The sequence below is a fragment of the Stenotrophomonas sp. 22LJNL06-5-1 genome (assembly GCF_056861455.1).
Map to the genome: position 1 here is coordinate 168652 of NZ_JBSPUE010000004.1, position 113801 is coordinate 282452.

The window sequence follows — 113801 nt, forward strand, 5'->3', positions numbered from 1 at the left end:
CGCTGGGCCAGGAAGCGCCGTTCTGGACCAGCAACGCCGACACCTTCCTGCCGTCGGTGCAGTCGCGGCAGCTGGAAGTGGGCGTGAAGTACGTGCCGGTCGAGGCGCTGACGCTGGGCGCGGCGGTGTTCCGCATTTCGCAGCCGTACCAGTACGCCAAACCGGACAACAGCGACGTCGGCTACACCTTCGTCGAGGAAGGCACGCAGACCCACACCGGCCTGGAGCTGACTGCCAACGGGCAGCTGACCGATGCGCTGCAGATCGTGGCCAGCGCCAGCGTGCTGCAGGCGCGCGCGCGCGACACCGGCACGCCGGTCTATGAAGGCCATCAGTTGGTGAATGTGCCGAAGGTGCGTGCCAGCGTGCACGTGGCCTACGCGCTGCCGTTCGTGCAGGGCCTGGATGTGACCGGCGGCTGGCGCTATGCCGGTGCCAACGTGGCACGCGCCGACGGTGGCGTACGCGCGCCGGACTACTCGGTGTTCGATGCTGGCCTGCGCTTCCAGCATCGCCTGCACGAGCGTGCGGTGACCTGGAACCTGTCGGTGGACAACGTGTTCAACCGCTTCTACTGGCGCGATACCGGCAGCAGCGGCGGTGACTACTACCTGTTCCCCGGCGCACCGCGACAGGCCCGCCTGTCGGTGACGTTCGCACTGTGAGCGGCGTGATGCTGGAGTGGACCGCCGCGCTGTGCAGCATCCTCGGCGTCTGGCTGATGGCCCGGCGCCGGCTGGCAGCGTGGCCGGTCGGCCTGCTGTCGGTGGCGCTGTACGGGTTGGTGTTCGCCGAAGCCAAGCTGTACTCGGACACGCTGTTGCAGGTGATCTTCGGCGGCTTCCTGGTCTATGGCTGGATCAACTGGCGGCAGCATGCCGCCGATGAGGGCAGCATCCGCATCGTGCCACTGGCGCGCGGCAAGCTCCTGCGCGATCTGGCCATCGGCGTGTGCGGTGGCGTGGCGCTGGGCGCGGCCATGCACAGCTTCACCGACGCGGCCCTGCCGTGGTTGGATGCGCTGCTGACCGGTCTGAGCCTGGTCGGGCAATGGTGGCAGGCACGCCGCCACGTGGCCTGCTGGTGGGTGTGGATCGCGGTGGACGTGGTCTATGTGGGTGCGTACCTGTTCAAGTCGCTGCACGTGACCGCCGCGCTGTACGTGTTCTTCCTCGGCCTGGCCGTGTTCGGCCTGCGCGCATGGAGCGCGGCCGCGCGTGAACCGCAGGTGGCAACCCGGTAGAGCCACGCCATGCGTGGCTGTTACGGGCAATCGGCGCGCCATCCACGCATGGCGTGGATCTACGGGGTCAGGGCCAAACCCAGCCGCAGTGGCTGGCGCATGTCGGCCGGTGGGGCCGCCTGCAACGGCGCGGCCTGCAGCGTCGCGCGCAGGTCGGCGTCGACCTGGGCATCACCCAGGCTGTCGAACTCCAGCTTCGAAATGCGACCATCCGCCGCAATCCACACGCTCACCGGTAGCGGCGTCGGTGCGTCCGGATGTGCCTGCAGCCATTCCAGCACGCGCTGTGCCTGCGGGTCCTGCTCCTGCTGCAGGCGCTGCTGCAGCTGACCACCCACGGCGGCGGCGTAGGCCATCCAGTGCGCAGGGGCTTCCTGCGCGGACACCGCGGCGCTCCCCAGTGCCAGCGCACCGAACAATGCTGCCAGCCGCTTCCACCCGCGGCGTGCGCCGCTCCTGTTTCCGGTCATGGTCATCGCCCGCCTCCTGCACTCCCATCCAGCACGACATGGTCGGCGCGGTAGATGACAGGCAGATGGCGGCACAGTAGAACCACGCCATGCGTGGCTGCTACGGGCAACGTGTGCACCATCCACGCATGGCGTGGATCTACTGGAACAGATCGGCCAGTAGCATGCGCAAGGACGAGAGGCGCGATCAGTCGCCCAGGTCGGCCAGCACCTTGCGCGAGGGCGCGAAGAAGGTCACGCCGGTGGTGGCGGTGGAGAAGTCGAGAATGCGGTCGTGCAGCGGCGCAGGATTACCGATGAACATGCGCTCGAGCATCGTCTCGATCACCCACAGGCGGCGCGTGTAGCCGATGAAGTAGGTGCCGTACTCGCCGCGGCCCGGGTTGGCGAACGGCATGTTGTCGCGCAGGATCTCGTGCTCGCCGTCGGCATCCTCGATGGTGCACAGCGTCTTGTGCGACTTCTGCGCATCGGCCGGCGCATCGTCCAGCTCGATGTTGTCGTGCTTGGTGCGGCCGATGATCGCTTCCTGCGCCTCGGTCTTCTGTGCGCGCCAGGCATCAAGATTGTGCAGGTACTTCTGCACCACCACGTAGCTGCCGCCGGCATGCTCCGGGTCTTCCTCGCCCACGATGGTGGCTTCCGGCAGCGACAGCCCTTCCGGGTTGGCGGTGCCGTCAACGAAATCCAGCAGGTCGCGGCCATCGAAATAGCGGAAGCCGGCCACGTCATCGACCGTCTCCACCGCATCGCCAAAGGCCATCAGCAGGTTGCGCTCGAACGCCACGATCAGGTCCATGGTGCGTGCGCGGATGTGATACAGCAGGTCACCGGGTGTGGACACCGCCGTGTGGATCGCACCCTTGATCTCGCGGAACGGCTGCAGCTCGCGCGGCGGCGTGGTGCCCACCAGCGGCTGCCACACGCGGTGGCCGATGGCCACGTTGCAGGTGAAGGTGCGCTCGATCTCGCGGATGGCGGTGTTCTTGATCAGGTCATCGGTGCTGGCCAGTACCTCGCGCGCCTTTGCGATCGACGCCTCATCGTCCTTCACCTTCAGCACCAGGAACGCCGCCGAATGGGTCAGTGGCGCGGTGATCTGCTGCGGCTCGTTGTCGAGCGTGTGGTTGAGGGCGGTGATCGGTGCGGGCTGGGAGTTCACGGCGGTTCCTGCTGGCTTGAGGCGGGCGCATCGCGTGTGGCGATGTGCGGGCGATCATAGCGGAACCGCCTGACCGGGGACGGAGCGGTTCTCGTTCCGTCCACCGGCCAAGGTACGAAGACCTCAATCCACATCACTCCAAACCGCCAGCTCATAGCCATCCAGATCGCGGAAGTGGAAGCGGCGGCCACCGGGGAAGGCGAACACCGCCTGTACGACTTCGCCACCGGCAGCGATTACACGCTGCTGTGCATCGGCCAGGTCCGCGCAGTAGAGGATCACCAGCGGCCCCCCGTCGGCACGCACCGGCGCGTCGGCCACGAAGCCACCTTTCAGACGGCCGTCGTCGAACTCGGTGTAGGCCGTGCCGTAGTCGGTGAAATGCCAGCCGAACACCTCGCCGTAGAAGCGCTTGCTACGGGCAATGTCGGCAACGTTGAATTCGATGTTGTCGATGCGGCGTTCGGCATCGTGAGTAGCGGCATGGCTCATGGCGTGGCTCCTGGGTGGGAGCCCAGCTTCAGTCAGCGCGGCACCGCGGTCTTGAACGAAACGGCCATCATTGGCCCCATTCCAGGCGCAGTTCGCGTGCGGTCATGCTGGCAAGCTCACGCGCCTCGCGGCTGAGATGGGCCTGGTCGGCATAGCCCGCCTCGGCGGCCAGCATCGCCAACGAGTGCTGCGGCAGCGCGCGGCTGTGGCGAAGAAAACGTTGCAGGCGCAGGATCCGCTCCAGCGTCTTGGCGCCGTAGCCGAACTGCGACTGGCTGAAACGCCGCAGGCTGCGCGGGCTCAGGCTCAAGTGCGCCGCCAGCGTATCCAGCGTGGCGTCACCCGCGGTGAGCGCCCGGAACAGGACATGGGCGCGCTGCGCCGGCGTATCGAGCGCGGCCGCACCCATATGCTGCTGCAGGCAGCGCGCCATCCGCTGCAGGCGCAGCGCAGGTGCGGTGTCGCCGATGGAGGCCGCAGCCTTCTTCGCCCACGCGCCCTTGAGATCAGCCAGTGGCACGGCCTGGCCGATGATCCCGGCCAAGGGCAGGCCCAGCGCAGCCAATGCCTGGCCGGGACGGAAGCGTGCGCCCAGCACCTGCGCACCGGGTGCCAGCGCCGGGTGCGCGGCCACGCGGTCCGGGCCAACCACGAACAACGCACCGTCGCGCCAGAGGATATCCACGCAGCCATCGGGCAATACGGTGATGTGCCCATCGGCATCGGCAGGAAGCTGGCTCTGCCAAAGCTGGCCAAAGTGGCCGCGCAGCGGCGCAGGCGCCAGATGCTCCTGGTAGGCCGTGCCAGTACCTGCGGGGGAGGAAGGGTCGCCCATGCCGCATTGTGGCGCCACAGGGCCCATAAAAGTGAAGCCCGGCGCGAGGCCGGGCTTCGGTTGGCGTGTGGGAGAGAGAGAGTCACACGCCAGCACAACACGCACTAACGACAGGCGTTTGTTACCAGGTGAAGCGCGGGCCCACGAACCACTCGCGGTCGCCGGCCTTGGCCAGCTTCACTTCGCCGCTCAGGCCCCAGTTCTGGTTGAACTTGGCGGTGGCGCCGACACGGCCGTAGAACTCGCCGTCCGGGTTGTAACCGTGCTTCTTGCTGAAATCTTCGTAGCCGGCCATCACGTAGCCTTCCACCTACGGGTTGAATGCGGTGCGCACGCCCACTTCGGTGGAGTAGCCGTTGAAGTCCAGGCCGCGCTTCTCGTCGTACTTCTGATACGCAACACGGGCCACCAGGTCGGTGTTCGGTGCGATGCCGTAGTTGTAGCCGACACCCAGGCGCCACTGGTCGACGTCATTCTTGAACTTGTCGGTTTCCTGGGCGCTGTAGTCGCCAAAGACGTGGAAGTTCGGGTGCACCGCAACGGAACCCTTCACCTTCCAGCCATCGGCGTCGCCGCCCTTGGCATCGGTGTTCACGTAGCCGCCTTCAACGTAGTTGTACGACAGGCCATCGGTTGCCGATGCAGCGAACGGCAGAGCAGCCAGAAGACCCAGGGCAAGCAGCGAATTCTTGTTCATCGGGACACACCTTTAATTATTTTGGTTTCGCCGACCGCCTCCCGGGAGGGGGAGAGAGAGGAGGCGGTCGACAGGTGTGAATTATCCGTTAGGGGGTCTAATCAACCCTGAATATTGAACTGACTGGTGTATAAATAAGGTTCGCGTTCAGGGAACTCCGCATGGCATTGCTGTCGGCTTCTTACGTGCACCACGCTCGATGCCTGATGCGGGCACTGATCCTCATCGCCTCGCCGGTCGCACTGCTGCAGGCACAGGCGGCTGAGCGCATCGTTCCTGCCGGGCACATCGTCGTGCAGACAGACGATGTCACGCGCTTCTTCAAGGTGCTGGACGCCAACCACGGGCGCCCAAGCGCCGATGATCTGCAGCACGGCTATCTGGATGCGGGTACGGATGCCTTGCGCAGCTTCACCGACAGCCGTATCGGCTCGATGGAGCGGCTGGCCAGGGCCATCCAGGACAAGCCGGCATTGTTTGCGAAAGCGAGAACCTGCGCGACCGCATTGCCATCGATCCGCACGCGCGTCGCCGCTGCCGTCGATCAGCTGGGCGCCCTGTTGCCGTCTGCGCGCTTTCCCCCGGTCACCGTGCTGGTGGGCCGCGGCAACAGTGGCGGCGTGACTACCGAAGCAGGTGTGGTCATCGGACTGGAAGCGCTGTGCAACGCCGACTGGATGCAGGCCGATGTAAGTGACCGCTTCGTGCATCTGATCGCGCATGAGTATGTGCACGTGCAACAGCCCGGTGCACGCGTGGACGTCGAGCAGCCCACCCTGCTCTATCAGACGCTGCTGGAAGGCGGCGCCGAATACGTGGCCGAACGGATCTCCGGTCACCCGGCCAACGCGCATCTGCAGCGTTGGACGCAGGGTCGCGAGTGTGCGCTGGAGCGCGCGTTCCTGCAGGACAGCATGGGTACCGATCTTTCGAGGTGGCTGTACAACGGCCCCGGCGACGACGCGCGCCGCGGAGATCTCGGCTACTGGATCGGCTACCGCATCGCCCATGCCTATGTTGCGCGCGCGCCCGACACGCACAACGCCATCGCCGAACTGCTGGATGTCCAGCCTGGAAACGCTGCGGCGCTGCTGGAAGCAAGTGGATGGCAACCTGCGTGCGGAGCAGACGAGAGCACGCAGACGCGCATGCCGTGATGCCGGCTTCATGCAGGTGAATGGGTGATGTTTAACAGGCACAAGGCGATACGCCGATGCAGATCAGCTCGCTTGATCCCGCTTGTTAAGGTTTGTTGATTTACAGGCCTTCACAGCGCATCTACGTACTCAAATTCCAGCTGAAAGCACTTGGTAGCGCCGGGAACAAACGCCGCTATATTCCAGCTTCCCCAGACGAAGGAGGGAGTGGAATGAAACTGACCTCGCAACACATGAAGATGGCCCGTGCACTCAGCGTGGCGCTCATCGCCACCGTGAGCCTTGGCGCTTGCGCCTCTTACAAGAACGAATTTGCAACGATCAACTCGCGTCTCGACCAGCTCGATGTAAAGGTGCAGGGCGCCGCCCAGAGTGCCGAGTCCGCCAACCAGTCGGCGCAACAGGCCAACCAGCGTCTGGACCAGATCGAAGGCCGCGTGCAGCAGCTTGAAAGGGCACCTGCCGGCCGCAAGCCGCGCGGGTAATCGCTCCCTCACCGTTTGAATTGATCCACCTCTGTATCGGGAACCAGTGGCCTTCGCCGGCCACTGGCATCCTTCCACCAAGATTGCATTGCAAGGAGTCGTCCCATTCGTACCTCCTCCTCCCCTGCACGCCGCGCCCTCCATGCCGCATTGGCCATGGCACTGGTCGTTGCGTGCAGCGGCGTAGCCCACGCCAGGGACAAGGACGCACCTGCACCCCCGGTGGCCGCAGTCGATGAACTTCCCGCTGACCAGAGCGTCTCCGAGACGGTGATCGAGCTGGCCGGCTGGGTGGTCGCCAGCAGGGACAACCAGGGTTATCCGTTCGCGATCATGGACAAGGCGGCCGCGCAGGTACTGGTCTTCGGTGGAGACGGCAAGCTGCGTGGCGCGGCACCGGCGCTGTTCGGTTCGGCCGTCGGCGATCACTCGGCCCCGGGCGTTGCCAAGCTCGCGCTGAGTGCGATTCCAGGCCATGACCGCACCACCCCGGCGGGCCGTTTCATTGGTGGCTACGGCCCCTCCGACGATGCCGGTCGCGTGCTGTGGGTGGACTACGATTCCGCCGTCTCGATGCACCCGCTTCCGCCAGGCACCCCGAAAGAGAAGCGCGCCGAACGGCTGGCATCACCTTCGCCGGACGACAACCGCGTTACGCACGGCTGCATCAACGTCACGCCCGCGTTCTACGAGCAGATCGTGCAGTCCACGTTCGAAAAGGGTGGTGTGTTCTACATCCTGCCGGACAAGGATTCGATCGCGAAGACGTTCCCGGAGTTCGCGCAGAGCCGTGGGGATGCAAAGGACGAAGACGAGAAAGGCGCGCGGCGCGCGAGCAAGTAGCGGACGCTTTGCCTGCGGCCGTGGCTGGCTGTGGTCGGGGTGCGACCAGGCCTGTTGACGATGCGAGCCTGCGCTGCAGGCAGAGGTTCCCGGGCACGCTTCTGGCAGGCCCTACCTGGACCCCACTCATCGCGGACGTCCCGCCGTCGTCGTGGCGCTGCCCATATGGACCGGATAAGGCATCGCGCTCCCACGACGTCAAAGAATCCTTGAATTCATGAGGATTTTTTGCAGGCTGGACGCCTTTGCAAATAAATCCTTTTTCTAATGAGGATTTTCTTGCATCCAGCTCTTTTGCGAAGAAATCCTCAAGAACGAAAGGATTTTAAACAATCTCGGGTTCTGCGCGAAAAATCCTCACTGCAGTGAGGATTATATGGTATAGACGATGGGTCGAATCCAGAGCGTCAGGCTCTGCTGGGGGAGTTCCCATTGAAGATCAGGCTTGAGAAGGCTGAGGCCTTGGGGCCACTGGTGAGAGCCGCCCGCAAGCATCAGGGACTACGCCAGGATGCAACCGCCGAAGGCATCGGGGTCAGCGAGAATTTCCTGGCCAAGGTCGAACGCGGCGGTACCACGGTGCAATGGGGCAAGTTGTTCACCGTGCTTGATGAGCTGGGGCTGCATGTCGAAATCGACGTGCCGGACGAAGCGATGGCCCTGCTGGCCAAACGTGTCAACGGGAAGGTGCCATGAGCGCCCCCCCTATCGACCTCAAGGACGTCATTACAACGACCGTCCTGTCTGGACTGCACTATCCGCTTCCACCACGCGAACTGCAGGTCAGCATCGACGAAGCGCCGGTGGGCCGCCTGACCGAAGCAGCAAACCTGTGGCGCTTCACCTATGCGCCGGAGTGGCTCGGCAGCGCACATCGGTTTCCACTGGCGCCTGCGTTGCCACTGCAAGACACCGCCATCCTCGATGGCTCCAGCCAACGGCCCGTGCAGTGGTACTTCGACAATCTGCTGCCGGAAGAGCAGCAACGCACGCTGATGGCAACCGATGCCAGGGTGGATGGCGCGGACGCGTTCGCGTTGCTGGCCGCCTATGGCGCGGAATCGGCAGGCTCGTTGACGCTGCTGCCTCCAGGCGAGCGCCTGCCACCGGGCGGCAGAAAACCACTGCCCGATGCGGAACTCTCCACGCGTATCCAAGGCCTGCCACGCACGTCGCTTGCGGCGGGTGCCGCCAAGCGCATGTCACTGGCAGGTGCCCAGCACAAGCTGGCAATCATCGAGACAGGGGGAGAACTCTATCAACCTCTGGGCGCCGAGCCCTCGACCCACATTCTCAAGCCTGACAGCACCAGCAGCAGTTACCCGCACAGCGTGGCCAACGAATGGTTCGTGATGCGCCTTGCGCAGCGCATGGGGCTGCAGGTGCCGAAGATCGAGCGCCGCTACGTACCGGAGCCGGTCTTCATCATCGAGCGCTTTGATCGCGAAATCACCGCCGACGCCATCCACCGACGGCACGCGATCGACGCCTGCCAGCTGCTCAACCTCGACCGGCAGTTCAAGTACACACTCGGCAGCATCGACACCCTGAAGGTCATCGTCGAGCAATGCAGAAGCAAGCTCAAGACGCGCGTCCGCCTGTTCGACTGGTTGATCTTCAATGTACTCACCGGCAACAACGATGCGCACCTGAAGAACCTGAGCTTCCTGGTCGGCAGCAGGGGCATCGAACTGGCCCCCCACTACGACCTGCTGTCCACCGCATGTTACGAGACCCGCGCGTATGCCGACGAGGGCGCACGTTGGCCAGAACGCTCGGAACTGTCGTGGCCCATTCTCGGCGTCGCGCGCTTCCACGACCTTCATTTCGAGCATCTGGTTTCTGCCGGTGAAGCGCTGGGCCTGGGAAGGCCGGCTGCCACCCGGCAGCTGCGCCATCAGATCGACCGGATCACGAGCGAAGCCCAGGCGCTTTACGCGCTGGTGCTACAGGAAAACCAGCAATGGTCGACCCGTTTCGACATCGGCCCAACCCTGGAAGGTGAGGTGCATTTCCTGAGAACACTGGTCCACGTGATCATCGCTGACATGGTGAGGCAGCTTTCACCTGCATGATGCGGCCGCCGGAACATCATCCGGCGTCACCACCGATTACTCGCAGGACTCGCCTTCTTCCTTCAGCATCGCTTTGTCCACAGGCTGCTCGCGCTCGATCAGCGCGCGCTGCTCGTCGCTGGGCTCGCCCAGCCACCACACACGGCAGCGCGCGGTAAGACGGCCGACCATCTTCGACTGGTCGGGCGAATACAGCATCGCCAACGCGGTGCCGGGGCAGTCGTGGGCCTGGCAGGCGGTGTAGAACCACCACGGCTCGCCCTGCAGCACCAGCAGCTCGCCGGGCCCGCTGGGTCCGCTCAACAGGCGTTCGCGCAGCGACGGAATCTCTTTGTCGGCGGATTCGGCCGCCGCCGTGTTCTTCATCAGGGCGTTGAACGCGGCCAGCACCTTCGGATCCTTGCGGCCGCAGTCGTCCACGGTGTTGCCACCCACCAGGGTGAAGAAATGGGTCGCCAACGGGTTGTCCGCGCAGGTGAGTTCGCCGCCGGCGCTCGGGTCTTCAGGTTCGCCTTCGTTGTCCCACACCGCGGGATCCACGCCGTCTTCGATGGACGGTTCCTTTTCGACCACCGTCGCCGTGGCGGCCGGTGCTTCGGTGGTCGGTGCCGGCGCGGCCGGTGCTGCATCCGGCGCCGGTGCCTGCCCGCAGGCCACCAGCAGTGCGACCATCATCGCCATCCCTGTGATTCGAATCTTCATTCCGTGTCCTTGTCTGATCTGCGCTGCATGCGCCACGCGGGCAGCCGCGTGATTCTAACCAGCGGCGCGCTAGGATGCGTCTGTCGTCTTCCCATCATCGCCAGAGCCTGGACGCATGCGCCGCACACGACTCGCCATGATCTTCTGCAGTGCCCTGCTGCTGGCATCGCCGGCAATTGCCCTCGATGCAGAAGGCGCGAAGCCTGCACAGCCTCTCCCGGATGCAGCCCTGCCCGCACCGCTGGACCGTGTACTGCGCGACTACGAGCAGGCGTGGCGCACGGGTGATGCCAAGGCGCTGGCTGCGCTGTTCGCCGAGGATGGCTTTGTGCTGCAGAGCAACCAGCCGCCGGTGCGCGGCCGTAGCGCAATCGAGGCCACATATGGCGGCCAGGGCAGCAGTCCGTTGCGGCTGCGTGCCCTGGCGTATTCGATGGAGGGCAACACGGGCTACATCATTGGTGCCTACAGCTACGGCAACAACGTGGGCGATACCGGCAAGTTCACGCTCACGTTGAAGCGCGTGGGTGATGGGCCGTGGCTGATCTTTTCGGACATGGACAACACCAGCGCGCCGCCACGGGCGCGGTGATGGATGCCGCGCGTTCCGTCGTAGATCCACGCCATGCGTGGATGGGCCGCGCACAAAAAAACCCCGGCACGTAGCCGGGGTTTTTCGATTCACTTGAACAGCGTATCCGGATACTCCGGTTTCTGTTCCCGCGCCAGCAATGCGCGCAGGCCTTCTTCCGGCGTCTGCTCGCCGTGCAGCACGGCACGCACGCGGTCGGAGATCGGCAGGTCGATGCCATGACGGCGTGCCTGTCGCATCACTTCGTCGGCGGTCTGCACCGACTCGACCACCTGGCCGATTTCGCGCACGGCATCCTGCAGCGTCTGGCCACGGCCCAGGGCCAGGCCCAGGCGGCGGTTGCGCGACAGATCGCCGGTGCAGGTCAGCACCAGATCGCCGAGGCCGGCCAGGCCCATCAGCGTTTCCGGCTTGGCGCCAATCGCAGCGGCCAGGCGCAGCATCTCGTTCAGACCACGGGTGATCAGGCCGGCACGGGCGTTGAGGCCCAGCTGCATGCCATCGGCCACACCGGTGGCCACGGCCAGCACGTTCTTCATCGCGCCGCCCAGCTCGGCACCGACCATGTCGTCGCCGGTATAGGCGCGGAACGCCGGGCCATGCATCGCCTCGGCCACCGTCTGCGCGAACTCGGGCACGTCGCCATGCACGGTGATCGCCGTCGGCAGGCCCTGGGTCACTTCCTTGGCGAACGACGGCCCGGTGACGACGGCCAGCGGCACGTCCTCACCCAGCACTTCGCGCGCCACTTCATGCAGGAAGCGGCCCGAACCGGGTTCGAAGCCCTTGGTGGCCCAGGCCACGCCAGCACCGGCAGGACGCAGCGGCGCCAGCGCACGCACGGTTTCACCGAAGGCATGCGACGGTGTCACCACCAGGATCCAGGCCGCGCCCTCCACCGCCGACGCCAGGTCGGTGGTGGCACGCAGGCTGTCCGGCAGCGGGATGCCCGGCAGGTAACGCGGATTCTCGTGGCGCTGGTCGATGGCTTCGACCACGGCAGCATCGCGCCCCCACAGCACGGTCGGATGACCGTGCCGCGCGAGCAGGCTGGCCAGCGCGGTTCCCCAGGAACCGGCGCCAAGCACGGCGATCTTGTCAGCGGTAGTGCTCATCCGTGACGTCGCGGCAGGAATCAGGCGTTGCCAGCCGGCTCGGAGTCAGCCAGCGACGGTGCGTCGCCCTGCTCCTGGCGCTGGCGCAGGGTTTCTGCGTACAGGCCTTCGAAGTTGATCGGCTGCAGGAAGAACGGCGGGAAGCCGCCGGCCTGGATCAGGTCGCTGATCAGCTGGCGCACGTACGGGAACAGGATGTTCGGGCACTGGGTGCCGAGCAGCACGTCGATCGACTGCGGGTCCAGGCCGACCAGGCCGAACACACCGGCCTGCTTCACTTCGGCCACGTAGGCGGTGCGCTCACCGGCCTGGCAGGTCAGGGTCACGGCCAGGACGACTTCGAAGGCGTTCTCACCCAGGCGCTGCACCTGCTGGTTCAGGTTCAGCTGCAGCTCCGGCTGCACCTGGTCATTGAAGATGGTCGGAGCGTTCGGCGACTCGAAGGAGACGTCCTTGACGTAGATCTTCTCGACGGTGAAAGCAGGGCCGGTAGCGGCATCGACCGGCGCAGCGGCGCCGTTGGTGATCTCTTCGGACATTTCCAGTAACTCCAATGAATGCAATGAAAACGATGGTCGAATTACTGCGATGGGGGCGGGATCAGGCCCATACAAGGCCGGATCCGCCACCTGCGGCAATCAGTTGCGGCCCTTGACCAGCGGCAGCTCGGCCTGCTGCCAGGCGGGAATGCCGCCGTCGAGCACGTAAACCTTCTCGAAGCCGGCCTTCTTCAGCGCCTTGGCGGCGGTTTCCGAGGCGTTGCCGCTGCGGCACACCAGCACCACCGGCGACTGCTTGGCGTTGGCCACCAGCTTGTTGTCCGGGCCGAAGGCACTGGCCTGGGCATTGCGGCTGCCGGCAATGTGGCCCTTCTCGAAGTCACCGCTGGCCGACAAGTCGACCACCACCGTGCCACCCGCGTTCATCAGCTGGGTCAGTTCGGCGGGCTTGATGCCCTTGAAGCCCCGGAACAGGCGGCGGATCTCGGTGACGATGATGGCCACGGTCAGGCCGACCAGGGCCGCGGACAGCATCGGGTTTCGGCCTGCAAAGGCCAGCAACTCTTCGTAATTCACTCAGGTCACGGGTCGATTAAGCGGGCGCCGATTGTCGCACAAGCCGGACGCGGCCCGTCACTGCCCCTTCCACAGGTCCGGCAGGCCGGCGGTCTGCCACCAGCGCTTGGCCTCGGCATCCCAGCGCCAGCGCTCGACCACGACCACGGTGCGCTCGGCCTGGGTGTTCTGGTTGATCACCCCGATTTCGACCCGGCGCTCGACCAGGCCGCCGTCCAGCGCGGCGCTGCTGCGCTCGCGGTAGGACGACACGCGCAGCTGCGCATAGCGGTTGAGCTCGAACTCGGTGGGCGGCTTTTCCTTGCGCAGCTTGGGATCCAGATAGCCGATGGCATCGTCCATGCTGCCCCAGCGGATGGTGGCGCCGTAGGCGATCTGGGTTTCTTCCAGCAGCTTGCGCTGCTTGCGGCTCAGGTCGTCGGCCGAAGCCACGGCGCTGACCAGCAGCAGGGAACACATCAGGAACTGGATGAGGCGGCGCATCGGTGGTTTCCCCAGAACGTCAGCCTGCCATCCTACCCTTTGGCGAAGGCAACGAAGCGACCGCTGAACTCGGCAGCGGGCTTGCCATCGGCACCGGGCTGGGTGGCGATGATGCTGATGCGGGCCTTGCGGCGCTGGCGGAAGGTGTTCAGGAAGGCATCCCAGCCAGTGGCCTCGGCCGCTTCGGCATGGGCGTGCAGGTCTTCGTAGACCGGCGCCAGGTAGCGCAGGTTGCTGTCGGCCACGTAGACCTCGGCATCGTGGCCGGCCAGGCGCAGGCGCAGGCTGACCAGCGCCCAGCCGGACAGGGTCAGCACCGAGGCCAGGCTGCCACCGAAGGCGTTGCCCTTGTCGTTGACGTTTGCAGCCAGCGGCGCGGTGATGCGCAGCACGCCATCGGCATAGCCGTCGAGCTGGATCTGCATGGCGCGCACCGCCGGCATGCAGTCCAGCACGTCCTGCAGGGCGGCCAGCGAGGAAGTCAGAGCATCAACGGACATCGGAGCAGAGACCACGACAACGAAGGGCCCGCATAATGCAGGCAATGGCCGACCATACGATACCCACTGGCGCCGCCGGTTCCGAGCCGGGCTGGACCTTCATTTCGCTGCGACCGCAGGGCCAGAATTCCGCGCTGCGCCGCGCCGCTGCTGGGCTGGGCGGGCATGTGGTGGCCCTGCCACCCTGGCGCCTGCAGCGCCTGAACGGCACGCCAGTGATGCGTCAGCTGCAACGCGCGCTGAACTGCGATCGGGTGGTGTTTACCAGCCCGGCCGCTGTTACTGCGGCCGCTACCCTGCTGCCACTGGCCGAGGCGCAGCGCAGCCCGTGGCTGACCGTGGGCGAAGGCACCGCGCGCGCGCTGCGGGCGAAGGGTGTCGCCGAGGTGCATGCACCGCAGCGGATGGACAGCGAGGGGCTGCTCGCGATGCCGGTGCTGGCCAACGTACAGGGCCTGCGCATCGGCCTGGTGACCGCCCCCGGCGGACGCGGCCTGATTGCCGCGCAACTGCAGGCCGCCGGCGCCACGATCGAACGTGCCGATGTCTATCAGCGCCGCCTGCTGCGCCTGCCGCCCCGCACGCTGGCTCGATTGGCGCATTCAGCGCAGCCGTGGGTGCTGGCGGTCAGCAGTGGCGAGGCGCTGCAGCATTTCTGGCAGCAGCTTCCGCCGGCATTGCAGCAACGCCTTCAGGCTCATGCCACCGTCGTCGTGGCCAGCGAACGGCTGGGCGATCAGGTGCACGCACTGGGGCTGCAGCGCGCGGTACGCGCGGCCGGGCCCACCACGGCACAACTGGTGGCCGCTGCACACGCCACGCTCACCGTCCCGGCAGCGACCTGAACAGGGACGTGGGTCACGCTTGCCGCTGTGGTCGGCAACAGTGATGCTGTGCACAACGCGGCCTGCCGGACCCTGACCGGCGACGTTGCCGACAAGGAAGCCCCATGAACGAGACTCCGCCCGTTTCCCCGCCCCGTCGACCCGTGCGCTGGCTGCTGCCGCTGGCCGGGGTGGTCGTGCTCGGCGTGGGCGGCTATGCCGGCTGGTACGTCTGGCAGCAGCAACAGCACGAACAGGAAGCGCAGGCACAGACCACGGCCGTGCAGCTGCAGGGCCTGCAGGCAACGCTGGACGCATTGCGCCGCGACCAGCGCGCGACCAGCCAGCGCCTGCAGGATGCGGCGACCACCAACCGCGTGCTGCGCGACGAGATGCTGGGCCTTTCGCAGCGGAGTGCGCTGCTGGAAGAGAACCTGGCCAAGCTGGCCGACAGCGCCAATCAGGGCCGCCAGGCGGTACAGCGCGATGAGGCCGAACTGCTGCTGACCCAGGCGGCGCAACGCCTGAACTACGCCGACGACGTGGAAGGCGCGCGCCGCCTGTATGCACAGGCCGCCACCGCGCTTGCCGATCTGCCCGACAGCGATGGCCTGAACCTGCGCCAGGCACTGGTGCAGGAACGCGATGCGCTGGATGCGCTGGGCACCGGCCCGCGCACGCAATCGCTGCAGCGCCTGGATAACCTGGCCAAAGCCCTGCAGGGCCTGCCCTCGCAGGTGGCAGGCGGCAGCGCACCCGGCGCCGGCAAGCCCTGGTGGCAGGCCACGCTGGCACCGTTCGTGGACATCAGCCCCAGCCGCCAGAACGGTCCGCTGACCGCCGCCGAACGCCGCAATGCCGACGATGCACTGCAACTGGAACTGACCCTGGCGCGTGCCGCGATCGAACGTGGCGACCGCACCGGTCGCGATACCGCGTTGGCGCGCGTGGAACACTGGGCACAGCGTCGTTGGCCGGATTCACCGGCCCTGCGCGCGCAACGTGCTGAACTGAAGGCCTTGCGCGAGCTTCCGCTGCAGGCCAGCAACACCGTGCTTGGCAGCACCCTGCAGCAACTGCGCACCCAGACCGACCGGAGGTAATCCCGCATGAAACCCCTGCAATCCCTGGTCGTGCTGTTGCTGGCCGTGGCCATCGGCGTGGTTGCCGCGCAATGGCTCGGCGCCGATGACCTCAACCGCTTCGGCGAAGTAACGCTGCGCTACGGCGGCTACGACTACCACAGCAATCTGCCCAAGGTGGCGCTGCTGTCGGTGATCGCGGTGCTGGTGCTGTGGCTGCTGTGGAGCCTGATTGCCGCACCGTTCCGTGCCTGGGGCCGCTACCGCCGCAAGCAGGGCCGGGTGCGCCTGATCGATGGCCTGCAGGCCTATGAGCACGGCCAGTGGCAGCGTGCCGAGAAGCTGCTGGACGGCGCCGCCAAGGATCCGGAAGTGAGCGCGGTGGCGCTGGCCAACGCCGTGCGCAGTGCGCAGGCGCGTGCCGATGGCCCCGCCGGCGAGGCGCTGCTGCAGCGTCTGGGCGAGAGCGATGCCACCCTGCAGGCGCTGTTGCGCGCCGAACAGCTGCTGGCGCGCGACCTGCCGGTGGATGCGATCAACGCGTTGGATGTGGCGACGATCCAGCCGCTGCCGCCACGCGGCCTGTGGCTGCGTACCGAAGCGCTGGCACAGGCCGGTCGCGCCCACGAGGCGTATGGCCAGCTGGGTGCACTGCGCCAGAGCAAGGTGCTGCCGGCCGACGCGAACAGCGAGCTGGAAGCACGCCTGGCCGCACAGGCGCTGCTGGAAGCGGCCGACGTCAATGCGCTGGCCGCACAGTGGGAAGCCACGCCGAAGGCCCTGCGACCGACCCCGGACGTGGTCGGCGCCTATGCCAGCCGCGCGGTGGCACTGAGCTGGGACGAGCCTGCATTGCTGGCGCTGGAACAGGCGCTGGACCATCGCTGGGACGACGAACTGGTGGCGCTGTACGGCCGCCTGCCGGCCGAGCGCCTGGCCACCCGCCAGGCCAACCTGGCGCGCTGGCGCAATGTTCATGATGGCTCGGCCGCACTGCATCTGGCGCAGGGCCGCGTGGCCCTGGCCCAGCAGCAGTGGGATGCCGCCGATGCGTTCCTGCATGAGGCCATCGCCGCCGGCGCTGGTGCTCCTGCGTGGGAAGCGCTGGGTGAGCTGTTCGCACAGCGTGGCGAGCACGCGCTGGCCGCGCAGTGCCTGGCCAATGCGCTGCGACTGCAGCGTGGCGAGGACAGCGTGGAACTGGTGCGCGGCAGCGAGACGCCGCTGCGTGCCACGGTGGAAGAGCAGCCGATCGCGGTGCAGCCGCCGGTGTATGACGCCAACGAAGAGCGCGACGAATTCGGCAACCCGCGGTTGCCGTGAAGCGTGCCGACCAACGGTCGGCACCCACCGGACAAAAAAACGCCGCCCGATGGGCGGCGTTTTTTTTGTTCGATGAATGCGATCAGCGTTCGACGATCGCCACCACGCCCATGCCACCGGCGGTGCAGATCGACACCAGCGCGCGGCCACCACCGCGTTCGGCCAGCTGCTTGGCTGCGGTAGCGATCACGCGGGCGCCGGTGGCGGCGAACGGGTGGCCGGTGGCCAGCGACGAGCCCAGCAGGTTGATCTTGTCCGGGTCGATGCGGCCCAGCGGCGCGTCCAGGCCCAGGCGGTTGCGGCAGTAATCCTCGCTCTCCCACGCGCGCAGGGTGCACAGCACCTGTGCGGCGAAGGCCTCGTGGATCTCGTAGATGTCGAAGTCCTGCAGGGTCAGGCCGTTACGCTTGAGCATCTCCGGCACGGCTACGGTCGGTGCCATCAGCAGGCCTTCGCCATGTACGAAGTCCACCGCAGAGACGTGCGCATCGCGCAGGTACGCCTGCGGCTCATGGCCGTGGGCGCGCGCCCACTCTTCGCTGGCCAGCAGCACCGCGGCGGCACCGTCGGTCAGCGGCGTGGAGTTGGCAGCCGTGAGCGTGCCACGGCCGGAGACCTTGTCGAATGCCGGCTTCAGCGTCGCCAGCTTCTCCAGCGAGGTATCCGGGCGCAGGATGTTGTCACGCTCGATGCCACGGAACGGTGCGATCAGGTCGTTGAAGAAGCCACGCTCATAGGCGGCAGCCAGCTTCTTGTGCGACGACACCGCCCACTCGTCCTGCGAGTCGCGCGAGATGTTCCATTCCTTGGCCATGTCCTCGCAGTGGTCGCCCATGCTCTTGCCGGTGCGCGGCTCGGCCACGCCCGGGAACTCGGGCTTGAGCTCGGAGAATTTGAAGCCGGCGGTGAGCGCGCGGATCTTGTCGCCAGTGCTCTTGGCACGGTTGGCGGCCAGCAGGCGCGCGCGCAGCTTCTTGCCGTAGACGATCGGCACGTCGGAGGTGGTGTCCGAACCGCCGCCGATGCCCGATTCAATCTGGCCCAGCGCGATCTTGTTGGCGACGGTGATGATGCTGTCCAGCGAAGTGCCACAGGCGCGCTGCAGGGTGATGCCCGGGGTCAACGGCGACAGGCCGGAGGACAGCGTGGCTTCGCGGCCCAGGTTCCAGTCGCTGGAGTGCTTGATCACCGCACCCATCGCCACTTCACCGAGTTGCTGGCCGTGCAGGCCGAAACGTTCGACCAGCGCGCCCAGCGTACGGACCGACATGCCGAGGTTGCCGACATCCGAATACGCGGTGTTCTGGCGGCAGAACGGAATGCGGACGCCACCGAGGATGGCGACGGGACGAGCGTTGGGCATGGAGATACCTGGCATGGATGAGGGTGTCTGCAACATGGCCTGCACGGCGGAGCAGGCATAATGGAGCCAAGTGTAGCTGCCGCCCTGTGATGGGCCAACCGTGGAACCATGAGCAAACCCGACCCTGCGATGAATGCCCTTGGCGTGCTGGCCCTGGAACTGGCCGGCGGCGAAATCCCCCGCCAGGCGGTGCTCAGCGCCGAACAGGCCGGTGAACTGGCCGAACGCGTCGGCCGTGACCTGTCCAAGCTGGTGCCGCAGGTGGCCGAGCTGGACCTGGTGTTCGCCGCCGCCCATTTCGACCCGGCCGAAGTACTGCGCCCGGGCTGGCCGATCCACCGCCGCCTGGAAGAACTGCAGATGCGTGCGCCGGGCCGCAACCAGGGCCCGCGCCTGCTGGCGTTCGGCACCGACGCCAACGGTGATGTACCGCTGCCGTTCCAGGCCGATGCCAGCCTGGTGGGCGGTGGCCTGCGCGTGGTGCCGTTCCTGCTGACCGGCAGCGACGTGGCGACGACCAATGCGGTGGCCGAGGCGCTGGAAGACACGCTGCTGGCCAACGGCATGGCCCATGCCGACACCGCGTTGATGGCGCAGAACACCTTCGGTGCGCGCATCGAGCACGCGCGGTACTTCACCGTGAACGATCTGGCCGCGATGATGTCGATGCAGTACGACAACCAGGGCCTGGCTGCGCTGTGGCCGCTGATCGAGACCGCGATCATGGCCCCGGGCGAAGACGAATGGCTCAATGCCGCGCCCGAGCCGCTGCTGCGCTATACCCATGGCGAAGCACGCATGGCGCTGTTCGACCCGGCTGGCTGGTGCGCGCACTACGATCACGGCAAGAACGACTGCGACCGCCTGAAGGGCATCTACGAGCAGTTCCTGATGCGCCAGCGGCAGATGGCCGCAGTGCTGGAAGCGCATGGCGTGCCGGTGCTGTTCGTGCACTGCGAGGCCGGCCAGGACGCGCGCGAGCTGCTGGCGCGCTGATCATTGGGTGATCCGTTGGTAGTGCCGGCCGCTGGCCGGCAACCTCCGGATTTGTGATTGCCGGCCAGCGGCCGGCACTACCGATCAAGAAAAACGCCGGCTTCTGCCGGCGTTTTTCGTTTCCAGCAAAAGCGCTCTTACTGCGCCTTCTGGATCACCGCACACGCCAGGCGCGCGCCGGCGTTGCCGGTCGGCTGGGTCTTGTAGTCATCCGCATCGGCGTGGACGATCAGGCCACGGCCGATGATGTCGAAATCATCACCCTTGCCGATGTTGACGTTGCTCGACACCGGGCCGTCGATGGTGGCCACGCCCTTGTCGTCGGCCTTGATGTTGGGCATGTCGCCGCCGTGGTGCGGATCGGCGGACACGCTGCCGTGATCCTGCTTGCCCGGGTTGAAGTGGCCACCGGCGCTCATGCCGTCCGGAGCACTGCAGTCGCCCTTCTCGTGGATGTGGAAGCCGTGTTCGCTACCCGGCTTCAGGCCACTGATCTGGCCGGTCACGTGGACCTTGCCGTCAACCACCTTGAAGGTGACGCTGCCCTTGGTCTCGTTGCCCTGGGTCGGTGCCAGCTCGGCCGTGGCCGTGGCATCGGCAACCGGTGCAGCCGCAGGGGCCGGCGTTGCAACCGGTTCGGTGGTGGCGCCGTCGGCCGGAGCGGCCGGCGGGGTTTCAGCCTGCGGCGCGGCCGGCTGCTGGTTGCAGGCCGCCAGGCCCAGTGCAGCAATGGCCGCGAACAGCGAAGTGTGGATCAAACGCATGGAATCTCTCCCTGGATGATGCCTGCAGTGATCAGCGGACGACCCGGATCACGCCACAGGCGATGCGGACGCCGGCATTGCCGGCGGGCTGGCTGCGATAGTCGTCGGCGTTGGCATGCACGACCAGTGCACGTCCGGCGATATCGGTGGCGGCGCCTCCGCCAAGGGTAACGCCCTTGAGGTGGATATCGACGTTGGCGCGGCCCTGGGCGTCGGCACGCAGATTGTCCATGTCGCCCAGGTGATGCTTGCCGGTGCCGGCGCGACCATGCGCAGCGCCACCGGGATTGAAGTGATTGCCGGCACTGCTGGCATCCACCGCGCTGCAGTCGCCGCGCTCGTGGATGTGGAAGCCGGCCTGCTGCATCGGCTGCAGGCCACCGATCAGGCCAGTGATGTGGATGCCACCGGGCTCCACCATCAGCGCGATGCGGCCACTGACGATGCTGGCCGAAGCCGGCGACAGATTGGCCTCGCCCTGTTTCGCGGCGCTGACCACGGTTGGCGGTGGCGGGGTGGGCTCGGCCTTCTTCGGCGCACTGCCACAGGCAGACAGCAGCACGGCGGCGGACAACGGCAGGATGGCAAAGGACAGACGCATCGAAGACTCCTTGCAGGTGACACTACGGACGGCATCGTCCATGAACGATCAACGGTTCGGCAAGCGGGCGCGAGGATCGCGTGCAGGGACCGTTCAATGGCCCCCGCGGCGGCGCCCGGCGCCCAGCTTGCGGGTAAGGGTATTGCGGCCGAGGCCCAGGCGGGCCGCGGCTTCGGCACGGCGGCCATGGGTGATCTGCAGCGCGGCCTCCAGCAGGGCATGGTCGACCCGCTCGCGCACCTGCGCGTGCAGCCCTTCCACGCCTTCGGCCAGCTGACGGCGTGCCCATTCGGCCAGCAGCGCTTCCCACTGCCCCGGATCGGCGCCGGTGGTGCTGCTGCGACGGCCGCGCGTACGGTTGAGCGCGGTATCGACGTCGGCCACGCCGATGGTGTCGGCGGCGGCCAACGCCGCCATCCGCCAGCACACGTTTTCCAGTTCGCGCACGTTGCCCGGCCAGTCGTGTTCGCGCAGCGCCTGCAGGGCGGCAGCGGTCAGGCGCTTCGGCGGCGTATCCAGCTTGCGCGCGGCGGCGGCCAGGAACGTACTGGCCAGCTGTGCAATGTCCTCGCGGCGCTCGCGCAGCGGCGGCAGCTGCAGGCGCACCACGTCCAGGCGGTGCAGCAGGTCGGCGCGGAACTTCCCCTGCGCAACCAGACCTTCCAGATCCTGGTGGGTGGCCGCCACCACGCGCACGTCGACGCGGATCAGTTCGCGGCCACCGACGCGGAAGAACTCGCCCTGTGCCAGCACGCGCAGCAACCGCGTCTGCAACGGCAGCGGCATGTCGCCGATCTCATCCAGGAACAGCGTGCCGCCATCGGCCTGCTCGAAGCGGCCGATATGGCGGCGCTGCGCACCGGTGAAGGCGCCGGCCTCGTGGCCGAACAACTCACTTTCCAGCAGCTCGGACGGGATTGCAGCGGTATTGAGCGCGACGAACGGCCCCTGCGCGCGCGGCGATTCGCGATGCAGCGCATTGGCTACCAGCTCCTTGCCGGTGCCGGTCTCGCCGGTGATCAGCACCGCCAGCGGCGCCTGTGCCAAGCGACCGATGGCACGGAACAGCGCGCGCATCGGCGGGGTATCGCCCACCAGTTGCGGCGGTTGGTCGCTATGCGCTTCCACCGCAGGTGTGGGTGCCGCCAGCGCCGGTGCAACGGCCGGCAACACCCGCTGCGCCAGCGCCACCGCATCGTCCAGGTCGAACGGTTTGGACAGGAACTCATGCGCGCCGCCGCGGAACGCACCGGCCGTGCTGGCCACATCGGTATAGGCCGACATCACCACCACCGGCAGCTGCGGCAGCGCGGCCTTGAGCTTGTCCAGCAGCACCAGGCCATCGTCGCCGGGCATGCGCACATCGGTGAACAGCAGCGCTGGTGGCGGGCCTTCGCTCAACGCCTGCAGGGCGGGTGCGGCGCTGTCGAAATCGACGACCTGGTAGCCCGCCTCGCGTAGCGCGGTACACAGCACGAAGCGCACGGCACGATCGTCATCGACCACCCAGATGCGCTGCGGGGACGAAGAAGACTCAAACATCGCGCGGGGCCTCCTCGGCCGGGGCGGCGCCGCTGACGATCGGCAGCAGCAGGGTGAACACGGTATGGCCGGGGCGCGAGCGATAGGTCAGCGTGCCGCGATGCTCACGCGCCACCTGCTGGGCCAGCGCCAGGCCCAGGCCAGTGCCTTCGGCGCGGCCACTGACCAGCGGCAGGAACAGGTGCTCGGCCAGCTCCTCAGGCACGCCACGGCCGTCGTCGGCGATCTCCAGGCGCAGCGCCAGCGTGTGCAGCTGCTCGGCGATGCGCACGCCATGCTCCACGCGGGTGCGCAGGGTGATGCTGCCGGCGCCAGCCTGGATCGCGTTGCGCACCAGGTTCCACACCGCCTGGGTGAGGCGGTCGGCGTCGCCGTGGAATTCGGGAATGCTGGGGTCGTAGTCGCGCTGCAGGCGCACCGCCCAGCCGGCCTCGTTCTCGGCCAGGCGCAGCACACGTTCCAGCGCAGCATGGATGTTCAGTTCGGCATGCGGCGCGGCCGGGGCCGGCGACAGCAGCTGGTCGAGCAGGCCGTTGAGTCGCTCGATCTCCGAGCCGATCAGTTCGATCAGCTCACGTTCGCTGGCATCGCGCTGGGCGGCACGCCGGGCCAGCAGCTGGGCCGCGCCCTTCAGCCCGGCCAGCGGGTTGCGCAGCTCGTGGGCCAGCCCCTTCAGCGCTGCACTGAGCGCACTGGGCAGGGCCTGGGTCGGGTCCAGCCCGGGAAATTCATCGACCGGATGCGCCTCCAGCAGCCAGCCACCATCGTCGCGGCGGCTCATCCAGCCCTCGGCGAAGCGCGGTGCCTCGCCGGGCACCGCCAGCGCCAGCCGGTTCAGGCGCAGGCTGTCGCGCTCATCGCGGGCCAGGAAGTGGGCCAGGGCTTCGCCCTGCACTTCCAGTGCGGCCAGCGGCCGGCCCAGCAGGCGCCGGACGCTGACGCCCAGCCAGCGGGCGAAGGCCGGATTGCAGCCGGCAATGCAGCCATCGGCCCCGGCCCAGGCCAGCGGCGTGCCCAAGGCATCGAGGGACGGCGGGGGTGCGGGGTCGGACATTGCACCAATGTAGTGCAAAACGCGGGTCCAGCATCAGATCGCATCGAATGCGTCGCCAGTCGTCGTGCCCGGGAATTACGGTCCACGCTTGCCGAGCGGATAATAACGCCTTACGATACTATCGCCACACGTTATCAATATGCCGATCCAATCATTTGCCTGCAAACGTACGCAGGCACTGTTTGATGGTCATCGCGTGCAGAGATGGCGCCACATTGAAGCTGCCGCGCTGCGAAAGCTGGCCATGCTCAATGTGGCAGCTGATCTGCGGGATCTGCGCCTGCCGCCAGCGAACAGACTGGAATCGCTGCATGGGGACCGGCGCGGCCAGTACAGCATCCGCATCAATGACCGGTTCCGGCTGTGCTTTGCCTGGTCTCGGGAAGGTCCTGCCGAGGTCGAAATTGTCGATTACCACTGAAGGAGTCGTGCGAGTGCGAACCGCCCCCTACCCCGCTCCCGGCGAGATCCTGTTGCATGAATTCCTGGAGCCTCTGGGCATCACCCAATACCGGCTGGCCAAGGCAATTGGCGTCTCACAACGCCGTATCGGCGAGATTGTCTCCGGTGATCGCGCAGTCACTGCGGACACCGGGCTGCGCCTGTCCCGCTACTTCGGCGTTTCCGACAAGTTCTGGATCGGCCTGCAGGCCGACTTCGATGCCGCGATGACCAAGGAAAAGCTGGCCGACGTGCTTGCCCGGATCGAACCCTACAACGCGGCTGCCTGAGCCTTGGCCCGGGGTCAGAGCCCTTTCACTGCGGAAAAGGACCCGAACCCGGCCGGGCAGCGTTACACCGGGTAGCCGGTGGCTTCCCGGGCCTTCTTCCAGGCGCTTTCGAATTCGCGCGCGGAGATTTCGTCGTCCTCGTCGAAATCCAGGAACGACACCGGCTGGTCGGCCAGCAGGAAGCGGTCGTCGCTGTGGGCGTGCTCGTCGGCCCAGACCATCTTGGTGCCGTAGATCTCCACCTGGCGCACGATCTTCTCGCCACGGGCTTCCATCAGCACGTTGCCCTTGCCCAAGCCCGATTCGGCCCAGTGCTTGTAGTACTTCTTTGCGGCGGATTTCGCGCCGGATTTTGCGTTGTGCTTTGCGTAGGTCATTGCAGGGGTCCTGGCCGCAGGCGCGGCCGGAAAGTTCGGAATGACGCCATTATCAGGCATCCGGGGGCCAACCTACTGCGGCAGCGCTACGCCCTTCGGCCACAGCATCCAGATGTTGCCCTTCTGCTTCATGTCGCCGGCCAGCTTGCCGGCGGCATCGCCGCTGCCCCAGTACAGGTCCGCGCGCACTTCGCCGGCAATCGCGCCGCCGGTGTCCTGCGCAGCCACCGGGCGTACCACGGGCGTGCCATCGGGGCGCGTGGTGGACAGCCACAGCAGGCTGCCCAGCGGCACCACGCTGCGATCCACCGCCACGCTGTAGCCGGCGGTGAGCGGCACGTTCAGTGAACCGCGTGGACCCTCCGGGCTGTCCGGGTTGCGCACGAAGAACACGTAGCTGGGATTGCTGCGCAGCAGTTCCGGCACGCGCGCGGGATTGGCCCGGGCCCAGGCGCGGATGGCGTCCATGGTGACGTCTTCCTTCTTCAGCTGGCCCTGGTCCACCAGCCAGCGGCCGATGGCACGGTACGGGTGGCCGTTCTGTTCCGCATAGGCCAGCCGCACCTGCTTGCCATCGGCTAGGCGCACGCGGCCGGACCCCTGGATCTGCAGCAGCTGCAGGTCCATCGGGTCGGTCAGCCAGGCCAGCACAGAGGCCTTGGCGCCCTTGGCCGCGATGGTGCCGGCGTCGTCATAGGGCTTGAGCACCTTGCCCTCGACGCGCCCGCGCAGGCGCTTGCCCTTCAGTTCCGGGTAGAGACTCTCCAGCTGCACCACCACCAGATCATCGGGCGTGCCATAGACCGGCACCGTGGCCTTGGCGGTACGGGTCAGGCTGCCGGGGTAGATCGGCTCGTAATAGCCCGTGATCAGCCCGTCGGCCTGGTGGCCGCCGGCACGCAGCGCGTAGACCTCGAGGTCGCGCTGCAGGAACTGGCGGATCGCGGCCGGGTCCTTGTCCGCTACCGTCGCGGCGGTGGCACAGGGTTTGGCCCAGACCGCATCGTTCTTCAGGCGGGTGCAGCTGCTGCGCCAGGCAACGAATCCGGCCTGCAGGTCGCTGTCGGAGACCGGTGGCAATGCGCTCCATGTGGCCTTGGCGTAGGTGGCCGTGGGCTTCGGTACTGCCGGAGCTTCAGGGCGGGTGCCCGTGGTGGAGCAGCCAGCAAGCACGGTCAGCGCAAGAAGGCTCAAGCGCGTGCGGTTCAGGGGGGCGATGATGTCTTTCATTGCCCCAATGTAGAGGAAATGGCTCAGCGCCGGACCGTCGGGGATCCGGCGCCACGCTCTCCCTTCAGCGTCCGCCGCCTCCCAGCAGGCCACTGTTGCTGGTGGCGAACACCGGCGGCGGCACGTCCAGCACGGCATCGTTCACGGCGCGGCCGGCCAGGAAGTCGACGATGCTGCGTGCAATGGCAGGATTGCCCACCCACAGCTCGTGATGATGGCTGGCATTGCGTACCAGCAGCGAGCGGCCGTTGCTCAAACCGGGACGCAGCGCGTCGGCATTGGCCGGCGGCGTGCGCCCATCCAGCGTGCCGCTGATGAACAGCACCGGCACGTCGCTGCGCAGCGGCCCGCGGAAGGATTCGCCCAGATCGGCCAGGCCCAGACCGTTGCCGATGGCGGGGAACGGGAAGTTCAGGGCGTTGCCGAACAGGCTTTCGCGTGCCTGCGCCTCTACCCGTGCCAGGCGTTGCGGGCTCTGCCCGGAGGCCACATCCATGGCCAGCCCCATTGCCGGGTACTGGGAGAACTGCGCGCGCACGATCAGCACCAGGTCGGCCATCGGATCGTAATTGCCGCGCTCGGCCTCGCGCAGGACCAGCGGCAGCCACTGCTGGGTATGCCGTTGGCCAAGGGCATTGGCCATCAGGATCTGCGCATCGAATTCACCGATGGTCACTTGGCGACCGTCATGCATGCGGCTGCGACCCTGTCGCGGCTGCTCATGCAATGCCTGCAGCACACGCTTTGCCGATCCGGCCAGATCGTCGAAGCCGTCCTTGCGGGCCAGTGGCGCCAGCTCCTGCAGCAAGGCGTCGCTGCTGAGCGGCAGCTTCAACGTATCATCGGGGCCTTCTGTGCCCATCAGCACCACGCGTTCCAGGCCCTTGCCGTGCAGGCGCACCGTCGCAAGCGCCAGGTGGGTGCCGTAACTCATGCCCCACACGCTGATCCTGGGCACACCCAGCGCGCGCCGCAGATCATCCAGGTCATCGGCACTCTCGGCGGTGGTATAGGCGCCCAGATCGACGCCCGCCTGGCGCCAGAACGCCACGCACTTGGCAGCCGTCGCCTGCAATGCGGCCAGGGCCGCATCGTGCTGCAGCGGTTGGCCATCGTCGAAGCGGGTTTCATGCGGACACTCCGGCGGCGGTTCAGACAGGCCGGCACCGCGCTGATCGAGCAGCAGCACGTCGGCTTCGCGCCGGACCTGGTCGAACACCGGCCAGCGCGGACCGCGCGCAGTATCGATGCCGGAGCCACCCGGACCACCGGCCAGGTAGACCACGGGGGCGCTGCGGCCATTGCCGCCGGTTGCACGTAGGCGTACCACTTTCAACCGCATGCGCGGCCCATCCGGCTCGCTGTGCCGGCGCGGCACATCCAGCACGGCGATCTCTGCGGGGATGGCGCCATGTGCTTTGGTCTGCAGTGTGTACGGCTCGAACGCCAATGCCGGAGGCGTGGCCTGGGCCGGCATGACCGCCGCGAGCGCCAGGCAGAACGTGGCCGCGGCGGCGACCATGGCAGAGCGACGAGGAGGGTGACTGCTGGACGATGTGCAGGCGTTGCGGCTCATGCTGGGCTCCAAAGGATGGACGTGCGTGGCCAGCATCGGGTCGATCGCGGGGCTGCGGAGGCGCCCGCCTGCCGAACGTCTCCAGACGGCGGTCCAATGGCTCCACGCAACCGATACGATGGCCGACATGCAGATCACACGAACCCTTGCTGTCCTTGCTGTCCTGCTTGCGGCCGTGACGGCGTGGCTGATCGTTTCGAAGCCCCCCGCCGGGCTGGTGTTCGTGCAGGGGGCGCAGATGGCACCTGCGGACGCCGGGACATCCAGCGCCCTGCCTCCGCGGCCACCGCAGGACCTGGCCTGGCGTCCGCTGGATCAGCAGCTGCTGGCGCAGTGGCGCGGCCCGTACTGGCTGCGCTGGCAGGTGCCGGCGCCAACCGGCACCGACGATCATGACCGCACGTTGCGGCTGTCGCTGCGCGCTGCCAGTCAGCTGTACTGGAACGGCACGCCCTGGATCAGCAATGGCGTCGTGGGCCGCACCGCTGAAGAAGAACAACCAGGACGCATCGACCTTGTTCACGTGCTCCCCCCCGCTTCGGGCGATGCCACCGATGAGCTGGTCGTGCTTGCATCCAGCCAGCGACAACATTTCACCCTGCACGGCGCCGACGCGATGGCACTGATCGCGCCCGCTGCTGTGCTGTATGGCCAGATCATCCTGCCATGGCTGGTTGCGGCCTTCGCCATCGGCGCACTGGCGGCAGCGAGCCTGTATTTCCTGGCGGTACTGCGTGGCCAGACCCGCACGCCCGGCACTCGCCTTCTGCTGGCACTGGGCGTGGTGGGACTGGCGTTGCCTGCAGTGGAAGCGTGGCGCTCCCTGCTGGGCTATGACTACCCGTGGCATGGCCTGCGCCTGATTGCACTACTGGCGTTGCACGTAGCCGCGGCGGCACTGCTGCCAGCCTATCTGGCGCGGCGGTTCCAGGTGACAGTGCCGCGTGCCGCGTGCTTCGCCTATCTGTCAGTGATCGTGGCGCTCGCCATCATCCTGCCCGGCTTCGATACGCGCTCGGCCGCAGTGCTGTTGTTGAGCCTGCTCGCTTCGCTGTGGCTGCTGTTGCGTGTGCGCGGCGACACAGAGGATCGATGGCCGATCCTGGCCCTGCTGCTGGCTGGCCTGCTGGCGTTGCTGGTCGCGCGCGGTGCTTTCCTTGACGGGCCGTACTTCCTGCTGCTGGCGGTGCTGATGGTGTTCCTGCTACTGCGTCACGCGGCACAGCTGCAGGGATTGGACCGGCACAACGCGTTGCTGCGTGAAGAGCGTGCACGGCTTTCACTGCAGTTGCTGCAGCGAGGCATCCAGCCACATTGGCTGATGAACACCCTTACAAGCCTGCAGGAACTGATCGAACAGGCACCACAGCGCGCGAGCCGCCTGGTGGAATCGCTGGCCGATCAGTTCGATCGCCTGCGCGACAGCAGCAGCCGACAGAGCGTTCCCTTGCAGGACGAGTTGGCCCTGTGCCGCAGCCATCTGGACATCGTTGGCCAGTCGCTGGGCCAGCCGCTGCTGCTGGAGGTGGAGGGCGAAGACGCGCCGCTGTCGCTGCCACCCGGCATCCTGCATGCGCAGGTGGAGAACGCGCTGACCCATGCCGGCGCGCTGGCGTGCGTGCAGCACCCGTTCCGTCTGCGCGTGAAGCGCGACGATGACCGTTGGGTGCTGGAACTGCACAGCGCGCGCGGCTCATCCTCGCATCGCGGTCGCGGCACGGGCACGCGTTACATCGAAGCCAGCCTGGCCGCCGCAAGTCCCGGCGGATGGAGCTTCGTGCAGGGCATCGACGGCAACCAGTGGCGCGGACGGATCGAGCTGACATGCGCATCCTGATCGTCGAGGACGAACCGCTGGTACGCCAGCGCCTGCAGCGGCTGTGCGCCGAGCTGGCAGGTCCGCGCGCGCGCTTCGATGCCGTGGCCGATCTGGAAGCAGCCGGCGACCGCTTGCAGCGCAATGTCTATGACGGCCTGCTGCTGGACCTCAACCTTGGGGGCGAGGACGGTTTCGAACTGCTGCGGCGTGCGGTAGCCGGCCGTTACCAGTGTGTAGTGGTATCGGCCCACCGTGATCGTGCGCTGCAGGCGTTTGAACACGGTGTACTCGACTTCGTTCCCAAGCCGTTTTCGCGCGAACGCCTTGGCCAGGCGCTGGAACGCTTGTTGGGTACCGGCGGTCCGCGTTCAGGCCGGGCACGCTACCTGGGCATCTGGCGCGCGCAGGGAACGGCAACCGTCGAGCTCTCGGAGGTGATGTGGATCGCGGCGGACGGCGACTACAGCCAGGTGCGCATGCGCGATGGCCGCAGCGAACTACATGACAAATCGCTGGCCGCACTGGCCAACGTGCTGCCTGCGGATTTCGTCCGCTGCCATCGATCGCATCTGGTCAACCTGCGGCACGTGCGGACGCTGCATGCCGGTTCCGGCAGCCGCTACTGGCTGGTGTTGAGCGATGGCAGCGAGCTGGCGATCGGTCGCGCACATGTCGCGGCGGTACGCAGCGCGCTGGGGATGGAGTGAGGCTGCCAGCCATGGGCCGCCACTAGGGGCTCATAGGCTCTGCAGCAACAGCGAATGAAGGATGCGGGCGTCCTCGGCATCCAGCGTCTTCGGCAGGTCGTCGCGACCACGGAAACGGCGGTGGAAGGCCGCAACGGTGGCCTCACGGTTGTCCAGCGGATAGCCAAAGCGGGCCAGCGCATTCCACGCATCGAAGCCTTCCGGCGCAGCACCATCCGCAATGCGCGGCCAGACCCCGAACCCGGCCTCGGCCAGCTGCTGCCATGGGAAGAGGCGGCTCGGATCCTGCTTGCGCGTTGGCGCCAGGTCGGCATGGCCGATCACTTGGCGCGGCGGAATGTTCAGGCGCGTAGTGAGATCGCGCAGCAGCACGATCAGCGATTCGATCTGTGCCGCACTGAACGGACTGCGGCCATCGTTGTCGAGCTCGATCCCGATCGAGGCCGAATTGAGATCGGTGATGGTGCCCCAGCGCCCGGCCCCGGCGTGCCAGGCACGGCGCTCATCGGCCACCAGCTGGTAGCGATGGCCATCGGCACCGATCAGGTAGTGCGCGCTGACCGGTCCACCGCTGTTGGCCGTACGCAGCGTATGCAGGCTCTGCTGCACCGACTTCTGCTCGGTGTGGTGGATGACGATGATGACCGGCGTGCGCGCGTTCTGGTTGGGTGACGGCACCCAGGTGGCGAGCGGGTTGCGGGTTTCCTGCGGCGTGGAGGCGCAGGCGGCCAGCAGCAGGCAGGCCGAGAGCATCAGGGCGGTGCGGGTCGGGTGCATGGCCCGATTGTGCGCGATCAGGCGCGATGATGCATGCCGCCGTGCAGAGCAAGCTTGGCACCCACCAGAGAGGATGCGGTAGATCCACGCCATGCGTGGATGGGCTACCCGCTGTGCCGACCAACGGTCGGCACCCACAACATCAATGCAGTAGCTCCGCCGCTACTTCAGGCCTCGTAGGCAGATTCACCGTGCGAGGTCACATCCAGGCCCGTGCGTTCGGCCTCTTCGGTCACGCGCAGGCCGACCACGCTGCGCACTACCAGCAGGATCAGCGTGGTTACCACCGCCGACCACACCACGGTCAGGCCGACGCTGACCACCTGCACCCACACCTGATGGGCGATATCCAGATCGGCCTTGGTGCCGCCCAGCGACTGCGCACTGAACACGCCGGTAAGGATCGCGCCGACGATGCCGCCGACACCATGCACACCGAACACGTCGGCAGTGTCGTCCACCTTCAGCAGGCGCTTCAAACCGGTCACGCCCCACACGCAGACCATGCCGGCGACGAAGCCGATGATGATCGCGCCGAGCGGGCCGACAGTGCCACAAGCCGGGGTGATGCCGACCAGGCCGGCGACCGCACCCGAGGCCGCGCCCAGTGCCGAAGGCTTGCCCTTGCCGATTGCTTCCACCAAGGTCCAGCCGAGTACGGCGGCAGCAGTGGCCAGCACGGTGTTGAGGAAGGCCAGCGAGGCCACGGTGTCAGCGGCGGCGGCGGAACCGGCGTTGAAGCCGAACCAGCCGACCCACAGCAGCATCGCGCCGATGTAGGTGAACGGCACGTTGTGCGGTTTCAGCGCGGTCTGGCCATAGCCCAGGCGCTTGCCGACGAACCACGCAGCGACCAGGCCGGCCACGCCCGCGTTGATGTGCACCACGGTGCCACCGGCGAAATCGATCGCGCCCATCTCACCCAGGTAGCCGCCACCCCAGACGATGTGCGCCATCGGGATGTAGCTGAGGGTGAACCACAGCGCCGAGAACAACAGCACCGCACGGAACTTGATGCGTTCGGCGAAGGCACCGACGATCAGCGCGGTGGTGATGCCGGCAAACGTCGACTGGAAGGCGACGAACAGGTAATCCGGCAGGCCCTTGATCGGCGTGTTGCCGACCGACTCCGGAGTGAAGCCCTTGAGGAAAGCGAATTCGGTGAACGAGCCGAAGAACGGGTTGCCCGCGCTGAACACCGCGCTGTAGCCATAGGCCACCCACAGCAGCAGCACCAGCGAGAACACCACCAGGATCTGGCTGAGCACCGACAGCACGTTCTTCGAACGCACCAGGCCACCGTAGAACAGGGCCAGGCCCGGCACCACCATCAGCAGCACCAGCAGGGTGGAGGTGAGCATCCAGGCCACATCGCCGCGATCATAGGCGGCCGCCGCTTCGGCCACGGCCGGTGCAGCCGCTGCGGCAAGCGGATCCTGCAGCGGTTCAACAGCCACGCTTTCGCTCGGCAGCGGCGACACCTGCACCTGGGCATGGGCACTGCCCGGCCAGGCGCCGGCGGCCAACGCGCTGAGCAGCATCAACAGGCACACCAGATGGAACCGGGCTTGCCACCCGGTGAGAAGGCGCATCTTCATGGGAGAGTCTCCGGAAGGGGGTTACAGCGCGTCGGCACCGATTTCGCCGGTGCGGATGCGGATGACCTGTTCGACGGCGGTGACGAAGATCTTGCCGTCACCGATCTTGCCGGTACCTGCAGACGACTGGATCGCTTCGATCACCGCGTCGGCACGCTCATCGGTGACCACGGTTTCGATCTTGATCTTGGGCAGGAAATCGACGACGTACTCGGCGCCGCGATACAGCTCGGTGTGGCCCTTCTGGCGACCGAAGCCTTTCACTTCGGTCACGGTGATGCCCGACACGCCCGCGTCGGACAGGGCCTCGCGGACCTCGTCGAGCTTGAACGGCCGGATGATGGCGGAGATCAGTTTCATGCGCATGTCCCGAGGGTGGATGGAGCCAGCGCGCCAGCGCGCGTTGGCATCAGGCAACCAACGGCCATCGGGGTGATGGCCGCGGCTGTTGCACCGGACACGTACAGGGCCGGGACGGCCGTGCCTCTCTCCTTGCACGACCGACGCGGGAGGGAGGGCGGCCCTGGTCGCGTATCCGGTCTTTCTCTTGCCCCTGTTTCAGCGGACCAGCAGTCCGCTCTACCACGGCGGGCCGGGGCCCGCCGTGCGGCTCCCCAGCCACGAGAACGGAAGCGATGGCGGCGGGTGGGAGGGGGATGCCCACCGCCATCGCCACCGGTCAGCTGGCGTAGTACAGCTGGTATTCCAGCGGGTGGGTGGCCGCGCGGAACTTGGTCACTTCCTGCATCTTCAGCGCGATGTAGCCGTCGATGAAGTCATCGCTCATCACGCCGCCGGCCTTCAGGAACTCGCGGTCCTTGTCCAGCGCTTCCAGCGCCTGGTCCAGCGAGGAGCAGACCTGCGGGATCAGCTTCTCTTCTTCCGGCGGCAGGTCGTACAGGTCCTTGTCGCTCGGTGCGCCCGGGTCGATCTGGTTCTTGATGCCGTCCAGGCCGGCCATCATCAGCGCGGTGAAGGTCAGGTAGCCGGACTGGATCGGGTCCGGGAAGCGCATTTCGATGCGGCGCGCCTTCGGGTTCGAGACCCACGGAATGCGGCACGAGGCCGAACGGTTGCGGGCCGAGTAGGCCAGCATCACCGGTGCTTCGTAGCCCGGCACCAGGCGCTTGTAGCTGTTGGTGCCCGAGTTGGCGAAGGCGTTGATGGCCTTGGCGTGCTTGAAGATGCCACCGATGTACCACAGCGCCAGCTGGCTCAGGCCGCCGTAGCCGTCACCGGAGAACAGGTTGGTGCCGCCCTTGGACAGCGACTGGTGCACGTGCATGCCGCTGCCGTTGTCGCCGACGATCGGCTTGGGCATGAAGGTGACGGTCTTGCCGTTGCGGTGCGCGACGTTCTTGATCACGTACTTCATGCGCAGCAGTTCGTCGGCCTTCTGCACCAGGGTGCTGAACTTGGTGCCGATCTCGCACTGGCCGGCGGTGGCCACTTCGTGGTGCTGCACTTCCACTTCGATGCCGACCTGTTCCAGGGTCTTGCACATCTCGGCGCGCAGGTCGTGCAGGGTGTCGGTCGGCGGAACGGGGAAGTAACCGCCCTTCACGCCCGGACGGTAACCGCTGTTGGCGCCGTCGTACTTGGCGCCGCTGTTCCACGCCGCTTCTTCCGAGTCGACCTGGAAGAAGGTGTGGCCCATTTCATTGGCGAAGCGGACCGAGTCGAAGATGAAGAATTCCGGCTCCGGGCCGAAGAACGCGGTTTCGGCGATGCCGGAGGACTTCAGGTAGGCCTCGGCGCGCTTGGCGATGCCGCGCGGGCAGCGGCCATACGGCTGCATGGTGGCCGGATCGAGGATGTCGCAGCTGATCACGATGGTCGGATCGGCGTAGAACGGGTCGACGTAGGCGCTGGCGGTATCCGGCAGCAGCACCATGTCCGATTCGGCGATGCCCTTCCAGCCGGCGATCGAGCTGCCATCGAACATCTTGCCTTCTTCGAACAGCGACGGCTCGACGATGCTGACCGGGAAGGTCACGTGCTGCTCGACACCACGCATGTCGACAAAGCGCAGGTCGACGAACTCGATCTGGTTGTCCTTGATCAGCTTCTCAACGTTTTCCACGGACATCGGTACGACCTCGGATGGGGATGAATGCCTGCTGAGGTACAGCAACGACCGTGCCAACTTTTCGCAGCCCGCAAGTCATTGATTTGAAAAAGACCGCCCCGCGTCGGTGCAGAATCATGTGCACCAAATGGGTGCAGTCGGCACCAGACGCACCCGTTTGGTGCGGCAGTGATCGTCTATCCTCTCGACCTTCTTCCTTCCTGCCGCGCGTGCCCGCACCGTCCATGTCCGACCTGCTCTCCGCCCTGCTGCTGGGCATCCTCGAAGGCTTGACCGAGTTCCTGCCGATCTCCAGCACCGGCCACCTGCTCATCGCCCAGCACTGGCTGGGTGCCCGTTCGGACTTCTTCAACATCGTCATCCAGGCCGGTGCGATCGTGGCGGTGGTACTGGTGTTCCGCCAGCGCCTGCTGCAGCTGGCCACCGGCTTCAACCAGCGCGAGAACCGCGAGTACGTGTTCAAGCTGGGCGCCGCCTTCCTGGTCACTGCCGTAGTCGGCCTGGTGGTGCGCAAGGCCGGCTGGTCGCTGCCGGAGACGGTCAGCCCGGTGGCCTGGGCGCTGATCATCGGTGGCGTCTGGATGCTGCTGGTGGAGGCCTATACCGCGCGCCTGCCCGACCGCGACCAGGTGACCTGGACGGTAGCGATCGGCGTCGGCCTGGCGCAGGTGGTGGCCGGTGTGTTCCCCGGCACCTCGCGCTCGGCCTCGGCGATCTTCCTGGCCATGCTGCTGGGCCTGAGCCGCCGCGCCGCCGCCGCCGAGTTCGTGTTCCTGGTCGGCATCCCGACCATGTTCGCCGCCAGCGCCTACACCTTCCTGGAGATGGCCAAGGCCGGGCAGCTGGGCAGCGAAGACTGGGCGGACGTGGGCGTGGCCTTCCTTGCCGCGGCCGTCACCGGCTTCGTCGTAGTGAAGTGGCTGATGGGCTACATCAAGTCGCACAAGTTCACCGCCTTCGCCATCTACCGCATCGCGCTGGGCGCAGCACTGCTGCTGTGGTTGCCGTCCGGCAGCTGAACAGCGCCGGGGCACGGTAACCCCGTTGCCGGCCCCACCCCGTTTCCCCCACGGTTCCCCAAGGAGAATCACCATGAACCGCAAGCTCACCCTGCTCCTCCCGCTGGCCCTGATGGCCGCCTGCAGCCAGACCCCGGCCCCGGCCGGCACCGGCGGCGACGACGTGGCCCCGGCCGCGGCCAAGGCAGCAGACCAGCAGACGCTGGCGCACCTGGACGCGCAGCGCCTGCAGAGCCAGCACTGGCTGCTGCAGCAGGCCACCGGCGCCGACGGCAAGCGCATCGACGCGCTGTTCGCCCGCGAAGACAAGCCGGTCACCCTGGACTTCGCTGATGGCCGCCTGTCGGTCAGCAACGCCTGCAACCACATGGGTGGCGGCTACACCCTGGCCGACGGCAAGCTGACGGTCAGTGCGATGGCCTCGACCATGATGGCCTGCACCGACAAGGCGCTGATGGCGCTGGACGAAGCCGTGTCGAGCCGCCTGCAGGGCGAGCTGAAGGCCGAACAGGATGCCGACGGCAAGCTGACCCTGACCAACGCCAAGGGCGACGTGCTGGTCTTCAACCCGGAACCGACCGCTGAAACCCGCTACGGCGGCGCCGGCGAAACCGTGTTCCTGGAAGTGGCCGCCAAGACCGAGAAGTGCTCGCACCCGCTGATCCCGGACTACCAGTGCCTGCAGGTGCGTGAGGTCAAGTTCGACGACAAGGGCCTGAAGCAGGGTGAGCCGGGCAAGTTCGAGAACTTCTACGGCAACATCGAGGGTTACACCCACGAAGACGGCGTGCGCAACGTGGTGCGCGTGAAGCGCTACGAAGTGAAGAACCCGCCGGCCGATGGGTCGTCGCAGGCGTACGTGCTGGACATGGTGGTCGAGTCGGCCATCGAGAAGAAATAAAACGATGGAAGGGCGGCCGCGAGGCCGCCCTTCTTCATGGTCGGTAGAGCCGGCCGCTGGCCGGCTGCCCTGCGGAGCACCGCCAACACACGGATGTTGCCGGCCAGCGGCCGGCACGACCCACATGCATCGGGAGATCGGCATGAAGCACGTCCCCGTCCTCATCATTGCTGCGCTGCTAGCCACGTCTGCGGATGTGGCCGCTGCCAGCACGCCCAGCACCGATCAGCTCGAGGCACACCGGTGGCAACTGGCGCGCGCCACCGACGCGCAGGGCCGACGCATCGATGCCTTGTTCGTCCGCGGTCGCCCGCCCTACACGCTGCGCTTCCAGCCCGGTTACCTGAGCCAGTTGAACCTGTGCAACCAGTCAAGCAGCACCTATCACCTGCAGGGCGACCGGCTGGTCCTGGAGGGCGGCATCATCACCACGGCCGCCTGCATCCGGCCCGAGGTGGCCGAACAGGAACGTGTCGCCGGCACGCTGGTGAATGCACGCGCAGAGATGACGCTTGCGCTGGATGGGCGTGGCCGCCTGCTGCTGCGCAATGCACATGGCGATGTGCTGGAGTTCGCGCCGGTAGCGGGTACGGACGAATGAAAAGGGCGGCCGAAAGGCCGCCCCTTTTCATGGTGGCTCGACTCTACAGAAGCAAAGCCGGCCAGCGGCCGGCTCTACCCATCGTGCCGCTCAGCCCAGCGCCGGGTTCAACGTGTAAGTGCCATGCAGTGCGGCTTCGGCCAGCAGGTGGCCGTGCATGGCACGATACGCGTCTGCGGCGGTGAAGCGCGCCGGAAGCTCCAGCGAGGCCACATCCAGCGCAAACACGCGGAAGAAATAGCGGTGCACGCGTTCGTCGTTGAACGGCGGATACGGGCCGTCATAGCCCAGGTAATCGCCGGCCATGTCCGGGTTGCCCGCAAACCAGCCGGTGAAGTCGTTCAGGCCCTGCCGGCTGCCCGCCGGGCCAGCCGGTGCGGTCTTGCCCTTCACCACGAAGCCATCGCTGCAGCTGCCGGCGGCGATCTCCTGCACCGAGGCCGGAATATCGGCCATCACCCAGTGCACGAAGTCGCAGCGCGGCTGGTCGCGCGGCACGGTCATGTCGCTGCGGCCGACCGTTTCCGCAACGGTCGGCACATCCGGGTCCACGCACACCAGCAGGAACGAACGCGTGCCTTCCGGTGCGCCGTTCCAGGCCAGGTGCGGGTTGCGGTCCGGCGCGAAGCCGGTGGCATCGCCGGCGGCGAACTCGCGGTCGATCGGCGCACCGTTGGTCAGGCTGTGGCTGCTCAGTTGCATCGGCTTCTCCTTACTCTTCCGGGTAACCCAGGCGCACCGCAATCGGGGTGAGCTTGGCAAAGGCGGCGTTCATCACGTCGCGGTAGTTGCGCCAGTGGCCCGGCGGGAAGCGCGGTGCGCCCAGCTGGGCAGCCGGCGGCATCTGCCGCTCGAACAGGCGTCCCAGCAGCTCGGCCATCGCGTGCGGATCGTTGCCGATCTGGTCGATGCGCAGCAGCACGTGCGGGTACAGCTCTTCCTCATGCAGGGTGGCAACCTGGGCCAGCGCGCGCGCCAGCCATTCGCTGGCTTCAGCCAGCGAGGTCATCGCCAGCGGAGCGGCAGCGCCGTAGGCCACCCAGTCCAGCAGCATGTCGCGCGGATCACGCAGCACGAGCACCAGTCGTCCCTGCGGCAGCTGCGGGCGCAGCGCCCACAGCAGGGCGTTGTCCCACCACAGCAGCCAGTCGATGACGGCATCGCCCTGCAGGCCACGCGCCGGCAGCTGCTCGCGCCAGCGCTGCACCAGCCGCTCCGGCGTCAGCACGCCGGAGGCGAGATCCTGCAGCGTGTGGTAGTTCTGGAATGCATCATCCGGCGGATTGCTGGTGTAGCGGTCGCTGCGCAGCACCGGGCTGGCGGCCGCCAGGCCGGTCGCAACCCGCTCCACACCCGAACCCGGCGCACCCCACAGGAAGATCGGCGCGGAGCTGGCATCACTGTCAATCTCGCCCTTCTCCGGCCAGCTCGGCGGCGCCTTGGCCTGCGGCGGAAGCGGCAGGCGCTGCGGTGCCTGGTCGGCCTGCAGCGCCATCCACGTCTGCAGCGCCTGTTCCGGCTGGCCAGCGCGGTCCTGGATTTCACCCAGCCAGGTACGCAGGTCGGCGCGATGGCCGTCCGGCGCCCTGTCGATCAGCGCCTGCACGCGCGCGATCGCGGCAACCGGATCACGCTGCAGCAGGCCTTCGACCAGGCGTGTTTCGCCACTGACGCGGCCCGGTTCGAGGCTGACGATACGTTCGGCGATGGCTTCGGCCTGTTCGTGTTCACCCACCATGTCATGCAGGCGCAGGCGTGCTTCCAGTGCCGGCAGATGACCCGGCATCGCGTCCATCCAGCGCTCCACGGTCGCCGCGGCGGTCGGGCTGCCGACTTCTTCCACGGCCAGGCGTGCCAGCCACAGGTCGTGCAGCTGCGGATGCTGTTCCAGGGCAGCGTCCAGGCGCGCGCGCGCCTCGTCTTCGCGGCCCAGGCGCTGCCAGGACATCAGCAGCAGCTGCAGCACCTGGCGGTCGTCGGGGATCGATTCCAGCAACGGCAGCAGATGGTCCAGCGCCTGCAGCGGCTGGCCACCGCGCAGCGACAGCTCACCGGCCAGGCGGCGCATCGACGGCGTATCCATGCCTTCCTGCTGCAAAGCGATCTGCATCGCTTCGGCAGCGGCCTCCACGTTGCCCTGGCGCAACGCCAGCTGCACCACCAGGCCATGCAGCGAGCTGATGGCCGGGTTCAATTCCAGCACGCGGCGGAAGGCCTGCTCGGCGAAGGCCAGCATGTCCTTGCCCAGGTAGGCAAAGCCCAGTGCGTACAGCACGCGGGTGTCGTTGGGCTGCGCCTGGTTGGCCGCCGACAGCAGCGTCAGCGCACGATCCGGGTCGTCACGGCGCAGCGCGATCATGCCGTCGATGGTCAGCAGTTCCGGGTGATCCGGCTCAACGCGCGAAGCCAGCGTGGACAGGCGCTGGGCTTCATCGAAGTCGTTGCGGCCGATGGCCAGGTGCGCCTGCATCAGGTAGGCGGAGAAGGAGTTCGGGTCGAGCCCGGTGGTGCGCGCCAGCGCTTGGTCGGCGCCTTCGTACTGGCGCAGGGCCAGCAGCAGGCCGGCATGCTGCAGGTGCAGCTGGCCGTCGTCCGGTGCCAGCTGCAACGCCTGCTGCAGGGCTTCCATGGCGTCTTCGGCCTTGCCCTGCTGCTGCAGCGCAAGCGCCAGCCAGCGGTGGGCTTCGGCCTGGCCGGGTTCATCACGGGTCCACGCCTGGGCCAGCTGCACGGCCTGGTCGGCCTGGTTCTGGCGCAACGCTTGGATGATCTGGTCTTGCATGGCGGTCCGGTTCAAGTGCAAACCCGCATTGTAGCGGTCCACGCACCGGTGCCGGTTCAGCCCGTCAGTACCCGCTGCAGGCGCTGCGCCACCCAGCGCTCGGAGAAGCCGTCACCCCGCCAGTTTTCCAGGAAGCCGCAGTGGCCTCCCCAGCACGCGGTTTCCAGGTGCGCCTGGCGCGGCAGCTGCCAATCGCTGAAGGTCGCGTACGGGATCACCGGGTCGTCCTGCGCCATCAGGATGTCGGCCGGCACCTGCAGGGTGGACAGGCGGTCACCGGCAATCGAATAGCCATCGAAATAGGCCTGCAGCGAGCCGAAGGTGGTATGCCGTTCGACCAGCCAGGCGGTCAGTGCACGGATGTCCAGCTTCAGCACACGGTCGTCGCAGTCGCTCAGCTCGGGGAACAGATCGCGCTTGCGGCGCAGCGAGCCGGCCCATTTGCGGCGGAAGTACCAGTCGTACATCGCCGGGCCGTTCTCGATGCTCTCCATCGTCAGCCCCGGGTCCAGCACCGGGCACACCGAGGCGACGCGCAGCAGCGGCACGCCGGCAGCCGGCGCGCGCAGGGCCAGGCGCAGCACGAAGTTGCCACCCAGCGAATAGCCGGCGGCCACCAGCGGCAGCTGCGGCCAGCGCTGGGCGATATCACCCGCGGCATGCACCACTTCATCGATGAGATTGGAGTGGAAGATGCCGGGATTGAGATGATGGGTGTTGCCATGGTCGCGGAAGTTCAGCCGCACCACATCGAAACCCTGTTCGATCATGCGCGCGGCGGCCATGCGCATGTAGCTGGATTCGGCACTGCCTTCCCAGCCATGCAGCAGCAGCGCGACGCCCTTGGGCTCGCGGCCTTCGACATGGCTGTGCCAGCCCTGCAGGCGCACGCCATCACCACCATCGAGGATCAGCTCTTCGCTGACTGCACCGGTGGCCGCCAGCAGCAGCAGGCCGCGCTGCAGGCGCATGCGGCTGGAACTGAGCATCGACTGCAGGTGCGGATTGCGCAGCCAGCGCGGCGGCTGATAGTCAGCCGCATGCAGCGTCGGCGTACCGGCGTCCAGGACAGGTGGCGGTATCAGGGCCACCGCACCCTCACTGCGTGCTCATGGCCGCCACGATGCGCGCGCGCGAGGTTTCCGCGATGCGTCGACGGCCTTCCAGGTCCTGGGTACCGATCGGCTCCAGGAAATGCACTTCGGTATGCCGCGCCGGCTCACCCAGCAGGCGCAGGAAATTGGCGGCGAAACTCTCGCCCGGGCCGAACGCGACGATGGTCTGTGCGTCGCCCTTCACCCCGTACACCAGCGCCACCGGCTGCACCGGCACGCCGGTTTCAACCGCGGCCTGGAAGATGCGGGCATGGAACGGCCCCACTTCGTGGCCACCGCGGGTGCGGCCTTCCGGGAACACGCCCACCGCCTTGCCGGCACGCAGGCGATCGGCCATCACCTGCATCACCCCACCGAGCGATTCGGTGTTGCCACGCTGATGGAAAATGGTCTGGCCGCGCGCGGCGAGCCAACCCACCAACGGCCAGCTGGCGATCTCGCGCTTGGCAACGAAGCCCATCATGCGCTGGCTGTGCAGAATGGAAATGTCGACCCAGCTGACGTGGTTGGCGACGAACAGCACGGCGCCCGGCAGCGGCTGGCCCACCCGTGACAGGCGGAAGCCGAAGATCCACATCAGCCCGCCCTGCCACCAGTTCACCACCTTCGCCCCGAAGGTATCCTCGCCCACGCGCAGCTCGCCCCACGGCGGGAGCATGCCGATCAGGATCAGCGGCAGGAACACGGTGATGTGGACCAACAGCAGCGGTACGCGGTACAGGTAACGGCACACACGCGCCACGCCGCCACGGGGGGCCGGAGTGGGGGAAGTCATCCGCGCACGATACCGGAGCGCCGCAGCAGCTGCCAGCCGATTTAGGCCATAACCGCCATTGACCGGGGCAATCGGCGGGGAACGCTGGGTTCTGCCGCCGTCAACACGCCCGCCGGGGGCTCAACCGTGGCCGGCGGCCACCACCGCCAGGGTCAGCCGCGAGATGCACACCAGCCGGCCCTGCTCGTCCTCGACGCGGATTTCCCACAGCTGGGTGCTGCGGCCCACGTGCAGCGCGCGCGCGGTGCCGGTGACCGTCCCCGAGCGCACCGCACGCACATGGTTGGCGTTGATTTCCAGGCCCACGCAGATCTGCTTTGCGGTATCCACGCACAGGTTGCCGGCGCTGCTGCCCAGGGTCTCGGCCAGCACCACCGAGGCGCCGCCATGCAGGATGCCGTAGGGCTGCCGGGTGCGCTCGTCCACCGGCATGGTGGCCTGCAGCCAGTCTTCGCCCGCGGCGCTGAAGACGATGCCCAGCGACTCGATCGCCGTGTTGCGGCTGAGCGCATTGAGCTGCTCGATGGAAACGGCTTCGCGGAACACCTGGGTCATGCGGGCACCTTCAGAGAATGGGAACGAGGCCGGCACCGAATGCGGTCAGCATGCGCACCAGCAGCCACTTCGGGCCGACGTTGACTTCGGGGAAGTCGCCGACGGCGACGTAGCAGTTGTGGAACGCCGGGTCCTGCCGTGGCAGCGGCTGCGGGCAGTCCGGGCCGGGCTTGAACTCGTAGTCGGTGGCATAGCGCCACGGCCAGAAGTCGAGGATCGGCAGCGCTTCGGAGGCTTTGCCGACGCTGTAGTTCAGGCCCGACAGCACCGGTGGCTTGGCCCGCGGCGCCACCGTCCACGAGTTCTGCGGATGGGTATCGCGCAGGATGCTCTCGGCCAGCTGCTCGGCAAACACCGGATCGTCGATGATCACCGCGCCTTCGGTGTTGTAGTTCTCGCTGCGCGGATCGAAGTTGTGGGTGCCGACCACGCCGATGCGGCGATCGACCACCAGCGACTTGGCGTGCAGGCCCATGCGGGCGCCCTTGCGGGTGACCGGCAACGGCTTGTTGACCGCCTTGCTGCCCAGGAACGACGGACGCGTCTCGGTGCGCAGCAGGCGCGTTTCCACCTCGCTGCCGGCGGCGCGGCGACGTTCGCGCGCGTTCTGGTACGCACTGCCGGTGCGCGGATGATGCACCGTCGCCGGCTTGCGGGTCGCGGCCAGATCCCCGTCGCCGCCACCGCCGGCATTGCTGCCAGCGGCGCTGCCGCCGATCAGCGGATTGCGCCCACCGTCGTCGTCGCCTCCGGGCGCAGCGATCGGATCAGGCAGCAGGTTGCGGTAGTCGACCGGTGCATCCAGCGGGAACGGCTTGTATTCGAAGATGTTGAAGCCCAGTTCGCGCATGTTGCGCCGCTTGTACTTGTACGACAGCGCATACACGATCGGGTTGTCGGTGGCCGCCAGGCTGTTGCTCGACACCACCACGCGCGGCGGCTGCGGGCGCTTGCGCAGCTCGCGGAACAGCTTCTGTGCCGGCTTGGACAGCACCAGGTACGGCGTCTGCAGGATCACTTCCTTCTGCGCACCGGCAATGAGTGCATCCAGCTGTGGCTCGGTCACGTGCTGGCCGGCCAGCGGGGCATCGGCCTTCTCGCGGCGGTGCTTGCGCGGCAGGTCGGCGACGTAGCGCACCGAGGCCACCGGCAGCGCGGTATCCACGAAGGACCGGCTGACGAAGTCCATGTCATTGGCTTCGGCGCTGACCCGCTGCACCCGCTCGGGGCGGCGGAAAGTGGCCGGTGGCAGCACCGGCACGCCCTCGCGCAGCAGGGTGCGGCCCACGTCATTCAGGCGCTCGGCCGGCACGCTGCGCTTGGCGCGCCAGAACGCATCGAAGTTGGCCGCCATCGCCCGCGCTTCCGGACCGGCGATCATGACGTCGCGATCGCGGAAGTTGTACTCGCGATCCCAGTCGTAATAGTCGTCCTGGTAGTTGCGGCCGCCGACCACGCCGATCGCATCGTCGATCACCAGCAGCTTGTTGTGCATGCGCTGGTTGAAGCGGCGGAAGCAGCACAGCACGCTGCCGGCGTAGTCGAAGTAGTTCAGCCGGGCCTTGCCGAAGGTCGGGTTGTAGACCCGCAGCTGGAAATTCTGGTGCGCACCGGACAGCGCGCCCAGGATCTGCAGGTCGGAGATCGCCGAGAGCTGGTCGATCAGCACCCGCACCTTCACCCCGCGGCGCGATGCGGCCAGCAGCTCGTCGATGACCAGCCGCGCGCTGTCGTCCTTGTCGAAGATGTAGGTCTGCAGGTCGATGCTGCGGGTGGCACTGCGCAGCAGGTTCAGGCGCGCCACCAGGGCGCCCTCCCCCTCGTCCAGCAGGGTGGCGTAGTGGCGCGGCTGCTCCGGGGTGGATTCGGTGAACGCCCGGCCGGCCAGCGCTCGCAGCGGCGAGTCCTGTGCGCAGCGGTCGGCGCGCTGGCAGTCGACCTGGGTCGAGCGCGCCTGCACGGCAATCGCTTCGGCACGGTCGCGCTCGGCAGTGGACAGCGATGCACAACCGCTGCCCAGCAACACGGTTGCCAGCGCCAGTACACGCAGCAGGAGGTTCACGGTTTCGGCGCCTCGCTCAGGCGCGCTCGCAATACGAAGGTCACTCGGTCACTCAAGGCAAGCTGCCAGCTGTCCATGCCATACCGGCCTCGCTGCACGGTACCGCGGCTGACGACGTCGCAATCATAGCCGGGTCGGGCGCACTCCGCTTTCTCGACCTTCAGTGTCTCGGGGTGGCTGATCCCGCGCAGGGTCAGCCGCCCGTTGATGTCGCCCCCGTCTTCCACGGTCTCCGGCCAGTACGGCAGCGAGTCGAACTCGACCACCGGGTGGCGGCCCGCGTCGAAGAACTCCTCGCCGCGCATCCAGCCGGTGTAGCGCGCCTTGCCGGGGATCTCGACCGAGCGCGTGAACATCTTCAGGTGCACCTGGTGGCGGCCATCGGAGAGGATCTCGATGCGACCTTCGAAGTGCGGGAACAGGCCCTCGATGCGCTGCCCGAAGCGGGTGCGCACCTCGAAACCGATCTGCGAGCGTTGGGTATCCAGGTGCAGGACCCGGTGCGCTTCGGCAACCACCGGCGGCAGGGGCGTTGGCGGTGGCGCGACAGCCCAGGCCGCGCCGGAAGCCAGCAGCGCGGGCAGCAGAAAGCGGCTGCGCCGCGCCAGGCTCATTGGATCACGGCCACCAGAACGCGTTCAGGCTGGCCACGCCCGGCTCGATCGAGGCCTCGCGCGGGAAGCCAAGCACGGCAATGCCGGCTGGCGGCATGCCGCGATAATCGCTGCTGGTGCCTTCCGTCATCAACGCCACCAGGCGCTCCAGGCCGGGATTGTGGCCGACGATCAGGACCCGGTCGAGGTCACGGCGGTCGTCCACCAGCGCCGCCAGGGTGCCGGGGGTGGCCTCGTAGATGCGGTCTTCCAGGCGCTTCTCGACGTAGCCGATGGTGCCGAGCACGGCTTCCAGGGTCTCCCGGGTGCGCCGCGCCGGTGAGCACAGCACGCAGTCCGGCAGCAGGTTGTTCTCCTTCAGCCACTTGCCGGCGGCTTCGGCTTCGGCGAGCCCCACCGGCGACAACGGCCGGTCGAGGTCGGCCTGGCCGGGGGTAGCCGGTTCGGCATGGGCATGGCGCAGCAGGATCAATTCACGCATCGCGGGTTTCCATGAAGAAGAGGATGCAGCAGAAAGAGTGAGGCAGGCATCAAAGCTTCAGCCAGGACAGCAGCGGCTCCCAGTCGGCCTGGTGCTCGCGCACCTGGGCCGAGCGGTAGTCGAACAGGCTGCGGCCCAGGCCGGTCATGACCACATAGCTCTGGCTGTCGCGCAACTGCGCGACCACCGGGTACGGCCATTCACCCAGCATCTGCAGCGCCTGCTGCGAGGTCTGGGTCCATGGCTTGGTACGGTTGAGCACCAGCCCCACCGGCAGCTTGCGGCTGTGCACGCGCGGGTTCTGGGCCAGGCTGTTGAGGAAGCCGACGATCGCTTCGATGTCCAGCGCCGAGGGCAGCACCGGTACCACCACCGCGTCGGCAGCGTCGAGGAAATGGGGAATATCGTCAGCCAGGGCACCGGCCGGCGCATCGATGATGACGGTGTCGGTGCCATCGGGCAGCTTCTGCGCCCATTGCTTCTTCCGATACACGTCGATGGGGAGCACCGCGCTTTCCAGCCCGGCACGGCGTTGTGCCCAGCGGGTGCTGGAGCCCTGCGGGTCGGCATCGGCAATCACCGTGGCCTTGCCCTGCAATGCCGCGTACGCGGCCAGGTGGGTGGCGACGGTGGTCTTGCCCACCCCGCCCTTGGAACCGGCCACCAGGATCGTCTTCATGCCAGCCTCGCTTCCGGGTACGTGCCCCGAGCGTACACCGGCGATGGTGACGGGAGGTAGCGTCGTGCTGAACCAGCGGCCATCGCCTTTGCTATCGTGGCGCCCCCGAAGGATCGAACCGGCATGAGCGAACTGCAGGATCTGAGCGCGTTGATCCGCGCCAATACGCCACTGATCGTCATCGAGACCCAGGACGAGGGTCGCATCGTCGAGCTGTTCCGGCAGACGCTGATGCACGTATGGCGGGCGCTGCACCGCTGGTCGATCACCGAGGGCCTGCGCCGCATCGACCTGGACAGCGAGGACCCGCCGGTCGGGCCACCCGATGCCAGCGCGGCCCTGCAGATGATCCGCCAGGCCGACCAGCGCGGGGTCTACCTGCTGCTCGATTTCCACCCCTACCTGGGCTATGCCAGCCACCAGCGCGCCTTGCGCGACCTGATCCAGCGCCGCCACAGCGAACCGCATGTGCTGGTGCTGATCGGCGCCAAAGTAGAACTGCCGGCCGAGCTGGAAGCATTGGCGGTGCGCTTCAACCCGCGCCTGCCCGATGCCAACGCCCTGCTGAAGATGCTGCGCGAGGAGGCCGACGCCTATGCACGCGAGCATGGCGGCCGACGGGTGGAAGTCGACAGCGAAGCGGTGAAGAAGATCCTGAAGAACCTGCAGGGCCTGAGCCTGGTCGATGCCCGGCGCATCGCCCGCCAGCTGATCTACGCCGACGGCGCACTGCGCGACGACGACCTGCCGCAGCTGGCCCGGCTGAAGTTCGAGCTGCTCAACCGCAGCGGCCACCTGTTCTTCGAGCACGACAGCGCGCGCTTCGGCGATGTGGCCGGTGCGAACCGCCTCAAGCGCTGGATCAACCAGCGCCGGGTGGCGTTCATCGCCGGCTCGGCGCCGGCCGGGCTGGACCCGCCGCGCGGCATGCTGCTGCTGGGCGTGCAGGGCTGCGGCAAGTCGATGCTGGCCAAGGCCACCGCAGCTGGCTTCGGCGTACCACTGCTGCGCCTGGACGTGGGCGCGCTGTACAACAAGTACCACGGCGAGACCGAGGCGAACCTGCGCCAGGCACTGGCCTCGGCCGAGCAGCTGGCGCCCTGCGTGCTGTGGATGGACGAGATCGAGAAGGGCCTTGCCAGCGGTGGCGAGGACGGCGGTGTATCACGCCGCGTGCTCGGCTACCTGCTGACCTGGATGGCCGAGCGCAAGGCACCGGTATTCATCGTCGCCACCGCCAACCAGGTGCACGAACTACCCGCCGAGCTGCTGCGCAAGGGCCGCTTCGACGAGATCTTCTTCGTCGACCTGCCTTCGCCTGACGTGCGCGTGGAACTGCTGCGGCTGCACCTGGGCCGGCGCCAGCTCAACGCCGACGACTTCGCGCTGCCTGCGCTGGCGGCGGCGGCGAATGGCTTCTCCGGCGCCGAGATCGAGCAGGCCATCGTGGCCGGCCTGTATGCGGCGCATGCCGAGGGCCGGCCGCTGGACACCGACCTGCTGATGACCGAGATCCGCGCCACGCGGCCACTGTCGGTGCTGATGGCCGAGCAGGTGGAGGCTCTGCGGGCGTGGGCGTCGGGGCGGACGGTTTCTGCGGACGACTGAGAGATTCCAGCGAACGGCGCAGCCCCTCATGGCTGGTCGCTGAAAGCAACAGCCGCAGTTGGCCGGGCGGGTAGGCCGCGCAGGGGACGCTGCAAGTACGTCCCTGTAAGCTCGGTCGCCGCATCCATGCGGCTCACGCCCCTGCGCAGCCTACCCACCCGGCCCCTGACAGTTTCCGGGGGCGATCAGCCACGTAGAAGAAAGAAGAAGAGCAAAAGCGCTTGGCTGGCCGCTTTTTGTAGAGCCGAGCTCACGCTCGGCTGCCTTTCGATCAGATATCGAATACTCGATTCCGATGCAGATTCATCCACGCATGGCGTGGATCTACCGTGTCGACCAAGGTCGACACCTACCAACAGCAGCGTTGAACCGTCAGAGGTGGGGCGGTGTGGGTTGGCAGGACCGTTGGCGCCATGGGCCCGAGGCATGCCTCGGGCGGGTTGGGCAGGACGCCCAACCCCGGTCTTGCCGTGTGCGCAGGACAGCGCACACGAGCAAGGCGCCATCGAGCCCCCAGGGACGGGTTTACGGCGTGTCCTGCCAACCCACACCGCCCCGCCATCCCGCGGATTGCCCGCTGTTGCTATTGCTTCGGCTGTTGCTTCGGCTGTTGCCTCTGCGGGTGCCGGGTGCAACCCGGCCGAACCCCTTCCCTCAGGGCCAGGCAGGCGGCGCGGCAACCCACGCCTGCTGCACCTCGGCCAGCGACGCGCGCTCATCCTCACGCCACTGCGGCAGCAGCTGCCCATAGTTGGCCGTGGTATTCCACTGCGTCGGCTCGGTGCGTACCGCAGCCGCATACCACTGCACCGCCTCCTGCTTCTGCCCCATCCGCCACAATGCCAGCGCATAGGTCGGAGGCACCCAGGTGGGCTTCGTACGGGCGTTGCTGGCCGATACCAGCCACTGTTCCAGCGCCGCCTCTGCCTTGCCCTGCCGGAGCAGGTCCCAGCCGTAGTTCCAGCGCACGCTGCGGCCACTGCTGCTCTGCGCCGGGGCTTCTTTCAGGGCTTCGCCGTACAACTGTTCGGCCAGTTCACCGCGGCCCTGCGCCCCGGCTACCGATGCCAGCTGTACCGTCGCCTCGACCGCGCGGCGGCCGCGTTCACGCAGCTTGACCAGCTGGGCCACCAGATCATCGCCCTCGCCCTGCACCGCCACCATCGGCGTGGCCGCCGGGTCGTTGTCGAAGTAGAACTCCTGTGGTGCCGGCACGGCCGGCGCGGCCCACGCAGTAGCCACTCCCGAGGCCAGCAGCACGCTGGCCAGGATCTTTCCTGGAACTGACATCCCTTCTCCCCAGGCCGCAACTGCAGCCTCCCTCTCTCTCCCCGATCCTAACCCCAGCACCGCCACGGGCGCGAGTGCCGGGGCCTGCGCGGCCCCGCTGCTACAATTCGCGCCTTTCCCGCTGCGTGCCTGCACGCGGCCGGTGCCAGCCGATCCTACCGGGCCAGCCATGACCAGTACCGCGCAACTCACTTCGCCCTCTTCCGCCGACCTGCTCGACCGTGATTACACGCTCGACCACAAGTACACCCGCAGTGAGGGGCGGATCTACCTGAGTGGCGTGCAGGCGCTGGTGCGGCTGCCGCTGATGCAGCGCCTGCGCGACGCCGCCGAAGGCATCGACAGCGCCGGCTTTGTCAGCGGCTACCGTGGCAGCCCGCTGGGTGGCTTCGATCTGGAGCTGTGGCGCGCGCGCAAGCATCTTGAAGCAGCCAAGGTGAAGTTCACCCCGGGCCTGAACGAGGACCTCGGCGCCACCATGGTGTGGGGCACGCAGCAGACCAACCTGTTCCCCGGCGCCAACGTGCAGGGCGTGTTCGGCATGTGGTACGGCAAGGGCCCCGGCGTGGACCGCTGCGGCGACGTGTTCAAGCATGCCAATGCTGCGGGTACCTCGCGCTACGGCGGCGTGCTGGCGCTGGCCGCCGATGACCATGCCTGCCGCAGTTCGACCCTGCCGCATGGCAGCGAGGACGAGTTCGTCAGCGCGATGATGCCGGTGCTGAACCCGGCCGGCGTGCAGGACATCCTCGACATGGGCCTGCTGGGCTGGGCGATGAGCCGCTATACCGGTCGTTGGGTCGGCTTCAAGACCATTGCCGAGACGGTGGAATCATCGGCCTCGGTCGAGGTCGACCCGATGGCGCGCCGCATCGTGCTGCCGGAAGACTTCGAGATGCCGTCGGCTGGTCTCAACATCCGCTGGCCGGACCCGCCGCTGGACCAGGAAATGCGCCTGCACCGCTATGCGGTGAAGGCCGCGCAAGCGTTTGCCCGCGCCAACGGCATCGACAAGGTGGTGATGGATGCGCCGCGCGCGCGGCTGGGCATCGTCACCACCGGCAAGAGCTACCTGGACGTGCTGCAGGCGCTGGAATACCTGGGCCTGGACGAACAGGCGTGCGCCGACATCGGCATCCGCGTGTACAAGGTCGGCATGACCTGGCCGCTGGAACCGCAGGGCATCGCGCGCTTCGCGCAGGGCCTGGAAGACATCATCGTGGTGGAGGAGAAGCGCGCCTTCATCGAGCGCCAGATGAAGGAACAGTTCTTCAACTGGCCGGCCAGCTGGGGCCAGCGCCCGTCCATCGTCGGCAAGTACGACGAGAGCGGCGAATGGATCCTGCCGTCCACCGGTGAGCTGACCCCGGCCACCATTGCCGGCGTTATCGGTCGCCGCATCCAGAAGTTCTTCAACAACGAGTCCATCGAGCAGCGCCTGCAGTGGATGCAGGAAAAGGAAGCCGAACTTGCGTTGCCGCGCGCCAGCTTCCCGCGCGTGCCGCATTACTGCTCCGGCTGTCCGCACAACACCTCCACCCAGGTGCCGGAAGGCTCGCGGGCGCTGGCCGGCATCGGTTGCCATTACATGGTGACCTGGATGGACCGCAGCACCGATACCTTCACCCACATGGGCGGCGAAGGCGTGACCTGGGCCGGGCAGGCGCCGTTCACCGATACCCCGCACGTGTTCCAGAACCTGGGCGACGGCACCTACTTCCACAGCGGTTCGCTGGCGATCCGCCAGGCGGTCGCCGCCGGCGTCAACATCACCTACAAGATCCTCTACAACGATGCCGTGGCGATGACCGGCGGCCAGCCGGTGGACGGCCCGCTGAGCGTGCCGGACATCGCAAAGCAGATGCGCGCCGAAGGCATCCACACCATCGTGGTGCTGTCGGACAACATCGGCAAGTGGACCGGCCAGCGCGAGCACTTCCCCAGCGATGTCGAGTTCCACGACCGCAGCGAACTGGACGAAGTGCAGAAGCGCCTGCGCGAAGTGAAGGGTGTTTCGATCCTGATCTACGAACAGACCTGCGCCACCGAGAAGCGCCGCCGCCGCAAGCGCGGCAAGCTGGAAGACCCGCAGAAGCGCGTGCTGATCAATTCGCTGGTGTGCGAAGGCTGCGGCGACTGCGGCAAGAAGAGCTTCTGCGTGTCGGTGCTGCCGAAGGAAACCGAGTTCGGCCGCAAGCGCGAGATCGACCAGTCCAACTGCAACAAGGACTATTCCTGCGTGAATGGTTTCTGCCCGAGCTTCGTCACCGTGCACGGTGGCCAGCCACGCAAGGGCAGCAAGCGCGATGCCTCCACCCTGCTGGACAACCTGCCGGCACCGACCCTCCGCGGCACCCTGGACCAGCCCTGGAACATCCTGATCACCGGCGTGGGCGGTACCGGCGTGGTGACCATCGGTGCACTGCTGGGCATGGCCGGCCACCTGGAAGGCAAGGGTGCGACCGTGCTCGACCAGACCGGCCTGGCACAGAAGGGCGGTGCGGTGACCACGCATATCCGCATTGCCCGTCGCCCTGAAGACATCCACGCCGTGCGCATCGCCGCCGGCGAAGCCGACCTGGTGGTGGGCTGCGACATGGTGGTGGTCAACGACTACTGGGCGCTGTCGAAGGTGCGCGCCGGCCGTTCGCAGGTGGTGCTGAACACCTACGAAGCGATGCCGGGCACCTTCACCACCCGCCCGGACATGCAGTTCCCCGCCGCCGACATCGTCGCCGGTGTGCGCGTGGCGCTGGGTGGCGAGGAACCGCTGCTGCTCGATGCCACCCAGCTGGCCACCGCGCTGCTGGGCGACGCCATCGCCGCCAACCTGTTCATTCTCGGCTACGCGTGGCAGCAGGGCCTGGTGCCGCTGTCGTTCGAGTCGCTGATGCGGGCCATCGAGCTCAACGGCGCTGCCGTGGCGATGAACCAGCAGGCCTTCGCCTGGGGCCGCCTGGCCGTGGTCGACCCGCAGGCCGTGCAGCAGGCCGCCGGCCTGGTGCGCAACCGCCACACCGATACCGAATCCACCCCGGGCCCGCTGCATCCGCTGCCGCCGGGCGAATGGGAAGGCAACGAATGGGGTGCCACTGCCGCACCGCGCAACACCGGCGACGAACGCGAACTGCGTGGCCTGCCCTCGCACGGTGGCGACGTGGCGTTCCTGCCGCTGGACGACGCGCGCCTGTCGCGCTCGCTGGATGAAATGATCGAGCGCCGCGCCGCCTTCCTGGTCGAGTACCAGGACGCCGCCTACGCCAACCGCTACCGCAGCCTGGTCGAGCGCGTGCGCGCCGCCGAAGCCGACCGCATCGGTGGTTCCACCGCACTGACCGAGACCGTGGCCCGCTACCTGTTCAAGCTGATGGCCTACAAGGACGAGTACGAAGTGGCCCGCCTGTACACCAGCGGTGACTTCCAGCGCCGCCTGCAGCAGCAGTTCGAGGGCGACTACCAGCTGCGCTTCCACCTGGCGCCGCCGCTGTTCGCAAAGAAGGATGAGCAGGGCCGCCTGCTGAAGAAGGAATACGGCCCGTGGATGTTCAAGGCCTTCGGCCTGCTGGCCAAGCTGAAGTTCCTGCGTGGCGGCCGCCTGGATGTATTCGGCCGTACTGAAGAGCGGCGCATGGAGCGCCAGCTGATCGCCGATTACGAAGCCACCGTGCAGCTGCTGCTGGATGGCCTGGAGGACGGCCGCCTGGCCCTGGCGGTGGAGATCGCCAGCGTGCCCGAGCACATCCGCGGCTTCGGCCACGTCAAGGAAGCGCACTACGAACAGGCCAAGGCGCGCGAGGCTGCCCTGCTGGCGCAGTGGCGCAACCCGAAGGCGCTGCATATCGTGCAGGTGGCTTGACGCGGCGCTGCGTCATGGAAAGGCAACCTATAGGTTGCATAGCGATATAGCAATCGATAGGTTGCCTCCTTAGCGAGAAAGCGATAGGTTGCTTGTCGTAAAGCAACCTATCCTTTGCGTACGCGTTGGCGTACGGTCATCTTTCCTTGGGGACTGCCGGTATGGACAGGCCGCTGCACACAGTGAGGACAGCCCAACAACTTGCGCCCCTGATGCGTGCTTTCCGGCGCCAGGCGGGCCTGAGCCAGGCTCAGCTGGCGGAGCGACTCGGGATCAGCCGCCAGGCAGTGGGCGCGCTGGAACGCGACCCTGCATCGGCAAGTTTTGAACGCCTGATGCGGATCTGGGCGGTGCTGGGTCTGGAGGTCAGCCTCCAGCAACGAAGTCCCCAGGAGAACACGTCGTCATTGGAGTGGTGAGCCATGGGTACGCTGCAGGTCTGGATGAATGGTGTGGAAGTCGCACTTTGGGATGATGCCCGGAACGGGTCATCCCGGTTGTCGTATGTCAGCCAGTGGATCAGCTCGCCCCAGTCCCGACCGTTGTCGCTCTCTCTACCCCTGCTCCCAGATGGCGAGAGCCATCGGGGCAACGTCGTCAACGACTACTTCGATAACCTTCTTCCCGATAACGTCGCCATACGCAACCGGATCCGCGACCGGTTCGCCACGCGCGGCAGCGATACGTTCGATCTTCTTGAAGCCATTGGACGGGATTGTGTCGGCGCAGTGCAGCTGTTGCCGCCTGCGCATCCACCCGAAAACATCCAGCAGATCACGTGCGAGGTGTTGGACGAAGCAGGTGTCGCTACGATCCTGCGTCAGGTGACGACAGGGAACCTGCCTGGCGCACCCAGCCGTGATGATGCATTCCGCATTTCCATCGCCGGTGCGCAGGAAAAGACCGGTCTTCTGCTGCATGCTGGCAAATGGTGCATTCCTACCGGCAACACACCATCCACTCACATCTTCAAGCTGCCGCTTGGCATTGTTGGCAACATGCGGGCAGACATGCATCAGTCCGTGGAGAATGAATGGCTGTGCATGCATCTGCTTTCCGCCTTTGATATCCCCGTGGCCGAGACGCAGATGGGCCGCTTCAACGACCAACGTGCTCTCATTGTCGAGCGGTTTGACCGTCGCCTGTCTGCCGACCGCCGGTGGTGGCTGCGACTACCACAGGAAGACATGTGTCAGGTCTTTGGTCTGCCGGCTGCCAGAAAGTATGAATCCGATGGCGGCCCCGGCATCGTTCCGATCATGGATCTGCTTCGACAGTCCGAACACCCCGAGGATCGCGCGATCTTCTTCAAGACGCAGATTCTTTTCTGGATGCTGGCCGCAACCGACGGCCATGCCAAGAATTTCAGTGTTCACCTGGAAGCCGGTGGACGCTTCCGCCTGACGCCCGTCTACGACGTGCTGTCGGTATATCCCATCCTCGGCAGGGGACCCAATCAACTCGATCCACGAAACGCACAGCTCGCCATGGCCGTACATGGCAAGAACCGCCACCGGAAACTGCACCTTGTGCGACGGCGGCACTGGAATGAAACCGCGCGCGCCTGCGGCGTTGCCGATGGTGCAGAACCATGGATCAAGACATTGATCGCGGCCGTCGAGCCCGCCATCCAGCAGGTCACCCGTCAGCTCCCGGATGACTTCCCCTCAAACGTGTCCGAACCGATTTTCAACGGACTTCGTGCTGCGGCAGCACGCCTTTCCAGCATGGCCCCCGAGGCTTGATCACCCCAACCGCCACAGCAGGAGGCGGTTGTTGGCCGGCATCGCCACGTCGCGCAGGCGGGTGAAGCCGTTGTCCTCGGCCAGCGCCTGCACGGCTTCCACATCGCGGATGCCGCTGCGCGGGTCACGTGCCTTCAGCCACGCATCGAACTGCGCGTTGCTGTCGCTGGTGTAGCGGCCGCCGTAGTTGAACGGGCCGTAGACCGCCAGCAGCGCACCGTGGCGCAGCAGCGGCGGCAGCGCGGCGAACATCGCCTGTACGTGATCCCAGCCCATGATGTGCAGCGTGTTGGCGCTGAATGCGGCGTCGAACGTGCTGCCCTGTGGCAGGCTGAGCCCGGGCGCCGGTGGCAGTTCCACCTGCAGCGCCGCCGGCGGCAGCAGGTTCAGCAGCGCCGCCTCGGCGCGCCAGGCCTCGATGCCGGGCAGATGGTCCGGGTGATCGCTGGGCTGCCAACGCAGCCACGGCCAGCGCTCGGCGAAGAAGGCCGCATGCTGGCCGGTGCCACTGCCGATCTCCAGCACCCGATGGCGGTCGCCCATCCACGGGTCGAGTGCGGTGGCGATGGGTTCGCGGTTGCGCTCGCAGGCTTCTGAATACGGCTTGCTCGACATCAGGGACGGTGTCCAGGCGGGGTCGGCCCCATTGTGCACGAGGGGGTGTCGCTCGGCAGGGCTGCGCCCTGCACCTGCTTCAAGCCACAGCAACGGCAACAGCCACGTCAAATTCAAAAGCGGGCTTTCCGTGGGATGGCGGGGTGGGTGGGCAGGACCGTTGGCGCCATGGATGGCGCCATCGAGCCCCCAGGGGTGAGGGCGCTTTGCCTGCGAGGCATGCCTCGCAAGCGCCCGAACGCACAGCCGCCAGCGGCTGGGCCGGACCGCGGAGCGGGGTTTACGGCGTGTCCTGCCCACCCACACCGCCCCGCCATTCCTCGGCAAGCCCGCTGTTGCTGTTGCTCCGGCTCTGAGCAGGTGCAGGGCTGCAAGCCCTGCCGAAACCCTCCCCAACCATGACTGCAGTCACTTGCCCGGACGCGCCGCGCTGGCGAAAGTCGAGGAGTTGACGTGATCGGTCCGGCCCGTTGCCAACCGCACGCAAGCGAGAGAGAGAAACGCTGTGCAACGACGTGAGTTCCTGGCTTTTTCCGGTCTGGGCCTGGCGGGCCTGCTGCTGCCGCATTCCCGTGCCATCGCCGCCGAGCAGCTGCTCGCCCCGGTCGATACCGCCCAGCGCAGACGCCTGGCGGACGTGGCGCTCGCCGCCGCACGCACGGCCAAGGCCAGCTACTGCGATGTGCGCATCGGCCGCTACCTCAACCAGTCGGTCATCACCCGCGAACACCAGGTCGGCAATGTGACCAACCGCGAATCGTCCGGTGTGGGCGTGCGGGTAATCGTCAACGGCGCCTGGGGCTTCGCTGCAACCCATCAGCAGACCGAGGCCGCCGTGCGCGCCGCGGTCGAGCAGGCGGCGGCGATCGCCCGCGCCAACGCCGGCATCCAGACCCGGCCGGTGCAGCTGGCACCGACGCCGTCGGTCGGCGAGGTGCGCTGGCAGACGCCGGTGCGCCGCAATGCGATGGCAGTGCCAATCCAGGACAAGGTCGAGCTGCTGCTGGCGCTCAACGCCGCCGCGCTGAATGCGGGCGCCGACTACATCAATTCCACCCTGTTCCTGGTCAACGAACAGAAGTACTTCGCCTCCAGCGACGGCTCGTTCATCGACCAGGACATCCATCGCATCTGGCTGCCATTCACCGCCACTGCCATCGACAAGGCCAGCGGCAAGTTCCGAACCCGTGCCGGGCTGTCCTCGCCGATGGGCATGGGCTATGAGTTCCTTGATGGCGATGCGCGCGGCAAAGTGCATCTGCCCGGTGGCATCACCGCCTACCGCGACTCCTACGACCCGGTCGAGGACGCCATTGCGGCCGCCCGCCACGCGCGCGAGAAACTGAAAGCACCGTCGGTGAAGCCCGGCAAGTACGACCTGGTGCTGGACCCGTCCAACCTGTTCCTGACCATCCACGAGAATGTCGGTCACCCGCTGGAGCTGGACCGCGTGCTTGGCTACGAAGCCAACTACGCCGGCACCAGCTTCGCCACGCTGGACAAGCGCGATGCTGGCTTCCGCTGGGGCAGCGACATCGTCACCTTCTTCGCCGACAAGACCCAACCGGGCAGCCTCGGTGCGGTCGGCTACGACGACGAAGGCGTAAAGACCCAGCGCTGGGACCTGGTGCGCGACGGCATCCTGGTCGATTACCAGGCCACCCGCGATGAAGCCCATATCCTCGGCCGCGATGCATCGCATGGCTGCAGCTATGCCGATTCCTGGTCCAGCGTGCAGTTCCAGCGCATGGCCAATGTCTCGCTGGCGCCGGGCAACCAGCCGCTCAGCGTCGAGGACATGATCAAGGACGTGGAGAACGGCATCTACATCCACGGCCGCGGGTCGTATTCGATCGACCAGCAGCGCTACAACGCGCAGTTCGGCGGCCAGCTGTACTACCAGATCAAGGACGGAAAAATCGCCGGCATGGTCGAGGACGCGGCCTACCAGATCCGTACGCCGGAGTTCTGGAACGCGTGCACTGCGATCTGCGACGAGCGTGACTTCCGCCTGGGTGGTTCGTTCTTCGACGGCAAGGGCCAGCCCGGGCAGGTTTCGGCGGTCTCGCACGGTTCGTCCACCACCCGCTTCAACGGCATCAACATCATCAACACCGCGCGCAGTCTCGGCGCTTGAGCCACCCATCCTTCGACATGGAGAGCAGCCTTGCAAAGACGTGACTTCCTGGCCCTGACCGGGCTTACCGCGGGCGGGCTGATCGTGCCCTCCTTCTTCGGCAAGGCGATTGCCGCCGAACAGCTGCAGAGCACGCTGGACCTGGGGCTGAAGAAGCGCCTGGCCGATGCAGCGCTGGCCGCCGCCCGCCAGGCCGGCGCCACCTACTGCGACGTGCGCATCGGCCGCTACCTGCGCCAGTTCGTGATCACCCGCGAGGACAAGGTGCAGAACGTGGTGAACACCGAGTCCACCGGTGTTGGCATCCGCGTGATCGTCAACGGTGCCTGGGGCTTTGCCGCCACCAATGCGCTGGGTACGGCCGACGTGGCCAAGGCCGCGCAGCAGGCCGCGGCAATCGCCAAGGCCAATGCCGGCGTGCAGACCGCACCGGTGCAGCTGGCCAAGGCGCCGGGCGTGGGTGAGGTGAGCTGGCGCACGCCGATCCGCAAGAATGCGATGGAGGTGCCGATCAAGGACAAGGTCGGCCTGCTGCTGGACGTCAACGCCGCGGCGATGGGCGCCGGCGCCAGCTTCGTCAATTCGATGCTGTTCCTGGTCAACGAGCAGAAGTACTTCGCCTCCACCGATGGTTCCTACATCGACCAAGACGTGCACCGCATCTGGGCACCGATGACGATCACCGCCATCGACAAGTCCAGCGGCAAGTTCCGTACCCGCGAAGGCCTGTCCTCGCCGATGGGCCTGGGCTACGAGTACCTGGACGGTGCGGCTGCCGGCAAGGTGGTCAGCCCGAATGGCGTGGTCAACTACAGCTCTTCCTACAACATGAAGGAAGACGCCATCGCCGCCGCCAAGCAGGCGCAGGAAAAGCTGAAGGCACCGTCGGTGAAGCCGGGCAAGTACGATCTGGTGCTCGACCCGTCGCACACCTGGCTGACCATCCATGAGTCGATCGGCCATCCGCTGGAACTGGACCGCGTGCTCGGCTACGAAGCCAACTACGCCGGCACCAGCTTCGCCACCCTGGACAAGCGCGAACAGCATTTCCAGTACGGCAGCGAGCTTGTCAACATCTTCGCCGACAAGACCCAGCCGGGCAGCCTCGGCGCGGTGGCGTACGACGATGAAGGCGTGAAGTGCAAGCGCTGGGACCTGATCAGCAACGGCAAGCTGGTGGATTACCAGACCATCCGCGACCAGGCCCACATCCTCGGCAAGACCGAGTCCGACGGTTGCTGCTATGCCGACTCGTGGTCCAGCGTGCAGTTCCAGCGCATGGCCAACGTGTCGATGGCACCGGGCAAGAAGCCGTTGAGCGTGCCGGACCTGATCAAGGACGTGGAGAACGGCATCTACATCATCGGTGACGGTTCGTTCTCGATCGACCAGCAGCGCTACAACGCGCAGTTCGGCGGCCAGCTGTTCTACGAGATCAAGAACGGCCAGATCACCCGCATGCTGGAAGACGTGGCCTACCAGATCCGCACGCCGGAGTTCTGGAATGCCTGCACCGCCGTGGCCGACGAGAGTGACTACCGCCTGGGCGGTTCGTTCTTCGACGGCAAGGGCCAGCCGGGCCAGGTCTCGGCGGTCTCGCACGGTTCGTCCACCGCGCGCTTCAACGGCATCAATGTCATCAACACCGCACGCAGCCTCGGCTGATCGGTCAGGAGCCCTTACACCATGAGTATCTTCACCGAAGCCCAGGCCAAGGCCATCCTCGACAAGGTCATCGCCCTGTCCAAGGCCGACGAGTGCACCGCCGTGCTGGCCGGCGCGATCAGCGGCAACATCCGTTTCGCACTGAACAATGTCTCCACCAGCGGCATCGTCGACAACACCGAGCTGGCGGTCACCGTCGCCTTCGGCAAGCGCGTCGGCACCGCCTCGATCAACGAGTTCGACGACGCCGCGCTGGAACGCGTGGTGCGCCGTGCCGAAGACCTGGCCCGGCTGGCCCCCGAGAACCCGGAGTTCATGCCGGCCATCGGCAAGCAGAGCTACCGTGCCAGCCCGACCTTCAGCGAATCCACCGCTGCCATCGATCCGGCCTTCCGCGCCAAGGTCGCCGCCGATTCGATCGCCCCGTGCCGTGGCCACGGCCTGATCGCCGCCGGGTTCCTTGAAGACGGCCAGGGCTTCCAGGCCACCGCCAACAGCAATGGCAACTTCGCCTACCAGCGCACCACCAACTTCGACTACACCTGCACCGTGCGTACCGAAGATGGCCGCGGTTCGGGCTGGGTCGGCCGCAACCTGAAGGATGCCGCCGACTTCAAGGCCGACCAGGACATCCGCATCGCCATGCGCAAGGCCACCGAATCGGCCGAAGCCAAGGCGCTGGAGCCGGGCAAGTACACGGTGATTCTGGAACCGGCCGCGGCCGCCGGCCTGATCAGCTTCATGATGAATTTCTTCAGCGCACGCTCGGCCGATGAAGGCCGCAGCTTCCTGTCCAGGAAGGGCGGCGGCAACAAGCTGGGTGAGCAGGTCTACGACCCGCGCGTGAGCATGTATGCCGACCCGTGGCATGCCGAGGCACCGGTGCTGCCGTGGGACGGCGAAGGCATGCCGCGCGAGCGCATGGCGATCATCGAGAATGGCAAGATCGCCAACCTGGACTACTCGCGCTTCTGGGCGCAGAAGCAGGGCAAGACCGCCAAGGCAACGCCGGGCAACCTGCTGATGAGCGGTGGCGACAAGAGCACCGCCGAGCTGGTGCGCGGCACCCAGAAGGGCATCCTGGTCACCCGTACCTGGTACATCCGCATGGTCGACCCGCAGACCGTGCTGCTGACCGGTCTGACCCGCGACGGCACCTTCTACATCGAGAACGGCCAGATCAAGCACCCGGTGAAGAACTTCCGCTTCAACGAATCGCCGGTGATCATGCTCAACAACATCGAAGAGCTGGGCAAGCCGGTGCGCGTGGCCGGTGATGAATCCAGCTACGTGATGATGATCCCGCCGATGAAGCTGCGCGATTTCACCTTCACCTCGCTGTCCGACGCGGTCTGATGGATCGCCGGGCCTGCCTGCGCTGGTTGGCCGCTGCCGCTTCGGCGGCGGCGCTGCCGGCCTTCGCGCAGGCGGGCCCGCGCAGTTCGCGCTACGACTTCTGGTTCACCCGCCTGCAGTACGACTCCGGTGACTGGGACGTGGACGCGCGCATGCCGTCCAACCTGATCACCTCGCTGATCGACTACACCTCGCTGCGCGTGGACCCGCAGGAACACGTGGTGGCGCTGGCCGACCCGCGCATGCTGGAAGCGCCGTTCTGCTACCTGGCCGGGCACACACTGGTGGAGTTCAATGCCGCCGAACGGCAGAACTTCGTGCGCTATGTGCGCAATGGCGGCTTCGTCTTCGTCGACGACTGCAACCACGACATCGACGGCCTGTTCGCCACCTCGTTCGAGGCGCAGATGGGTCGCCTGTTTGGTCCGAAGGCACTGCAGAAGCTGCCCAACAGCCACGCGCTGTACCGCAGCTTCTTCCGCTTCCCCGATGGCCCGCCCGCCACCAGCTTCGAACTCAACGGCTGGGGCGACGACCTGGTGCATGACTACCTGAAAGGCATCGAGGTCGATGGCCGCCTGGGCCTGCTGTACAGCAACAAGGACTACGGCTGCGAGTGGGACTACGACTGGCGCAACAAGCGCTTCCTTGCCGAGGACAACACCCGCTTCGGCGTCAACATCGTGATGTACGCGTTGAACAATTGATAGGACCTGCACGCCCATGACCTCCCCCGACCTCGATTCCCTGCTGCCGCGCCTGAATGAGCTGCGCGCCGCGCTCGCACGCGCAGTGGTAGGCCAGAACACGGTGGTCGAGCAGCTGCTGATCGGCCTGCTGGCCGGCGGCCACTGCCTGCTGGAAGGCGCACCCGGGCTCGGCAAGACCCTGCTGGTGCGCTCGCTCGGCCAGGCACTGGAACTGCAGTTCCGGCGCGTGCAGTTCACCCCCGACCTGATGCCCAGCGACATCCTCGGCACCGAGCTGCTGGAGGAAGACCACGGCACTGGCCATCGCCATTTCCGTTTCCAGCAGGGCCCGATCTTCACCAACCTGCTGCTGGCCGACGAACTCAACCGCACCCCGCCCAAGACCCAGGCCGCACTGCTGGAAGCGATGCAGGAACGCACGGTCAGCTACGCCGGCACCACCTACGCGCTGCCCGCGCCGTTCTTCGTGCTGGCCACGCAGAACCCGATCGAGCAGGCCGGCACCTACCCGCTGCCGGAAGCACAGCTGGATCGTTTCCTGCTGCATGTGCTGGTGGATTACCCGAGCGAAGACGAAGAGCGGCAGATCCTGGAACAGACCACCGGCGGCGCAACTGACGCGGTGCCGAAGGTGATGGACGCCGAGGCGGTGATCGCACTGCAGGCCGCCGTGCGCCAGGTGCATGTCAGCCCTGACGTGCTGGCCTGGATCACCCGCCTGGTGCGTGCCAGCCGGCCAGGTGAAGGCGCACCGGCCGCCATCAACCAATGGGTGAAATGGGGCGCCGGCCCGCGTGCGGGTCAGTCGCTGGTGCTCGCCTCGAAAGCACGTGCGCTGCTGCAGGGCCGGTTCGCCGCCACCCGCGAGGATGTGCAGGCACTGGCCGCGCCGGTGATGCGCCATCGCCTGCTGCTGTCGTTCGCCGCCGAGGCCGAGCAGAAGCGTGCTGACGACGTGGTCGCCGCCCTGCTGCAGGCCGTGCCGTTCCCGGGTTGATCCACGCGTGAACGCCGGTACCCCGCTGACCTTGCCGCCGGAACTGCGTGCGCGCCTGCGCCTGCTGCGGTTGCGGCCGCGCGTGGCAAGCGGCGCCAGTGGCATCGGCCAGCACGCCAGCCGCAGCCGCGGTGCCGGTCTCGAATTCGCCCAGTACCGGGCCTACGAGCCCGGGGACGAACTGCGCCAGATCGACTGGAAGCTGTACGCCCGCTCGGATCGCTTCTTCGTGCGCGAATCCGAACGCGAAAGCCCGATCACGGTCTGGCTGCTGCTCGACGCCACCGCTTCGGCCAACCAGGCGGATCGCGCGGCACCGCAGCGCACGCGCCTGGACCACATGCGTGGCGTGGCCGCCTGCGTGGTTGAGCTGGCCCTGCAGCAGGGTGACCGTTTCGGCCTGCTGGCGATCAATGGCGATGGTCTGCAGCTGGTGCCCGCAGCGAACGGCGCACGCCAGCGTGATCGCGTGCATCTGCAACTGCATGCCTTGCAGGCGTGCGGCGCCTGGCCTGCGGCCGATCGCCTTCGGCCGCTGTGGGAGCGCGTGCGCCCGGGCGACCTGCTGCTGGCGATCGGCGACGGCTTCGACGATGCCGGCATCGTGCTGCTGGAACAGCTGGCCAGCGCACGCCGCGAAGTGGCACTGCTGCAGATCCTCACCGCCGACGAGCGCGATTTCCCGTTCGACGCCGGCCATCGCTTCCGCGACCCGGAAACCGGCGAGGAACTGTTGGGCGATGGCGCGGCGATCCGCGCCGATTACCTGCAGCGCTTCGCTGGCGCACGCAGCGCGTTGCAGTCGCGCCTGCAGGCCAGCGGCATCGCCAGCGCCACCGGCTGGCTCGATCAGCCGCTGGACCAACCACTGCAGGTGCTGTTCGGCCGTGGGGGCGCTGCATGACCCTGCTGTTCCCGCTCGGCCTGGCCGCGCTCGCCGCATGGCTGCTGCCGCTGCTGATCCATCTGGCCCGGCGCCATCCGTACACGCCACTGGATTTCGCTGCACTGCGCTGGCTGCGTGCACAGATCCGGCCGCGCCAGCGCATCCGCTTCGATGACTGGCCGTTGCTTCTGGTGCGGCTGATGTTGCTGGCTGCATTGGCCTTTCTGCTGGCACGACCTGCGTTGACCGGCCCTGCGCCTGTCCCCGCTGCCTGGACGGTAGTGGCACCTGGGATGGACGCCGCCGCACTGCGCGGCACCGCCGAAGAGGGCAACTGGCACTGGCTGGCACCCGGCTTCCCTGCCATCGATCAAGCACCGCCTGCGTCCAGCGCGTCCCTGCCCAGCCTGCTGCGCGAACTTGACGCACAGCTGCCCGCTGGCACCGCGTTGACCGTGCACGTTCCCGATCCCCTGCCCGGCCTGGATGGCGCCCGCCTGCAGCTGTCGCGCGAGGTGCAATGGCACACGCAGCCGATGCCGGTCACCCCGCCGCAGATTGCAGCGGCGCTGCCGCGGCTACGCGTGCACGGTGAGGCACCCGCCGCTGCCCAGCACTGGTTGAATGCACTGCAGCGCGCGTGGGGCGTGCAGGCACTGCCATTGCCCTTGGCGGGGGATGCCCTGCCCGAACGCGGCGAGATCGGCGTGTGGAGCCGCAGCGACTCACTGCCAGCGAACTGGCAGGCGTGGCTGCGCGACGGCGGTCGTGTCATGACTGCCGGCAAGCCTGCTGCCAGCGCCCGCATCCTGCTGCGCGACGCCGAGGGCGCACCGCTGCTGTGGCAGCAACGCATCGGCCACGGCGCTCTGCTGGCGCTGCCGGGCGACTGGAATGCCGCCAGCAACGCCGCGCTGCGTGATCCCCAGTTGCCGCGTGCCCTGCTGCTGGCGCTGCAGCCGCCCACGGCCCCGCGCCTGGGCGATGCACGTGACCACGCACCGCACCGGGCCGTAATGCCTGCTGCAACACCACCACTGCGTGAGCCGACACCTTGGCTGTTGCTGGCCATCGTGCTGCTGTTCGCGCTGGAGCGCTGGATGGCCAGCAGTGCCCGACGCAGGGTGGGTGCATGAACACCCTGCAGCACGCCTGGCAACGCGCACGCCGCCGCCGCGCGGCCATCACCCTGCTGCTGGGCCTGCCATGGGCGCTGGCCGCGGCGGTGCTGGCCCTGCGTCTGGGCGGTTTCGACGCCGCTTGTGTGGTCGGCACCGTCAGCCTGCTCGTCTGTGCAGCGCTCGCCACCGCGCGTGCCCGACAACTGGGCCGGCAGTGGCTGCAGCGCCAGCTCGATGGCAGCGGTGCCAGCGAGGACAGTGCCGATCTGTTGTTCGCCGATGCCGCCACGCTCAATCCGCTGCAGCAGCGCCAGCGTGCGCACGTGCTGGCCACGCTGGAACGCGCGATGCCGGAGCTGCGTCCGCACTGGCCGCGTGGGGCGTTGGCGCTGTGCTGGATCGCAGGGCTGGCCATTGCTGGGCTGGCACTGGGCTGGCCACGTTCGAACCCCGATTCCGCGCCTGCCCGCGCGTCCGCACCTGGCAGCGCTACTGCCGCGGGCCCGCTGCGCCTGCAGTCCACCCGCCTGCGCATTGACGCGCCGGCCTATACCGGCCAGGCCACGCTCACCCAGAATGCGCTGGACGCCAAAGTTGCCGCCGACAGCCGGCTGTCCTGGTCCCTGCGCTTCGACCGCGCCCCGGACAAGGCATGGCTGCAGTTCCACGATGGTCGCCGGTTGCCACTGAGCGAGCACGAAGGACAGTGGCAGGCGCAGGATGTGGCACGCACGCCAGTGCTGTACCGCGTGGTGAGCGAACCGGCACTGGCAGAGACCCGCCTGCACCGGCTGGATGTGGTGGCCGACCGTGCACCCAGCGTGCGCGTACTGGAGCCCGCGGCCAGCCTGGTGCTGGGCACACCTGGGCAACGGCAGTGGGCACTGCGCTTCGAGGCCAGCGACGATTACGGTGTCGCGGCGCAGGCAACGCTGTCGATCACCACCACCCAGGGCAGCGGTGAGAACATCACCTTCGTGAAGCGCAGCGTCGTGCTTGCCGGCAGCGGCGAAGCCACCGCGCGACGTTTCGCCCACACCCTTGATCTGGCTGCGCTGGGCGCGCAGCCCGGCAACGATGTGATCGCCCAGCTGGAAGTGCGCGACAACCATGCGCCCATGCCGCAGACCGGGCGCAGCAGCAGCGTGATCCTGCGCCTGCCCAGTGCCGAAGTCGCGCTCGGTGCAGAGCTCGAGGGCCGCATCAAGAAAACCCTGCCTGCGTACTTCCGCAGCCAGCGGCAGATCATCATCGATGCCGAAGCGTTGATCCGGCAGCGACGCAGCCTGGCCACCGAGGACTTCGTGAAGCGCAGCGATGCGATCGGTGTCGACCAGCGCATCCTGCGCCTGCGCTACGGCCAGTTCCTGGGCGAGGAAAGCGAAGGTGCGCCGAAGCCGCCGCCGACCAGCGACCTGCCCACCAGCGATACGCCGGCCGCAGATGACCACGACCACGACCACGACCATGACGACGATCACGATCACGACCATGGCGCCGATGCAGGCGCGCACGACGCGCATGGCCACGATCACGGCGGCAAGCCAGCCAATGCCGATACGCCCCCGGTGTTCGGCAGCGACACCGACGTGCTCTCCGAATACGGACACACCCATGACCACGCCGAGGCGGCCACCCTGCTCGATCCGCAGACCCGCGCCACGTTGAAGGCCGCGCTGGACCAGATGTGGTCGGCCGAAGGCGAGCTGCGCCAGGGCCGTCCGGAGCAGGCATTGCCCTTCGCCTACAAGGCATTGGGCTTCATCAAGCAGGTACAGCAGGCCGAACGCATCTATCTGGCCCGGGTCGGGCCGGAGCTGCCGCCGATCGATGAAGGCCGTCGCCTCGGCGGTGATCGCGCCGGACTGGCCAGTCGTGAACTGCCGTTGGCCGCGCGCACTCCGCCGGATCCGGCCATCGTTGAAGCCTGGCAACGCCTCGGTGATGACAACGGCGCACCGGATCTCGATGCGCTCGCGGCCTGGCAGCAGCGCAACGCGGCCTACCTGCCCGATGCACTGGATCTGGCCGCGGCCATCGAGCAGCTGCGCATCGAGCCCGACTGCAGCGCCTGCCGCCAGCGCCTGCGCGCGCAGCTGTGGCGGGCGCTGCAGCGTCCACTGCCGCAGGCGATGCGGCGCAGTGCGGCCGATGCGATGGGCCAGCGCTTCCTCGATGCGCTGGAGGCGCAGCCATGACCACCTCCAGCCTGAACCTGTGGATTGCGCTGGCACTCGCTGTGGTCGTGGTCATCGCCAGCGTGCGCCAACTGCGTGGAAGCACCGCGCATCCGGGCCGCCGGTGGAGCGTGATCGCGCTGCAGATCATCGCCGCCACGCTGCTGTATTTCTGCCTGGTGCCGCCCACCCGCCAGCAACCCGCAGGCGGGCTGGTCGTGCTCGGAATCGATGCCGGCAAGGCCGGCGCACTTCCGGCCAGCGAAGGCCCGCTGTTGCTGTTGCCGGAAGCTGCCGATGTGCCCGGCGCACAGCGCGTTCCCGACCTGGCCACCGCGCTGCGCCAGCATCCGGCCTCCACGCTGACGCTGGTCGGTGCGGGCCTGGCCGCGCGTGACCGCGACGCGGTGCTGCCGCCGGATGTACGTTGGCAGGCCGCACCGGAGCCGCGCGGCTGGATCGCACTGCAGCCACCGGCCGATGTCGCACCCGGTGCCCGTTTCGACGTACAGGCACAGGCGCGTGGCGCGGCCAAGGCGAAAGCAGAACTGCTCGACCCGGCCGACAGCGTGGTCGATCGCACGGAGGTTGCCGACGACGGTCGCGTGCAGCTGAGTGGCATCGCCCGCGCCGAAGGCCGCAGCGTGTTCCAGTTGCGTCTGCTCGATGCCGACGGCCATGTGCTGGACAGCGTACCGGTGCCGCAGCAGACCCTGCCGGCCGCACCGCTTCGTCTGCTGGTGCGCGCCAGCGCGCCGGGTCCAGAGCTGAAGTACCTGCGCCGCTGGGCAGCCGATGCCGGCATCCGTGTGCAGGTGCAGGCGGATACCGGGGCCGGACTCAGCGTGGGTGATGGCGCGGTGGCGATCGATGCAGCATCACTCACGCGCAGCGATCTATTGCTGCTGGACGAGCGCAGCCTGGCGGCATTGAGTGCGGGCCAGCTGGCCGCCGTGCGCCAGGCGCTGCGCGATGGACTGGGCGTACTGGTGCGCAGTGCGGGGGCACCTTCGGCCACTGCGCGCCAGCGCCTCCGCGATCTGGGCCTGCCCGTGCAGGGCGATGGCAGCAGCCGCCCCCTCGAACTTCCCGGCGATGGCGAAAGCGCGGTCCTCGCCGCACGACGTGGCCCGCTCGCCGCCGGCACGTTGCCGACCGGCTACGGCGAAGAAGCCGACCGCAGCTCGCACGGTGCCGCCCTGCCCGCGCTGGAAGCACTGGCGCTGCAGGTTCCAGGCAGCAGCGCACTGCTGCACGATCGTGCCGGCAACGACATCGGTGGCTGGCGCGCGGTCGGCAAGGGCCGCATCGGCCAGCTGCCGTTGACCGACAGCTGGCGCTGGGTGCTGGCCGGGCGCGATGACCGCCACGGCGAACTCTGGAGCAGCGTGGTGGCCACCCTGGCGCGTGCACAGGGCAGCGCTGATGCACTGTGGTCACCACAGCCGATCAGCTGGGCTGGCGAACGGCAGGCGCTGTGCGGCGTGCAGGCGCCGCTGCAGGTCTTCAACAAGCGTGGCGACGATGTACCCCTGATCGTCGATGGCGCGACGTCGGCGCTGCGCTGCGCCGGCTGGTGGCCCCGTGAGGCAGGCTGGCAGCGCCTGCAGCATGGCGACCGCGTTGTCTGGCGCTATGTGTTCGACCCAAAGGATGCACCGACGCTGCACCGGCAGGCGATGATCGATGCGACCACGCAGGCGTTGGCCTCAAGCACTTCGGCAAACACGCTGATGATGCAGCCCGTACCGGGCTCGCGCTGGCCGTGGTGGCTGGCGTTCGTGTTGTGCGCATCGCTGCTGTGGTGGCTGGAGCGACGGCGCTGAGCCGGGGTCGGATCCCTTTCGCCCGCGAAAGGGCTCTGACCCCACCGATTGGATCGCAGAGAGCATCCACGCATGGCGTGGATCTACTGGCCGGTTGCCCTGGTAGATGCCAACCTTGGTTGGCGCCTTTCCACGGGGTCAACGCTTGCCCGCGCGCCGGTACACGCCATTGAAGCGCACGTTCATGCCACCGCATTCGCTGTTGTCGGCCACGATCAGCACCTCACCCAGCGAATGCACGCGCACCTTGCAGGTGTCCTCAACAAACTCGACGTCGGCACCACGCGGCGCGGCGCGCGCTTCCACCTGGCCCATGTTCGGCCCGTAGGGACGCTGCTCCGGCGTGGGGTTGGCAGAGGGCCAGTAGGCGTCACCCTCCACATGCAGTTGCCCGCCCTGCACGGTGATGCGCAGGCCGTTGTCGCCATCCTTCCAGTCGCCCGCCCAGTCCTGCAGCGACGGTACGACCACCGGCAACGCCTGCAGCTTGCTGCGTTCGACCCAACCGGCACTGCCACCCACCTTGTTCGGGAAGAACGCGCAGCGGTAGCCGCCCAGGTCACGCCCGGTCACCACGGTATCGCCGTTGACCACATGGCTGCGCTGGCGGCAGGCCGGCTCGCCCTTGGCCGGGCAGCCGTCCATGTCGCCGAGCAGGTACAGGCGCGGCGCATCGATCACCCGCGCAAGCGCGAACCGGCTCTGTTCGGAGGGAAACGCGCCATTACGGCAGGCGCGATCATCGGCGATGCCATCGGCGAAGGCGGACGCCGGCAGCAATGCGGCCATCAGGCAGATCGAACGCAGGAGCATGGCAGCACTACCGGTGGGGAGCCGGCAGGATATACCGGCCTACTTCACCGGCGATGCATCACCGGCATCCTGCTCCTGGGAGAACCGCAGCGCACGCTGCTGCTGTTCGGCACTGAGCTCCGGCGGTGGCCGCGCCACCGCGGCCTGGATCTGCGAAGGCCCGCCGGTGAGTTTGTTGATCCCCTTGGCCGCCGCCATCACACCCTTGACCACGCCCATCATGATGTAGCCGCCACCCATGCTGACCTGCTCCGGCGATGGCGGTTCGCTCCAGTCGCGGCTGAAGCGGTTGTCGCCGAACTTCACCGGATTCTTGAAGCGGTACAGATCCAGCGGCTCGTCTTCCGGCTTGAGCGCACGCACTTCGCCGAGGGTGGTGACGTTGTCCTGCGGCAGGGCGGTGGAGATCGCTGCGGTGGCTACTGCCGGGGCATCAGCAGGGGGAACCGGTGCAGGATCGGGCACCGCCACTGGCGTGGCCTGCTGCGCCTGCGCGATGCCGGCCAGCAGCATGCTGGCCAGGAGGGCTCCCTGCGTTCCACGTCGTGCCACAGCCATCCACCCTGTTGGTTGCGTCCAGCGCCCAAGGATACGGATGCCGGCTTCAGATTTCGTTGCTGCGCTGGCAGCTGTTCAGCCAAGGGAGATGCGGCGACGCTACGGGACGCGAGCACTGAACGGTTCACGCCCTCCGTGTGCGGTGTCTCACATCCTGAGACGTGAGTGTGGTGCCATGTGACCCCTCGCAATCCGTCCCGGCTCCATCTTCCATGGCTTACGAACTCGCCAAGCGCACTGCCGATGCCGAGCAGAAGCTCGCCACCCGCGATGGCCTGCCCGCCCGCGACGGCGCCCTGCTCAGCGCGCGCCTGCAGCGCCGCTACCAGGACCGCATCACCGGCAGCTTTGCCATTCCCGGCCGCGAAGGCCGCTATGCGCCCATTCCCGATTCGGTTCCGCCTGCCCTGGCCGCCGCGCTGAAGGCACGTGGCATCGATCAGCTCTACAGCCACCAGACCGAGGCCTGGGAGGCGAGCCAGCGCGGCGAGCACGTGGCCATCGTCACCCCCACCGCCAGCGGCAAGTCGCTGTGCTACACCCTGCCGGTGGTCAGCGCGGCGATGCAGGACAAGGCCAAGGCACTGTACCTGTTCCCGACCAAGGCACTGGCCCAGGACCAGGTGGCCGAGCTGCTGGAACTCAACCGCGCCGGCGATCTGGGCGTAAAGGCCTTCACTTTCGATGGCGACACCCCCGGCGATGCGCGGCAGGCCATCCGCCTGCACGGCGACATCGTGGTGTCCAACCCGGACATGCTGCACCAGGCCATCCTGCCGCATCACACCAAGTGGGCGCAGTTCTTCGAGAACCTGCGCTACATCGTCATCGACGAAGTGCATACCTATCGCGGCGTGTTCGGCAGCCACGTCACCAACGTGCTGCGCCGGCTCAAGCGCATCTGCGCGTTCTACGGCGTGCAACCGCAGTTCATCCTGTGCTCGGCCACCATCGGCAATCCGCAGGCGCATGCCGAAGCGCTGATCGAGGCACCGGTCACCGCCATCACCGAATCCGGCGCACCCAGTGGGCCCAAGCAGGTGCTGCTGTGGAACCCGCCGGTAATCAATCCGGACCTCGGCCTGCGTGCCTCGGCACGCTCGCAGAGCAACCGCATCGCACGCATCGCGATCAAGTCCGGGCTGAAGACCCTGGTGTTCGCGCAGACACGCTTGATGGTGGAAGTGCTGACCAAGTACCTGAAGGACATCTTCGACCACGACCCGCGCAAACCACCGCGCATCCGCGCCTATCGCGGTGGTTACCTGCCCACCGAGCGCCGCGAGACCGAGCGTGCGATGCGCTCCGGCAACATCGACGGCATCGTCAGCACTTCGGCGCTGGAACTGGGCGTGGATATCGGCAGCCTCGACGTGGTCATCCTCAACGGCTACCCCGGCAGCGTGGCCGCCACCTGGCAGCGCTTCGGCCGCGCCGGCCGCCGCCAGCAGCCCGCGCTGGGGGTGATGGTGGCCAGCTCGCAGCCGCTGGACCAGTACGTGGTGCGCCATCCGGACTTCTTCGCCGAGGCATCGCCCGAACACGCGCGCATCGCGCCGGACCAGCCGCTGATCCTGTTCGACCACATCCGCTGCGCAGCCTTCGAACTGCCGTTCCGGGTCGGCGATGGCTTCGGCCCGATCGATCCGGAAGTGTTCCTGGAAGCGCTGGCCGAAACCGAAGTCATCCACCGCGAAGGCGAGCGCTGGGAATGGATCGCCGACAGCTATCCGGCCAACGCGGTCAGCCTGCGCGCGGTGGCCGACGGCAACTTCGTGGTGGTCGACCGCAGCGACGGCCGCCAGCAGATCATCGCCGAGGTCGATTATTCCGCCGCCGCGCTCACGTTGTACGAAGGCGCGATCCACATGGTGCAGTCCACCCCATACCAGGTGGAGACGCTGGACTGGGACGGCCGTAAGGCGTACGTCACCCGCACGCATGTGGATTACTACACCGACAGCATCGACTTCACCAAGCTCAAGGTGCTGGACCGTTTCGACGGTGGCGTGGCCGGCCGTGGCGATTCGCACCATGGCGAAGTGCACGTGGTGCGCCGCGTGGCCGGCTACAAGAAGATCCGCTATTACACCCACGAGAACATCGGCTACGGGCCGGTGAACCTGCCCGACCAGGAACTGCACACCACTGCGGTGTGGTGGCAGCTGCCGCAGGGGCTGCTGCTGCGCGCCTTCGCCAGCAAGCAGGATGCGCTGGATGGCTTCCTCGGCGCAGCGTATGCGCTGCACATCGTCGCCACGGTGGCGGTGATGGCCGATGCGCGCGACCTGCAGAAATCGGTCGGCAACGGCGATGGTTCCTGGTTCGCGATCGCCGACCAGAGCGGCCGTGGCCAGCTGCGCGGCAGCGAGGGCGATCCTGGCGTTGTCGAGCTGCTGCAGGAGTTCGTGCCCACCGTGTACCTGTACGACAACTTCCCCGGCGGCGTCGGCCTGAGTGAACCGTTGTGGCAGCGCCAGGCCGAACTGGTACAGCGCGCGCGCGAACTGGTGCAGCGCTGCGACTGCAAGGCCGGCTGCCCGGCCTGCGTGGGCCCGGTGCTGGCTGCGCAGGAAGAAGATGAGACTTCGCCGCGTGCGCTGGCGCTACGCGTACTCGACCTGTTCGACGCAGAAGCCTGCCAGCACGTGCCCGACGTGGTGGTGACCACGCGCGATCCGATGGAGCTGCTGGCACCGTGAGCCTGAGCCTGGACAAGCTGCGCCTGCTGCGCAGGCAAGCCGGCGACCCGAAGGCGAGTACACCGGCCGCGCCGGACGTGCCCCCTGCGCCACCGGCACCCGTGGCCGCCAACGATGCGCGGCAACCACCGGCCGAGCGTTCGGTGTTCGCCTGGGTCGAACAGGAAATCCGCCACAAGCCGACCGGCACTGCGGCCTCCACACCGGCACCCGCACCGTTGCGTCGGCCGGAAGTGGGCAGCCTGCATCGCCTGCTCGGCATGCGTTCGCGGGGAGGAGCCGCGCCGGCACGCGCCAGCGCGCAGGATCGCCAGCTGCCCGGCGAGGAGATCGCGCCGGGCCTGTTCCTGATCGAATCGCTGCAGCCGCAACCGATCCCGACCGCCCCGCTGTCGCTGGCCTTCGCCAAGCGCGAAGGCCAACACGTGGCCGCACGCGATCTGCTGTTCTTCGATACCGAGACCACCGGCCTGGCCGGTGGTACCGGCACCCGCGCCTTCATGATCGGCGCGGCCGACTGGCATGTGTGCCCGCAACGTGGCGAAGGCCTGCGCATCCGCCAATTGTTGATGGCCACGATGGCCGCCGAGGATGCGATGCTGGCTACCTTCGCCCGCTGGCTGCAGCCGTCCACCGTGTTCTGCAGCTACAACGGCCGCAGTTACGATGCGCCGCTGCTGAAGGCGCGCTACCGGCTGGCCCGCCAGCGTTGCCCGATCAGCGCGCTGGATCACGTCGACCTGCTTTACCCGACCCGCCGCCGTTATCGCGGCACGTGGGAGAACTGCAAGCTGTCCACCATCGAACGCCAGCTGCTGCGCGTGGTGCGCGAGGACGACCTGCCCGGTTCTGAAGCGCCGGGCGCATGGCTGCGCTTCCTGCGCGGCGGCGATGCGGTGAACCTGCGCCGGGTGGCCGACCACAATCACCAGGACGTCGTGACCCTGGCCCTGCTGCTGCAACGGCTGGTGCGCGAGGAGCAACGCGAGCGCGAGACGCTGGCATTGGTCCGGCAGTAGGCGTTGACGCGGCCTGACGGCGGCAGCGGTGACACTGCCGCCACCATCCACGCCTGGAGCCCGACGATGCGCCTCAATCCCCTGGTCCTGCTCGCCATCCTGCCCTTGGCCGCCTGCAGTCACGCTGGCAGCAGCACCTCCCACGATCCCACGCCAGCGCCCGTGGCCGATGCCGCGCACGAATGCAGGCCGGAGACGCTGGACGCCTTCACCGGCAAGACCGCCGACGAAGCCACGATCAAGAAGCTGGTGGCTGACAGCGGTGCGCGCGGTGCACGGGTGGTCAAGCCCGGCATGGCGGTGACCATGGACTTCCGCCAGGACCGCGTGACCGTGCAGGTAGATGCGCAGAACCGCATCGAGCGCGCCAGCTGCGGTTGATGTTCCCAGGGTAGTGCCGGCCGCTGGCCGGCACCCCACATTGCCGGCCAGCGGCCGGCACTACCGATCAGAGTCGCTCGGCCTTGCCGCTGGCCAGTGCGCGCGCGATCACCTGCTGCGCCTGCTGCGATGCCTGCGCATGCACGCGTGCCTGGCGCTCACCCAGCGCGGCCTGCTGGTTGCCCAGTGCCGCCTGGCGGCTGGCCAGTTCAGACTGCTGGCTGGCCAAGCGCTGCATGTCACGGGTGCGGCCGGACTGCGCGGCCTCGCTGCGGGCTTCCTGCATCGCACGACGTGCCTCGGCGGCGGCCTCGCGTGCAGCCTCTCGCGCAACGGCCATATCGCGGGTTGCACCGCGTGCGGCATTCGCCGCTTCCGCAGCTGCCTCACGGTTGATGTCGTGGGCGGCCATCGCGCTGCGCGCTACCTCAGCGGCGGCCAGCGCAAGGCGGCGTGACTCCTCGCCCTGCATGCGGCCCATCTCACCCATCTGCCTGCCGAGTTCGCCCTGCTCGCGACCCAGCGCACTCTGCTGGCGGCCCAGTTCGCTCTGCTGGCGACCGAGGTCTGCGGCGCCGCTGTAGGCGCGCTGCAAGGCCTGGATCAGCATCGGGTCGCGCACCACATAGCGCTTGTCGCCCTGGCGGAACCACAGCGCCGGGCCCTTGCCGAGCTGCCGGCGGGCCACCGTCACGTCGTCGATGCCGCCGTTGGCGAAGGTCGAGTCACCATCCACCAGCACGTAGGCCTCCCGGGGCGACTTGCCCAGATCGAGGCGACCGTAGGTGGTGATGGAGGTAGTGGTGGTCGTGCCGTCATGGTCCTCATCCCTGCCAGCGGCATCGTCAACGTAGGCGACGTCTGCGTCGTCAGGACCGGACGGTTCTTCCATATCGGCCGGTTCGGCGGGCGGCGCGGGCGCCACCGGCACGGCCGGCACACGCGCGGCCGAGGGCGGTGCAGGCGGTACTTCCGGAGCCTTCGGCGGCGGCGGCACCACGGCCTTCGGGGCGGCCGGAGGTGCGGGCGGAGCCGGCGGCACCGGCGCTGCGACCAGTCGCATCGGCGCCACGCCCACCACCACCACCACAGCGGTCAGCGCCATCGCCAGGATGCGCGGGCAGGCCCGACGCGGCTGCAGCGACAGCAGACGGCGCTTGAGGCTGGTGGTGTTCGGTGCGGCACTCGCCACGCCCAGATGCGGCTGCGGTGCCACGCCCAGCTGCAGCAGCAGGCGACCATAAGCCTGGCGGCTGGCGCCGTGCTGGCCGACCACGGCCGCATCCACCGCTTCCTCGCGGGCCTGTGCGTATTCGCGCACCGACAGACGCAGCAGCGGGTGGAAGAAGAACAGGTGCTGGGCCAGTGCGGGCAGCAGGCCCCACTGCAGGTCACGCCGCTGCAGGTGCTGCAGTTCGTGGGTCAGTGCCAGATCCAGCGCATCACCCTGCAGGGCATTGTCGCCGGCCGGCAGCAGCAGCACCGGGCGGAACGGCCCGACCAGCTGCGGTGCATCCACCTGCGCGCTCATCCACAACCGTGGCGAAGGACGCACGCCGTGTGCATCGGAGGCCAGCTGCAGGGCCTCTACCAGCGCCTCGTCTTCGCAGGGATAGGCCGCAGCGAGCAGTGCGCGGCAGCGACGCCACTCACCGAAGGTGCGCAGCGCCATCAGCAGCACGCCGGATGCCCACAGCGCAGCCAGAGCAACGGCCCACCACGCCACTGCCGGCACGTCCGCTGCGGGCATCGGCATCGTCGCCAGCAGCTGCGCCGAGGCTTCCGGTGCCAACGGGTAGACCAGATCAGCGGCAACGTCAGTGGCGGTCATCGCCACCGCCTGCGGTGCCGGCAGCCAGGCCAACTGCAGCGGCTGGCTCCAGAACAGACCGAGCACGGCCTGCAGCGATACCAGCCACCACAGGCGGCAGCGGGTGGCCGCAGACAGCGACGGCAGCGCGCGGCACACGCCGTACACCAGGGCCACCAGCAGCACGGTCTGCAGGCTGGTCCAGCCCAGCCGCTCCAACATCGGGATCAGCATCGTGGTGTCCATGGCTCAGCCCTCGTGGCGACGCGATTGGAGTTGGGCGACCAGCGCTTCCAGTTCGGCCAGCTCGTTGTCGCTGACCTGCTGGCGCTGCGACAGGTAGGCCACGAACGGCGACACCGAGCCCTGCAGGGTGTTGTCGACGAACTGGGCCACGGCACCCTGCAGCACGCTCTCCGGGCCACGGGTGGCCTGGTAGCGGTAGACGCCGTCCTGCTGCTGGCGCTGAAGATACCCCTTCGCCCGCAGCCGCTCCATCATCGTCAGCACGGTGGACCGGGCCAGGCCACGGGCCTCGCCATAGCCACTGGCGACCTCGCCGACCGTGGCCGGCGCATGTTCATCGATGTACTGCAGCAGGGCCAGCTCCTGGTCCCCGATCGTCTTGCCACGCATGACACCACTCCCTTGACTACACGTGTCGTCACTTTCTGCGTGACGACAACTGTAGTCAACCCCCCGGAAGTCATGGGCCGACGAACGGTAGGGCGGTGGTTGTGCCCCTCAGTACTCCACCCGGTACCCGATCGAGAAGGTCCGCCCTGCCGCCGGCAGGCTCGACATCTTCCCGTAGGTCGCCTCGGCCTGCTGGCCGTAGACCGTGCGGTAGTCACGATCGGCCAGGTTGTAGATGCCGACACTGAAGCGGCCGCCTGCCAGCGGCAGCTCGCCGATCAGGTCGAACACCGCATAGCCGTGGATCTTCGCTGCCGGCGTGGCGCGGATGCTGGGACTGATCGCCGCAGCCGGTGCATCGCGCCAGGCGCGATCGGTCCCGCCGACGACCTGCCCCTGCAATCGCAGCAGGCTGTCGTTTGCAAAGCGCCACTGCCCATGCACACCCGCCTTCAAGGGTGAAACGCGGAACGCATTGAGTTCACGCCAGCGTCCGGCAGCGTCGCGGTACTGGCCACGGGTGCTGGCAAGGCTGGCGCCCAGCTCCAGCGGTGCGGTCGGCGTGTAGCGCAGGTTGGCCTCCACACCCCACACCCGCTCATCGGTGTCGGCCACCGACACGCTGTAGTCGCGGTTGAACTGCACGGTCTTGTCCGAGCGGTTGTAGAACGCGGTCACTGCGCTCTGCAGCGAGGCATCGCTGCGGCGCCAGCCCAGCTCGTAGCTGTCGACCTTGATCGGGCCGATGTTGCGGCTGTCGATGACGAAGCTTGCCGGTACGTCGCGCAGCATGCGCTGGGTATCGGGCAGGCTGAAGCCCTGCGAGACGTTGGCGAACAGCTGCTGCGATGCATCCAGCCGGTACACCACACCGGCATTGAACAGCGTCTGCGAGTGGCGCACGCGGCCGCCCTGCAGCACGCGCGGCTGATACCCGGCAACGGCATCGGCGGTGATCGCTTCGGTGTAGGGAAGCGAGTCTTCCACGCGGTTGCGCAGGATCTGGTGGCGCACGCCGGCCTGCACGCTGAAGCGCTCACCCAGCGAATGATCGGCCTGCAGGAACAGGCCGGTGGTATCCACGCGCACGTCCGGCCCCATCGCGTACTGCGCGGTGGGCTGGTAATCGAGACCATTGCTGGCGATGAAGCGGTTGATGTCATACATCTGCCCGCGCTGGCGATCCTGCTCGCGTTCGTGGTCCACGCCATACGACAGCTGCAGGCTGCGGCCACCGACCTGGAAATCCTTGTGCAGCGCGCTGCGCAGGCCCCAGACATCAATGTCGGTGTTGGACTGCATCGCCACATAGGCGAAGCCGCCGCGCAGTGCGGGGTGCACCAGGGTCGACACCGACGGGAACCAGCGTCCCTGCTCGTTGCGGTAATAGGCTTCCACGCTCAGTTCCTGCCCACCCGGCAGGTCGCGGTTGCGGTACTGCGCGTTGACACCCTGATGGCGTGTACGCGGCTGCGCCTCCAGCTGCAGGCCGGGCAGCGCCTGATGGCTGGGCGTGAACGCAGGGTTGAACAGCGCGGCCTGGCGCGGGCCATAGTCGGGGCCATGATCACTGTCCTGCTGATCGTCGAACCAGCGTACGCCCACGCTCAACCGCTGGCTGTCCGTCGGGGTCCAGTCCAAGCGCGCATTGAGTTCGCGGGTCTCGGTGTCCTGGCGATCGGTCTGCGCGATCTCCGGGCCGATGCGGCGGCCATGCGCATCCAGCGATGCACCCTGCCGGCCATAGGCGAAGCCGAACGCGCCACTGAACTGATCGCCGCGCACGGTCATGGTCTGCGCTGCGTTCCAGGCCCTCGTGTCACTGGACAGACGCGAGGGACTGCGCAGGCCGAACTGGCTGGCCAGCTGCACCGGCTGCTCGCCGGGCTGCAGGGTGATGATGTTGATGATGCCGCCACTGGCACCGGCGCCATACAGCGCGGTGGCGCCGGAGATCACCTCGATGCGCTCGATCATGGTCGGCGAGATGCTGTTGAGCTGGCGCGACCCATCGCGTGCGCCGGTCAGCGGCACGCCATCGATCATCACCTGCACGCTGCGGCCGCGCATGGTCATGCCGTAGTTGCTGGTGGTCCCGCTGGCCGGCGCCAGCGACGGCACCAGCTGGCCGAGGATGTCGGCGGTGCTGCGCCCGGCGGTGATCTGCTGGGCAATCTGTTCGTGCTCGATGGCATACACGGTGCCGGCGATCTCGGCCACGCTGCGTGCGCCTCGCACGGCGGTGACACTCACCGCATCCAGTTGCCGGGTGCCGGCCGTAGCGGACGCATTCTGCGCCGCCAGCTGGCCACTGATGGCCATCGCCAGCACAGCCAGCGGAAGGGTTGCTGCGGTATGCCGCATGGTGTCCTCGTTGCGTATCAGGGAGAGTTCGTGGGTGCTGCGAAGCGGCGCATCAGCGGCCCGCACAACAGCAGTCCAAGCGCCGAAACCGTGGCCAGCGCGATGTAGTAGGTGGGGTAGCCCATGCCCTTGGCGAGGAAGCCGGACAATGCGCCGCCGATGAAATTGACCAGCAGCTCGAAGCACACCAGCAGGGTGAAGTCGGTGCCGGCCTGGGCACGCGAGCTGACCCGCATGAACAAGGCATACAGGCTGGTCATCGCCACATAGCGCAGCGCCAGCAGGGCGATCACCAGCACGCCCAGACCGAACCGCGAGATCGCAAGCGCGCCGCTGTACAGCATCAATGCCAGCAGCACATACAGCGCCGTGCGCCACCAGCCGGCATGCATCAACAGCTGCTCGGCCCGGTGCTGCTTGAGCAGCCAGGCTGCGCCCACGGCTGCCAGCATGCCGGTGCCGGCACCGCCCACCGAGATCAGCAACCCGATCTCGGTCAGGCTGAACTGCTGGTCGACCAGCAGCGGGTTGATCATCGCCATCGCCGGCGCTTCCACCAGCCGGTACAGCACGATCAGCAGCAGCGCCCAGCGTAGTTCGCGGCGGCCCAGCGCACGCAGGATGCTCGGCCGCGGCGCGTCGGGCCTGGCCGGCGCTTCATTGATCTGCTGCACTGCCAGCAGGGTCAGTGCGCTCATCGCGGCCAGGCTCAGCAGGGCCACGCTCCAGCCGCGGGTTTCATACAGCCACAGCACACCGGCGCCACCGATCATGCTGCCCAGGGCCACACCCACGCTCTGCGCCATGCTGCCCAACCGGTGCTCGGCCGGCGCCAGCGCCTCCACGGTGTAGCCGTCGATGGCGATGTCCTGGGTGGCGGCAATGCTCGAGATCCACATGCCGACCAGCACGAACACGACCAGGCCATGATCCAGGCCGGTGAACGCCAGCACCAGGATGCCAGCCAGCAGCAACAGTTGCGTCAGCCACAGCCAGCTGCGGCGGCGGCCGAGGGCGGGCAGGTGCCAGCGGTCCACCAGCGGTGCCCACAGGAACTTCAGCGCCCACGGCAGGTACAGCAGCGACAGCATGCCGATCCAGCGCAGGTCCACGCCCTGGCTGCGCAGGATGGCCGGCACCGCCACGTTGTAGAAATACAGGGGCAGCGCGTGCGCCATGTACAGCGCGACAATCACCCCCAGGCCGAATGGCGAAGCGGCGGCGCGCTCAGTGCGCATCGGCCTGCTCCAGATGCTCGCCAATCCAGCGCATGCCCGCGCCGGTATCGGCGGTGACGAAGTAAGGCACGGCCCAGGCGGCATGCAGCGCCGGGGTGTCCAGCCGCTGCTGCTCGGCGGCATCGCTGGCGATGCGTACCAGGCCCCGGCAGTACTGCCGGAAGGCGGCCTTGTACTGCTTGTACCAGACCGCCTGCAGGGCACGGTAATCGTCGCAGAAGGTGGCACCGGGCGCGGTGCTGGCAATGAAGTAGAAGGGACGGTGAGCCTCGATCAGCGCCTGCACGCGATCCAGCCAGTACCGGATCTGGTCCGCATCCACCGCGCCATGGAAGACGGCACGCAACACCACCGCCTCGTTGATCACCAGACCCATTGCCATCGACCTTCTTGCTGAACAGGGGAAAGGGGCAGCGACCACCCCCGCAAATGAGAATAATTTGCAATACGATTGCAAGTTTAGGCGCGACGAAAGAAAATTTAGGCACGACAGCATTCGTGGGTGCCTTGCATGCAGGTCTATTCCTGCGCCGAACTGATGAGCGCCGCCCACGCGCTGGGTGGCCGGGTCGACTTTGAATCGGGCCTCCCCGATGCGCTGCCGGTGCTGGCCGGCTGGCAGCAGGTGCAGTCGATGGACAGCGGGCTGGTGCTCTATCTCAGCCGCAGCCAGGACATGGTCGGCGGCCGCAGCCAGAACTGCCTGCCTGCGGGCCTCACCGCCAGTTTCCTGCTGCACGGGCAGGCCGAAGTGGTCATCGCCCACCAGCGGCTGCAGATGGACAGCCGCCGGGCCGGGAGCCCGGCGATGCTGGTCCACCTTCGCGAGGAGGAAGCGTTCCAGCGCCATTGGCAGGCGGGTCGTGAGGAAACCAAGGTCAGCCTGCACCTCAGCCAGGACTGGCTGTCGCGCCAACTCGACGGCATTGCCTCGACCGGTCTCAGCCGCCTGCGCCTGAGCCACGCGCGCAACCAGGCGTGGCAACCGCCTGCGCCGCTGCTGCGGCGAGCCGCAGCGTTGTTCGGGACGGAAACGGCGGAGCCGCCTCTGCTGGCCAGCCTGCAGCGCGAGAGTTTCGCGCTGGAGGTCGCGGCCAGCGTGGTTCGATCCGTGGTCGCCGAACGCGACGCGCCTGCCCCCAGCGCGCATCTGCGGCGTTGCGTGGACCAGTTGCAGCAGTGGCTGCAGAGCGGCGAGGCCGATGGCCTGACCATCAACCAGATGGCGCGCAGGCTGGGGACCAACGCTGTCGACCTGCAAAGCACCTTCCAGCAGCTGCACGGCAGCAGCATCGCCGCCTGGCTGCGTGCACTGCGCCTGCAACGGGCACACGATGCGCTGCTGCAGCGGCGGGTGTCAGTGGACGTGGCGGCCAGCCTTGCCGGGTACGCCCATACCAGCAGCTTCAGTGCCGCGTTCAAGCGGCAGTTCGGGAGATCTCCTTCACGGATCCGCTAGGCGCAGCAGGCACGCCCCGCGTGCTGAACCGGGACCTGCCTCGCAGCGCAGGTACTGCTTAAACCTTTTACGCACCCGCTGCATCCGATCCTCGACGCCCCGCCGGAATCCTGCATGTTCCGCCCAACGCTTCGAGTCGTGCTCATGCTCATCGCTGCCCTGCCCTTCGCCGCCGTCTCTGCCAGCCAGGACCAGGCCAACGACCAGACCCGCCGCCTGATCCGCCAGACCATGCTGGAGCAGCGCATCCCGGGATTGCAGATTGCGGTGGTCAAGGACGGGCAGATCGTGTTGTCCGAGGCCTACGGCCTGGCCAATGTCGAGAACGGTGTACTTGCCTCGCGCGACACCCGCTTCCCGCTCAACTCGGCCACCAAGGCGTTCACCGGCGTGGCGGCCGCGCAGCTGGCGCAGGAGGGGCGATTGGATCTGGACGCGTCGGCCTCGCGTTACCTGGATGATCTTCCGCCAGCGTGGAGAGACGTACGCGTACGCCAGTTGCTGGCGCATACCTCAGGCCTTCCGGACATCCTTGATGCGAACGGGCTGTTGGGCGGTGGCTCCGAAGCGCAGGCATGGACGGCGGTGACAGCTCGGCCGCTTGAAGCGGTACCCGGGCAGCGCTTCGCCTACAACCAGACCAACTATGTGCTGCTGGCACGGATCATCGCGCAGCAATCCGGCATGCCCTACGAACGTTTCCTCGCCACCGGCCAGTTCAGCAGCGCACGCATGGCCCGCACCACCTTCGGCGACAGCTACGACCTGATTCCGGACGCGGCGACGATGTACAGCCTGGCCCCGCGTGCCACCGACGCTGCGGATGCACCGCCGCGCCTGTCGCATTGGTTCTACGACATGCCGCCTTCGCTCTGGGCCGGCGGCGGCATCCTCACCACCGCCGACGACACCGCGCGCTGGCTGGTCGCGTTGACCGAAGGTCGCCTGCTGCCGGAGACGGCCCTGCGGCGGATGTGGAGCGCAGAGCGCCTGGCGGATGGCCATGCCGGCCCGTGGGCGGGTGGCTGGCCGGTGCTGCGCGCATCGCCCGACCTTCAGGTAGCGGGTATCGGCGGTGCGCGCTCGGCCTTCGTGGTCTATCCCGAGCGCGGCGTGGCGGTGGTGGTGCTGACCAATCTTGTTGGTGCCAATCCGCAGCAGTTCATTCCGCGCATTGCCGACTTCTATGCGCGCGATGCCTCAACGCCCCGTCACGAACGGGTCGCCCTTGCACGGCAGCAACGGGCTGCCATCGCAGGGCCATAGCCCGGCCGGCACGGCCCTGGCCACTTCGAAGTGATCCTGGTTCCAGCGCAGGAAACCGCCGTGGATGGCATTGCCATGGTCGAAGCTGCGCGCATCGGCGGCCAGTGGCTGTTCGGGATCGGCCTCGGCCGCCCAACGCAGCACCGGCACCTTGTCCAGCTGCCCGATGAAGGCGAAAAGATCGCCTGCGCCCTTGCTCTGATAGGCCGCCATCGCCGCCGCGTCGGGCAGGTCGGCCTGCGCCAGCAACGACGCAGTGACATCCTGCAGCGGTGCAGCTCCCTGTGCGATGTAGGCGCGCATGCCCGTGGTGGTTGCCGGGCAGTCCTGCAGCTGCACCAGATACCCGGTGGTACCGCCACTGCCGGAGAACGACCGCATCCAGTAGCGGAAACGCGGCCCGCTGCTGTCGGTGACCATGAAATCCTGCTGGCCATCCTGCGCGGGAATGGAAAGCACCTGCACCTTGCTGGCGCCCTCCACGTTGCACTTCAACTGCGCCAGCACCTGCCTGGCCGGTTCCGGCAGTGCTTCGTAGCGGCCGCCAGGGTGGGCGCTGCCGGAGGCTTGCGGCAGTGCGGGCAATCCACGATCAGTGGGCAGGGTCTGCGCAGGCAAGGCCTCCGGTTTCGCCGCCGGGCTGGCGGTGGGTGCCGCTACCGGCGCGACGCGCTCTCCAGCGGGCGCGCAGGCGCTGCAGGCCAGCAACAGCATCAACGGAACGCTCGGCATCAGGTGTGATCGGATCATCGCTCAACGCCCTCCCATCGCCGGCGCTTCCTGCAGTTGTGCAGGCGCAGGTGTAGGTGCCGCCTGTTCGCGCGATTGCTGCTGCAGCTGGCGCAGGCTGGATTCCACCGCGGTGTCGCGCACCTCGGCTGCATTGACCCCTGCGCGCAGCGCCGCAGGATCGCCCGGACTACCCTGCACCAGGAACAGTGTCTCGCCCGCCGCACGTCCAGCACTGGGATTGCTGGCCACGATCTGGTCGACCCGGGTGATGCCCGCGGCCTTCGCTTCGCGCAGCATCACCAGACTGTAGTCATCGGCATGCTCGGCGTAGCGTCCGCCCAGGGCCTGCAGGCGCGTGCTGATCTGCTGCTGCAGGGCATGATCGCGATGCTGCGGCTGACGGGGATCGTCATTGGCCGCGAGTGGCACGTCCTGCCCCATCTCGCGCGCCTGGCCAGGTGCAACCGAGGTCAGCACGTACTGCCAACGGTTCTGCCCAGGCGTGCCGCGCACCGTCGACACGAAGTCGTCGTACTCGCCGCCGCCGATGGTCTGGCAGCCGGCCGAATCGGTGTTGGAGCGGCTGCCACGATGGATCTTGAAGGTGTCGTTGAGGTCCTGCACGCCCTGGGTATCGCGCGCATCGAACCAGCCGTCGCCATTGCTGTCGCGCTCCACCCGTCCGGCGCCCGTAGTGATCGCGCCCTGCGAAGGACGCAGCGCGAACTCATCGGGATGGCCATTGCGCGGATGGGTCGTCGCGCGCATCTCGGTGGTGCCCTCGCCCAGGCGACCCAGATCCTTGACTCGGTCGCCGTTGACGTCCTCACCCTCGGTCTTGGTGCGCGGCGCCACGTTGCCGAAACCCGGGCTGCGCGGCGTGGTCTTGGCATGACCATCGTACTGGGCGGTCGGCTCGGTCGTGGCCTGGTTGAACTCGCGCACATGGCCGTGGCCCTGCGCATCCTTCCACAGCACCACAATGCGGTCGTCGTAGACGCCACGCCCGCGTGCCTCAGTGGTGCGGTTCTCGTCGCGCAGCCCCAGCACCACGCGGTCCTGCGTTGCCATCGCGTCATTCGCCGCCGTGTTGCCGCGCTGGGCCACGATGCTGCCATACACATCGTACTGCTGGGCCTGGCTCAGGGCTGCGGTCTCTGCCGCATCGGGCATCCGCGGTGGCCGCGTCGCCTCGCCCAGGCGATCGAGCATCGGGTTCACCGTGGTCGCATCTGCTGCGGCAACACCGCCGCTGCGCCGCAACGCCTCAAGCTCGGTGGCCGCGCGCACCGACACGTAGCGGTCCAGCGCTTCCTGCACCACCGCGCTCTGGCCGTCGTGCAGGGCCTCCAGGCGGGTGGCCGCAGCGCGCGCGTCGTTCTGCCGCAGCAGGGCGACGACTTCGTTGGCCGCCGCATCGATATCCATCTCGGGCATGCTCGTTCCTTGGAGGTGATCAGTACGGGGTCAGCCTACCCCAGCCGCCTGCTGGGGCCTTTGACACACCGCACACCTTCGCCGCCGCGCCGTATTCAGGCAGGTCACGCCATCACTCAGCCCCGTGGTCCACCCATCACCGGCAGGATCACCCCGCTGATGTAACCGGCACAGACCGGCGAAGCCAGGAACACATAGGCCGGCGACAGTTCCTCGGGCTGTGCAGGCCGGCCCATGTCGCTGTCCCTGCCGAACTCCGCCACGTCCTCCGCCGGCTTGTCGGCCGGATTCAGCGGCGTCCACACCGGCCCCGGCGCCACGCAGTTGACCCGGATGCCACGTGGCAGCAACTGGCTGGCCAGCGACTTGGTGAACGCGTGGATCGCGCCCTTGGTCGCCGAGTAATCGATCAGCGCCTTGCTGCCGAAAATGCCAGTTTCCGAACCGGTGTTGATGATGCTGGCGCCCTCGCCCAGATGCGGCAGCACCGCGCGCGCCATCTGGATGTAGCCGCCGATGTTGGTCTGCAGGGTTTCCTGAAGGTGCGCGTCTTCCAGGTCCTCAAGCCGTTCGCAATGCAACTGGAACGCGGCGTTGTTGACCAGGATATCGATGCCGCCGAAGGCCTTGGCTACCTGCTTGACCGCCTTGTTGCAGAAGCGCGGATCACGCACGTCACCGGCGATCACCACGCAGCGGCCGCCTTCACGTTCCACATGCTGGCGGGTGATGTCGGCATCTTCTGCCTCGTCCAGGTGCAGCACCGCCACATCCGCGCCTTCGCGTGCGAACAGCACCGCAACCGCACGGCCGATACCGGAATCACCACCGGTGACGATCGCGCGCATGCCCTGCAGCTTGCCGCTGCCGGCGTAGTCCGGTGCAAGGAAACGCGGCGCCAGCTGCAGTTCGTGTTCATGCCCGGGCTTGGCCAGCTGCTGCGCCGGCATCGCCTCCGGTTGCCGGCGTGTGCCGGCCTGGGTTGCGGTCTTCTTTGTGGCTTTCTTTGCCGCGCGCACATCCCTGGCCTTTTCCTGGTCCTGCAGGCGCCGCTGCCGGGCCGCGACGCGTGCTGCCCGCGGATCGCTGGCGGCCGCCTTGCGGGTTGCCGTCTTCACCACCCGTGGGCGAGCGGGGTCGGCGACGGTCTTCGTCGCGGTGCTGCCTTTGCGCACCTTGGGCGAGGCTTTGCGGCGGGCGGGGGTTTTCCTGGTGGTGGCCATGCAGGTCTCCTCGGGGGGAAATGGGGTTGCCGGCCAGCGGCCGGCACTACCGGGCGCATGCGCCGCAGTACCGGGGGCGGCATCCGCCGCTCCTGCAGTGTCGCCACCTATGCTGTTGGCGGCAGTGAGCGCATCGTGTCCACGATGTGCACGGTATTCATTCCGCCACCACGTGCGGCGTCGCACGCTGCACGCAACCACACAAGGAACGCCTCCATGAAACATGCCATCGCCACCGCCGCCGTCTGCTTTGCCCTCGCCGCCTGCAGCAGCACGCCGATGGCCCAGGTGCAGCCGATCGACGGCGTGATTTCCGGGCAGTGCCACAGCGACATGGTGCGCGGCGCACTCGGCCTGGCCGCTTCGGACGCCACCGTCGCCCGCGCACGCGTGGACAGCGACAGCCTGCACGTGCGGGTGCTGCGCCACGACGGCCCGCGGGTGCCGCCGGCCAGCGAAGGCGGCGACCGCCTGACCATCGAAAAGGGCCGCACCAACAACATCACCGCGATCTACTGCGGCTGAGCCGGTGCGCCCTGCGCAGTACGCGCAGGGTGGCCTGTTCCCACTGGCGCGGCCCGCGCAGGCCGACCAGTTTGGCCAGTTCGCCGCGCTCCCAGCCGGCGAACACGCAGGGGTCGATATAGGCCTTGCGGCACACCGCCGGGGTATTGCCCAACAGCGACGCCACTTCGCACACCACCGCGCGCTGCGCCTGCGCCAGCGCGCGCTGGCTGGCAGGTTCCGGCAGCTCGGTGGCGGCAAACGCCTGCACCGCCGCCACGGTGCCGCCCCAGGTGCGGAAGTCCTTGGCAGTGAAGTCCTCGCCCATCACCTCGCGCAGGTAATCGTTCACCGCACCGGAATCCACCGGCTGCACGGCTCCTTCGTCATCTCGGTACTGGAACAGCGCCTGCCCCGGCAGCTGCTGCAGGCGCCGCACCAGCAGCCCCAGCCTGCGGTCGCCCACGGTCACCTCCTGCAGCTGCCCGGACTTGCCGCGGAAGCGCATGCGCACCCGGCCGCCACGCAGCAGTTCCAGATGGCGGTTGCGCAGTGTGGTCAGTCCGAACGAACGGTTCTGTTGTGCATAGGTTTCATTGCCGACCCGCACCAGGGTGTCCGCCAACAACGCGACCACCATGGCCAGCACCTTTTCCTGCGGAAACCCAGGTCGCTTGAGATCCCGCGACAACCGCCGCCGCAGCGTGGGCAGCGCCTCGCCAAAGGCGATGATGCGGTCGAACTTGCCGGCGTCGCGCTCCTTGGCCCAGTCGGCGTGGTAGCGGTACTGCTTGCGCCCGCGCGCATCGCGGCCGGTGGCCTGCAGATGACCGTTGGCGTGGGCGCAGATCCACACGGCGGTATACGCCGGCGGAATCGCCAGTGCACGGATGCGTTGCAGGGTGGTGGCGTCGCGTATCACGTGGCCATCAGCATCGCGGTAGCTGAAACCCTTGCCAGCGCGGCGCCGGCTGATGCCCGGCTGGGTGTCGTCGACATAGCGCAGGCCGGCCGCGCGCGCGGCCTGTCGTTCGGGGGTGGAGGGGGTTGGCATGCCTGTAGTGTCGCCGTCGCCATGCCGCGATCCTGTCGATAACACAAGACAAACACGTGAGGGCCGGTTCGCCGCTATGCTCGGGTCTTCACAACCCCTTCCGGAGTCATGATGTCGTTCCCGATTCGCGCCCGTTCGCTCTCCGCCCTGTTGCTGCCGGCCGTGCTGGCCCTGACCGCCTGCCAGGCACCGGCGCTGGATGAACAGGATTCGGCCACGGCCCACGCCCAGCAGGCCGCCGAAGCAGCCAAGGCACCGGCCGATGAAGCCGGCAAAGCCACCGAAGCCCCGCCGGTCGGCACCTGCGATGCCAGCCAGGTGCAGAGCCTGGTCAGCCAGGCGTACACCGATGCCCTCGGCAAGCAGGCGCAGGAAGACGCCGGCGCAAGCCAGGTACGCGTGCTCAAGCCCAATGATGTCGCCACGATGGAGTTCCTCGGCGACCGCCTGAACATCGAAGTGGACGACAAGGGCGCCGTCAGCGGCGTGCGCTGCGGCTGAGTTCGACCCGGCGCCGGCACTGTGCTGCCGGCGCGTTCTGTTGCACCTGCAACCGTGTATTGCGGCGTTGCAGCAACCTGTGATCTAGTCGAGGCATCCGGTGGCCTCACGATGCGCTCCAGGGATTGGGCGGGCTTGAGTGTCCCCGTTCAATTCATCCCGCATCGAGGTAGAGATGGCCCCCCGCAACCGCCAAGGGCTTTACGACCCGCGCTCCGAGCGCGATGCCTGTGGATTTGGCATGGTCGCCCAGCTCGACGATCAACCATCGCGCCTGTTGGTTGATACCGCCATCGCCGCGCTTTCGCGCATGACCCACCGTGGTGGCGTCGCCGCCGATGGCCTGACCGGCGATGGCTGCGGCCTGCTGCTGCGCCGCCCGGATGCGTTCCTGAAACTGCTGGCCAGCGAAGCCGGCATCGCGGTCTCCGCACGCTTCGCCGCCGGCCTGGTGTTCCTGCCGCACGACGCCGACGCGGCGCAGGCCTGCCGCGCGCAGTTGCAGGCGCAGGTGGAAGCGGTGGGCTGCAGGGTTGCCGGCTGGCGCGAGGTACCGACCGACGACAGCGTCTGCGGCCAGCTGGCGCGTGACACGCTGCCGCGCATCGAACAGGTGTTCGTCGATGCCGGCGTTGGTCAGGATGATGCCGGCTTCGCACTGGCGCTGTTCCTGGCCCGTCGCCGCAGCGAACAGCAGCTGCGCGAACACGCCGACTTCTACGTCACCACCCTCACCCCGGATGCGATCAGCTATAAGGGCATGGTGCTGCCGGACAAGCTCAGCCGCTTCTTCCCGGACCTGCAACGCCGCGAGCTGGCCTCCAGCGCCATCGTGTTCCATCAGCGCTTCTCCACCAACACGCTGCCGCGCTGGCCGCTGGCGCACCCGTTCCGCATGCTCGCCCACAACGGCGAGATCAACACCATCGAAGGCAACCGTCGCTGGGCCCAGGCGCGCAGCAAGGTGTGGAAGACGCCGCGCTTCGACATCGGTGAATTCGACCCGGTCATCTCCATGCACGGTTCGGATTCGCAGAGCCTGGACAACATGCTGGAGCTGATGGTCGCCGGTGGCATGGAGCTGATCCAGGCGCTGCGCATCCTGGTGCCGCCAGCTACGCAATCACTGGAATTCAAGGACCCGGACCTGGCCGCGTTCTACGAATTCCATGGGCTCAACAGCGAGCCGTGGGATGGCCCGGCCGGCATCGTCGCCTGCGACAGCCGCTATGCGGTGTGTACGCTGGACCGCAACGGCCTGCGCCCGGCGCGCTGGATGCTGACTGCCGACCGCCACTTCCTGGTTGCCTCCGAAGCGGGTGTGTGGGAGGTGCCGACCGAGCGCGTGGTGCGCAAGGGCAAGCTCGGCCCGGGCGAAATGATCGCCATCGATCTCAAGCGCGGCGACCTGCTCGACTCCGACGCGGTGGACCGCATCAACCGTGGCCGCGCACCGTACAAGCAGTGGCTGCAGCAGGGCGTGACCTACCTGCAGACCGAACTGATCGACCCGTCGCTGGTGGAAGAACCCTTCGACGAAGGCACCCTGCGCAGCTACCACAAGCTCTACCAGCTCAGCAGCGAGGAAGTGGAGCAGGTGCTGCGTCCACTGGCCGAGACCGAACAGGAAGCCACCGGCTCGATGGGCGATGACACGCCGATGGCCGTCCTCAGCCAGCGCAGCCGTCCGCTGTACGACTATTTCCGCCAGGCCTTCGCGCAGGTCACCAACCCGCCGATCGATCCTCTGCGCGAAGACTGCGCGATGTCACTGTCCACCCAGCTCGGCAGGGAGACCAACATCTTCCATGCCGGCCCGGAGACGGTGAACCACGTCATCCTCAACTCGCCGGTGCTGAGCCAGCGCAAGCTGCGCCAGCTGCTGAAGATGGACCAGTACGTGCAGGCCAACCGCCTGCTCGACCTGTCCTACAGCGAGGACGAAGGCCTGCGCGCCGGTATCGAGCGCATCTGTGCCGAGGCCGAACAGGCCGCGCGCGAGGGCATGGTGATGCTGCTGCTGTCCGACCGCTACCCGGTGGCCGGGCGGCCGATGGTGCATGCCCTGCTCGCCACCAGCGCCATCCATCACCACCTCTCGCGGCTGGGCCTGCGCTGCGACGTGAATCTCATCGTCGAGACCGGCACCGCGCGCGATCCGCATCACATGGCCTGCCTGCTCGGCTTCGGCGCCACGGCGGTGTATCCGTACCTGGCCTACCAGACCCTGTTCGACCTGGGCCGACGCGGCATCCTCAAGCTCAGCAAGGGCGGTGAGCAGTCGCAGATCGGCCGCCGCTACCGCAAGGGCGTCTACAAGGGCCTGTCGAAGATCATCTCGAAGATGGGCATCTGTACCGTGGCCAGCTACCGCGGTGCGCAGCTGTTCGAGATCATCGGCCTGGAACCGGAAGTTGTCGATCTGTGCTTCCCCGATACCGCCTCGCGCATCGGTGGTGCCGGCTTCGCCCGCCTGGATGCCGATGCGCGCGAACTCTGCGCCCAGGCCTGGGACGCGCAGCAGGACGTGGATGTCGGCGGCCTGCTGAAGTACGTGCACGGCGGCGAGTACCACATGTACAACCCGGACGTGGTGACCACCCTGCAGCGCGCCGCGCGCAGCGGTGACCCGCGTGCGTGGCAGCAGTACTGCGATGCCGTGCATGCACGGCCGCCGTCGGCACTGCGCGACCTGCTGGAACTGGTGCCGGCCGCTGCGCCGACACCACTCGATGAAGTGGCACCGGCCAGCGAACTGTTCCCGCGCTTCGACACCGCTGCGATCAGCCTGGGCGCGTTGTCACCGGAAGCGCACGAGGCACTGGCGATTGCCATGAACCGCCTCGGCGGCCGCAGCAATTCCGGCGAAGGCGGCGAAGATCCCGCCCGCTATGGCACCGCCAAGCGCAGCAAGATCAAGCAGGTGGCCTCGGGCCGCTTCGGCGTCACCGCCGAATACCTGGTCAACGCCGAGGTGCTGCAGATCAAGGTCGCGCAGGGCGCCAAGCCCGGCGAAGGCGGCCAGCTGCCCGGCCACAAGGTCAACGAGCTGATCGCGCGGCTGCGTTATGCGCGCCCGGGCATCGGCCTGATCTCGCCGCCGCCGCACCACGACATCTATTCGATCGAAGACCTGGCGCAGCTGATCTACGACCTCAAGCAGGTCAATCCGACCGCGCTGGTGTCGGTGAAGCTGGTCAGCCATGCCGGCGTCGGCACGATTGCCGCCGGCGTGGTCAAGGCCGGCGCGGACCTGATCACCATCTCCGGCCATGACGGCGGCACCGGTGCCTCGCCGGTCAGCTCGATCCGCTACGCCGGCGTGCCGTGGGAGCTGGGCGTGGCCGAAGCGCACCAGGCGCTGCTGGCCAACGACCTGCGCGGGCGTACCCTGCTGCAGACCGATGGCGGCCTGAAGACCGGCCTGGACGTGGTCAAGGCCGCGCTGCTGGGGGCGGACAGCTTCGGCTTCGGTACCGCGCCGATGATCGTGCTGGGCTGCAAGTACCTGCGCATCTGCCACCTCAACAACTGCGCTACCGGCGTGGCCACCCAGGACGAGCGCCTGCGCGAGAACCACTTCACCGGCCAGCCCGAGCGCGTGGAGAACTTCTTCCGGCTGCTGGCCGAGGAAGTGCGTGGCTGGCTGTCCTACCTGGGCGCACGTTCGCTGGAGGAGATCGTCGGCCGCACCGACCTGCTGCGGCAGATCGAAACGGCGCCCCGTGACGGCGTGCGCGTGGACCTGTCGCGCCTGCTGGCCGATGCCCGTTACGAAGGCAGCCACTGCGCCGCGCAGCGCCTGTACGAATCGCCGGACAGCCTGGCCACGCAGATGGATGGCCTGCTGGCACCGGCCATCGAGCACAAGCGTGGTGGCGAGCATCGCTTCCTGATCCACAACACCGACCGCAGCATCGGCACCCGCCTAGCCGGTGCCGTGGCTCGCGCGCATGGCAACCAGGGCATGGCCGAGGCACCGCTGGAACTGCGCTTCCGCGGCAGTGCCGGGCAGAGCTTTGGCGCGTTCAACGTGGGTGGCCTGCACCTGGAAGTGGAAGGTGAAGCCAATGACTACGTCGGCAAGGGCATGGCCGGCGGCCGTCTGGTGGTGCGCCCGCCGCGTGGTGCCCGTTTCGAGGCACGCAGCACTGCGATCATCGGCAACACCTGCCTGTATGGCGCCACCGGGGGCGAGCTGTTCGCTGCCGGTCGTGCCGGCGAACGTTTCGCGGTGCGCAATTCCGGCGCGCTGGCGGTGGTGGAAGGCGCCGGTGACCATTGCTGCGAATACATGACCGATGGCGTGGTGCTGGTACTGGGCAAGGTCGGCCTGAACTTCGGTGCCGGCTTCACCGGCGGCCTGGCCTACGTGCTGGACGTGGACCGCGACTTCGTCGACCGCTACAACCACGAGCTGATCGACATCCACCGTGTGTCGGCCGAGGGCTTCGAGAACTACCGCCAGCACCTGCACCGCCTGATCGGCCGCCACCGCGAGCTCACCGGCAGCATCTGGGCGCAGCAGATCCTGGACGAGTTCCGCGATTACATCGGCAAGTTCTGGCTGGTCAAACCGAAGGCCGCCAGCATCGAGTCGCTGACTGAAACCCTGCGACGCGCCGCGTGATGTTTTCCGGTAGTGCCGGCCGCTGGCCGGCAACGTTTTCCCCCGCATTCCAGAGCCCGCCATGAGCCGCAAGCACGCCTTCCAGTTCCTCGACCTGCCCCGCACCATGCCGCAGCGCATTCCGGTGGAACTGCGCACGTCCGGCGACTGGGGCGAGTTGTACGGCAAGTTCGGCAAGGAGGACGCCCAGTACCAGGCCGGCCGTTGCCTGGACTGCGGCAACCCCTACTGCAGCTGGAAGTGCCCGGTGCACAACGCCATTCCGCAGTGGCTGCAACTGGTGCAGGAGAACCGCATCCATGAAGCGGCCACGCTGTGCCACAGCACCAACCCGCTGCCGGAAGTGTGCGGCCGGGTCTGCCCGCAGGACCGCCTGTGCGAAGGCAGCTGCACGCTGGAGGAGTTCGGCGCGGTCACCATCGGCGCGGTGGAGAAGTACATCGTCGATACCGCACTGGCCAGCGGCTGGCGCCCGGATCTGGGTGCGGTGCAGCCGACCGGCCACAGCGTGGCGGTGATCGGCGCCGGTCCGGCCGGGCTGGCCTGTGCCGACCGCCTGGCACGCGCCGGCATTGCCGCCGTGGTCTACGACCGCTACGAGCAGATCGGCGGCCTGCTGCAGTTCGGCATTCCCAGCTTCAAGCTGGACAAGGACGTGATCCATCGCCGCCGCGAGGTGCTGGAGGGCATGGGCGTGCAGTTCCGCCTGGGCGTGGAGATTGGTCGCGACCTGAGCGTGCAGCAGCTGCTGGACAGCCACGATGCGGTGTTCGTCGGTACCGGCGCCTACCGCTACACCGATGGTGGTCTGGACGGCCAGGACCTGAAGGGTGTGCTGCCCGCGCTGCCGTTCCTGGTGCAGAACAGCCGCATCGTCAGCGGCGATGATCCGAAGGGCCGGCCGATTGCCGGCTGGGAAGACACCATCGCCCTGCCCGACCTCAACGGCAAGCGCGTGGTGGTGCTCGGTGGCGGTGATACCGGCATGGACTGCGTGCGCAGCGCGGTGCGGCTGGGCGCGGCCAAGGTGACCTGCGCCTACCGCCGCGATGAAGCCAACATGCCCGGCAGTGCGCGCGAAGTGGCCAATGCACGCGAAGAGGGTGTGCGTTTCCTGTTCAACCGCCAGCCGCTGTCGATCGAAGCCGGCGCCGATGACGAAGTGATCGGCGTGACCGTGGTCGAAACCCGGCTAGGCGAACCCGATGCCAACGGCCGCCAGAACGCAGTGCCGATCGAGGGCAGCGAATCGCTGCTGGAAGCGGACGTGGTGATCATCGCGTTCGGCTTCTCGCCAACCTTGCCCACTTGGCTGGCCGAGCACGGCGTGGAAGGCCAGTCCAACGGCCGCATCGTCGCCGGCGGCAAGGACCGCCTGCCGTACCAGACGTCGCACCCGCGCCTGTTCGCCGGTGGCGATGCGGTACGCGGTGCCGACCTGGTGGTGACCGCCGTGGCCGAAGGCCGCGATGCCGCCGCCAGCATCGTGCGGCTACTGGCCCACTGAGTCCGGCGCCAGCAGTTCCGCCAGCAGCGCACGCAGTGCGTGCGGCTCCACCGGCTTGGCCAGGAAGTGGTCGATGCCAGCCGCACGACAGGCTTCTCGGGTGCTTTCCATCACGCTGGCGGTGAGCGCGATGATCGGCACCTGCGCACGCGCCGGGCAGGCATCGGCACGGATCGCCCGCGCCAGCGCGAAGCCGTCCATGCCCGGCATGTGGCAGTCGGTGATGACCAGCTCGAACGGCTGCGCCTGCCATGCTTCAAGCGCCGACCGTCCATCGGTACAGGCGTGGACCCGCAGCCCGAGCGCACACAGGCGTAGCTCCAGCAGATGCAGGTTGGTGGGATGGTCTTCAGCCACCAGCACGCGCGCCGCCGGCAATGGACGCGCGTCCGCAGCCGCCGCCGAAGGTGCGGCCACGGGCGCCGCGCAGGCATCCAGGTCCAGATCCAGCCACACCGTGGTGCCCTTCCCGGGTGAGCTGCGCAGCTGCAGTTCCGCGCCCATCGAGGTCGCCAGCTCGCGGCAGATCGCCAGGCCCAGCCCACTGCCGCCGAAGCGCCGCGTGGTCGAGCGTTCCGCCTGGGTATAGGCGGCGAACACCGCCTGCTGGCGTTCCTCGCTGATGCCCACGCCGCTGTCGCTCACCTGCAGGCGCAGCCGCTGGCCGCCATCACGCTGCTGCAGTACCTGCACCTGCAGTTCCACATGGCCGTGCCGGGTGAATTTCAATGCGTTGCCGGCCAGGTTGAACAGGATCTGGCGCAGGCGCAGGCCATCGGCCAGCGATCCCGGCTGCATCTCCGGATCAAGCATCACCTGCAGGTGCAGGCCGCGGCTGGCGGCCACCGGCATCAGCAGCTGCTGCACCGCGCGCACCAGCGCCGCCAGGTCCGTGGGCCGCAGCTGCAGTGGTGCGCCCTGCAGGCGCTGGCTGTGCAGTACATCGTCGAGGATCTGCCGCAACATGCGCGCGGCATCATCGACCGTGGCCAGCACCTGCCGCTGGCGTGCCTCCAGCCTGCTGCCGGCCAGCCGTTCGAGCATGCCCAGCAGCGTGCTCATCGGGGTGCGGATCTGGTGGCTCATCGTTGCCAGGAAGTGCGCCTTGGCCTGTGCCGCCTGTTCGGCCTCGCGGCGCGCGTCGGCCAGCGCGCGGGTACGTGACTGCACCTCGCTGACGTCGATCCAATAGCCGCTCCACTCGACGTCGCTGTCGTCGCAGGACAACGGCCGCCCATGCGAACGCACCCATCGCCAGCCCTGTGGCGAGCGGGTGCGGAAGGTGACGTCGATCGGGCCACGCGCCAATGCAGCCGTCTCGACACAGGCCATCACCTGGCTGCGGTCTTCCGGATGGACCGCGGCCAACAACCGCTGGTGATCGATCCGCGCAGTCTCCACGCTGATTCCGAACAGGGCCTGCACGTCACCGGCGATCTGCGGAAAGCTGTAGTGGCCGCCCGCCGAACGACGCGCCTGGTAGACCACCGCCGGCAGGTTCGCGGTCACCTCCTGCAGGCGCTGCTCCAGCCCTCGGCGGCGCACGCTCTCGCGATGGACCCGCCAGTAGCCGAAGGCATGGACCAGCGCCAGGGCGAGCAGGATCAGCGAGGCCGGCACCAGCCAGCGCAGGGGCGACGATGACGGGGAATTGCGCGGCCGGTCCGGCAGCCAGGCCGCGCGGATCTGATCGCGCTCGGTATCGGTCAGCTGCGACAGCGCCTGCTCGAAGCCGGCGATGACATCGGCGCAGGCGGGCGTGGTCGCCAGCACCAGGGCATCATCGAAACCGGCCGGCGCGGCGATCAGCAGTGCATCGCCCTGGTAGCGGCGCAACGCGGCCTCGACTTCGCCGAGGTTGGCGACCACCGCATCGATCAATCCGGTGCCCAGCAGCGGGAGTGCCTCGTCCAGCGCTGCCGGTGGCAGCAGCTGTGCACCCGCAGCCTGCTCGGCGAGCAGCCGCTGCAGCGGCATCCGGCTGGGGCTGGCCACGGTGCGTCCACGCAGATCTTCCAGGCCCAGCACCGGCGGCGCGTCCTCCCGGCGCACGATCACCTGTGGCAGCTGCAGGTAGGGCGTGCTGACCACCCAGCCGGCGGGCAGTTGCGAGCGTGGCCACCCCAGCAGCGCCTGGGTGCCGGCCGGCAGCTCGTCCCGGTCCACGCTGGCGGCCGGCACGGGCAGCAGCTGCAGTGGCCGTTGCCCGCCCAGCAGCTTCAGGTACGCCGCGCCGAGCCCCAGGGCTTCGCCCTGTTCGCTGGACGACAAAGGAGCACGGTCGGACGGCCAGGCGATGCGCAGCGGTGTCCTGCAGCCCGTGGCGGAGGCCGCGGCAGGCAGCAGCAGGCTGGCCATGACAGCAATGGCTGCCGGGAAGCCGGCGACATTCACGGTAGGCATCCTCATCTCGCGGTCGGAAGGAACGGCCGCGCAGCGGTACCGCTGTCTGCCACGCTATCGACGCGCGGGCCGACGGCAATGAAGAAAGTTGTAAAAGCATCCAGATAGGGGAATGCCGACATACACTGCCGCCTTCACCCGTACCTGCGGAGCGTTCGATGCGCATCGGCCTGGCTGCCAACCGTCTTCATCACCTCGACGCGCGCGCCGCGCTGTTCCGTTGGCTGCGCAGCAGCGAGGCCGGCCTGCGCGAGCTGGGCGTGTCGCTGCATGCGGTCGGCCGCACCCATGACGCGATCGAACGACAGAGCTTCCTGACCGGGTACGCGGGCCTGCACCGTTATCCCTACGGTCGCGAGGGTGGCTTGATGAAGCTGGTTGCCGAGGTGGTTGGCATGGGTCCGGATCGGACACTGGATGGCGCGATCTACCTGATCGACCCGGTCGATCCGTCCTCCGTGTTTCCGGAAGCCACGGCCCTGAAGCGTCAGTGCGTGATTCACGGCAAGCCGTTCATCTCGACCGTGGCCACCGCACGCGACTGGGTCGAGGTGGAGCGCGTCCACGCCGGGCTGGCGGCCGACGCCGGCGCCGACGACCTGCATGCGTTCGAGGGCCAGACGCTGGCACTCATCGCGCACGATGCGATGAAGCCGGCGATGCTGGCCTTCGCCGACGAGCACTTCGATGTGCTGGCCCGGTTCGGTGAGCGGGTGGCGACCGGCACCACCGGCCAGCGCTTGAACGAGTTGGCCTGGAGCCGGGGCTGGCCGCGTGATACGCCGTGGGTGACGCGCTACCAGAGCGGCCCGATGGGCGGTGATGCGCAGATTGCCGACCGGGTGCTGGAGGGGCGTTGCCAGCGCGCGATCTTCTTCGAGGATCCGCATGTGGCGCGCCAGCATGAGGCAGATATCCAGCTGCTGGAGCGCGCGGTGACGACGGTGACCGACCAGGCGGTGTGCATTACGGCGCCGCGGGTGGCGGCGCGGTGGGCGGCGGCGGCGGCGTTGCGGGCGGGGTAAGGGTTTCGGCCAACGGCTGAGCCCCTCGTGGTGGGTGGTATCCGAAGGCAAAGCCGTGCTTGGCCGGGCGGGGTGGATTGCGCAGGGGTCGCTGCAAGTACCCCTCCGGGGCCCGGCCCAGCCGCTGGCGGCTGTGCGTTCAGGCGCTTGCGAAGCAGTGCTTCGCAAGCAAAGCGCCTTCACCCCTGTAAGCTCGGTCGCCGCATCCATGCGGCTCACGCCCCTGCGCAACCCACCCCGCCCGGCCACGGACAGATTCCGGTGTGCCCACCACGGAAGAAAGAAAGAAGGAAGAGCAGGGGCGAAAACGGGTCGCGCTCTGGAAACGCTCCATGGCGCGTTACCAGAGCGGGCTGGAGGAAAGCCCCTTCTGTTGAAGGGGCGCGCCGAAGGCGGGGGTAGAGGAAGAATGCGTGGGCAACTGCTGTAGCGCTGGCGCTACAGCAGTTGCCGCAGCATGGCCTTCAGGCGGCGTCCTTCGAGCTGAAAGTAGTCGCGCTGTTCGCGCCAGGCGGGGAAGCGTTGTTCCACTTCATGCCAGAACGCAGGCGAGTGGTTGGGCTGGATCAGGTGGCAGAGTTCGTGCACCAGCACGTACTCGAACGCTTCGGATCGGCCGAGCACCAGGGCCAGGTCCAGTGCCATGCTGCCGTCCGGGGCCAGTGAGCCCCATTGCGAGGACATCACCTTCAGGCGCAGGCGGCTGGGTGCGCGCGGCAGGGTGGGCAGGTACTTCGGCAGCCAGCGGCCGACGTCGGCGCGGGTCTGTGCTTCGTAGAACTCGCGCAGCAGGCGGCGCAGGGTGGCGTCACCACCACGGGTCGGCCATTGCACGCAGGCGCCGTGCGCGTCGATCTCCAGGCGCGCGTAGCGGCCTTCCTGCCAGCGCAGTGGCAGCAGTTCGCCACGCAGGGGCAGCACGCCGTCTTCGCCGGGCTGCAGCGGTGCCGGCAGGCCCTGGCCCTGGTACTGGCGCAGCTGCAGCGCCAGCCAGTCGCGATGCTGTTCCAGGAAGCGTTCGCCCATCACCAGGCTTGCGCGCGGCGGCAGGGTCAAGCGTGCGCCGCGTTCGTCCACGCTCAGTTTGATGCGGCGCGCACGCGGATCACGCACGCGCAGTACCTCGATCTCGGCATCCTCCAGGCGCAGGCGAACGGTGTCGCGCTGTACGGTGGCGGGCGGGGTCGGGCTGATCAGGCGGCGCAGCAGACGGCTCATGCGCCCAGCATAGCGCCGCTTCGGGCCGCCGGATGACCGGCGGCCGTCGGGCTGCCTGTTCAGTCAGCCTTGCTGAGCTTGAAGGCTTCTTCCAGCAACAGGAACAGGCGGCGGATCTCGGCGCTCTGCAGGGCGAAGCGGGCGTCGAACTCGGCGCGGCGGCCGTCTTCGTCGGCATGCTCCAGCTGGTCCAGCGCGCCGTCGAGGAACTTCAGCTTGCGCACGATCAGGTCGTCGCCGATGACGAAGGACAGGTTGTCCTCGAAGATCAGCGCCAGCTTGGTCACCTGCTTGCCGGCGTCCAGGTGCTTGTCGATCTCGTCGCAGCGCAGTTCCTGGTGCTGGCACTTGACCACCGCGCCGCCCTCCACCGGGTCCTTCATCTCGCACTCTTCGCCCAGGCTCAGCCCGGTCGGCAGCGGCTCGCCGGCGATCCAGCCGGTCAGGATCGAGCGCGGCGCGACTTCGGCGTTCAGCGGCATCGCCGGGAAGCTGCCGAGCAGCCCGCGGATGTCGGACATGAAGTACTCGCCGGTCTTGCGGCTGGAGGTATCCACCGCCACGTAGCCGTGCTGCAGGTCGATGAAGGCGTCGTTGCGCGAGGACTTCACGAAGGCGCGCGGCAGCAGTTCATGCAGCAGGTCGTCCTTCATGCGCTTGCGCTCGCGGCCACCCGGGCGGCGGCCTTCCTTCTCTTCGATCTCCTCCAGCTTGCGCTCGAGCAGGTCGTTGACCACGGCTGCCGGCAGGATCTTGTCCTCGCCGCCCACGGTCAGCCACAGGTGTTCGGCGATGCGATGGGAGAGCAGTTCCTTCTCCTCGCGGCCGAACGGCGAGATGAAGCCGCGCGAATTCATTTCCAGCGCGCCGACCGGCTTCAGCAGGGCGTGCGGCAGCAGGGTATCGACTTCGGAAAAATCGGTGGTGGTCGGGAAACGGAAGAACGTCAGGTTGCGAAAGAACATGGAATTCCGGATGGCAAAGAGGAAGGGCGACCGACCTTAAACGGTGGGCGTCTCGGGATCTGCGTCGGCGTCGGCCGGGGAACCGGCCAGCCAGGCATGGGCGTCAGGCAGCGGCGCGTCGTCGCGACGGCCCAGCGCCATGAAGTCGAACAGGGTGGTGTCGGCCAGCTGCGAGGGCCGGACTTCGCCCATGGCGCGCGCGATCTGCTCGATGCGGCCCGGGTGGTCCTTCTCCCACTGCTTCAGCATCAGGCCGACCTGGCGGCGCTGCAGGTTCTCCTGGCTGCCGCACAGGTTGCAGGGAATGATCGGGAACTGGCGTGCCTGCGCGTAGTCGACGATGTCACTCTCGCGCACGTAGGCCAGCGGCCGGATCACCACATGCCTGCCGTCGTCGCTGCGCAGCTTCGGCGGCATGCCCGACAGCTTGGCGTGGTGGAACAGGTTCATGAAGAACGTGGCCACCATGTCGTCGCGGTGGTGGCCCAGGGCGATCTTGGTGAAGCCATGGATTTCGGCGTAGTTGTACAGCGCGCCACGACGCAGCCGCGAGCACAGCGAGCACATGGTCTTGCCTTCCGGAATGACCCGGCTGACCACCGAATAGGTGTCCTGCTCGATGATGTGGTACGGCACGCCCAGGCCTGCCAGGTATTCCGGCAGCACGTGCTCGGGAAAGTCCGGCTGCTTCTGGTCCAGGTTCACCGCCACCAGCTCGAACGGCACCGGCGCCTTCTTCTGCAGCTGCAGCAGCACGTCCAGCAGGGTGTAGCTGTCCTTGCCGCCGGACAGGCAGACCATGACCTTGTCGCCGGCCTCGATCATGCCGAAGTCGGCAATCGCCTCGCCGACCTGGCGGCGCAGGCGCTTGGCCAGCTTGTGCTGCTCGCGCTCGGCCACACGCGGATCGCGGGCGGCGCGCGGCTGGGGATCGGGGAGGGAAATCACGGCACTCATGGGCTCCATTCTAACGGCTCGGAGCGGCCACGGCCGGGGGTCGGGATTCCCCTCTCCCGGCAGTCATCATCGCTGTGTATGCTCGGAGGCTGTGGACACCTACAGCCCCGCCGAGATCGTCGAGCACCTCGCCGCCCTGCGCGCCGAGCACCGCCTGCTGGATGAACAGATCACCCGCATGGCCGCCAACGGCGAGGATGAACTGGAAGCCAAGCGCCTGAAGCGGCGCAAGCTGCAGCTGAAGGACTGCATCGCCAGGCTGGAAAGCCTGCAGATTCCCGACGAACCAGCCTGAGGCCGGGTTTGGGTGGGGGCCAACTCTGGTTGGCCTACTGCTCTGGTGGGTGCCAACCTTGGTTGGCACGGCAGGAAGGTGTGCGGACCAAGGTCCGCACCTACCCACAAGGTTCCCACCCGCCGGGCAGGACCCGGCGTTGCCTTCAATCCTGCGGCGCCGGCTCGTCCGGGCGTGCCGCTTCCGGGCTGACCCGTTCGATGGTGTGGCGCAGCTCGCGGCCGAGAATGAACTTGGCGTCCTTGGCCCAGGCATCCAGGCGCTCGTCGAACAGCAGCTTGCTGTTCTCGTCCGGCCACACCAGGCGCAGCTCGCGCAGCTTCTGGATGAAGCCACGGAACAGGGTGCGGTCGAAGAACTCCGGCGCAGCCGGCGCATAGAGCAGGCTCAAACGCTGCGCCGCCTGCTGGCACAGGCTTTCCAGCTCGGCCGCACCCAGCACGCCCGGGCCATTCTTCACCAGCACCGAAATGGCGATGTAGTAGCGCTCGAACGCCTGCTGCAGTGAATGGCCGATCGCACGCAGGCGGAACACCTCGTCGGTCTGCCCGGTGTTGCGCGCCAGGATGCCACCGTCGTCATCGTTGACGTTCTGCAGCAGGCCTTCGCGCACGAACACGTCGATGGTCTGGTCGATGCGCTGGGCGAACTCGTCCTCGCTCCACGGCAGGAACAGCTCGGCCTGCAGGAACGGGTACACCGTGCGGCCCAGCTGGACCAGGCCGGTACGGCTCATGCGGCGGTTGTTCTGGAAGCAGCAGGCCACCCACGACGAGGCGGTGAACAGGTGCAGCACGTTGTTGCGGAAGTAGCTCAGCAGCACCGCGGTATCGCCGCTGACGCTGAGCACATCGCCCAGCGGGTGCTTGATGCGGGTGAGGACGTTGATTTCCTCGGCGTGGGCGATGATCCGCTCCGGCGAGTGCGGGGTCACCGTCACCCGGTCCGAATACGGCATCTCGACCAGCAGCGTCTTGCACAGCTCGATCTGCGCGATCAGGTCGGCCTCGCCCATCGCGTGCTTCGGCGTGGACAGCAGGGCCAGCGCCAGCAGGTTGATCGGGTTGACGTCGGCGGCGCCGTTGATGCGCACCTGGATGCGTTCGGCCAGCGTATCCACCGTGGTCGACAGCCACGCCGGCTTTTCGTCCTCGGACACCGCCTCGCCCTTCCACTCCGGCGCCTTCTCGGCCAGCACGTCGTTCAGTGCGATCGGTTCGCCGAAGTTCACCACCACCTGGCCGTAGTTCTGCTTGAGCACCTTGGGGATGCCCCACAGCAGCGACCAGATCGATTCCTTTTCCTTCGGCCGGCCGGACAGTTCGTCCAGGTAGCTGCCGCCCTCCATCAGCTTCTCGTAGCCGATGTAGATGGGCTGGAACAGCACCGGCTTGCGCGGCTGGCGCAGGAACGCACGCAGCGTCATCGAAATCATGCCGCCCTTGGGCTGCAGCAGTCGGCCGGTACGCGAGCGGCCGCCTTCGACGAAGTACTCCAGCGAGTAACCACCGGCCACCAGCTGCGCGACGTACTCACTGAGCACCGCCGAGTACAGCGCGTTGCCACGGATCGAGCGGCGGATGAAGAAGGCACCGCCCTTGCGCAGCAGGGTGCCGACCACCGGCAGGTTCAGGTTGATGCCGGCCACGATGTGCGGCGGCACGATGCCACGGTCGTACAACAGGTAGGACAGCAGCAGGTAGTCCATGTGGCTGCGATGGCTGGGCACGTAGACCACTTCGTGGCCCGGCGCGGCGGCCTTGAACTTGTCCAGGTGGTGCACCAGCACGCCCGCATAGATGCGGTTCCACACGTGGCTGAGCATGAAGCTGGCCGAGCGCACCACCGGGCTGGAATAGTCCGCGGCGATTTCCCAGGCGTAGGCGTGTGCCTTCTTCCAGGCGTCGGCCGGCTTCGAGTTGTCGCGCTTTGCCTGCGAGGCGATCGCTTCGCGCACCGGTTCGGCGGCCAGCACCTGGTCCACCAGCAGGCGACGGGTCGACAGGTCCGGGCCGATGACCGATTCACGGATGCGGCGGAAGTGCGTACGCAGCACGCGCTGCAGCTTGCGCACCGTGCGCTCCGGCTCCAGGCCTTCGTCCACGGTGCTGCGCAGCGAGATCGGCGGGGCGAAGCGGACGATGGTACTGCGGCCGTTGAGCAGCACCGCCAGCAGGCGCCGGAAGCGGCCGACCAGCGCCCAGTTTTCCGAGAACAGTACGGCGAACCAGCCGCTCTGCTTGTCCGGCGCGCGGCCGACGAAGATCGACACCGGCACCAGGTGCACGTCCAGGTCGTCGCGAACGCGATGGGCCTGCAGCACCTTGGCCAGCGAGTCCGAATGGGTCTTGGCGCCACGCTGCTCGGGAATCAGCGAATTGCTGGAGCTGCGCCGCGACAGCGCCAGGTAGGCGCGCTTGCGGCCGGTCGGGTCACCTGCCAGCGGCACCAGTGGCGACGGCAGGCCGGCCTGGCGGCAGGCCTTGTCCAGGATCAGCGCGTTGGACAGGCCGTAGTCTTCCAGCACGTACATCACCGGGCGGCCATCGTTGTACTGGCCCGGGTCTTCCGGCTCGATCTTCAGCGACAGCCACGGCTCGACCAGGCGGCCCAGCAACCGTGCCCACAGCGGGCGGCGGCCAGCCGGACGCGCGTGCGCGGGCGGCGGTACCGGGTTCGGGCCGGTACCGGTCGAGGGGGACGCCGGCACCGTATCGGCGGGCGTCGACTGGGATTCTTCGCCGGGGAACGGCAGCGGGTTCTGTTTCGACATCGGCGCCATTATGGCTTAGGCGGCGGCGTTGCCGCTTCCCCACCCTCGGCGGGGGCTTCAGCCGGTGACGGCGACGCAGCGGCGCGGGCCGCATCGGCCTTGCGCAGCAGGGCGTCGGTATCGGCCAGGGTGCGGGTCAGGTACCAATGGCCCTCGCGGCGGCTCAGCGGCAGCTGCAGGGTCATTTCGCGGCCAGCCAGGTCGTAGTGCAGGCGTACCAGCGCATTGTCGCCCTCCACCGAGAGCAGCTCACCGCGCACGCTGCGCAGCGCGTCGTCCACGCCCAGCCCGTAGCTGCCCAGCACGGCCTTGAGGGTATGGATGAAGGGTGCCAGCTGCTGCAGGCTGCCTTCCATGCCCGCGGCCTGCATGCCGGCCTCGTCGTCGAAACCGACCTTGCCGGCCGCGCCGACCAGCGCGGCGATGGTGCTGCGCGCGCGGGCACGGTCACTGATCGGTGCCCCCTGCGCCCAGCTGGCGAGGGTTTCCACCAGGGCGATGTAGTGAGCCTGTTGGCCGGGCGTATAGCCCTTCTGATGGCTCAGATACTGCACGCCGAAGTTGCCCATCGACTGCGCGGCCTGGCGCACGGCACCGGCCTGGCCGGCCAGCTGGCGGTCGAAGCTGCGTTGCAGTTCGGCGCTGGCATTGGGCGTACGCAGTGCGGCCAGCATCGGCAGCAGCTGGTCACCCAGCGGCAGCTCGGTCAGCGGCCACTGGCTGTGGCCCTCGGCCCAGGCCTGCTGCAGCCGCTGGTACTGGCTCGGCGGTACCGACAGCTTTGCGTAGCCGACCAGATCGTCTTCGGCCAGGCGTAGGGCCATCGCCTGCACCGCCGCAACCGGTTCGGCTGCCGGCCTGGCCGGATCGTTGGCCGATTCACGGCACGCGGCCACGGCCAGCAGCAGCATGGCTGCCAGCCCCCATCCACGCGCAGACCTTCCTCGCACTGCCACGCTCATGCACTCGGACTCCCCGGACCGGTCCGCATCTTGCGGCCTGCGACGTGACAGCGGCAAGCCGGGGCGTCACGGTTTCCGCTGTTGCCCGTGCAAGTCACTGACCGGAATAAAAAAAGAGCCGGGATCACGGGGATCACAGGCTCTTCAAGCCGGCGCAGGGCCGGTGGACAGTGGTGTGGCGCATGTCCGGTCCGAGGACCGGATGGCGGCGATCCTACGCTGCCGCTCAAGTTAAGGCAACACTTCACGTAGTGACATATAAATTATTGATTTTATTGAGTCACTTGGTACATGGGGCCAGGCTCAGGAAATCTACGGCAGGTTTTGCGGCGATTCGGGCACAACCGCTCCGCGGGCGGATGCAAAAACGCCATCCCGCGCGAGTCGGGATGGCGTTCGAGCCTGCAGCCTTGGCAGCGGAATCTCAGCGCGCTGCCAGCGCCGATGCGATTTCCTGCTGGATGGCCCGGGCTGCGGCCTGCGGATCGGCGGCCAGGCGTATCGGACGGCCGACCACGATGGCATCGGCGCCATCGGCAAAGGCCTGGGCCACGCCAACGGTACGCTTCTGGTCATCACCGACCGGGCCGCCGGGGCGGATGCCCGGGCAGACGATCGAGAACCCGGCGCCGGTAGCGGCACGGATCGGGCCAGCTTCCTGCCCCGAGGCGATCACGCCATCGATACCGGCGGCCTGCGCGGCCAGCGCGCGCTCGACCACCACGTCCACCGGTTCACGGTCGATGCCCATCTGCGCCAGGTCCGGGCGGCCCATCGAGGTCAGCACGGTCACCGCCAGCAGGCGCATGTCGCTGCTGTTGGCGGCGGCGCAGGCTTCCATCATCGCCGGGTGCCAGCCGTGGATGGTGGCGTAGCTGACCGGCCACTGCGACAGGCGCTTGATGACCGCTGCGGCGGTGGCCGGGATGTCGAAGAACTTCAGGTCGACGAACACGCGCTTGTCGCGGCGGGCCAGCTCGTCCAGCACCTGGAAGTACTCGCCGGAGGCGAGCAGTTCCATGCCGATCTTGTAGAACGCCACGCTGTCGCCCAGGCGATCGACCCACTCCAACGCCTGCACGCGGTCAGGCACGTCCAGCGCGAAGATCAGGCGCTCGTCATCGCGCAGCGGCAGCGGCGCGCGGCTCACGGCGCGTAGTCCAGGGCAGCGCGCTTGGCGTCGTGGCGGGCCTGGCGCGACTGGCTGTAGTCGTTGTTGAACTGCGCCGGCTCGAAGCCGCCGTAGGTCGGGTTCGGCAGCATCCACCAGCGCTCGCCGAACCAGTCGTGGTACTGCTGCAGCAGCGCGTCACGGCCGTCGTTGGTGTTGGCGGTCACTTCCACGAAGTCGCCCAGCTGGTCGCCGAACTGCATCAGCACACGGTATTTCTGCCCGGCCAGGCGGCGGCGGCAGTTCTTCTCGCTGCCGGCCTGCTCGCAGCCTTCGACCACGGTGCCCAGGCCCAGGAACACGCTGTCATCGGCCACCGGCAGGCCCTGCTCGCGCAGGTTGGCCAGGGTCGCGTCCTTCAGGTGCACGGCGCGGTTGGAGATGTACAGCAGGGTCACACCCTTGGCGTTGGCGGCCTTGGCGAAATCGACCACGCCCGGAATGGCCTTGGCCTTCTTTTCGGCCACCCACTGGTCCCAGGTCAGCTCGTCGTATTCCTTGCCGTCGCGCACCAGGCGCGCCTGGTAGGGCGAGTTGTCCAGCACGGTCTCATCCACGTCCAGCACCACGGCCGGCTTCAGGCCCTTGGCCTCGTTGCCGCGTTCTTCCGGCACCAGCGCATCCCAGTGGGCTTCCTTCAGCGCGGCATCCAGGTGGTCGGCGGCGGCGCGGTAGGTCTGCTCGGTGATCGCCTTGTACTCCTGCGCGCGCTGCATCCACAGCACTGCATTGAGGTTGTCGTTGGCAGTGGCATCGAGCGCGCCATCGGCCTTGGCAGCGGCGGCCGGGGCCTCCGGCGCAGCGACTTCAGCGGCAGGCGCATCCACGCGCTTGCAGGCGGACAGGCCCAGCGCCGCAGTGGCGAGCAGGGTCAGGGACAGGGAAACGGGACGACGCATGGATTCACCGGCAATCAGATATACCGGCGCATTTTACCGGCAAAGGCGGTCCCGGGACGGCTATGCTTGGCGGTTGACCCGTTGCCCTTCCGGAGGCCGCCATGACCGATTCCACCCAGACCCCCGACGTCCCCCTGCTCGACGCCGTGCAGGCCCGCCTGCTGGGCTGCCTGGTGGAGAAGGAGGCGACCACCCCGGACACCTACCCGCTGACGGTCAATGCGGCCCAATCGGCCGCGAACCAGAAGACCGCCCGCGAGCCGGTGATGAACGTCGATGCCGGCAGCGTGCAGCACGCGCTGCGCCAGCTGGAGGCGCTGGGCCTGGCCCGCCAGCACTTCTCCTCGCGCGCGGACCGCTACGAGCACCGCCTGCAGGCCGCGCTGGACCTGACCCGGCAGCAGACCGTGCTGCTGGCGCTGCTGCTGCTGCGTGGGCCACAGACCCTGGGCGAACTGATCACGCGCAGCGAACGCCTGCACCGCTTCGCCGACGCCGACGAAGCCCGGCACGCCATCGAGCGCCTGCAGCAGCGCGCGCTGCTGGTGGTGCTGCCGCGCGCCAGCGGCCAGCGCGAAGACCGCTACATGCACCTGCTGTGCGGCGAAGTGGATGGCGCGGCGCTGGCGGCCAGGTACGCCAGCAGCGGCGGTGGCAGCAGCGATGCGGCCGACCCGGGCCTGGCCGAGCGCGTGGCGCAGCTGGAAGCGGCCGTGGCCGAACTGCAGGCGCAGCTGGCCGAACTGCGCGGTTGAGGGGGTGGGTGCCGACCGTTGGTCGGCACTGCATCTGAATCGTGCCGACCAACGGTCGGCACCCACCATCAACCGCTACTGTGCCGGCCAGCGGCCGGCACCTACCAACATCAGGGGTCAGACCTGCGCCGCACCCGGCGTGGCATACAACCGGCTCGGGCTGTCCACGCCCGGCAGCTGGATCACCCCGCGCTCCTGCATGCCCAGGCCCAGCAGGATCTTCCCGGACACCACGTTGTCCAGATCCGTGATGCCATACAGATCCTGCAGGCCCAGCCCAGCGCGCGCATGCACGAACACCGCCCGCGCCGCCTCACCGGCATAGCCCTGCCCGGCGAATTCCGACAGCACCGCATAGCCGATGTCCGGCCCCGGCAGGCCATCCCGCCGCACCAGCCCGGCATTGCCCAGCCAGGCACCATCGGACAACCGCTCGATGGCATACATGCCAAAGCCATTCAACGCATAGCTGTGCAGCACACGCAGCGCGATGTATTCCCGCGCCTGCTCCTCACTGCGCACATCGCGGTCACCGATGAAGCGCACGAAGCCCGGATCATTCAACAGCGCCAGCATCGGCGCCGCATCGCGATCCGGTTCAATCGCACGCAGGCGCAGGCGTTCACTCTCGATCGGTTGCACAGGCAGACCTCCAGCCGAAACCCCGATTCTGCCTCAACCCCCGGCTGCTGCTGTTGCTTTTGATTTTCTTTGCATTGCCGTGGAAGGAAGCGCCCGGAATCTGTCAGAGGCCGGTCGGGATGGGTTCGCGGGGGTATCCGCGCCATGGATGGCGCGGCTAAGCCCCCAGGGACGGGTTCACGGCGTCCCCCGCGAACCCAACCCGATCGGCCACACTGCGGAACCAACGCGTGCTCCACCACGGAGGGGCGGCGCCGTTGGAGCGCCCTAGTCGAACAACGCCTCGATCGCCGCCAACCCGGCACTTGCCCGTTCCTTCTTGCGCACCGCATCGGCCACCGGATCAGCACCATCGCGCTGGATCTCCTCGGCCGGAATCTCCTCGAAGAACCGGCTCGGCTTCAGCCGCACATGCTCACCGAACTTGCGCGTCAGCTTGCTGTAACTCATCCACAGCTGGATCTTGGCGCGGGTGATGCCCACGTACAGCAGTCGCCGTTCTTCCTGCAGATTGCCCTCGTCCAGGCTGACCTGGTGCGGCAGCACGCCATCCTCGCAGCCCACGATGAACACGTACGGAAACTCCAGGCCCTTGGAGGCGTGCATGGTCATCATGCGCACCTGGTTGCCACCTTCGTCCTTGTCGCTGCGCGACAGCAGCGCCAGCTGGCCGGCCAGGTCAGCGGCGGTGGCACCGCGCGGGCCGCCCTCGAACCACTGCGCCAGCTCCTCGATGTTGTTGGCGCGACGCTGGTAACTCGCCTCTTCCTTGGCCTGCTGGCGAAGTTCGCTGAGCAGGCCGGATTCCTTGGCCACCTTGCGGATCATGTCGCCTGAACTGATCTGGCGCGTCTGCGCGCGCAGGTCGCGCAGGATGTCGGTGAAGCGCGCCAGGCTGTTGGCCGCACGCGGCGGCAGCTGCTGCAGAGCGCCGATCGCCTCGGCGGCCTGCGCCATCGGCATGTCCTTCTCCTGCGCCAGTTCAGCCAGCTTGGCCAGCGTGCCGGCACCGACGTCGCGCTTGGGCGACTGCACCGCACGCATGAACGCGGTGTCGTCGTCCGGGTTCACCAGCAGGCGCAGCCATGCCAGCGTGTCCTTCACTTCCTGGCGCTCCAGGAACATGGTGCCGCCGGTCAGGTGGTAGGGAATGCGCAGCAACTGCATCGCCTTTTCCAGCGGGCGCGACTGGAAGTTGCCGCGGAACAGGATGCAGAAATCGCTCCAAGGCACGTTGCGCGACTGCGCCACGAAGGCGATCTCGGCCGCGACCTTTTCCGCCTCGTGTTCGCTGTTGCGGCATTCCCACACGCGGATGCGTTCGCCGTCGGCCTGGTCACTCCACAGCTTCTTCAGGTGCTCGTGCGGGTTGTTGGCGATCAGCGCATTGGCCGCACGCAGCACACGGTTGGAGCAACGGTAGTTCTGCTCCAGCTTGATGATTTCCAGCGCGGGGTAGTCACGCCCCATCTGCTGCAGGTTTTCCGGGTTTGCACCGCGCCAGGCATAGATCGACTGGTCATCGTCGCCCACGCAGGTGAAGTTGCCCTTGTCACCGGCCAGCTGCTTGAGCAGCCGGTACTGCGCGTCGTTGGTGTCCTGGCATTCGTCCACCAGCAGGTAGCCGATGCGTTCGCGCCAGGCCAGGGCGATCTCCGGGTTTTCTTCCAGGATCTGCACCGGCAGACGGATCAGGTCGTCGAAGTCGACCGCATTGAACGCGGTCAGCCGCAGCTGGTAGCGCTCGTAGACGCTGGCCGCTTCCTTCTCGCGGTTGCTGCGCGCGGCGGCCATCGCCTGCTCGGGCGACAGGCCAGCGTTCTTCGCGCGCGACACCAGGTTCTTCATGTCCTCGATGTCGTCGGGCTTGGCCCCGTACATCAGGTCCTTGATCTGCGCGGCGGCATCATCGGCATCGAAGATCGAGAATCCACGCTTCAGGCCCACGGCCGCGTGTTCGATCTGCAGGAACTTCAGGCCCAGCGCATGGAAGGTGCAGATCGTCACCTCGTCGGCATCCTGCTCGCGCAGGCGCTTGGCCACGCGCTCGCGCATTTCCTTGGCCGACTTGTTGGTGAAGGTGATCGCCGCGATGCGACGCGCCGGATAGCGGCCGCAGCCGATCAGATGGGCGATTTTTTCCACGATCACGCGCGTCTTGCCGCTGCCCGCGCCGGCGAGCACCAGCAACGGGCCTTCGATGTGCAGGACGGCGGCGGCTTGGGGGGGATTGAGACCGTGCATGGGATGGGGATTGTAGCGGGGCCGGGTGACGACCACAGCGGGCCGCCGGTGGGGTTGCTGAACGGCTTCGGCGAAGCGGGGCTGCGGCGTACAATCCGTCGATGGCCAAGCTCTACTTCTACTATTCGGCGATGAACGCCGGCAAGACCACCACCCTGCTGCAGAGCGCCCACAACTACCGCGAGCGCGGCATGCGGGTAGCGATCCTGACCCCGCGCCTGGACGATCGTGCCGGCGCCGGCGTGGTCGCTTCGCGGATCGGCCTGCGCGCCGATGGCATGGCCTTCGACCGCGATACCGACCTGCAGCGCTGGGTCGAGCAGGACCTGGCGACGAACGGGCCGATGGGCTGCGTGCTGGTGGACGAGGCGCAGTTCCTGACCCGCGCCCAGGTCTGGCAGCTCAGCGAGGTGGTCGACCAGCTGCGCATTCCGGTGCTGTGCTACGGCCTGCGCACCGACTTCCGCGGCGAGCTGTTCGAAGGCAGCCAGTACCTGCTGGCCTGGGCCGACGAGATGCAGGAGATCAAGACCATCTGCCACAGCGGCAAGAAGGCGACGATGACGGTGCGCGTGGACGAGCATGGGCACGCGGTGCAGGACGGCCCGCAGGTGGAGATCGGCGGCAACGACCGCTACGTGTCGGTCAGCCGCGCGGAATTCAAGAAGATCACCCGCGGTGAAGGGCGGATCGATCCGGCGCAGGCCCCGCTGCCGTTGTAGCGGGCGCACCGGTGCGCCATGACCTCCAGCGGTTTACAAGCAAGCGCTGTCGCGCCTAGGCTGCGGCACTCCTGCTGCCGAACTGGAAGTCCGACATGCGTTCCGCCCTCCTGCTGCTGCCGCTGCTGCTCTTGCTGCCCCCGCTGGCCATCGCGGCCGAACGCCCGTCCGGTGAAGACGATGCGGCGGTGATCGGTGCCGGTTTCATGGACAGCCATCCGGACATGATGTACCGGCAATGGGGCGTCAACGCGCTGCGTCGCAACGATGTAAACGGCGCGATGGACAACTTCCGGCTGGCCGCGCGGTATGCCGACAAGCCTGCCCAGGGCTACCTCGGTGAAATGTACTGGTATGGAGTAGAGCAGCCGCGCAATCCGGTCATGGCCTATGCCTGGATGGAGGTGGCGGCCGAACGTGGCTATCCGTTGTTCGTCGAGCTGCGCAACGAGTACTGGGCCACGCTGCCGCTGGAGCAGCATGATGCGGCGCGCGCGCAGGTAAGCGCGCTGCGCGCCGAGTATGGCGACGAGGTTGCGCGCCCACGCATGGCCGAAGTACTCAGAAAGGGGCGCCGCGAGATGACCGGCAGCCGCGTCGGCTCGATGTCCAACAACGTCGACATCGTGTACATGGACGGCGGAATCTCCCGCACCATCAAGGCCGACCGTCTGTACGACCCCAAGTACTGGGACCCGAAGCAGTACGAACGCTGGCAGGACGAAACCTGGATGAAGATCCGCCGGGGCACGGTGGAAGTGGGTGTGCCGACCCAGTCGCACGCCACCGACAGCAAGCCTTGAAACAACGGTGCCGGCGTGTGGCCGGCACCAAGCCGCATCCATTCAGTACAGCGTGCGCTCCGGCGCACCGGCCGGCGGCGGGGTGTACTGGTACAGCCAGGTCTCGGTCAGGGTCTTGCCGCCACTGCGCAGGAACAGGCGGATGTCGATCTGCTCGGTGCTGCCTTCCGGCGGCACCAGGTCGAACATCGCGCGGTAGCCGTTGATCTCGCGCAGCGGGCGCGCCGACACGATCTCGACCCGGCCGCGGCTGGCTTCCACCACCGCCTCGACCTCGCCCTTGTCGATCAGCCTGGCCAGTTCGCCGCCTTCGAAGTCCACTGCGAAGCGCCAGCTGAAGTACTCGCGCTTCTTGCCGACCACGCCGCCCAGGCCGGTGCGGCTGGCCACGCAGTGCGCCAGCGGCGGCCGCGCCGGCGGTTCGGCGCCCCAGTACAGGCGGTAGCCGACCAGCAGCTCCTGGCCCGGCTGCGGCTTTTCCTTCGGGTTCCAGAACGCCACGATGTTGTCGAAGGTCTCGTCCACGGTGGGAATCTCCACCAGCTGCACCGAGCCTTCGCCCCACTCGCCCTTGGGTTCGACCCACAGGCACGGGCGCTTCTCGTAGAACACGCCGTCGTCCTGGTAGTGGTCGAAATTGCGGTCGCGCTGCAGCAGGCCGAAACCACGCGGGTTGCGGTCCACGAACATGTTGAAACGCAGGTTGCGCGGGTTCAGCAGCGGCCGCCAGATCCACTCGCCAGCACCGGTCCACAGCGACAGGCCGTCGGTATCATGGATCTCCGGGCGCCAGTCCCACGCCATGCGGCGGTCGTTCTCGCCCACCTGGTACATGCTGGTGCACGGGGCGATGCCCAACCGCTCGATCGCCTTGCGCGGGTAAAGCGCGCTGTCGATGTCCATCAGCAGCACGTCGCCATTGGTGATCGCGAAGCGATAGGCGCCCGCCACGCTGGGCGAATCCAGCAGGCCGTAGACCACGATCGTTTCCGAATCGGCCGACGGCTGTTCCAGGTAATAGGCGATGAAGTCCGGGAATTCCTCCGGCTTGCCCATGCCGGTGTCGATCGCAAGGCCACGCGCGGACTGGCCGTACTGGCCTTCCTTGCCGACCGCGCGGAAGTAGCTGGCGCCGAGGAAGGCGGCGAAGTCGCGGTCGGTGTCTTTGCGGGTGTTCAGGCGGAAACCGGCGAAGCCGAGGTCAGCCGGCAGCTCGCCGTCCTTGATGCCGCTCTTGCCGTAGTTGAACGCCGCGCCGTCATAGGCCAGCTCCTGCGCCTTGCCGTCGACCACGTCGAACATGCGCACCGGCGAATGGAAGTACAGGCCCAGGTGGAAGAACTTGGCCTGGAACTTGCCCGGCTGATCGGCCCACAGCGCATGGTCCTGGCGGTAACCGATCGACTGGTACTGATCCCAGTCCAGGCCTTCCAGCCGGCCCGGCAGCACCCGCTTGTGGCTCTTGTAGGGTGCCTGTGCCAGCGCGCGCGCCTGGCCCTTCAGGGTGGCGAAGTCGAACGGCTGCGGCTGGCCAAGGCGGCGCAGGCCCATCTGGCCGCTCTTGCTGGCCGCGCACGCGGGCAGGGACGGCAGGCCGAATGCAGCCAGGGCGAGGGAGGCATTGCGGATGAAGTCGCGTCGTTGCATGCAGGCGCGTCAGGCACAAAGGGAAGGTCGGCCATCATAGGCAGACAAACGTTAACGGGCAGCGGAGACGTCCCCTGCCCGTTCAGCTGCCGCTGGCCGCCCGCCTCAGCGCTGGCAGTGGCTGCACCAGACGCTGGCGCGCTGGCCGATGGTGGCGTGCTTCAGCGCGCGGCCACAGTTCGGGCAGGGCAGCCCGTCACGGCCGTACACCAGCAGTTCCTGCTCGAAGTAACCCGGCGCGCCGTCAGGGCTGATGAAATCGCGCAGCGTGGTGCCGCCACGGGTGATGGCGTAGCCGAGGATCTCCTTCACCGCGTCGGCCAGCCGCTGGTAGCGCCCGCGCGAGATCTTGCCCGCCTCGCGCAGCGGGCTGATGCCGGCCTTGAACAGGCTTTCGGCGGCGTAGATGTTGCCCACGCCCACCACCACCGCTTGGTCCATCAGGAAGGTCTTCACCGGCGCGCTGCGGCCACGGCTGCGGGCGAACAGGTAGTCGCCGTCGAACTCCTCGTCCAGCGGTTCCGGGCCCAGCC

General features: G+C 67.6%; 102 protein-coding genes and 1 pseudogene (2 of these 103 only partly in view). 46 read left to right on the forward strand and 57 right to left on the reverse strand.

Annotation, left to right across the window (positions count from 1 at the left end; all coding sequences use genetic code 11):
- A protein-coding gene (locus AC13GF_RS10990) for a TonB-dependent siderophore receptor (RefSeq protein WP_483004626.1) crosses the window boundary here: on the forward strand, window positions 1-665 show its final stretch. It extends 1531 nt beyond the left edge of the window; the window shows 665 of its 2196 coding nt (coding positions 1532-2196); its start codon lies off the left edge, out of view; its stop codon occupies window positions 663-665.
- Between the two features lie 8 nt (window positions 666-673).
- Window positions 674-1243, forward strand: coding sequence for a nicotinamide riboside transporter PnuC (gene pnuC, locus AC13GF_RS10995; RefSeq protein WP_483004627.1), 570 nt, complete (start codon window positions 674-676; stop codon window positions 1241-1243).
- Window positions 1244-1302: 59 nt separating this feature from the next.
- Here the strand turns inward: pnuC and AC13GF_RS11000 are convergent, their stop codons facing one another.
- From AC13GF_RS11000 to AC13GF_RS11020, 5 genes and pseudogenes are all read right to left on the reverse strand, one after another.
- Window positions 1303-1719 carry a hypothetical protein gene (locus tag AC13GF_RS11000; RefSeq protein ID WP_351158865.1) on the reverse strand — a complete coding sequence of 139 codons (417 nt, stop codon included), beginning with the start codon at window positions 1717-1719 and terminating at the stop codon, window positions 1303-1305.
- Window positions 1720-1900: 181 nt separating this feature from the next.
- On the reverse strand, window positions 1901-2875 hold the full coding sequence (locus AC13GF_RS11005; RefSeq protein WP_483004628.1) for a Dyp-type peroxidase: 975 nt from the start codon (window positions 2873-2875) through the stop codon (window positions 1901-1903).
- Window positions 2876-2998: 123 nt separating this feature from the next.
- Window positions 2999-3367 (reverse strand): VOC family protein, encoded by a 369-nt coding sequence (locus tag AC13GF_RS11010; RefSeq protein ID WP_483004629.1) that lies wholly within the window; start codon window positions 3365-3367, stop codon window positions 2999-3001.
- 67 nt (window positions 3368-3434) lie between these two features.
- Complete coding sequence (locus AC13GF_RS11015; RefSeq protein ID WP_483004630.1) at window positions 3435-4202, reverse strand: helix-turn-helix transcriptional regulator; 768 nt, start codon at window positions 4200-4202, stop codon at window positions 3435-3437.
- A 121-nt stretch (window positions 4203-4323) separates the two neighbouring features.
- A pseudogene (locus tag AC13GF_RS11020) lies at window positions 4324-4899 on the reverse strand (OmpO family porin).
- A gap of 161 nt (window positions 4900-5060) precedes the next feature.
- On the opposite strand from AC13GF_RS11020, the gene AC13GF_RS11025 reads away from it, so the two are divergent.
- The 5 genes from AC13GF_RS11025 (at window position 5061) to AC13GF_RS11045 (ending at window position 9459) form a co-directional block, all read left to right on the forward strand.
- Window positions 5061-6056, forward strand: coding sequence for a DUF2268 domain-containing putative Zn-dependent protease (locus tag AC13GF_RS11025; RefSeq protein ID WP_483004631.1), 996 nt, complete (start codon window positions 5061-5063; stop codon window positions 6054-6056).
- A gap of 212 nt (window positions 6057-6268) precedes the next feature.
- On the forward strand, window positions 6269-6541 hold the full coding sequence (locus tag AC13GF_RS11030) for a hypothetical protein (protein WP_012509703.1): 273 nt from the start codon (window positions 6269-6271) through the stop codon (window positions 6539-6541).
- Between the two features lie 156 nt (window positions 6542-6697).
- The gene (locus AC13GF_RS11035; protein ID WP_483004632.1) at window positions 6698-7384 is read left to right on the forward strand and encodes a hypothetical protein; all 687 of its coding nucleotides are present in this window, start codon (window positions 6698-6700) and stop codon (window positions 7382-7384) included.
- A gap of 462 nt (window positions 7385-7846) precedes the next feature.
- Entirely contained in the window at window positions 7847-8080 is a 234-nt protein-coding gene (locus AC13GF_RS11040) for a helix-turn-helix domain-containing protein (RefSeq protein WP_483004744.1), read from the forward strand.
- Window positions 8077-9459 carry a HipA domain-containing protein gene (locus AC13GF_RS11045; RefSeq protein WP_483004633.1) on the forward strand — a complete coding sequence of 461 codons (1383 nt, stop codon included), beginning with the start codon at window positions 8077-8079 and terminating at the stop codon, window positions 9457-9459. The genes AC13GF_RS11040 and AC13GF_RS11045 overlap by 4 nt, the downstream gene beginning before the upstream one ends.
- Window positions 9460-9495: 36 nt before the next feature.
- On the opposite strand, the gene AC13GF_RS11050 is transcribed toward AC13GF_RS11045, so the two are convergent.
- Window positions 9496-10161, reverse strand: coding sequence for an Ivy family c-type lysozyme inhibitor (locus AC13GF_RS11050; RefSeq protein ID WP_483004634.1), 666 nt, complete (start codon window positions 10159-10161; stop codon window positions 9496-9498).
- A gap of 136 nt (window positions 10162-10297) precedes the next feature.
- Here AC13GF_RS11050 and AC13GF_RS11055 point away from each other — a divergent pair, with 136 nt between their 5' ends.
- Window positions 10298-10753 (forward strand): YybH family protein, encoded by a 456-nt coding sequence (locus AC13GF_RS11055; protein WP_483004745.1) that lies wholly within the window; start codon window positions 10298-10300, stop codon window positions 10751-10753.
- 89 nt (window positions 10754-10842) lie between these two features.
- Here the strand turns inward: AC13GF_RS11055 and AC13GF_RS11060 are convergent, their stop codons facing one another.
- The 5 genes from AC13GF_RS11060 to AC13GF_RS11080 all read right to left on the reverse strand — a co-directional run bounded on the left by AC13GF_RS11060 (window position 10843) and on the right by AC13GF_RS11080 (window position 13927).
- Complete coding sequence (locus AC13GF_RS11060; protein ID WP_005407597.1) at window positions 10843-11868, reverse strand: NAD(P)H-dependent glycerol-3-phosphate dehydrogenase; 1026 nt, start codon at window positions 11866-11868, stop codon at window positions 10843-10845.
- A gap of 20 nt (window positions 11869-11888) precedes the next feature.
- Window positions 11889-12407: a protein-export chaperone SecB gene (secB, locus tag AC13GF_RS11065; RefSeq protein WP_005407596.1), complete on the reverse strand. Its 519-nt coding sequence runs from the start codon at window positions 12405-12407 to the stop codon at window positions 11889-11891.
- 99 nt (window positions 12408-12506) lie between these two features.
- Window positions 12507-12944, reverse strand: a complete 438-nt coding sequence (locus AC13GF_RS11070; protein WP_004153552.1) for a rhodanese-like domain-containing protein — start codon at window positions 12942-12944, stop codon at window positions 12507-12509.
- A gap of 57 nt (window positions 12945-13001) precedes the next feature.
- Window positions 13002-13427, reverse strand: a complete 426-nt coding sequence (locus AC13GF_RS11075) for a hypothetical protein (RefSeq protein ID WP_483004635.1) — start codon at window positions 13425-13427, stop codon at window positions 13002-13004.
- A 32-nt stretch (window positions 13428-13459) separates the two neighbouring features.
- Window positions 13460-13927: a YiiD C-terminal domain-containing protein gene (locus AC13GF_RS11080; protein WP_005407593.1), complete on the reverse strand. Its 468-nt coding sequence runs from the start codon at window positions 13925-13927 to the stop codon at window positions 13460-13462.
- Between the two features lie 35 nt (window positions 13928-13962).
- Between AC13GF_RS11080 and AC13GF_RS11085 the strand changes: the two genes are divergently transcribed.
- The 3 genes from AC13GF_RS11085 to AC13GF_RS11095 all read left to right on the forward strand — a co-directional run bounded on the left by AC13GF_RS11085 (window position 13963) and on the right by AC13GF_RS11095 (window position 17156).
- Window positions 13963-14772 carry a uroporphyrinogen-III synthase gene (locus AC13GF_RS11085; protein WP_483004636.1) on the forward strand — a complete coding sequence of 270 codons (810 nt, stop codon included), beginning with the start codon at window positions 13963-13965 and terminating at the stop codon, window positions 14770-14772.
- 104 nt (window positions 14773-14876) lie between these two features.
- A complete protein-coding gene (locus tag AC13GF_RS11090; RefSeq protein ID WP_126928620.1) occupies window positions 14877-15854 on the forward strand; it encodes a uroporphyrinogen-III C-methyltransferase in 978 nt (325 codons plus the stop codon).
- Window positions 15855-15860: 6 nt separating this feature from the next.
- Window positions 15861-17156 carry a heme biosynthesis HemY N-terminal domain-containing protein gene (locus AC13GF_RS11095; protein WP_483004637.1) on the forward strand — a complete coding sequence of 432 codons (1296 nt, stop codon included), beginning with the start codon at window positions 15861-15863 and terminating at the stop codon, window positions 17154-17156.
- A gap of 82 nt (window positions 17157-17238) precedes the next feature.
- On the opposite strand, the gene AC13GF_RS11100 is transcribed toward AC13GF_RS11095, so the two are convergent.
- A complete protein-coding gene (locus AC13GF_RS11100; protein ID WP_483004638.1) occupies window positions 17239-18534 on the reverse strand; it encodes an acetyl-CoA C-acetyltransferase in 1296 nt (431 codons plus the stop codon).
- A 93-nt stretch (window positions 18535-18627) separates the two neighbouring features.
- On the opposite strand from AC13GF_RS11100, the gene AC13GF_RS11105 reads away from it, so the two are divergent.
- On the forward strand, window positions 18628-19515 hold the full coding sequence (locus AC13GF_RS11105) for a hypothetical protein (RefSeq protein ID WP_483004639.1): 888 nt from the start codon (window positions 18628-18630) through the stop codon (window positions 19513-19515).
- A gap of 137 nt (window positions 19516-19652) precedes the next feature.
- Here AC13GF_RS11105 and AC13GF_RS11110 read toward each other — a convergent pair whose 3' ends face one another.
- The 4 genes from AC13GF_RS11110 to AC13GF_RS11125 all read right to left on the reverse strand — a co-directional run bounded on the left by AC13GF_RS11110 (window position 19653) and on the right by AC13GF_RS11125 (window position 23476).
- Window positions 19653-20279, reverse strand: coding sequence for a superoxide dismutase family protein (locus AC13GF_RS11110; protein WP_483004640.1), 627 nt, complete (start codon window positions 20277-20279; stop codon window positions 19653-19655).
- 31 nt (window positions 20280-20310) lie between these two features.
- Window positions 20311-20880, reverse strand: a complete 570-nt coding sequence (locus AC13GF_RS11115; protein WP_014645498.1) for a superoxide dismutase family protein — start codon at window positions 20878-20880, stop codon at window positions 20311-20313.
- Window positions 20881-20973: 93 nt separating this feature from the next.
- On the reverse strand, window positions 20974-22422 hold the full coding sequence (gene ntrC / locus AC13GF_RS11120; RefSeq protein ID WP_483004641.1) for a nitrogen regulation protein NR(I): 1449 nt from the start codon (window positions 22420-22422) through the stop codon (window positions 20974-20976).
- Window positions 22415-23476 (reverse strand): two-component system sensor histidine kinase NtrB, encoded by a 1062-nt coding sequence (locus AC13GF_RS11125; RefSeq protein ID WP_049435405.1) that lies wholly within the window; start codon window positions 23474-23476, stop codon window positions 22415-22417. Before AC13GF_RS11125 ends, ntrC begins: the two co-directional genes overlap by 8 nt.
- Window positions 23477-23615: 139 nt before the next feature.
- Here AC13GF_RS11125 and AC13GF_RS11130 point away from each other — a divergent pair, with 139 nt between their 5' ends.
- Together AC13GF_RS11130 and AC13GF_RS11135 are read left to right on the forward strand one after the other, a co-directional pair.
- Complete coding sequence (locus tag AC13GF_RS11130; RefSeq protein ID WP_483004642.1) at window positions 23616-23897, forward strand: type II toxin-antitoxin system RelE/ParE family toxin; 282 nt, start codon at window positions 23616-23618, stop codon at window positions 23895-23897.
- Window positions 23898-23910: 13 nt separating this feature from the next.
- Window positions 23911-24207: a HigA family addiction module antitoxin gene (locus AC13GF_RS11135; RefSeq protein ID WP_088023180.1), complete on the forward strand. Its 297-nt coding sequence runs from the start codon at window positions 23911-23913 to the stop codon at window positions 24205-24207.
- Window positions 24208-24269: 62 nt separating this feature from the next.
- On the opposite strand, the gene AC13GF_RS11140 is transcribed toward AC13GF_RS11135, so the two are convergent.
- The 3 genes from AC13GF_RS11140 to AC13GF_RS11150 form a co-directional block, all read right to left on the reverse strand.
- Window positions 24270-24584, reverse strand: coding sequence for a hypothetical protein (locus AC13GF_RS11140; RefSeq protein ID WP_049435403.1), 315 nt, complete (start codon window positions 24582-24584; stop codon window positions 24270-24272).
- 72 nt (window positions 24585-24656) lie between these two features.
- On the reverse strand, window positions 24657-25814 hold the full coding sequence (gene mltA, locus AC13GF_RS11145; RefSeq protein WP_483004643.1) for a murein transglycosylase A: 1158 nt from the start codon (window positions 25812-25814) through the stop codon (window positions 24657-24659).
- Window positions 25815-25878: 64 nt separating this feature from the next.
- On the reverse strand, window positions 25879-27336 hold the full coding sequence (locus AC13GF_RS11150; protein ID WP_483004644.1) for an alpha/beta fold hydrolase: 1458 nt from the start codon (window positions 27334-27336) through the stop codon (window positions 25879-25881).
- Between the two features lie 181 nt (window positions 27337-27517).
- Between AC13GF_RS11150 and AC13GF_RS11155 the strand changes: the two genes are divergently transcribed.
- Window positions 27518-29227, forward strand: coding sequence for a histidine kinase (locus tag AC13GF_RS11155; protein WP_483004645.1), 1710 nt, complete (start codon window positions 27518-27520; stop codon window positions 29225-29227).
- Window positions 29215-29916, forward strand: coding sequence for a LytR/AlgR family response regulator transcription factor (locus AC13GF_RS11160; RefSeq protein ID WP_483004646.1), 702 nt, complete (start codon window positions 29215-29217; stop codon window positions 29914-29916). The genes AC13GF_RS11155 and AC13GF_RS11160 overlap by 13 nt, the downstream gene beginning before the upstream one ends.
- Before the next feature lie 30 nt (window positions 29917-29946).
- Here the strand turns inward: AC13GF_RS11160 and AC13GF_RS11165 are convergent, their stop codons facing one another.
- The 4 genes from AC13GF_RS11165 to glnA form a co-directional block, all read right to left on the reverse strand.
- Complete coding sequence (locus AC13GF_RS11165; protein WP_483004647.1) at window positions 29947-30693, reverse strand: N-acetylmuramoyl-L-alanine amidase; 747 nt, start codon at window positions 30691-30693, stop codon at window positions 29947-29949.
- A gap of 167 nt (window positions 30694-30860) precedes the next feature.
- Window positions 30861-32291: an ammonium transporter gene (locus tag AC13GF_RS11170; RefSeq protein ID WP_483004648.1), complete on the reverse strand. Its 1431-nt coding sequence runs from the start codon at window positions 32289-32291 to the stop codon at window positions 30861-30863.
- Window positions 32292-32312: 21 nt separating this feature from the next.
- Window positions 32313-32651: a P-II family nitrogen regulator gene (locus AC13GF_RS11175; RefSeq protein WP_004134334.1), complete on the reverse strand. Its 339-nt coding sequence runs from the start codon at window positions 32649-32651 to the stop codon at window positions 32313-32315.
- Between the two features lie 319 nt (window positions 32652-32970).
- The gene (gene glnA / locus AC13GF_RS11180) at window positions 32971-34380 is read right to left on the reverse strand and encodes a type I glutamate--ammonia ligase (protein ID WP_004153533.1); all 1410 of its coding nucleotides are present in this window, start codon (window positions 34378-34380) and stop codon (window positions 32971-32973) included.
- Between the two features lie 224 nt (window positions 34381-34604).
- Between glnA and AC13GF_RS11185 the strand changes: the two genes are divergently transcribed.
- The 3 genes from AC13GF_RS11185 to AC13GF_RS11195 all read left to right on the forward strand — a co-directional run bounded on the left by AC13GF_RS11185 (window position 34605) and on the right by AC13GF_RS11195 (window position 36901).
- The gene (locus AC13GF_RS11185; protein WP_126928647.1) at window positions 34605-35399 is read left to right on the forward strand and encodes an undecaprenyl-diphosphate phosphatase; all 795 of its coding nucleotides are present in this window, start codon (window positions 34605-34607) and stop codon (window positions 35397-35399) included.
- Window positions 35400-35472: 73 nt separating this feature from the next.
- Complete coding sequence (locus tag AC13GF_RS11190) at window positions 35473-36300, forward strand: DUF4377 domain-containing protein (RefSeq protein ID WP_483004649.1); 828 nt, start codon at window positions 35473-35475, stop codon at window positions 36298-36300.
- Window positions 36301-36442: 142 nt separating this feature from the next.
- Entirely contained in the window at window positions 36443-36901 is a 459-nt protein-coding gene (locus AC13GF_RS11195; RefSeq protein ID WP_483004650.1) for an META domain-containing protein, read from the forward strand.
- A gap of 90 nt (window positions 36902-36991) precedes the next feature.
- Here AC13GF_RS11195 and AC13GF_RS11200 read toward each other — a convergent pair whose 3' ends face one another.
- From AC13GF_RS11200 to AC13GF_RS11240, 9 genes are all read right to left on the reverse strand, one after another.
- Entirely contained in the window at window positions 36992-37603 is a 612-nt protein-coding gene (locus AC13GF_RS11200; RefSeq protein WP_483004651.1) for a YbhB/YbcL family Raf kinase inhibitor-like protein, read from the reverse strand.
- A gap of 10 nt (window positions 37604-37613) precedes the next feature.
- Complete coding sequence (locus AC13GF_RS11205) at window positions 37614-39683, reverse strand: tetratricopeptide repeat protein (RefSeq protein ID WP_483004652.1); 2070 nt, start codon at window positions 39681-39683, stop codon at window positions 37614-37616.
- A gap of 56 nt (window positions 39684-39739) precedes the next feature.
- Window positions 39740-40729, reverse strand: a complete 990-nt coding sequence (locus AC13GF_RS11210; RefSeq protein ID WP_483004746.1) for a YheT family hydrolase — start codon at window positions 40727-40729, stop codon at window positions 39740-39742.
- Window positions 40730-40781: 52 nt separating this feature from the next.
- Complete coding sequence (locus tag AC13GF_RS11215) at window positions 40782-41573, reverse strand: lysophospholipid acyltransferase family protein (protein ID WP_483004653.1); 792 nt, start codon at window positions 41571-41573, stop codon at window positions 40782-40784.
- A 120-nt stretch (window positions 41574-41693) separates the two neighbouring features.
- Window positions 41694-42128: a hotdog fold thioesterase gene (locus AC13GF_RS11220; RefSeq protein ID WP_126928652.1), complete on the reverse strand. Its 435-nt coding sequence runs from the start codon at window positions 42126-42128 to the stop codon at window positions 41694-41696.
- Between the two features lie 10 nt (window positions 42129-42138).
- The gene (locus tag AC13GF_RS11225; RefSeq protein ID WP_483004654.1) at window positions 42139-44190 is read right to left on the reverse strand and encodes a phospholipase D family protein; all 2052 of its coding nucleotides are present in this window, start codon (window positions 44188-44190) and stop codon (window positions 42139-42141) included.
- Window positions 44187-44804 (reverse strand): YceI family protein, encoded by a 618-nt coding sequence (locus tag AC13GF_RS11230; protein ID WP_483004655.1) that lies wholly within the window; start codon window positions 44802-44804, stop codon window positions 44187-44189. Before AC13GF_RS11230 ends, AC13GF_RS11225 begins: the two co-directional genes overlap by 4 nt.
- A gap of 4 nt (window positions 44805-44808) precedes the next feature.
- Window positions 44809-45285, reverse strand: coding sequence for a SixA phosphatase family protein (locus AC13GF_RS11235; protein WP_005407539.1), 477 nt, complete (start codon window positions 45283-45285; stop codon window positions 44809-44811).
- 49 nt (window positions 45286-45334) lie between these two features.
- Complete coding sequence (locus tag AC13GF_RS11240) at window positions 45335-45964, reverse strand: ParA family protein (RefSeq protein WP_010487235.1); 630 nt, start codon at window positions 45962-45964, stop codon at window positions 45335-45337.
- 123 nt (window positions 45965-46087) lie between these two features.
- Here AC13GF_RS11240 and AC13GF_RS11245 point away from each other — a divergent pair, with 123 nt between their 5' ends.
- Entirely contained in the window at window positions 46088-47572 is a 1485-nt protein-coding gene (locus AC13GF_RS11245) for an AAA family ATPase (RefSeq protein ID WP_126928655.1), read from the forward strand.
- A gap of 654 nt (window positions 47573-48226) precedes the next feature.
- Here the strand turns inward: AC13GF_RS11245 and AC13GF_RS11250 are convergent.
- The gene (locus tag AC13GF_RS11250) at window positions 48227-48862 is read right to left on the reverse strand and encodes a tetratricopeptide repeat protein (protein WP_049435383.1); all 636 of its coding nucleotides are present in this window, start codon (window positions 48860-48862) and stop codon (window positions 48227-48229) included.
- A gap of 169 nt (window positions 48863-49031) precedes the next feature.
- Here AC13GF_RS11250 and AC13GF_RS11255 point away from each other — a divergent pair, with 169 nt between their 5' ends.
- From AC13GF_RS11255 to AC13GF_RS11265, 3 genes are all read left to right on the forward strand, one after another.
- The gene (locus AC13GF_RS11255; protein ID WP_483004656.1) at window positions 49032-52718 is read left to right on the forward strand and encodes an indolepyruvate ferredoxin oxidoreductase family protein; all 3687 of its coding nucleotides are present in this window, start codon (window positions 49032-49034) and stop codon (window positions 52716-52718) included.
- A 161-nt stretch (window positions 52719-52879) separates the two neighbouring features.
- Window positions 52880-53137, forward strand: coding sequence for a helix-turn-helix domain-containing protein (locus AC13GF_RS11260; RefSeq protein ID WP_005407534.1), 258 nt, complete (start codon window positions 52880-52882; stop codon window positions 53135-53137).
- Window positions 53138-53140: 3 nt separating this feature from the next.
- Window positions 53141-54463 (forward strand): type II toxin-antitoxin system HipA family toxin, encoded by a 1323-nt coding sequence (locus tag AC13GF_RS11265; protein ID WP_483004657.1) that lies wholly within the window; start codon window positions 53141-53143, stop codon window positions 54461-54463.
- On the opposite strand, the gene AC13GF_RS11270 is transcribed toward AC13GF_RS11265, so the two are convergent.
- Window positions 54464-55078, reverse strand: coding sequence for a DUF938 domain-containing protein (locus AC13GF_RS11270; RefSeq protein WP_483004658.1), 615 nt, complete (start codon window positions 55076-55078; stop codon window positions 54464-54466).
- A gap of 505 nt (window positions 55079-55583) precedes the next feature.
- Here AC13GF_RS11270 and AC13GF_RS11275 point away from each other — a divergent pair.
- From AC13GF_RS11275 to AC13GF_RS11315, 9 genes are read left to right on the forward strand one after another with little or no spacing between them, the layout of a single operon-like run.
- On the forward strand, window positions 55584-57215 hold the full coding sequence (locus tag AC13GF_RS11275) for a TldD/PmbA family protein (RefSeq protein ID WP_483004659.1): 1632 nt from the start codon (window positions 55584-55586) through the stop codon (window positions 57213-57215).
- Window positions 57216-57245: 30 nt separating this feature from the next.
- Window positions 57246-58880: a TldD/PmbA family protein gene (locus tag AC13GF_RS11280; protein WP_180844550.1), complete on the forward strand. Its 1635-nt coding sequence runs from the start codon at window positions 57246-57248 to the stop codon at window positions 58878-58880.
- 21 nt (window positions 58881-58901) lie between these two features.
- Window positions 58902-60236, forward strand: coding sequence for a TldD/PmbA family protein (locus AC13GF_RS11285; protein ID WP_483004660.1), 1335 nt, complete (start codon window positions 58902-58904; stop codon window positions 60234-60236).
- The gene (locus AC13GF_RS11290) at window positions 60236-60943 is read left to right on the forward strand and encodes a DUF4159 domain-containing protein (protein ID WP_012509667.1); all 708 of its coding nucleotides are present in this window, start codon (window positions 60236-60238) and stop codon (window positions 60941-60943) included. Before AC13GF_RS11285 ends, AC13GF_RS11290 begins: the two co-directional genes overlap by 1 nt.
- Before the next feature lie 16 nt (window positions 60944-60959).
- Window positions 60960-61943 carry an AAA family ATPase gene (locus AC13GF_RS11295; RefSeq protein ID WP_483004661.1) on the forward strand — a complete coding sequence of 328 codons (984 nt, stop codon included), beginning with the start codon at window positions 60960-60962 and terminating at the stop codon, window positions 61941-61943.
- A gap of 7 nt (window positions 61944-61950) precedes the next feature.
- Complete coding sequence (locus tag AC13GF_RS11300) at window positions 61951-62847, forward strand: DUF58 domain-containing protein (protein ID WP_483004662.1); 897 nt, start codon at window positions 61951-61953, stop codon at window positions 62845-62847.
- On the forward strand, window positions 62844-63965 hold the full coding sequence (locus AC13GF_RS11305) for a BatA domain-containing protein (RefSeq protein WP_483004663.1): 1122 nt from the start codon (window positions 62844-62846) through the stop codon (window positions 63963-63965). Before AC13GF_RS11300 ends, AC13GF_RS11305 begins: the two co-directional genes overlap by 4 nt.
- A complete protein-coding gene (locus AC13GF_RS11310; RefSeq protein WP_483004664.1) occupies window positions 63962-66148 on the forward strand; it encodes a hypothetical protein in 2187 nt (728 codons plus the stop codon). Before AC13GF_RS11305 ends, AC13GF_RS11310 begins: the two co-directional genes overlap by 4 nt.
- Window positions 66145-67953, forward strand: coding sequence for a hypothetical protein (locus AC13GF_RS11315; protein ID WP_483004665.1), 1809 nt, complete (start codon window positions 66145-66147; stop codon window positions 67951-67953). The genes AC13GF_RS11310 and AC13GF_RS11315 overlap by 4 nt, the downstream gene beginning before the upstream one ends.
- A gap of 138 nt (window positions 67954-68091) precedes the next feature.
- Here the strand turns inward: AC13GF_RS11315 and AC13GF_RS11320 are convergent, their stop codons facing one another.
- Both AC13GF_RS11320 and AC13GF_RS11325 read right to left on the reverse strand, forming a co-directional pair.
- Window positions 68092-68766, reverse strand: coding sequence for a hypothetical protein (locus AC13GF_RS11320; RefSeq protein ID WP_483004666.1), 675 nt, complete (start codon window positions 68764-68766; stop codon window positions 68092-68094).
- Between the two features lie 39 nt (window positions 68767-68805).
- Window positions 68806-69324: a hypothetical protein gene (locus AC13GF_RS11325; RefSeq protein WP_483004667.1), complete on the reverse strand. Its 519-nt coding sequence runs from the start codon at window positions 69322-69324 to the stop codon at window positions 68806-68808.
- Between the two features lie 212 nt (window positions 69325-69536).
- Between AC13GF_RS11325 and AC13GF_RS11330 the strand changes: the two genes are divergently transcribed.
- The 3 genes from AC13GF_RS11330 to AC13GF_RS11340 all read left to right on the forward strand — a co-directional run bounded on the left by AC13GF_RS11330 (window position 69537) and on the right by AC13GF_RS11340 (window position 73426).
- A complete protein-coding gene (locus tag AC13GF_RS11330; RefSeq protein WP_483004668.1) occupies window positions 69537-72026 on the forward strand; it encodes a DEAD/DEAH box helicase in 2490 nt (829 codons plus the stop codon).
- A complete protein-coding gene (locus tag AC13GF_RS11335; protein WP_483004669.1) occupies window positions 72023-73045 on the forward strand; it encodes a ribonuclease H-like domain-containing protein in 1023 nt (340 codons plus the stop codon). The genes AC13GF_RS11330 and AC13GF_RS11335 overlap by 4 nt, the downstream gene beginning before the upstream one ends.
- A gap of 66 nt (window positions 73046-73111) precedes the next feature.
- Window positions 73112-73426, forward strand: a complete 315-nt coding sequence (locus AC13GF_RS11340) for an I78 family peptidase inhibitor (protein WP_483004670.1) — start codon at window positions 73112-73114, stop codon at window positions 73424-73426.
- Window positions 73427-73493: 67 nt separating this feature from the next.
- Here the strand turns inward: AC13GF_RS11340 and AC13GF_RS11345 are convergent, their stop codons facing one another.
- From AC13GF_RS11345 to AC13GF_RS11365, 5 genes are all read right to left on the reverse strand, one after another.
- Window positions 73494-75482, reverse strand: a complete 1989-nt coding sequence (locus tag AC13GF_RS11345) for a M56 family metallopeptidase (protein ID WP_483004671.1) — start codon at window positions 75480-75482, stop codon at window positions 73494-73496.
- 3 nt (window positions 75483-75485) lie between these two features.
- Window positions 75486-75872 carry a BlaI/MecI/CopY family transcriptional regulator gene (locus AC13GF_RS11350; RefSeq protein WP_014035478.1) on the reverse strand — a complete coding sequence of 129 codons (387 nt, stop codon included), beginning with the start codon at window positions 75870-75872 and terminating at the stop codon, window positions 75486-75488.
- Window positions 75873-75980: 108 nt separating this feature from the next.
- Window positions 75981-78236 (reverse strand): TonB-dependent receptor, encoded by a 2256-nt coding sequence (locus AC13GF_RS11355; protein WP_483004672.1) that lies wholly within the window; start codon window positions 78234-78236, stop codon window positions 75981-75983.
- Window positions 78237-78253: 17 nt separating this feature from the next.
- Entirely contained in the window at window positions 78254-79474 is a 1221-nt protein-coding gene (locus AC13GF_RS11360; protein WP_483004673.1) for an MFS transporter, read from the reverse strand.
- On the reverse strand, window positions 79464-79856 hold the full coding sequence (locus AC13GF_RS11365) for a hypothetical protein (protein ID WP_483004674.1): 393 nt from the start codon (window positions 79854-79856) through the stop codon (window positions 79464-79466). Before AC13GF_RS11365 ends, AC13GF_RS11360 begins: the two co-directional genes overlap by 11 nt.
- Window positions 79857-79985: 129 nt before the next feature.
- Between AC13GF_RS11365 and AC13GF_RS11370 the strand changes: the two genes are divergently transcribed.
- Window positions 79986-80933: a helix-turn-helix transcriptional regulator gene (locus AC13GF_RS11370; protein ID WP_483004675.1), complete on the forward strand. Its 948-nt coding sequence runs from the start codon at window positions 79986-79988 to the stop codon at window positions 80931-80933.
- 144 nt (window positions 80934-81077) lie between these two features.
- Window positions 81078-82199, forward strand: coding sequence for a serine hydrolase domain-containing protein (locus AC13GF_RS11375; RefSeq protein ID WP_483004676.1), 1122 nt, complete (start codon window positions 81078-81080; stop codon window positions 82197-82199).
- On the opposite strand, the gene AC13GF_RS11380 is transcribed toward AC13GF_RS11375, so the two are convergent.
- The 3 genes from AC13GF_RS11380 to AC13GF_RS11390 form a co-directional block, all read right to left on the reverse strand.
- Complete coding sequence (locus AC13GF_RS11380; RefSeq protein ID WP_483004677.1) at window positions 82134-82949, reverse strand: hypothetical protein; 816 nt, start codon at window positions 82947-82949, stop codon at window positions 82134-82136. The genes AC13GF_RS11375 and AC13GF_RS11380 overlap by 66 nt on opposite strands.
- Window positions 82950-82952: 3 nt before the next feature.
- Window positions 82953-84368, reverse strand: a complete 1416-nt coding sequence (locus tag AC13GF_RS11385) for an XVIPCD domain-containing protein (RefSeq protein ID WP_483004678.1) — start codon at window positions 84366-84368, stop codon at window positions 82953-82955.
- A gap of 116 nt (window positions 84369-84484) precedes the next feature.
- Window positions 84485-85591 carry an SDR family oxidoreductase gene (locus AC13GF_RS11390; protein ID WP_483004679.1) on the reverse strand — a complete coding sequence of 369 codons (1107 nt, stop codon included), beginning with the start codon at window positions 85589-85591 and terminating at the stop codon, window positions 84485-84487.
- A 216-nt stretch (window positions 85592-85807) separates the two neighbouring features.
- On the opposite strand from AC13GF_RS11390, the gene AC13GF_RS11395 reads away from it, so the two are divergent.
- Window positions 85808-86116 carry a putative periplasmic lipoprotein gene (locus tag AC13GF_RS11395; protein ID WP_197585092.1) on the forward strand — a complete coding sequence of 103 codons (309 nt, stop codon included), beginning with the start codon at window positions 85808-85810 and terminating at the stop codon, window positions 86114-86116.
- Here the strand turns inward: AC13GF_RS11395 and AC13GF_RS11400 are convergent.
- Entirely contained in the window at window positions 86094-87149 is a 1056-nt protein-coding gene (locus AC13GF_RS11400) for a DNA topoisomerase IB (protein ID WP_483004680.1), read from the reverse strand. The genes AC13GF_RS11395 and AC13GF_RS11400 overlap by 23 nt on opposite strands.
- 111 nt (window positions 87150-87260) lie before the next feature.
- On the opposite strand from AC13GF_RS11400, the gene AC13GF_RS11405 reads away from it, so the two are divergent.
- From AC13GF_RS11405 to AC13GF_RS11415, 3 genes are all read left to right on the forward strand, one after another.
- Window positions 87261-87650, forward strand: coding sequence for an I78 family peptidase inhibitor (locus AC13GF_RS11405; protein WP_126929800.1), 390 nt, complete (start codon window positions 87261-87263; stop codon window positions 87648-87650).
- 175 nt (window positions 87651-87825) lie between these two features.
- The gene (gene gltB / locus AC13GF_RS11410; RefSeq protein ID WP_483004681.1) at window positions 87826-92280 is read left to right on the forward strand and encodes a glutamate synthase large subunit; all 4455 of its coding nucleotides are present in this window, start codon (window positions 87826-87828) and stop codon (window positions 92278-92280) included.
- A gap of 61 nt (window positions 92281-92341) precedes the next feature.
- On the forward strand, window positions 92342-93787 hold the full coding sequence (locus tag AC13GF_RS11415; RefSeq protein WP_483004682.1) for an FAD-dependent oxidoreductase: 1446 nt from the start codon (window positions 92342-92344) through the stop codon (window positions 93785-93787).
- Here AC13GF_RS11415 and AC13GF_RS11420 read toward each other — a convergent pair.
- Window positions 93773-96181 (reverse strand): ATP-binding protein, encoded by a 2409-nt coding sequence (locus AC13GF_RS11420; protein ID WP_483004747.1) that lies wholly within the window; start codon window positions 96179-96181, stop codon window positions 93773-93775. The two genes, AC13GF_RS11415 and AC13GF_RS11420, sit on opposite strands and share 15 nt — an antisense overlap.
- Before the next feature lie 167 nt (window positions 96182-96348).
- Between AC13GF_RS11420 and AC13GF_RS11425 the strand changes: the two genes are divergently transcribed.
- Window positions 96349-97215 (forward strand): methylglyoxal synthase, encoded by an 867-nt coding sequence (locus AC13GF_RS11425; protein ID WP_483004683.1) that lies wholly within the window; start codon window positions 96349-96351, stop codon window positions 97213-97215.
- A 438-nt stretch (window positions 97216-97653) separates the two neighbouring features.
- On the opposite strand, the gene AC13GF_RS11430 is transcribed toward AC13GF_RS11425, so the two are convergent.
- Genes AC13GF_RS11430 through ttcA form a run of 3 tightly spaced genes read right to left on the reverse strand, consistent with a single transcriptional unit; the run spans window position 97654 to window position 100355 of the window.
- Window positions 97654-98433, reverse strand: a complete 780-nt coding sequence (locus tag AC13GF_RS11430) for a M48 family metallopeptidase (RefSeq protein WP_032128692.1) — start codon at window positions 98431-98433, stop codon at window positions 97654-97656.
- A gap of 59 nt (window positions 98434-98492) precedes the next feature.
- Window positions 98493-99398, reverse strand: coding sequence for a recombination-associated protein RdgC (locus AC13GF_RS11435; protein WP_005411825.1), 906 nt, complete (start codon window positions 99396-99398; stop codon window positions 98493-98495).
- A gap of 36 nt (window positions 99399-99434) precedes the next feature.
- Window positions 99435-100355: a tRNA 2-thiocytidine(32) synthetase TtcA gene (ttcA, locus tag AC13GF_RS11440; RefSeq protein WP_185830069.1), complete on the reverse strand. Its 921-nt coding sequence runs from the start codon at window positions 100353-100355 to the stop codon at window positions 99435-99437.
- Window positions 100356-100446: 91 nt separating this feature from the next.
- Between ttcA and AC13GF_RS11445 the strand changes: the two genes are divergently transcribed.
- Complete coding sequence (locus AC13GF_RS11445) at window positions 100447-100650, forward strand: YdcH family protein (RefSeq protein WP_005421068.1); 204 nt, start codon at window positions 100447-100449, stop codon at window positions 100648-100650.
- A 145-nt stretch (window positions 100651-100795) separates the two neighbouring features.
- Here the strand turns inward: AC13GF_RS11445 and plsB are convergent, their stop codons facing one another.
- From plsB to AC13GF_RS11465, 4 genes are all read right to left on the reverse strand, one after another.
- Entirely contained in the window at window positions 100796-103432 is a 2637-nt protein-coding gene (gene plsB / locus AC13GF_RS11450; RefSeq protein ID WP_049436179.1) for a glycerol-3-phosphate 1-O-acyltransferase PlsB, read from the reverse strand.
- The gene (locus AC13GF_RS11455) at window positions 103432-104385 is read right to left on the reverse strand and encodes a hypothetical protein (protein ID WP_483004684.1); all 954 of its coding nucleotides are present in this window, start codon (window positions 104383-104385) and stop codon (window positions 103432-103434) included. The genes plsB and AC13GF_RS11455 overlap by 1 nt, the downstream gene beginning before the upstream one ends.
- Before the next feature lie 424 nt (window positions 104386-104809).
- Complete coding sequence (gene pyrF / locus AC13GF_RS11460) at window positions 104810-105535, reverse strand: orotidine-5'-phosphate decarboxylase (RefSeq protein ID WP_071228639.1); 726 nt, start codon at window positions 105533-105535, stop codon at window positions 104810-104812.
- The gene (locus tag AC13GF_RS11465) at window positions 105532-106455 is read right to left on the reverse strand and encodes a 5'-nucleotidase, lipoprotein e(P4) family (protein WP_121504982.1); all 924 of its coding nucleotides are present in this window, start codon (window positions 106453-106455) and stop codon (window positions 105532-105534) included. The genes pyrF and AC13GF_RS11465 overlap by 4 nt, the downstream gene beginning before the upstream one ends.
- A gap of 101 nt (window positions 106456-106556) precedes the next feature.
- Here AC13GF_RS11465 and AC13GF_RS11470 point away from each other — a divergent pair, with 101 nt between their 5' ends.
- A complete protein-coding gene (locus AC13GF_RS11470) occupies window positions 106557-107210 on the forward strand; it encodes a YceH family protein (protein WP_142807991.1) in 654 nt (217 codons plus the stop codon).
- 117 nt (window positions 107211-107327) lie between these two features.
- Here AC13GF_RS11470 and AC13GF_RS11475 read toward each other — a convergent pair whose 3' ends face one another.
- Window positions 107328-107852, reverse strand: a complete 525-nt coding sequence (locus AC13GF_RS11475) for a GNAT family N-acetyltransferase (RefSeq protein ID WP_483004685.1) — start codon at window positions 107850-107852, stop codon at window positions 107328-107330.
- Between the two features lie 267 nt (window positions 107853-108119).
- Entirely contained in the window at window positions 108120-110096 is a 1977-nt protein-coding gene (locus AC13GF_RS11480) for a UvrD-helicase domain-containing protein (protein WP_295555437.1), read from the reverse strand.
- A 101-nt stretch (window positions 110097-110197) separates the two neighbouring features.
- Between AC13GF_RS11480 and AC13GF_RS11485 the strand changes: the two genes are divergently transcribed.
- Window positions 110198-110818 (forward strand): thymidine kinase, encoded by a 621-nt coding sequence (locus AC13GF_RS11485; protein ID WP_024958734.1) that lies wholly within the window; start codon window positions 110198-110200, stop codon window positions 110816-110818.
- A 95-nt stretch (window positions 110819-110913) separates the two neighbouring features.
- Entirely contained in the window at window positions 110914-111621 is a 708-nt protein-coding gene (locus AC13GF_RS11490) for a sel1 repeat family protein (protein WP_483004686.1), read from the forward strand.
- A 42-nt stretch (window positions 111622-111663) separates the two neighbouring features.
- Here AC13GF_RS11490 and AC13GF_RS11495 read toward each other — a convergent pair whose 3' ends face one another.
- A complete protein-coding gene (locus AC13GF_RS11495; protein WP_012509627.1) occupies window positions 111664-113268 on the reverse strand; it encodes an OpgD/OpgG family glucan biosynthesis protein in 1605 nt (534 codons plus the stop codon).
- 105 nt (window positions 113269-113373) lie between these two features.
- On the reverse strand, window positions 113374-113801 hold the 3' portion of the coding sequence (mutM, locus tag AC13GF_RS11500; protein ID WP_483004687.1) for a bifunctional DNA-formamidopyrimidine glycosylase/DNA-(apurinic or apyrimidinic site) lyase. Its footprint extends 385 nt past the window's final position; only the last 428 of its 813 coding nucleotides appear in the window; its start codon lies off the right edge, out of view; its stop codon occupies window positions 113374-113376.

Coding starts and splice junctions, on each gene's coding strand:
- AC13GF_RS11265 (WP_483004657.1), top strand. CDS start 53,141: ATGGGTACGCTGCAGGTCTGGATGAATGGTGTGGAAGTCGCACTTTGG.
- pnuC (WP_483004627.1), top strand. CDS start 674: ATGCTGGAGTGGACCGCCGCGCTGTGCAGCATCCTCGGCGTCTGGCTG.
- AC13GF_RS11045 (WP_483004633.1), top strand. CDS start 8,077: ATGAGCGCCCCCCCTATCGACCTCAAGGACGTCATTACAACGACCGTC.
- AC13GF_RS11100 (WP_483004638.1), bottom strand. CDS start 18,534: ATGCCAGGTATCTCCATGCCCAACGCTCGTCCCGTCGCCATCCTCGGT.
- AC13GF_RS11325 (WP_483004667.1), bottom strand. CDS start 69,324: ATGGCTGTGGCACGACGTGGAACGCAGGGAGCCCTCCTGGCCAGCATG.
- AC13GF_RS11175 (WP_004134334.1), bottom strand. CDS start 32,651: ATGAAACTGATCTCCGCCATCATCCGGCCGTTCAAGCTCGACGAGGTC.
- AC13GF_RS11110 (WP_483004640.1), bottom strand. CDS start 20,279: ATGCGTTTGATCCACACTTCGCTGTTCGCGGCCATTGCTGCACTGGGC.
- AC13GF_RS11360 (WP_483004673.1), bottom strand. CDS start 79,474: ATGCGCACTGAGCGCGCCGCCGCTTCGCCATTCGGCCTGGGGGTGATT.
- AC13GF_RS11320 (WP_483004666.1), bottom strand. CDS start 68,766: ATGCTCCTGCGTTCGATCTGCCTGATGGCCGCATTGCTGCCGGCGTCC.
- ttcA (WP_185830069.1), bottom strand. CDS start 100,355: ATGAGTGCCGTGATTTCCCTCCCCGATCCCCAGCCGCGCGCCGCCCGC.
- glnA (WP_004153533.1), bottom strand. CDS start 34,380: ATGTCCGTGGAAAACGTTGAGAAGCTGATCAAGGACAACCAGATCGAG.
- AC13GF_RS11105 (WP_483004639.1), top strand. CDS start 18,628: ATGAGCAAACCCGACCCTGCGATGAATGCCCTTGGCGTGCTGGCCCTG.
- AC13GF_RS11165 (WP_483004647.1), bottom strand. CDS start 30,693: ATGCACCCGACCCGCACCGCCCTGATGCTCTCGGCCTGCCTGCTGCTG.
- AC13GF_RS11355 (WP_483004672.1), bottom strand. CDS start 78,236: ATGCGGCATACCGCAGCAACCCTTCCGCTGGCTGTGCTGGCGATGGCC.
- AC13GF_RS11090 (WP_126928620.1), top strand. CDS start 14,877: ATGAACGAGACTCCGCCCGTTTCCCCGCCCCGTCGACCCGTGCGCTGG.
- AC13GF_RS11030 (WP_012509703.1), top strand. CDS start 6,269: ATGAAACTGACCTCGCAACACATGAAGATGGCCCGTGCACTCAGCGTG.
- AC13GF_RS11200 (WP_483004651.1), bottom strand. CDS start 37,603: ATGCAACTGAGCAGCCACAGCCTGACCAACGGTGCGCCGATCGACCGC.
- AC13GF_RS11385 (WP_483004678.1), bottom strand. CDS start 84,368: ATGCCCGAGATGGATATCGATGCGGCGGCCAACGAAGTCGTCGCCCTG.
- AC13GF_RS11405 (WP_126929800.1), top strand. CDS start 87,261: ATGTCGTTCCCGATTCGCGCCCGTTCGCTCTCCGCCCTGTTGCTGCCG.
- AC13GF_RS11290 (WP_012509667.1), top strand. CDS start 60,236: ATGGATCGCCGGGCCTGCCTGCGCTGGTTGGCCGCTGCCGCTTCGGCG.
- AC13GF_RS11395 (WP_197585092.1), top strand. CDS start 85,808: ATGAAACATGCCATCGCCACCGCCGCCGTCTGCTTTGCCCTCGCCGCC.
- AC13GF_RS11435 (WP_005411825.1), bottom strand. CDS start 99,398: ATGTTCTTTCGCAACCTGACGTTCTTCCGTTTCCCGACCACCACCGAT.
- AC13GF_RS11155 (WP_483004645.1), top strand. CDS start 27,518: ATGCAGATCACACGAACCCTTGCTGTCCTTGCTGTCCTGCTTGCGGCC.
- AC13GF_RS11140 (WP_049435403.1), bottom strand. CDS start 24,584: ATGACCTACGCAAAGCACAACGCAAAATCCGGCGCGAAATCCGCCGCA.
- AC13GF_RS11055 (WP_483004745.1), top strand. CDS start 10,298: ATGATCTTCTGCAGTGCCCTGCTGCTGGCATCGCCGGCAATTGCCCTC.
- AC13GF_RS11015 (WP_483004630.1), bottom strand. CDS start 4,202: ATGGGCGACCCTTCCTCCCCCGCAGGTACTGGCACGGCCTACCAGGAG.
- AC13GF_RS11310 (WP_483004664.1), top strand. CDS start 63,962: ATGAACACCCTGCAGCACGCCTGGCAACGCGCACGCCGCCGCCGCGCG.
- AC13GF_RS11465 (WP_121504982.1), bottom strand. CDS start 106,455: ATGCGTCGTCCCGTTTCCCTGTCCCTGACCCTGCTCGCCACTGCGGCG.
- AC13GF_RS11205 (WP_483004652.1), bottom strand. CDS start 39,683: ATGCAAGACCAGATCATCCAAGCGTTGCGCCAGAACCAGGCCGACCAG.
- AC13GF_RS11060 (WP_005407597.1), bottom strand. CDS start 11,868: ATGAGCACTACCGCTGACAAGATCGCCGTGCTTGGCGCCGGTTCCTGG.
- AC13GF_RS11160 (WP_483004646.1), top strand. CDS start 29,215: ATGCGCATCCTGATCGTCGAGGACGAACCGCTGGTACGCCAGCGCCTG.
- AC13GF_RS11035 (WP_483004632.1), top strand. CDS start 6,698: ATGGCACTGGTCGTTGCGTGCAGCGGCGTAGCCCACGCCAGGGACAAG.
- AC13GF_RS11095 (WP_483004637.1), top strand. CDS start 15,861: ATGAAACCCCTGCAATCCCTGGTCGTGCTGTTGCTGGCCGTGGCCATC.
- AC13GF_RS11220 (WP_126928652.1), bottom strand. CDS start 42,128: ATGACCCAGGTGTTCCGCGAAGCCGTTTCCATCGAGCAGCTCAATGCG.
- AC13GF_RS11495 (WP_012509627.1), bottom strand. CDS start 113,268: ATGCAACGACGCGACTTCATCCGCAATGCCTCCCTCGCCCTGGCTGCA.
- ntrC (WP_483004641.1), bottom strand. CDS start 22,422: ATGTTTGAGTCTTCTTCGTCCCCGCAGCGCATCTGGGTGGTCGATGAC.
- AC13GF_RS11270 (WP_483004658.1), bottom strand. CDS start 55,078: ATGTCGAGCAAGCCGTATTCAGAAGCCTGCGAGCGCAACCGCGAACCC.
- AC13GF_RS11115 (WP_014645498.1), bottom strand. CDS start 20,880: ATGCGTCTGTCCTTTGCCATCCTGCCGTTGTCCGCCGCCGTGCTGCTG.
- AC13GF_RS11430 (WP_032128692.1), bottom strand. CDS start 98,433: ATGAGCCGTCTGCTGCGCCGCCTGATCAGCCCGACCCCGCCCGCCACC.
- AC13GF_RS11240 (WP_010487235.1), bottom strand. CDS start 45,964: ATGAAGACGATCCTGGTGGCCGGTTCCAAGGGCGGGGTGGGCAAGACC.
- AC13GF_RS11000 (WP_351158865.1), bottom strand. CDS start 1,719: ATGACCATGACCGGAAACAGGAGCGGCGCACGCCGCGGGTGGAAGCGG.
- AC13GF_RS11235 (WP_005407539.1), bottom strand. CDS start 45,285: ATGCGTGAATTGATCCTGCTGCGCCATGCCCATGCCGAACCGGCTACC.
- AC13GF_RS11340 (WP_483004670.1), top strand. CDS start 73,112: ATGCGCCTCAATCCCCTGGTCCTGCTCGCCATCCTGCCCTTGGCCGCC.
- AC13GF_RS11010 (WP_483004629.1), bottom strand. CDS start 3,367: ATGAGCCATGCCGCTACTCACGATGCCGAACGCCGCATCGACAACATC.
- plsB (WP_049436179.1), bottom strand. CDS start 103,432: ATGGCGCCGATGTCGAAACAGAACCCGCTGCCGTTCCCCGGCGAAGAA.
- AC13GF_RS11245 (WP_126928655.1), top strand. CDS start 46,088: ATGAGCGAACTGCAGGATCTGAGCGCGTTGATCCGCGCCAATACGCCA.
- AC13GF_RS11345 (WP_483004671.1), bottom strand. CDS start 75,482: ATGGACACCACGATGCTGATCCCGATGTTGGAGCGGCTGGGCTGGACC.
- AC13GF_RS11230 (WP_483004655.1), bottom strand. CDS start 44,804: ATGAGCCTGGCGCGGCGCAGCCGCTTTCTGCTGCCCGCGCTGCTGGCT.
- AC13GF_RS11390 (WP_483004679.1), bottom strand. CDS start 85,591: ATGGCCACCACCAGGAAAACCCCCGCCCGCCGCAAAGCCTCGCCCAAG.
- AC13GF_RS11455 (WP_483004684.1), bottom strand. CDS start 104,385: ATGAGCGTGGCAGTGCGAGGAAGGTCTGCGCGTGGATGGGGGCTGGCA.
- AC13GF_RS11255 (WP_483004656.1), top strand. CDS start 49,032: ATGACCAGTACCGCGCAACTCACTTCGCCCTCTTCCGCCGACCTGCTC.
- AC13GF_RS11365 (WP_483004674.1), bottom strand. CDS start 79,856: ATGGCAATGGGTCTGGTGATCAACGAGGCGGTGGTGTTGCGTGCCGTC.
- mltA (WP_483004643.1), bottom strand. CDS start 25,814: ATGAAAGACATCATCGCCCCCCTGAACCGCACGCGCTTGAGCCTTCTT.
- AC13GF_RS11075 (WP_483004635.1), bottom strand. CDS start 13,427: ATGCGCCGCCTCATCCAGTTCCTGATGTGTTCCCTGCTGCTGGTCAGC.
- AC13GF_RS11195 (WP_483004650.1), top strand. CDS start 36,443: ATGAAGCACGTCCCCGTCCTCATCATTGCTGCGCTGCTAGCCACGTCT.
- AC13GF_RS11260 (WP_005407534.1), top strand. CDS start 52,880: ATGGACAGGCCGCTGCACACAGTGAGGACAGCCCAACAACTTGCGCCC.
- AC13GF_RS11250 (WP_049435383.1), bottom strand. CDS start 48,862: ATGTCAGTTCCAGGAAAGATCCTGGCCAGCGTGCTGCTGGCCTCGGGA.
- AC13GF_RS11425 (WP_483004683.1), top strand. CDS start 96,349: ATGCGCATCGGCCTGGCTGCCAACCGTCTTCATCACCTCGACGCGCGC.
- AC13GF_RS11305 (WP_483004663.1), top strand. CDS start 62,844: ATGACCCTGCTGTTCCCGCTCGGCCTGGCCGCGCTCGCCGCATGGCTG.
- AC13GF_RS11470 (WP_142807991.1), top strand. CDS start 106,557: ATGACCGATTCCACCCAGACCCCCGACGTCCCCCTGCTCGACGCCGTG.
- AC13GF_RS11285 (WP_483004660.1), top strand. CDS start 58,902: ATGAGTATCTTCACCGAAGCCCAGGCCAAGGCCATCCTCGACAAGGTC.
- AC13GF_RS11130 (WP_483004642.1), top strand. CDS start 23,616: ATGCCGATCCAATCATTTGCCTGCAAACGTACGCAGGCACTGTTTGAT.
- AC13GF_RS11170 (WP_483004648.1), bottom strand. CDS start 32,291: ATGAAGATGCGCCTTCTCACCGGGTGGCAAGCCCGGTTCCATCTGGTG.
- gltB (WP_483004681.1), top strand. CDS start 87,826: ATGGCCCCCCGCAACCGCCAAGGGCTTTACGACCCGCGCTCCGAGCGC.
- AC13GF_RS11350 (WP_014035478.1), bottom strand. CDS start 75,872: ATGCGTGGCAAGACGATCGGGGACCAGGAGCTGGCCCTGCTGCAGTAC.
- AC13GF_RS11085 (WP_483004636.1), top strand. CDS start 13,963: ATGCAGGCAATGGCCGACCATACGATACCCACTGGCGCCGCCGGTTCC.
- AC13GF_RS11400 (WP_483004680.1), bottom strand. CDS start 87,149: ATGCCAACCCCCTCCACCCCCGAACGACAGGCCGCGCGCGCGGCCGGC.
- AC13GF_RS11415 (WP_483004682.1), top strand. CDS start 92,342: ATGAGCCGCAAGCACGCCTTCCAGTTCCTCGACCTGCCCCGCACCATG.
- AC13GF_RS11080 (WP_005407593.1), bottom strand. CDS start 13,927: ATGTCCGTTGATGCTCTGACTTCCTCGCTGGCCGCCCTGCAGGACGTG.
- AC13GF_RS11215 (WP_483004653.1), bottom strand. CDS start 41,573: ATGACTTCCCCCACTCCGGCCCCCCGTGGCGGCGTGGCGCGTGTGTGC.
- AC13GF_RS11150 (WP_483004644.1), bottom strand. CDS start 27,336: ATGGTCGCCGCCGCGGCCACGTTCTGCCTGGCGCTCGCGGCGGTCATG.
- AC13GF_RS11025 (WP_483004631.1), top strand. CDS start 5,061: ATGGCATTGCTGTCGGCTTCTTACGTGCACCACGCTCGATGCCTGATG.
- AC13GF_RS11380 (WP_483004677.1), bottom strand. CDS start 82,949: ATGATCCGATCACACCTGATGCCGAGCGTTCCGTTGATGCTGTTGCTG.
- secB (WP_005407596.1), bottom strand. CDS start 12,407: ATGTCCGAAGAGATCACCAACGGCGCCGCTGCGCCGGTCGATGCCGCT.
- AC13GF_RS11295 (WP_483004661.1), top strand. CDS start 60,960: ATGACCTCCCCCGACCTCGATTCCCTGCTGCCGCGCCTGAATGAGCTG.
- AC13GF_RS11480 (WP_295555437.1), bottom strand. CDS start 110,096: ATGCACGGTCTCAATCCCCCCCAAGCCGCCGCCGTCCTGCACATCGAA.
- AC13GF_RS11125 (WP_049435405.1), bottom strand. CDS start 23,476: ATGTCCGACCCCGCACCCCCGCCGTCCCTCGATGCCTTGGGCACGCCG.
- AC13GF_RS11050 (WP_483004634.1), bottom strand. CDS start 10,161: ATGAAGATTCGAATCACAGGGATGGCGATGATGGTCGCACTGCTGGTG.
- AC13GF_RS11375 (WP_483004676.1), top strand. CDS start 81,078: ATGCTCATCGCTGCCCTGCCCTTCGCCGCCGTCTCTGCCAGCCAGGAC.
- AC13GF_RS11485 (WP_024958734.1), top strand. CDS start 110,198: ATGGCCAAGCTCTACTTCTACTATTCGGCGATGAACGCCGGCAAGACC.
- AC13GF_RS11185 (WP_126928647.1), top strand. CDS start 34,605: ATGTCCGACCTGCTCTCCGCCCTGCTGCTGGGCATCCTCGAAGGCTTG.
- AC13GF_RS11315 (WP_483004665.1), top strand. CDS start 66,145: ATGACCACCTCCAGCCTGAACCTGTGGATTGCGCTGGCACTCGCTGTG.
- AC13GF_RS11490 (WP_483004686.1), top strand. CDS start 110,914: ATGCGTTCCGCCCTCCTGCTGCTGCCGCTGCTGCTCTTGCTGCCCCCG.
- AC13GF_RS11190 (WP_483004649.1), top strand. CDS start 35,473: ATGAACCGCAAGCTCACCCTGCTCCTCCCGCTGGCCCTGATGGCCGCC.
- AC13GF_RS11370 (WP_483004675.1), top strand. CDS start 79,986: ATGCAGGTCTATTCCTGCGCCGAACTGATGAGCGCCGCCCACGCGCTG.
- AC13GF_RS11330 (WP_483004668.1), top strand. CDS start 69,537: ATGGCTTACGAACTCGCCAAGCGCACTGCCGATGCCGAGCAGAAGCTC.